Below are 115,343 nucleotides of genomic sequence, written 5' to 3'. Positions count from 1 at the left end.
ACTTCCAGGGTCAAACGACCACGGGAATCGGTAACGATGTCCTTCACGTCCAGACGACCAATTTCAGAACGCAGACGGTCAGAGAACTTACGTTTCAGCAGGACTTCCGCCTGAGAAACATCGCCACCGCCCGTTGCCAGGTAGTAACGGCTAAAGTCACTGATGCGCCACTTGATGTAGGAGTCAACAATCAGGTCTTTCTTCTCTTTGGTAACAAAGCGATCGGCCTGGTTGTCCATGGTCTGAATACGCGCATCGAGCATCTTCACAGATTCAATAAACGGAATCTTGAAGTGCAAGCCTGGTGCAACGACCAGCGGCTTGTTTTCATCGTCACGCAGAACTTTACCAAAGCGCAGAGTAATACCGCGCTCGCCTTCTTTGACCACAAAGACAGACATGAACAGAACTACCAGAACGATGATGATAATCGCAATAACTGACTTACGCATCGTTATTCCCCCTGACGCTGGTAGTCGTTACGCTGCGCATTCGCGCGGCGTTGGTCCATAATATCGCCCTGACTGGTGGACGATGTATTGCTTGCTCCAGTGCTGGAAGTCGTTGCTGGCGGCAGACGCAACAGGTTTGAACTGCTGTCAGTCTTTGCTGCTGGCGCACTACCACCTTTCAGCATTTGATCCAGCGGCAGAACCATCAGATTGCTGCCTTTATCGTTAACCAGGACTTTGCGGGTATTGCTCAGCACTTTTTCCATGGTTTCGATATACAGACGCTCGCGGGTAATTTGCGGTGCGGCTTTATATTCCGGCAGAATTTTTGCGAAGCGAGCCACTTCACCCTGTGCTTCCAGGATGGTCTGAGTCTTATACGCACGCGCTTCTTCCAGAATACGCTGAGCCTGACCGTTTGCACGCGGCTGAACTTCGTTGGTGTACGCTTCTGCTTCACGGATGTACTGCTGTTCGTTTTCACGTGCTGCGATAGCATCGTCAAACGCGGCTTTTACTTCTTCCGGCGGACGTGCTGCCTGGAAGTTGACGTCCAGCAAGGTGATACCCATGTTGTACGGACGGATCGTTTCTTCCAGTTCACGCTGGGTATCGCTACGAATAACGGTACGCCCTTCGGTCAGGATACGGTCCATGGTGTATTTACCGATAACCCCACGCAGGGCGCTGTCAGTTGCCTGACGCAGACTGTCATCCGCACTGGTTACGCTAAACAGGTAACGCTGCGGATCGGTCACGCGGTACTGTACGTTCATTTCGACGCGTACGACGTTTTCGTCAGAGGTCAGCATAACGCCGGATGCGGCAAGTTCACGCACGGCTTCAACGTTGACCGGTGTCACTTCATCGATAAAGGTCGGTTTCCAGTTCAGACCCGGTTCAACCAAATGGCTGAATTTACCGAAGCGTGTCACCACGCCACGTTCCGCTTCTTTAATGGTATAGAAACCGCTAGCCGCCCAGATAATGACGATGGCGGCCGCTGCGATAGTAAAAACTCGACCGCCCAGTTGCGGACGCGGGCCTTGCGATGAACTACCGCCGCCAGAACCAGTACCTTTACCGCCACCCAGACCACCGAGCTTTTTACTCAGTTTGCGGAAGATATCGTCCAGATCGGGAGGTCCCTGCTCGCGACCACCTTTGTTTCCATTTCCCTCAGGGTTGCCGCCAGGTTTGCTGCTTCCCCAGGGGTCGCGGTCTTGTCCGTTATTACCGGGCTGATTCCACGCCATTTTTGTGCTCCATATTTGTTATGCGATGCTATACCTGCGTCTTTTGCGCTGCCGATGCGTTGGCTGCGTCCCTCAACTCCAGTCACATAGTTGACTATGCTCCTGGAGATTTCAGGACTTGCCGCCTTCCTGCCGCACAAAATCCACAAGGTATAGAGGCGAAAAAATCTTCAGGCCATATCCGTCAGATCAGACAACATAGTCTTCCAGTGCCGGTTCTTGTTTACAGAGGCGACGCCAGTCTACGATCGGCATACGAACCTGCAGACCTACGCTGCCGTCTTCCTCCATCCACTCTTTTTCTATTGCCTGAAGTTGATAAAACCGGCTTCTCAAACGCCCTTCCTGCGGCGGCAAACGCAACGTATGCTGCGCCACCTCACCGGAAAGTCGCTCAGTCAAAGCCTGAAAAAGTTGTGGTATACCAATCCCCGTTTGCGCTGATACCCAAACGCGAATGGGTTTATTCTCTTCATCTCTATCGATACGCGGCTCAAAGTCATCCAACATATCGATTTTATTCATCACCAGCAGGGTCGGGATCTCATTCGCATCGATCTCTTCGAGCACCGTGTCGACTGCCTCGATGTTTTCCTGCACACGAAAATCTGCAGCATCAATAACGTGCAGCAGCAATGTTGCCTGACGTGTTTCCTGCAAGGTGGCTTTAAATGCCGCCACCAGGTCGTGCGGCAAATGGCGGATAAACCCTACGGTATCCGCCAGCACGGTCTCACCCACGTCCGCCACGTCTATGCGGCGCAACGTTGGGTCCAGGGTCGCAAACAGCTGGTCCGCTGCATAAACCCGGGCTTCGGTGATCTGGTTGAACAGGGTGGATTTTCCGGCGTTGGTATATCCCACCAGTGATACGGTTGGGACATCCGCTTTCTTGCGCGACTGCCGCCCCTGCTCACGTTGCTTTTCAACTTTTTCCAGGCGCGACTGTATTTGCAAAATGCGATTACGCAGCAAACGACGGTCGGTTTCGAGCTGGGTTTCACCCGGACCGCGCAAACCAATCCCGCCCTTTTGCCTTTCAAGGTGGGTCCAGCCACGGACCAGACGCGTAGCCATATGGCGCAACTGCGCCAGCTCAACCTGCAACTTACCCTCATGGGTGCGCGCACGCTGGGCAAAAATATCTAAAATAAGACCGGTCCTGTCGATAACAAGACACTGGCACAACTGTTCCAGGTTACGTTCCTGGGCGGGGCTCAGAGCATGATCAAAAATCACCACCGCAGCGCCAGTCGCTTTTACGGCTTCGGCAATTTCGATTGCCTTACCTTCACCAACAAAATACTTCGGGTGCGGTGCTTTACGGCTCCCGGTAATCACCTGCATTGCTTCGACACCGGCGGAAGAAACCAGAGATTCAAACTCCTGGAGGTCTTCCATATCTTTGTCTTGCGAAAAATAGATGTGTACCAGTACCGCCTGCTCACCGGCATCATAACGGTCAAACAAGCGTCAACCCCTTAATATAAATCAACGGGGAACGCAGGATCGCTGGCTCCCCGTATGTAAAACAGCTAATAACCTTATTCGGTTTCTTCGCTGTCCTGTTGCGCAGATGAACCTTGCGCGTTGCTACCGTGATGGTAGTTGCTGCCAGTGCCGCCGGTGGCATTATTGCTGTGATGAGAAACCGGACGAGACGGGACAACAGTAGAAATCGCGTGCTTATAAACCATCTGGCTGACCGTGTTTTTCAACAGGATCACGAACTGATCAAAAGACTCGATTTGACCTTGCAGCTTAATACCATTCACCAAATAAATAGAAACTGGAACACGTTCCCGACGCAATGCGTTCAGGAACGGATCTTGTAAAGATTGCCCCTTAGCCATTCTCTCTTTTCCTTATATGCTTATTTGTACTTTGAACCTTTCGATTCTGAAAAATTGCGCACGATACGTTTCAATTGTACACATTCAGTTCGCGATAGCACCAACAACCTGTAATACTTCGTTTCGCGCTAGGTCAGGCTTTTCACTGTCAAGCCAGTGCACCCCTTCCCAACCACGCAACCAGGTTACCTGTCGCTTCGCCAACTGCCTCGTGGCGCAAACACCTCTATAAACCATTTCATCGTATGAAATTTCACCTTCAATGTATGACCACATCTGGCGATACCCTACACAACGAATGGAAGGCAAATCCGTATGCAAATCTCCACGGGCAAAAAGCGCCCGGACTTCTGCTTCAAAACCTGAAGCTAACATCTGATGAAAACGCTGCTCAATTCGCTGATGGAGCAGTTCACGGCTCGCCGGGGCGATTGCAAACTGATGCACCTGATACGGCAAAGCATCTCCTGACGTTTGTGTCAGCTCCGTTAAAGTTTTACCCGAAATGAAAAAAACTTCCAGTGCCCGGGAAAGTCTTTGCGGATCATTTGGATGAATACGCGCCGCAGCCACCGGATCGATGTCCTGAAGCTGTCGGTGTAACGCGTCCCAACCCTGCTCTGCCGCCTGCTGCTCAATTCTGGCCCTGACTTCCGGGTCCGCCGACGGTAACGGCGACAGCCCTTCAAGCAAGGCTTTGAAATATAACATTGTGCCGCCCACCAGCAACGGGATACGCCCCGCGGCGGTGATGTCGGCCATCTCGGCTAACGCATCGCGACGAAAATCCGCAGCGGAGTACGCTTGCGACGGATCGCGAATATCCAGTAATCGGTGCGGCGCGGCCTGTAATTCATCTGCATCGGGCTTTGCTGTACCGATATCCATTCCCTTGTAAATAAGGGCGGAATCAACGCTTATCAACTCTATGGGCAAAACTTTACGCAATTCAATTGCGAGTGCCGTTTTACCGGAGGCCGTTGGCCCCATCAAAAAAATCGCCTTTGGCAGGCTCGCCTTACGGGTATCACTCATGTTTCAGGGCATTCATTACCGAATGTAAATCAACAGGTTGTAACAGACCACCCGGCGGTGCCTTCACGAGTTGTGGGCAGAGCCGCTCAACATCCGCTAACAGCGTAATCGCCTGTGCCATACTCCACTGTGGATGCTCGCTAATCAGGTTACGTGCGATCCACTGCGCAATATTACCCGGCTCGAATACGGATTGCTGCGCCAGGTAGCCTATCAGTTCAGGAATCAAGATTTGTAAATTTTGTTGGCGTAAGGGTAAAGGCACCGCCCGGATGGTCACATGCTGCGCATCCAGTTGAAATTCAATGCCCAGCTCAGCCAGTTGGCTCTGTCCTTTTTGCAGCGCCGCTTTTTCATCGGCGTTGACTTTTAAACGTAAAGGGATCAGCAACGGCTGGGCGCAAACGGTCCCCTGGTCCGGCGTTAATTGCGCCTGACGCAGCCAACGCTCAGCCACCGGTAATGCCAGCAACCGAATATGGCCATCGCACTCGAGTAACGCGCAGTCTGCACCGACAATCGTTAGCACCCGGCCAAAGCCCTGACTACTGCCACTCAGAGGTACCGATGATGTTTCAGAGACCGGCGTTTTACGCGTTGGAGCCGGCGTCTGCATCAGTTTCTGATAAATTTCGCCCTGCTGCTTTTGGTATCCGGGTTGGGCATGAGGCCAACTGGCCCTCGCCTGACGGCCTGCGCCACTACTGCCGTTTCCAGCGCCAGCTGAGTACTGCGGTGTCGCAGGTTCACGCGCGGGAGCCGGCTCGGCAAAATGGTTACGTCCGGCAGCAACGCGGTTTTCCGGGATGTGCCTTGGAGCGGGTTCGTCGTCATCAGCCAACGGCAGCGGCGTTTCAAGCTGCTGTTGCAGGACGCTCAACACGCCCTGGTAAATAAAATCGTGCACCAGGCGGGATTGATGGAAACGGACCTCATGTTTAGCTGGGTGTACGTTGACATCCACTTGATGCGGATCGATTTCCAGATACAGCACAAAAGCGGGTTGTTGATCGGCTCCCAGCTTATCTTCACAGGCCTGGCGGATAGCATGGTTGATCAGCCGATCTCGCATCATCCGACCATTCACATAACAATACTGGATTTCTGCCAGTGCCGCCGTTGTGTGGTTAGGATCGGCCACCCAGCCGCGCAGCGTCAAATCACCATGCTGCCATTCAATCGCCAGCGCATGCTCCAGAAACGGCGTGCCGCAAATCGCGCCCAGCCGGCGCTCTTTCTGCCCATCCGCGGCCACTGCCCGGTACTGACGCACCACTTTGCCGTTGTGAGACAAATTAATCGTCACATCAAAACGCGCCAGCGCAATGCGGCGAATAATCTCGTCGATATGATTAAATTCAGTTTTCTCGGTGCGCATAAATTTGCGCCGCGCCGGGGTGTTGTAGAACAGATCTAACACCTCCAGTGTGGTTCCCACTGGATGCGCAGCAGGTTTTACCGTCACATCCATGTCGCGCCCTTCAGCATAGGCTTGCCAGGCCTCAGGCTGCTCTTGTGTGCGCGACGTCAGGGTTAAACGAGACACGGAGCTGATACTTGCCAGCGCTTCGCCACGAAATCCGAGGCTAACGATGGCCTCAAGATCGTCAAGCGAGGCTATTTTACTGGTGGCATGACGCGCCAGCGCCAGCGCCAGCTCGTCTTTTTTAATCCCGCAGCCGTTGTCACGAATACGGATAAGCTTCGCGCCGCCGCGCTCAATATCGATATCAATGCGCGTCGCACCGGCATCGATGCTGTTTTCCACCAGCTCTTTCACCACTGACGCAGGCCGTTCTACCACCTCGCCTGCGGCAATCTGGTTCGCCAGCTGTGGCGGTAGAACCTGAATCGGCATGGCTAATCCTTAATTTGTTAACGTGTTACCCGCCGATATGGCGCTGGCGGTTTGCGCCGGCGCGCCCTGCGGTCCGGTTTGCATCGGGTGCGCCTGGAAATAGTTACGCAATCCTTTGTATATCGCCTCAGCCAGTTGCTGCTGGTAATCATCGCTCGCCAACAGACGTTCTTCGCTGTTGTTACTGATAAAGCCGGTTTCAACCAGCACAGATGGGATATCAGGCGAACGCAGTACGCCAAGACTGGCGTGTTCCGGACGGCGCTTATGCATCGAACCAATACGTTCTAACTGGCCGATCATGCTGGTCGCCACATCATACCCGACGCGCTGCGAATGACCGAACTGCAGATCCAGTACGGCCTGGCTGAGATAAGGATCGGACTGGCTGTTTGCCAGCACATCGCCCGCGCCGCCCAACAGCTCCGATTGTTTTTCATGCTGTTCCAGCCAGCCGGCCATCTCACTGTTCGCCCGACGGTTCGACAACACCCAAACGGAAGCACCTGTGGCATCACGGTTTGGCGCGGCATCCGCGTGAATAGAAACCAGGAAATTGGCGTTTTGTTTACGTGCGACGTCTGAACGCCCCATCACCGAGATAAAGTAATCGCCATCACGGGTGAGTACGCCTTTAAACATTGGGTCATCATTGAGCAAGCTGCGCAGTTTACGCGCCACGGCAATCGTGACGTTTTTCTCACGCGTGCCGCCAGGGCCAATCGCCCCCGGATCCTGCCCGCCGTGTCCGGCATCAATGGCAATAACCACTTTTTCACCGCTGCCGGTGCTGGCGCGCGCCGCAGGTCGTGTGGAGGTATTACTGTTGGTCACCATCGTGGTGCGATCGTTCTCTGCTTTAAACGGGTTACGCGCAGGCTCGGCAGGACGAGGGGCGACAACCGGCGTTTCAACACGCTTAACAACCACTGGAGGTGGAGGCGGCGGCGGTGGCGCATCCGCTTTGATGGTAAACACAACGGTATAATTGCCGCCGTTCTGGCGTTTAACGGCTTCGGCCTTGCCGTTCTCGGTTAAATCCACCACCAGACGCAAGGACTGCGCATCTTTTGGCGTGCCGGAGCGGATAGATTTCACCAGATTATTGCCGCTAAACAGCAGCGGTAATCCCTGAATCACTCCGGTTTGTTTTATATCCAGCGCGACGGTGCGTTTCCCGTCCTGGCTCACGGCGTATTCAGGCTCGCCAATAAAGCTCAGCGTAATCCGCGCCTGTTGATTGCCATTGGAAACCTGAAGATCGGAGAGGCTGGCGGCCCCTGCCTGCGCGCACAGCAGGACCAGGGTTGCCATCAGCCAGTTTCTGATGCGATAAATCATCCCGCCACCCTTAAGGTTATTCGGCTAAACGCGCCAGCAATAATTCACCCGATGAGGAGACTGCGCTTACGCGCGCCTCTCGACCTTGCGCCTGATATTCAATGTGTATTTCGACGTCCGGGTCTGGCAGTACACCTTTACCTTGTTGCGGCCATTCCACCAGGCAGATGGCATCATTGGCAAAATAATCGCGGATCCCCATAAATTCCAGCTCCTCCGGGTCCGCAAGTCGGTATAAATCGAAGTGATATACCATCAAGTTATCGAGTGAATAGGGTTCAACCAGCGTGTAGGTGGGGCTTTTTACATTACCTTTATGACCTAACGCCTGCAGAAATCCCCGGCTGAAAGTGGTTTTACCCGCCCCCAGGTCGCCGTACAAATATATAACCGTCGCGCCGTCACAGGCTTTGGCTACCCGCAGTCCCAGGTCTAAAGTTGCCTGCTCATCAGGTAGTGGAATTACTCGATTCATCATGATAAACGTCAATCACATCAGGGTTAACAATACGCTGTAGCGTGGTAAAGAGATCTGTCGCCAGCATGCCGCGCGTACCAAAACGCGCCGCCAGCACATCCGCCGCCGCTCCGTGCGCAACACATCCCGCACATGCTGCATCATACGGGGTAAGCTTCTGTCCGAGCAATGCGCCAATAATACCGGAAAGCACATCCCCCATTCCGCCGCTGGCCATCCCTGCATTGCCAGTATCAATAATACCTAACTCAGCTTGTTCAGCAGCAACAACCGTACCCGCGCCTTTCAGCACTACTACGCCTCCGTACCGTTTTACCAGACGTTGTGCACAAAGTAAGCGATCGTCTTCAATTTCTGCAATGGAACAGCCCAGCAGTCGCGCGGCTTCACCTGGATGCGGCGTGATCACGCGATTGTGACGTTTATCGGGGTTGATTGCCAGCAGGTTCAGCGCATCCGCATCCCAGAGCATCGGTTTGCGAAAATTCTCCACTTTTTGCAGCGCTTTTTTGCCCCACTCCTGCTGACCAAGCCCTGGTCCTATCACCACAACATCCGCCCATGCCAGGCTCTCTTCCAGAGTCTGCGGCGTCAGCGCATCGACCATCAGTTCTGGTCTGGCAGTCAGAACAGGCGCAATGTTCTCCCTGCGCGTCAATACTTTGACCAGCCCGGCCCCCGCACGCAACGCCGCTTCACCGGCCATACGTATTGCACCTGCCGTGCCGTGGTCGCCGCCGATAATCACCAGCCGACCGTGGGAGCCTTTGTGTGAGGTGGGCCGACGCGGCGTTAGCCAGTGCGCAAGCTGTTGAGCATCAAAACGTTGCAGCGGCGCGTTCTGCCCCGCCAGCCAGTCGTCCAGCCCGAGTGCGTTAACATGCAGACGTCCGGTGACATCGCGTGCTTTACCGGTAAGCAGACCTGGCTTGAGCGCAATAAAGGTAACGGTATGCGCAGCGTTGATGACTGCCCCCGGCGTCGCCCCCGTCTGCGCAAGCAGGCCGGAGGGAATGTCGATTGCAATTGTAGGGGCTGGGTGGCTATTGGCACGTTCGATCAACGCCGGGAGAGGTTCACGCGGCGCGTTTTTTAAGCCAGTACCTGACAGCGCGTCGATAATGACGTCCACGCTGTCTGGCCAGTTAATATCAGCAGCATGAATAACGCCACCGGCGTTAAGCCAGGCGTCGTGCGCCTGCTGCGCTTCCTCGGGGAGCGGTTTATCACTCTCGTACGCCAGCAACGTAACATTAAAACCCTGCGCTTTGGCAAGTCTTGCCACCACGTAACCATCACCGCCGTTGTTGCCGTGACCACATAGCACCAGCCAGTGTTGGGCGTTCGGATAGGCCTCACGGGTGACCTGAAACGCCGCCTCTCCCGCCCGTTGCATCAGCTCATACAACGTCAGCCCTAAACTGTCTGCCGCCTCTCGCTCCATCCGCCTGATATCATCGGCGTGCCAGATGGAGTGTGGTATACTTGCGGGGTTTTTCTTCATTGTATGGTCCGTCATGTCAGAGCCCCTCGATCTCAATCAGTTAGCGCAAAATATTAAGCAGTGGGGGCTGGAGCTTGGCTTTCAGCAGGTCGGTATTGCCGATACCGACCTCAGCGAAGCAGAGCCCAAACTGCAGGCCTGGCTGGATAAACAATACCACGGAGAGATGGACTGGATGGCCCGTCACGGCATGATGCGCGCCCGCCCCCACGAATTATTGCCCGGTACACTACGTGTCATCAGCGTACGTATGAACTATCTTCCTGCCAAAGCGGCCTTTGCCAGCACGTTGAAGAACCCTTCTCTGGGTTACGTCAGCCGTTACGCGCTTGGCCGCGACTACCATAAGCTGCTACGTAACCGCTTAAAAAAGCTGGGAGAGATGATTCAACAGCACTGCGTTTCGCTGAATTTTAGACCTTTTGTCGATTCTGCGCCCATTCTTGAGCGTCCTTTGGCGGAAAAAGCCGGGCTTGGCTGGACAGGTAAGCACTCACTAATCCTCAATCGCGAAGCCGGTTCATTTTTCTTCCTCGGGGAATTACTGATCGATTTACCCTTGCCGGTCGACCAACCAGCAGAAGAAGGATGCGGGAAATGCGTCGCCTGCATGACAATCTGTCCCACCGGGGCCATCGTTGAACCCTACACCGTAGATGCGCGCCGCTGTATCTCTTATCTCACTATCGAACTGGAAGGCCCGATACCGGAAGAGTTTCGTCCATTGTTGGGGAATCGAATTTACGGCTGCGATGATTGCCAGCTCATTTGCCCGTGGAACCGCTATTCACAGTTGACGACAGAGGATGACTTCAACCCGCGCAAGCAGCTTCATGCTCCGGAGTTAATAGAGCTGTTTAGCTGGAGCGAAGCGTGGTTTTTAAAAGTCACGGAGGGGTCTGCCATTCGTCGTATTGGCCACCTGCGCTGGCTGCGAAATATCGCCGTTGCGTTGGGTAATGCTCCCTGGAATGACGCTGTTATTCTCGCGCTGGAAAGTCGCAGAGGTGAGCACCCACTTCTCGACGAACACATAGACTGGGCGGTTGCTCAGCAAATCGAGAAGCGAAATGCCTGCGTAGTTGAGGTGCAGCTACCGAAGAAACAACGTTTGGTCAGGGTCATTGAGAAGGGTCTGCCGCGCGACGCTTAAGTCATCCACAGCTTGTGTATAAAAATAAAAACACATTGATATTCAAGAAGGAAAAAATCGTCAAGTGATCGCATTAACAATTTGAAATGATAATTAAGTCAATAATTTCAATTAGTTAAAATGATACTATTTACCCGGCGAAGCTTTTTGCATTCCAGGAATAATACCCGAACCTGTGGATAAGTCTGTTTACAAGAGTATGTCAATGACGAAACAAAACGTCCCCAACGCGATTATTCGTTGTGGATATTTTTATTGAGGTAAGAATTTGGAGCGGGAAACGAGACTCGAACTCGCGACCCCGACCTTGGCAAGGTCGTGCTCTACCAACTGAGCTATTCCCGCTTGGGTGTGTCTGTGCTTGATAAGCACTTTCAAATTTTGGAGCGGGAAACGAGACTCGAACTCGCGACCCCGACCTTGGCAAGGTCGTGCTCTACCAACTGAGCTATTCCCGCTTGGGTGCGTCTGTGCTTAATAAGCACTTTCAAATTTTGGAGCGGGAAACGAGACTCGAACTCGCGACCCCGACCTTGGCAAGGTCGTGCTCTACCAACTGAGCTATTCCCGCAAATTTGTTGCTGTCGTAATTCGCATTTCTGCGTCGTTACGGGAGGCGCATTATACGAGAAATCCGTTTAGCTGCAACCCCCTTGAATACGTTTTTTTCGAAAATTCGTTCAAGTGATTACTTTGCAATCAAGCTGAACAATTTAGCGTCAAAAAGCCGGTGACGCAAGCCACCGGAGAACAAAATCAAAGCTTAATAAAATGTTCGCGATAGTAAGCAAGCTCAGCAACAGATTCACGAATGTCGTCCATCGCCTGATGCGTTCCCTGCTTGGTGAAGCCAGCCAGGATTTCCGGCTTCCAACGACGCGCCAGTTCTTTGAGCGTGCTGACGTCCAGATAGCGATAATGGAAATACGCCTCCAGCTCCGGCATGTATTTAAACAGGAAACGACGATCCTGGCCGATGCTGTTGCCACAGATAGGTGATTTCCCTTCCGGAACCCACTCTTTCAAAAAAGCCAGCGTGGCCAGTTCTGCTTCACGATCGCCCATGGTGCTCGCCTTCACACGTTCCACCAGCCCGCTACCGGTGTGCGTACGTACGTTCCAGTCATCCATTAATGCCAGTTGTTCGTCGGACTGGTGCACCGCAATTGTCGGTCCTTCTGCCAGAATATTCAGGTTGGCATCCGTCACCAGCGTGGCGATCTCAATAATGCGATCGCGCTCGGGATCCAGACCTGTCATCTCCAGATCGATCCAAATCAGGTTGTTTTCATTGGCACTCATGCTATTTTCCACCCTTCAGCGTCACATTCAGTGTGACTACATTGATCTAAAATTGTGTGTATCATAAATGTTTTGCCCATCATGGGCGACCAGGAGCCAGTCCGATTGAGTAAGAATAAACTCTCCAAAGGCCAACAGCGCCGTGTGAACGCCAATCACCAGCGTCGTCTTAAAACGTCCACGGAGAAGCCCGACTACGACGACAACCTGTTTGGCGAAACCGCTGAAGGCATCGTTATCAGCCGTTTTGGCATGCATGCCGACGTAGAGTCTGCTGACGGTGAAATTCACCGCTGCAACATCCGCCGTACAATTCGCTCGCTGGTTACTGGCGATCGCGTAGTCTGGCGCCCGGGTAAAGCGGCGGCTGAAGGCGTGAATGTCAAAGGTATCGTTGAAGCGGTACACGATCGTACCTCGGTACTGACACGCCCCGACTTTTACGACGGGGTAAAACCTATTGCCGCCAACATCGACCAGATCGTTATTGTCTCAGCCATCTTACCCGAGCTGTCACTCAATATTATCGACCGATATCTGGTAGCCTGCGAAACGCTACATGTTGAACCAATTATCGTACTGAATAAGATCGATCTGCTGGATGATGAAGGCATGGCCTTCGTTAACGAACAGATGGATATCTATCGCAACATTGGCTATCGGGTGTTGATGGTATCCAGCCGCACTAAAGACGGCCTGAAACCGCTTGAAGAAGCATTAACCGATCGCATCAGCATTTTTGCCGGTCAGTCGGGCGTAGGTAAATCCAGCCTGCTCAATAATCTTCTCGGCCTGCAGGAAGAGATCCTGACCAACGATGTCTCCGACAACTCCGGTCTTGGACAGCACACTACCACGGCCTCTCGCCTGTATCACTTCCCGCACGGCGGCGACGTTATCGACTCCCCTGGCGTACGTGAGTTCGGACTGTGGCATCTGGAGCCGGAACAAATCACGCATGGCTTTGTCGAATTTCATGACTACCTGGGCCATTGCAAATACCGCGACTGCAAGCATGATACCGATCCAGGCTGCGCTATCCGTGAGGCTGTAGAAAAAGGGGCCATAGCCGAAACCCGGTTTGAAAATTATCACCGCATCCTGGAAAGCATGGCGCAGGTAAAAACGCGTAAAAACTTTTCTGATACAGACAACTGACAACTAAGCTAAGCATCGCTAGAATCGTCCCCCTTTTTTCAGGATCCGGCCCACATGCCGGATCGGGAACAAATTATGGCCTGGAGGCTACCTTGTTAAACTCATTTAAGCTTTCGCTACAATACATTCTGCCGAAACTATGGCTCACTCGCCTGGCGGGTTGGGGTGCGAGCAAACGAGCGGGATGGCTGACCAAATTGGTTATCGATCTGTTCGTGAAATATTACAAGGTCGATATGAAAGAGGCGCAAAAGCCGGACACCGCCAGCTATCGCACCTTTAACGACTTCTTTGTTCGCCCGCTGCGCGACGATGCTCGCCCGATTAATACCGATCCAAACGTACTGGTCATGCCCGCTGACGGCGTAATCAACCAGCTAGGCAACATCGAAGAAGACAAACTGCTGCAGGCTAAAGGGCACAGCTATACCCTTGAAGCGCTGCTGGCTGGCAACTATCAGATGGCGGACAAATTCCGCAATGGTACGTTTGTAACCACTTACTTGTCTCCACGCGATTACCACCGTGTACACATGCCGTGTAACGGTATCCTGCGTGAAATGATGTATGTGCCGGGCGATCTCTTCTCTGTAAACATCCTGACTGCGCAAAACGTACCGAACCTGTTTGCCCGCAACGAACGCGTAATCTGTTTGTTTGATACCGAATTTGGTCCGATGGTGCAGATTCTGGTCGGCGCGACTATCGTCGGCAGCATTGAAACCACATGGGCTGGCACCATTACCCCACCGCGTGAAGGCGTCATCAAGCGCTGGACCTGGCCGGAAGGCGAAAGCGAAGGGTCGGTAGCGCTGTTGAAAGGTCAGGAAATGGGCCGCTTTAAGCTCGGTTCCACCGTCATCAACCTGTTCGCACCTGGCAAAGTTAATCTGGTTGAGCAGTTGCAGGATCTTTCCGTGACCAAAATCGGCCAACCAATGGCCATCTCGACCGAGACTTTCGTGACGCCAGAGACAGAACCGGCCCTGCTGGCGAAAGAAGAGATCGAAGCAGAACACGACGCCAGCCCGCTGGTTGACGACAAAAAAGACGAAAGTTAAACATAGGAATCGCTGCTGTGCGCCTGATTATCACTTTTCTGATGGCCTGGTGCCTCAGCCTGGGGGCGTACGCTGCGACGGCCCCCGATGCCAAACAACTCACCCAGGAACTGGAGCAGGCAAAAGCGGCAAAACCCGCTCAGCCAGAAACCGTCGAGGCGCTCCAGTCCGCGCTGAATGCCCTTGAGGAGCGGAAAGGCTCTCTCGAGCGCGCACAGCAATATCAGCAGGTTATTGATAACTTCCCCAAGCTGTCCGCAACGTTACGCGCACAGCTTAGTAACCTGCGCGATGAACCGCGCAATGTGCCAACCGGACTCTCTACCGATGCATTAAACCAGGAGATCCTCCAGGTTAGCAGCCAACTGCTGGAAAAGAGTCGTCAGGCCCAGCAGGAGCAGGATCGCGCCCGGGAAATCGCCGACTCGTTAAGCCAGCTTCCTCAACAGCAAACCGATGCCCGCCGCCAGCTCAATGAGCTTGAGCGGCGCATTGGTACCGCCAACGGCAATTCCGCGCAGAATCAGGCGATGCAAGCTGAATCCGCCAAACTTAAAGCCCTGGTCGATGAACTGGAGCTGGCACAGCTTTCCGCCAATAACCGTCAGGAACTGGCGCGTATGCGCTCCGAACTGGCGGAAAAGCAGAGTCAACAACTCGACACTTACCTGCAGGCTTTGCGCAATCAACTCAACAGTCAGCGCCAGCGTGAAGCAGAGCGAGCGCTGGAAAGTACCGAACTGCTGGCAGAAAACAGCGCGGGACTGCCGGAAGGTATTGTCGATCAGTTCAAGGTTAACCGCGAGCTGTCTCAGGCCTTGAACCAGCAGGCGCAACGTATGGACCTGGTCGCCTCGCAGCAGCGTCAGGCTGCCAGCCAAACGCTGCAGGTCCGCCAGGCCTTGAATACGCTGCGAGAGCAGTCTCAGTGGCTTGGGGTTTCAAATATGCTGGGAGAAGCGCTGCGCGCGCAGGTATCCCGTCTGCCGGAAATGCCCAAGCCCCAGCAGTTGGATACCGAAATGGCGCAGCTTCGCGTGCACCGTATGCGCTATGAGGATCTCCTCAACAAACAGCCGCAGCTGCGTCAGATTCATCAGGCCGATGGACAACCGCTGACCGCTGAACAGAGCAGCATTCTCAACGCCCAGCTACGCACCCAGCGCGAGCTGCTGAACTCATTGTTACAGGGCGGCGATACGCTGATCCTTGAGCTGACCAAGCTCAAAGTCTCCAACAGCCAACTGGAAGATGCGCTAAAAGAGGTCAACGAAGCAACGCACCGCTATCTGTTCTGGACGTCAGACGTCAGTCCCATCTCGCTCTCCTGGCCTGTCGACATCGTTCAGGATCTGCGGCGTTTGATCTCATTAGATACGTTTAATCAGTTGGGTAAAGCCAGCGTCATGATGCTGACCAGCAAAGAAACACTATTGCCGCTGTTCGCGGCGTTGGTGCTGGTTGGCTTTAGCCTCTCTTCGCGCAAGCACTTCACCCGTTTCCTTGAACGCTCGTCCGCGCGAGTCGGGAAAGTCACCCAGGACCATTTCTGGCTGACAATACGCACGGTATTCTGGTCAATACTCGTCGCTTCTCCGTTGCCGGTGTTATGGGCAACGCTCGGTTACGGGTTGCAGGAAGCCTGGCCTTACCCGCTGGCTGTTGCTATCGGCGATGGCGTTACCGCCACGGTGCCTATGCTATGGGCGGTAATGATTTGCGCCACCTTTGCGCGTCCCAACGGTCTGTTCATTGCCCACTTTGGCTGGCCACGTAACCGCGTCGCGAAAGCCATGCACTACTACCTGATGAGCATCGGACTGATTGTCCCGCTGATCATGGCGGTGATTATGTTTGATAATCTCAATGACCGGGAGTTCTCCGCCTCACTGGGACGTCTGTGCTTTATTCTGATTTGCGGTGCGCTGGCGGTCGTGACCCTGAGCCTGAAACGCGCCGGGATACCGCTGTACCTCGATAAAGAGGGCAACAGCGATAACATGGTCAATAGTATGCTGTGGAATATGCTGATGGGCGCGCCGCTGATTGCCATTCTCGCTGCGGCAGTGGGTTATCTCGCCACATCGCAAGCCCTGCTGGCACGTCTGGAAACATCCGTGGCGATTTGGTTCTTATTACTGGTGGTGTATCACGTCATCCGCCGCTGGATGCTAATTCAGCGCCGCCGCCTTGCGTTTGACCGCGCCAAACATCGACGCGCCGAAATGCTGGCGCAACGTGCGCGGGGCGAAGAGGAACCACCTCATTCCACCAGCCTTGAAGGTACGATCGATGTAGATGAAAGCGAAGTGGATCTGGATGCAATCAGCGCGCAATCGCTGCGCCTGGTACGTTCTATCCTGATGCTTATCGCCCTGCTCTCGGTTATTGTGCTGTGGTCAGAAATTCATTCCGCTTTCGGCTTCCTGGAAAACATCTCGTTGTGGGATGTCACCTCCACGGTGCAGGGCGTGGAAAGCTTAGAACCGATAACGCTGGGCGCAGTGCTCATTGCTATTCTGGTGTTTATCATCACCACCCAGCTAGTGCGCAACTTACCCGCATTGCTGGAGCTGGCGCTACTGCAACATCTGGATTTAACCCCCGGCACCGGTTACGCCATCACCACTATCACTAAGTATCTTCTGATGCTGATTGGCGGCCTGGTGGGTTTCTCGATGATCGGTATTGAGTGGTCCAAACTGCAATGGCTGGTGGCGGCTCTCGGTGTCGGTCTGGGCTTTGGTTTGCAGGAGATCTTCGCCAACTTTATTTCCGGCCTGATTATCCTGTTTGAAAAGCCAATCCGCATTGGCGACACGGTTACAATTCGCGATCTTACCGGTAGCGTGACGAAAATTAATACCCGTGCCACCACTATCAGCGACTGGGACCGCAAAGAGATCATCGTACCCAACAAAGCCTTTATCACCGAACAGTTTATCAACTGGTCGCTATCCGATTCGGTTACCCGTGTGGTGTTAACCATCCCGGCACCGTCGGAGGCTAACAGCGAGGAGGTTACGCAGATCCTGCTGACTGCCGCACATCGTTGCTCGCTGGTTATCGATAACCCGGCGCCAGAAGTCTTCCTGGTTGACCTGCAACAAGGAATTCAAATCTTCGAACTGCGTATTTATGCCGCTGAAATGGGGCATCGCATGCCGCTGCGCCATGAAATCCACCAGCTGATTCTGGCAGGCTTCCGCGAGCATGGTATTGATATGCCGTTCCCACCGTTCCAGATGCGTCTGGAGAGCCTCGGCGGTAAGCAAACAGGCAGAACATTAAGTTCTGCAGGAAGAGGCAGCCGCCCGGCGGGAAGTTTGTAAGCGGAAGGCTTCACTGTATCCGGCCTACTAAGATGCATCTTTGTAGGCCGGATTGGGCAGGTCGTTTATTCCACCGCCCACTCAGGTTCGTTGGCCGCGCGACGGCTGTAGTTCTGATAAATCGCCATCGCCAGCAGCGAGAAGAAGATCGGGCCGCCGGTCATCCACAAGGCACTGTTCCAGTCCCCGGCTTCAATTACCGGCTGGATGATGGTGAACACGTTGGCAAACGTCACCACCAGAACGACCACACCCGTTGCCAGCAGCGTCGCCGCTCGGGTTTTAAAGACAACAAACGGTCTTTCCAGACCCGGACGGGCTTGAAAGAACGGAAACGCCAGCGCCAGGAACAGATACGGCAGCGTCATGGATACGTTCGCCATCAGCGTCAGTTTGTTATAGAACGCTGAAGCCGTATCGCCACCAAATGAAACCAACAGGATAAACAGGCTCACCAGCAGGCACTGTAACCACATTGCCGTCGTCGGCATCCCTACGGCATTCAGTTTGGTCATCGGCGCGGGCCACAACGCTTTCGGCGTACCCTGAATAATCGCTTTCAGCGGTGAGTAGCTGAGGGTGAAAAAAGCGCCGGTATAGGCAAGGAACATGGAAAGCCCGGTAATACGTGCAAACCATACGCCCATCACCATCGCGGTCTCAGGGGAAAGATGCAGCGCATTACCCAACCTCATCCCGAGGCTCTTCATCAGGATATAAGTAATATTGCCGAGGTTGACCGAGCTATTGCTTAATACCTGCTGCCAGTTGGTGCTAACGCCCCATAAAAAGATGGCCAGTGAATAACCAACAGAAATGACAATAGCGGCAAAAACAATGCCTTTAGCAAAGTTCTTTTCTGGTTTTTCTGTTTTATCAACCAGTCCCCCTACAGCTTCAATTCCGCCATAAGCAAAAATGGCAAACACAACAAATGACAACATTGCCAGCCCGGACTGATATCCGGGATTAGGTGAGGAGATAAAATTAATATCCTGTGCAAAGTGGCCACCAGTTAATAACAAAATAGCGACACTCACTAACAACAGAACTAAATTAAGACACATTACGGCAATTCCGCCTACTGCCGTAATACGCGCAATCTTATTAATACCCCGGGATGCCACGCAGGTCACCAGGATCATCCAGCCGACGGCGAGCAGCCCGACAACCTGCGTAGGCTCAAGCCCTGCAATACGCCAGTGCTGCGTCATGTCTGCGCCAAACAAGAAGGTTGAAAAAGGTACCCAGACTTTCGCCGCAGTACTTACCATCCATATCACATAAGAAGAAAACCACATAAACGTGCCGATAAAGGCATAGCGCGGTCCAACGCTATTATTCATCCACGAATAGATTCCCCCCTCTTCTTTCCGATAGGCAGACCCCATTTCCGCCATCATTAAAGCAAATGGAATAAAGAATAATAATGCAGAAAATATATACCACGGTATTGCACTATACCCCATTAAATAGAATGCGGAGGGGCTATTAGCAAAACCGAAAACTGACGTAAATATCATGAGAATGAGACCTGGCAGGCTCATCTTTTTTATTGTTTGGGTCATTAAACCATCCCTTACTCTGGCAAGCGTTTAGCAAACGCCGCTCACCGGTTGGCACTGCTCTCTTTGCAGAGTTCAGCGATAAAAAAATCAACACAGAATTGATACCTAAACGATATCAAATATCCAGATGTAAATTGTGGCTATTAGAGGGGAAATGAAAAAATATGCTACAAAGTGGCGATTAAGCCGCCACTTTGTATTGCGGAAGGGTAAGTTATGCGCGATCGACGGTAAATGCGATAACCTCAGCCAGGCTTTCTGCGCCCAGCGCCAGCATCACCAGACGGTCAACACCCAGCGCCACGCCTGAGCAATCCGGCATGCCTACTTTCAGCGCTTCCAGCAGGTTGGTATCGATAGGTTGCTGCGGTAAGCCTCGTGTGGCACGTTTGCGGTTATCCTGTTCAAACCGCTGCTGTTGTTCACGCGCGTCGGTCAATTCATGGAAACCATTTGCCAGCTCAATACCTTTGTAATAAACCTCGAAACGTTCAGCCACGCGGTGATCTTCGGTACTGATTTGCGCCAGTGATGCCTGGCTGGCCGGGAAATGATACACAAACGTCGGTTTGTCTTTACCAATATGCGGCTCAACGCCCATCGTAAACAGCAGTTGCAGTAAGGTGTCCCGGTCTTCTTCGGTATCGGCAATATTGCTGAGATCCAATTTCGCCGCCACTTCCCGCAGTTGGGTTTTATCCGCAGACAGCGGGTCTATCTCCAGATGACGCTGGAAGGCTTGCTGGTAAGAGAGGCTTTCCGCAGGCGAACAGTCCAGCACCTGCTGAAGCAAATCATCCACCTCATTCATCAGGCGATACATATCGTAGTGCGGACGATACCACTCAAGCATGGTGAATTCAGGGTTATGATGGCGCCCCATCTCTTCATTACGGAAGCTGCGGCACAGTTGATACACCGGGCCGCACCCTGCCACCAGCAGGCGCTTCATATGGTATTCAGGGCTGGTCATTAAATAGAGATTCATCCCCTGGGAGTGTCCAGGGCCAACGAAACGCGTTTCGAACGGGAACAGATGGATGTCCGTTACCGTTGCCTGACTCATACAAGGGGTCTCAACCTCAAGCACGCCACGATCGGCAAAAAAGCGGCGAATCTCCGCTATAATTGCTGCACGTTTTAACAGATTGGGGATGGACGCGCTCGGCTGCCAGGTTGCCGTTTCGCTCATGGTTGTTTCTCCGATTTATGACAAGGGCACGAAGTCTACTCGTATCGCGCTAACGAGACAAATTTCAGGCAGCAGTAATCAGCACCGGCAATTGGATAAAAAAAGCGACATAGGATGGTTTAGTAATTAAATTAATCAAATTCAATGATAATTCCCCCCTGTGACACGCTAAAAAAATCGAACACGTCAAATTTCCCGCACATCCCTAAGACTATACTATTGTACCTATAAAGGAGCAGTGGAAACGCGTTCATAACCTGTTTGAAGCCGATGAAGCATCTGATTTCAGGCGGGGATGAAATAACAACAATCTGGAGGAATGTCGTGCAAACCTTTCAAGCCGATCTTGCCATTATAGGCGCCGGTGGCGCGGGATTACGTGCTGCAATTGCTGCCGCACAAGCAAATCCCAACGCTAAAATCGCACTGATCTCAAAAGTGTACCCAATGCGCAGCCATACCGTTGCTGCCGAAGGCGGCTCTGCTGCTGTCGCGCAGGATCATGACAGCTTTGACTACCATTTTCACGATACGGTAGCAGGCGGAGACTGGCTATGTGAGCAGGATGTCGTGGATTACTTTGTCCACCACTGCCCAACTGAAATGACGCAACTGGAACAATGGGGCTGCCCATGGAGCCGTCGTGAAGACGGTAGCGTCAACGTACGTCGCTTCGGCGGCATGAAAATCGAGCGTACCTGGTTTGCCGCAGATAAAACCGGCTTCCACATGTTGCATACGCTGTTCCAAACATCTTTGCAGTTCCCGCAGATTCAGCGCTTTGACGAACACTTCGTTCTGGATATCCTGGTGGACGAGGGTCATGCCCGCGGCCTGGTTGCCATGAACATGATGGAAGGCACGCTGGTGCAGATCCGTGCTAACGCAGTCGTAATGGCAACGGGCGGCGCTGGTCGTGTTTACCGTTACAATACTAACGGCGGCATCGTAACCGGCGACGGTATGGGCATGGCGCTGAGCCACGGCGTTCCGCTGCGTGATATGGAATTCGTTCAATATCACCCGACGGGTCTGCCAGGCTCCGGTATCCTGATGACAGAAGGTTGCCGTGGTGAAGGCGGTATCCTGGTCAACAAAAACGGCTACCGTTATCTGCAAGACTACGGCATGGGTCCGGAAACCCCGCTGGGCGAGCCGAAAAACAAATACATGGAACTCGGTCCGCGCGACAAAGTTTCTCAGGCTTTCTGGCACGAATGGCGCAAAGGCAACACCATTTCCACTCCGCGTGGCGATGTGGTTCACCTCGACCTGCGTCACCTCGGTGAGAAAAAACTGCTCGAACGTTTACCGTTCATCTGCGAACTGGCGAAAGCTTACGTGGGTGTCGATCCGGTTAAAGAACCGATCCCGGTACGTCCGACCGCGCACTACACCATGGGCGGTATCGAAACCGATCAGCACTGTGAAACCCGCATTAAAGGTCTGTTCGCTGTCGGCGAATGTTCCTCTGTTGGTCTGCATGGCGCTAACCGTCTGGGCTCTAACTCCCTGGCGGAACTGGTGGTCTTCGGTCGTATGGCTGGTGAACAAGCTGCGGAACGCGCTGCAACGGCTGGCGCTGCAAACAGTGCCGCTCTGGATGCACAGGTTGCTGGCGTTGAAAAACGTCTGAAAGATCTGGTTAACCAGGAAGGTAACGAAAACTGGTCTAAGATCCGTGACGAAATGGGTATCTCCATGGAAGAAGGTTGCGGTATCTACCGTACGCCGGAACTGATGCAGAAAACCGTTGATAAGCTGGCTGAACTGCAGGAACGCTTCAAGCGCGTACGTATCACTGATACCTCCAGCGTCTTCAACACCGACCTGCTGTATACCATCGAACTGGGTCACGGTCTGAACGTTGCTGAATGTATGGCGCACTCCGCGCTGGCGCGTAAAGAATCCCGCGGCGCGCATCAGCGTCTGGATGAAGGCTGTACCGAGCGTGACGACGTGAACTTCCTCAAACACACCCTCGCCTTCCGCGATGCTGACGGCACGACTCGCCTGGAATACAGCGACGTGAAAATCACCACTCTGCCACCGGCTAAACGTGTTTACGGTGGCGAAGCGGAAGCAGCCGATAAGAAGGAGAAGGCGAATGGCTGAGATGAAAAACCTGAAAGTTGAGGTGGTGCGCTATAACCCGGAAACCGATACCGCGCCGCACAGTGCTTTCTACGAAGTTCCTTATGATGAAACCACGTCACTGCTGGATGCGCTGGGCTACATCAAGGATAACCTGGCACCGGACCTGAGCTACCGCTGGTCCTGCCGTATGGCAATCTGCGGCTCCTGCGGCATGATGGTCAACAATGTACCGAAACTGGCGTGCAAAACCTTCCTGCGTGATTACACAAACGGCATGAAGGTTGAAGCCCTGGGCAACTTCCCGATTGAGCGCGATCTGGTCGTCGACATGACGCACTTTATCGAAAGCCTGGAAGCGATCAAACCGTACATCATCGGTAACCCGCGTACACCGGATCAGGGTCCAAACACCCAGACTCCGGCGCAGATGGCGAAGTATCATCAGTTCTCCGGTTGCATCAACTGTGGTCTGTGCTACGCCGCGTGCCCGCAGTTCGGCCTGAACCCTGAGTTCATTGGACCGGCTGCGATTACGCTGGCGCATCGTTACAACGAAGATAGCCGCGACCACGGTAAGAAGGAGCGTATGGCTCAATTGAACAGCCCGAACGGCGTCTGGACCTGTACTTTCGTGGGCTACTGCTCCGAAGTCTGCCCGAAACACGTCGATCCGGCTGCGGCCATTCAGCAGGGTAAAGTTGAAAGTTCAAAAGACTTTCTTATCGCTACCCTGAAACCACGCTAAGGAGTGCACGATGACGACTAAACGTAAAGCCTATGTGCGGCCAATGACGTCCACCTGGTGGAAAAAGCTGCCATTTTATCGTTTTTACATGCTGCGTGAAGGCACGGCAGTCCCGGCAGTCTGGTTCAGCATTGAACTGATTATCGGCCTGTTTGCACTCAAGCATGGTGCAGAGTCCTGGATGGGCTTTGTCGCCTTTTTACAAAACCCGGTGGTGGTAATCCTTAACATTATCGCCCTGGCAGCAGCGCTGCTGCATACCAAAACCTGGTTTGAGCTGGCACCAAAAGCAGCCAACATCATCGTAAAAGACGAAAAAATGGGGCCAGAGCCGATCATCAAAGGTCTCTGGGCAGTCACTGTGGTTGCTACAGTAGTCATACTGTTTGTTGCCCTGTTCTGGTAAGGAGTCCGGAATGATTAATCCAAATCCAAAACGCTCTGACGAACCCGTATTCTGGGGCCTGTTTGGTGCAGGCGGTATGTGGAGCGCAATCATTGCGCCGGTAATGATCCTGCTGGTAGGCATTATGCTGCCGCTGGGCTTTGTTCCTGATGCTTTCAGCTATGAACGCGTACTGGCATTCGCTCAGAGCTTCATCGGACGTGCGTTTCTGTTCCTGATGATCGTTCTGCCGCTGTGGTGTGGTTTACACCGTATGCACCACGCGATGCATGACCTGAAAATCCACGTGCCGGCTGGCAAATGGGTATTCTACGGACTGGCAGCTATCCTGACCGTTGTAACGGCGATTGGTATTCTGACCATCTAAGTACATGCGTTAATTATCAGGCCCGCCATTGGCGGGCCTTTTTTATTTGTGCAGCACCCCGGTCAACCAACGGGAAAATTCACGCATCGCAGGCGTCTCCGGGCGAGATTGCAAACGCGTTATCCAGTAGCTTCCCAAATCAATCTGCGTTAAAAACGGCTGAACGATACGTTCGCTGCTGAGTAAATGCGTGAACATTCTGACTGGCGCAATTGCCACACCGCTCCCCGCCTGAGCGGCTTCCAGCATGGTGACTGACGAATCAAACACCATCACATTATGCGTCGGTGACGGAGGCGCCTCTCCGGCCGCCTGCATCCAAAGCGCCCATTCATCCCGCCGATACGATCGTAATAACGGAAATTTCAGGATATCCGCAGGCGTTTGAATCTGCGAAGCCAATGTTGGCGAACACAGTGGAGACATCAGCGCGCTACATAAATATTGCGCATCGGTATCGTGCCAGGCTCCCCCACCGTAGCGAATGGTATAATCCAGCCCTTCGGCGGCGGGATCCACGCGATTGTTATGGGTAGAAATATGCAAATCAATATGTGGGTAACTGCGCTTAAAATCGCTCAACAGCGGGAAAAGACAGCCGATAGCAAAGGTTCCCACTACGCCAATTTTAAGTTTTTCCTGGGTCTGTTTAGTGGCAAAACGATCCAACATCCCCGCCATACGATCGAAGGAGTCATTAAGTACAGGTAACAGACTTTCCCCTTCAGTCGTCAACATTAATCCACGAGAACCGCGCACAAAAAGCTGACAATTCAGCTGCTGCTCCAGCGATTTTACATGCTGGCTGATGGCAGAATGCGTCACGTTGAGCTCAATCGCAGCGCGGGTAAAGCTGAGATGTCTGGCCGCGGCTTCAAAAGCCCGCAGCGAGTTAAGAGGGATATAGCTACGCGTCATCATTAAGCCTGTTAGAAAAACTTATATCTGCTGCTAAATTTAACCGTTTGTCAACACGGTGCAAATCAAACACACTGATTGCGTCTGACGGGCCCGGACACCCTTTTGCTTTTAATTACGGAACTGATTTCATGATGAAAAAATCGATATGCTGCGCGCTGCTGCTGACAGCCTCTTTCTCCACGTTTGCTGCCGCAAAAACAGAACAACAAATTGCCGATATCGTTAACCGCACCATCACACCACTGATGCAGGAGCAGGCTATTCCGGGTATGGCCGTGGCGATTATCTACGAGGAGAAACCTTATTACTTTACCTGGGGTAAAGCCGATATCGCCAATAACCACCCAGTCACGCAGCAAACGCTGTTTGAATTAGGGTCGGTCAGTAAGACGTTTAACGGCGTGTTGGGCGGCGACGCTATCGCCCGCGGCGAAATTAAGCTCAGCGATCCGGTCACGAAATACTGGCCAGAACTGACAGGCAAACAGTGGCGGGGTATCAGCCTGCTGCACTTAGCCACCTATACAGCGGGTGGCCTACCGCTGCAGATCCCCGATGAAGTTACGGATAAAGCCGCATTACTGCGCTTTTATCAAAACTGGCAACCACAATGGACTCCGGGCGCTAAGCGTCTTTACGCTAACTCCAGCATTGGTCTGTTTGGTGCGCTGGCGGTGAAACCTTCAGGTATGAGCTACGAAGAGGCAATGACCAGACGCGTCCTGCAACCATTAAAACTGGCGCATACCTGGATTACGGTTCCGCAAAGCGAACAAAAAAATTATGCCTGGGGCTATCGCGAAGGGAAGCCTGTACACGTTTCTCCGGGACAACTTGACGCCGAAGCCTATGGCGTGAAATCCAGCGTTATCGATATGGCCCGCTGGGTTCAGGCCAACATGGACGCCAGCCACGTTCAGGAGAAAACGCTCCAGCAGGGCATTGAGCTTGCGCAGTCTCGTTACTGGCGTATTGGTGATATGTACCAGGGATTAGGCTGGGAGATGCTGAACTGGCCGCTGAAAGCTGATTCGATCATCAACGGCAGCGACAGCAAAGTGGCATTGGCAGCGCTTCCCGCCGTTGAGGTAAACCCGCCAGCACCTGCCGTGAAAGCCTCATGGGTGCATAAAACGGGATCCACAGGTGGATTTGGCAGCTACGTTGCCTTCGTTCCAGAAAAAAACCTTGGCATAGTGATGCTGGCAAACAAAAGCTACCCCAACCCGGCTCGCGTCGAGGCGGCCTGGCGCATTCTTGAAAAACTGCAATAACTGACAGAGGGGTCCGGTAAATCGGACCTCCTTTCTTGCTCTTTTTTTCCTGCTGTCATCTACACTTAACAAAAAACAGTAAGGAAAACACTATGCGCATTCTGCCCGTCGTTGCTGCAGTTACGACTGCATTCCTGGTTGTCGCTTGCAGCTCCCCAACACCGCCGAAAGGCGTTACCGTGGTGAATAACTTTGATGCCAAACGCTATCTGGGAACATGGTATGAAATTGCGCGCTTCGACCATCGTTTCGAACGCGGGTTGGATAAAGTGACCGCAACGTACAGCTTGCGCGACGACGGCGGCATCAACGTTATTAACAAGGGCTATAATCCTGACAGGGAGATGTGGCAGAAAACGGAAGGGAAAGCCTATTTCACCGGCGACCCAAGCACGGCCGCGCTTAAAGTATCATTCTTCGGCCCCTTCTATGGTGGGTATAACGTAATTGCACTCGACCGGGAATATCGTCACGCGCTGGTTTGCGGTCCGGATCGCGACTACCTGTGGATCCTTTCACGGACCCCAACTATTTCAGATGAAATGAAACAGCAAATGTTAGCCATCGCGACCCGGGAAGGGTTTGAGGTGAATAAGCTGATTTGGGTGAAACAGCCTGGCGCTTAGTGAGTGCTCAGCTTCAGACCAATAATGCCAGCAACGATCAGCCCAAGGCTCAGCAAACGCGCCGGGCTGGCAGATTCACCCAGCAGCAAAATCCCTGTAATGGCCGCCCCGACGGCGCCAATGCCGGTCCAGACCGCATAAGCGGTTCCTACAGGTAATGTGCGCATTGCCCAGGAGAGCATGGCAATACTGACGATCATCGCCGCAATAGTGATAATGCTTGGCGTAAGACGCGTAAAACCGTGGGTATATTTCAGGCCAATCGCCCAGACGACTTCGAGCAAACCTGCAATTAATAAAACGATCCAGGACATATCAGGCTCCAGAACAATGGGGCCGTCCCCGGTGAAAGAAGCGTTTGCAGGTCGTCCTACAAAGCTGATGTGTGAAATGGCATTTTTGCCCGGAAGAAAATGAATTTCAACCTTTTTATTCACTGCCAGCTAAAAGCAAGAATTAAGCATAATTAGCGGCGTAGTTCCCGCATTTGGCACTCATCGGAGTTCTCTATGATGAAGGGCTTTCTGAAACCGGAAAGTCGATTGCCCCTCTTCTGAATGCGAAACGTTTATGCTTAAAATTTTAGTGATTGACCGGTGCCACTTTACCCGCACAGGGATAGAGGCCTTGCTTAATCATTCTGGCAGGTTCAGCTCTTCATTTCTGGTATCAGGAATCAATAATCTCCTGTTAGCAAAAGAGCATATTTTGCAATGGAAACCGCATCTGGTGATCGCGGATTTATACAGTTTTATTAGCGAGACGCACTCCAGTCCGCCAATTAACCCTTTTTTTATGAGTTGTGGCGTCATCCCACTGATTTTACTGCAATCAGCAGATAGACAGCATGCCCCCATCGCACCCTCTCAATTCGTCGCCCATTCGGTCTTGACCAAGCACACCACGCTGAACACACTCTCCCACACAATTCAGGAAGCACTTCAGGTTCGCCCCGCATTAGAAATACCCAAAAACGCCACGCCTTTGCTTACGCCGCAGGAGGAGAAAGTATTATCAATGTGGATGGATGGTGTGAGTAACAATGCCATTGCCGCCGCACTCAGCATACATGGCAAAACGGTCTACACCTATAAGCGGAATATCCGTATGAAACTGCACCTGGGGAACCGCTTCTCGCCGTTTCTGTCACTCCCAAGGAAGGGAGATTAACGGTACGACACGACGTCGTACCGTTCTTCATTATTGCTGAGCTTTTGTCGCTGCACCAGAAATGGCGCTACCGCCTTCAGAAATATCCTGTCCTACGCCTCGTGTGGTATTACACGCGGTTAAAACGGAAGAAAGTACCAACACAGAAAAGATCGCAGCAATTGTCTTCTTAACCATAACGTCTTCCTTTTCTAGCCAATATTGTTTGTGTATAGCTACTTAATAATAGACAAGATCTGGGAGTGTGATGGATAAACAATCGTTTTTAAGACTATATGAAATGATTAGCTGGCAGCGTGAGAGATTGAATTGCCAAGATGTTTGATGTCTTCACCGAAGCCGCGCGCGGTATTGCATCCCGTCAGGAGGGTGCTGGTGAAAAGGAGTAGCATTACAAGACCGAGAAGACGTTTCATCATTCCTGCCCTGGAAAAAATATGGCGCAGCAACCTGCGCCATAAGATCAAATGGAAGACTTATTTTACGCGAGAAACGTATTCGCCGGAGCGGGTATCCACTTTGATCACTTCGCCGATCTGTACGAACAGCGGAACTTTAACGACTGCGCCGGTAGACAGGGTAGCCGGTTTGCCGCCAGTACCAGCGGTATCGCCTTTCAGACCTGGGTCGGTTTCAACAACTTCCAGCTCAACGAAGTTCGGCGGAGTTACAGAGATCGGCTGACCGTTCCACAGGGTCACGATGCATTCAGCCTGGTCCAGCAGCCATTTAGCGTTATCGCCTACCGCTTTCTCGTCAGCAGCCAGCTGTTCGAAAGTGGTGTTATTCATAAAGTGCCAGAACTCACCGTCGCTATACAGGAAAGTCAGGTTCATGTCGGCTACGTCTGCGCCTTCAGCGGAGTCAGTAGACTTGAAGGTTTTCTCTACGCGAGTACCGGTCAGCAGGCGACGCAGCTTAACGCGCGCAAACGCCTGGCCTTTACCTGGTTTAACGAATTCGCTGGCTTCAACCGCATAAGGTTCGCCGTCCAACATGATTTTAAGACCAGCACGAAAATCGTTGCTATAGTACGTTGCCATAAGGCCCTCTGAAAATTGTTAACTGGTAGCTAAGCCACAAAATGGCGCATATTGTAACCCTAAATACCCCATCCAGAGAAGATTGGTTATCGCAACTTGCCGATGTTGTGACCGATCCCGATGAACTTCTGCATCTTTTGAATATAGACGCAGATGAAAAACTGTTGGCCGGACGCGATGCGAGACGGCTTTTCGCCCTGCGCGTGCCGCGCGCGTTTATTGCCCGCATGGAGAAAGGTAACCCGGACGATCCGCTTTTGCGTCAGGTACTTACCTCCCAGGAAGAGTTTGTTGCCGCGCCAGGCTACTCAACCGATCCGCTGGAAGAACAGCACAGTGTGGTTCCCGGTCTGCTGCATAAATATCGCAATCGGGCACTGTTGCTGGTCAAAGGCGGTTGTGCGGTGAATTGTCGCTATTGCTTCCGTCGACACTTCCCATATGCCGAAAACCAAGGCAATAAACGCAACTGGCAGGTCGCTCTCGACTACATTACCGCGCATCCTGAGCTGGATGAAATCATCTTCTCTGGTGGCGATCCGTTAATGGCCAAAGACCACGAACTGGACTGGTTGCTCACGCAACTGGAAGCCATTCCGCACATTAAACGCCTGCGTATTCACAGCCGTTTGCCGATAGTGATCCCTGCGCGCATTACCGAAGGACTGGTCGAACGTTTTGCGCGCTCCACGCTGCAGATTCTGCTGGTCAATCACATTAACCATGCCAATGAAGTTGATGAGACGTTTCGCCAGGCGATGAGTAGTCTGCGCGCCGCGGGCGTTACGCTACTCAACCAAAGCGTATTGCTGCGTGGCGTGAACGATAACGCACAAACCCTGGCTAACCTTAGCAACGCACTATTTGATGCCGGTGTGATGCCCTATTACCTGCACGTGCTGGATAAAGTACAGGGTGCCGCCCACTTTATGGTCAGCGATGATGAAGCGCGTCACATTATGCGTGAACTCCTGACACTGGTTTCCGGTTACATGGTCCCCAAACTGGCGCGTGAAATTGGCGGAGAGCCAAGTAAAACGCCGTTGGACCTGCAGTTACGCCAACAATAACCATTATTGAGTGTCCGATTCCGGACACTCGCTATCGATCACGATTATTTAATATCCCTGCAGGTGGAGCCGCACTTTTAATATGTGCTATTTTAACTCGCAGCGCGCAATTAGTTATTTGCAAAACATATAAATCAAGTCAAATCTAGATTTTCAATAAATATATGGTTAGGGAGAACCTTTGATGGCTATCAGTATTAAAGGTATTAATACCGGTGTTATTCGTCAGAAGAATGAATTTGTTGCCTTGGCATTGAAGATTAAAGAACAAAGAAATAAAGAGTCGCTGTTTTTTCTCTCTCCGCTTGGGCTAAGAGATCTGCTTATCGCGCTCGAGAGCAGGCTCTATATGAAGCAACAGCTTAGCGAAGACGCACGTTTGCAATATGAAAAAGAACGTGACAAAGCCAGCAAAAAGATGCACGAAAACATTCCGTTAATTCAGGAAGATGAGCTAAAAAATGCGGATATTAACCGTCGCATAGATTCACTGACGTTAGTGGATGATAAAGGGGAAAACTTAGCATTTTCTCTGACGCTGCATGACGGGAAAACAGATGAATTACTGGTTAATGAATTACAGATTCAGGTGTTGGCGCATGCAATTATTCATGCAATAAATAATGCTGGCATGCGGGATTTAGCGCTACGAATTACATCGCTGCTGGATTTCCTGCCGCTGTACGATGTGGATTGCCAGCAAAACGACAATCTGGAATACGACTCTTATACACAACCCGAATGGAAACATAACCTGTTTAATCATTATCTGGCGATTATTTACCGCTATACGGATGATAAAGGAAAAGCCCATTTCTGTGGTTCGGTAGTAAAAACTCGCGCCGCTTCCGGCAGCAAAGAGGCCGAAGCCATTACTCGCCGCCTGCTCGATTTCAGCCCACGGCTGAAAAAACTTGCCGGTGTACCGTGCCAGGTATTTATCAGAACGTTGACGGGTGATAAGACGCAAAAGCTCAATCAGGATCAGTGCCTGCGAGCACTGCATCATTTACGCGTTCAGTCTGCACATAAGACTCAGAATGCCTGATGGCGCTGCGCTTATCAGGCCTACGATTGCATGAGTCTGTCCAGGCCACTTTATTACACAAAATCATTCAATCTGCATCGCGGCGGCAAGTGAAGAAAATCCCCAGGAGCATAGATAACTATGTGACTGGGGTTTCACAGCGCAGCCAACAAAGAGGCTGGTTGAAGGATGAAGTGTAATCAGTTAGGGCACTTATAAACCTGTCCAATCATCTCACTGGCGGTAGGAACAAAGCTGGACAGCATTCCCTGCGATGGGCTGCTGACACCATAAATCACGTTACCGCCCATTGCCGCAGCCTGGTTACGCAGATCGTTTGCTGCGCCACGCATTGAGCCGCCCTCTTCGCCGTGCTGGCCAGAAAGCCAGTTGCTTTGCTTACCGGTTGCCGTGCCTATCAGTTGGCACTCTGCGCCAGGCTTGTCTTCGACAAAGCGTACGCTTTGCCCGGCTGAACTCAGTTCGTTGCTGGAGCTACAACCCGCCATCAGTAGCGCGGCACCAACGATCCCTGCTAAATATTTCACGTGCATGTCATTCCCCATGATCAATTAGTTGGACGTTATGTCCGTAGCTGAATCATATACTAAAAAGATGACCAAAAGAAAAACCCCCGGACATTTCTGCCCAGGGGTTTCTCAATTCTGAGAGGTTCAGAACAACATGATTACATCATGCCGCCCATTCCACCCATGCCGCCCATACCACCAGCAGCACCTAAGTCAGGTGCATCGCCTTTCGGCAGGTCGGTAACCATGCACTCGGTGGTGATCATCAGACCCGCAACAGAAGCCGCGTACTGCAGAGCAGAACGAGTTACTTTGGTTGGATCCAGGATACCCATGTCGATCATGTTGCCGTATTCTTCAGTTGCAGCGTTGTAACCGTAGTTACCGTCACCGGCTTTCACGGTGTTAGCCACTACAGACGGCTCTTCGCCGCAGTTCAGTACGATTTGACGCAGTGGAGATTCCATTGCGCGCAGCGCAACTTTGATACCTACGTTCTGGTCTTCGTTCTGACCTTTCAGGCCGGCAATTTTAGACGCTACGCGAATCAGCGCAACGCCACCACCAGCAACCACGCCTTCTTCTACCGCAGCACGGGTAGCGTGCAGGGCATCTTCAACGCGGGCTTTCTTCTCTTTCATTTCAACTTCAGTCGCAGCACCAACTTTGATAACCGCAACGCCGCCTGCCAGTTTCGCTACGCGCTCCTGCAGTTTTTCACGGTCATAGTCGGAAGTTGCTTCTTCGATCTGCTGACGAATCTGAGTCACGCGACCCTGGATTGCAGCTTCGTCGCCCACGCCATCGATGATGGTGGTGGTATCTTTGTTGATAACAACGCGTTTCGCCTGGCCCAGATCTTCCAGAGTTGCTTTTTCCAGCTCCATACCGATCTCTTCAGAGATAACGGTACCACCGGTCAGGGTAGCGATATCCTGCAGCATTGCTTTACGACGATCGCCGAAGCCAGGTGCTTTAACCGCAGCGACTTTCACGATACCGCGCATGGTGTTAACAACCAGAGTTGCCAGCGCTTCACCTTCAACATCTTCAGCGATGATCAGCAGCGGTTTGCCTGCTTTCGCTACAGCTTCCAGAACCGGCAGCATTTCGCGGATGTTGGAGATTTTCTTGTCAGCCAGCAGGATGAACGGGCTTTCCAGTTCTACTGCGCCAGTTTCCGGCTTGTTGATGAAGTAAGGAGACAGATAGCCACGGTCGAACTGCATACCTTCAACCACGTCCAGTTCGTCCTGCAGACCGGTACCGTCTTCAACGGTGATCACGCCTTCTTTACCGACTTTGTCCATCGCTTCAGCGATCAGTTTACCTACGGTTTCGTCGGAGTTAGCGGAGATGGTACCAACCTGAGCAATAGCTTTAGAGTCGGAGCACGGTACGGACAGTGCTTTCAGTTCTTCAACAGCAGCAGCGACAGCTTTGTCGATACCACGTTTCAGATCCATCGGGTTCATGCCCGCAGCAACGGCTTTCAGACCTTCAGTGATGATGGACTGAGCCAGTACGGTTGCGGTGGTGGTACCGTCACCTGCAGCGTCGTTCGCTTTAGAGGCAACTTCTTTCACCATCTGCGCACCCATGTTTTCGAACTTGTCTTCCAGTTCGATTTCACGTGCTACGGAAACACCATCTTTAGTGATGGTCGGCGCACCGAAAGATTTATCCAGAACTACGTTACGGCCTTTTGGGCCGAGGGTAACTTTCACTGCATCTGCCAGTACGTTTACGCCGCGCAGCATTTTCACACGAGCGTCGTTACCGAATTTTACGTCTTTAGCTGCCATTTTCTCTTTCCCTTAAATTCGTATGTTCAGTGTCGTTCGCGGATTAGGCTTCAACAATTGCCAGGATGTCGCTTTCAGACATGATCAACACTTCTTCATTGTCGATCTTCTCAGATTTAACACCGTAGCCATCGTTGAAAATAACGATATCGCCGACTTTCACGTCCAGCGGCTGTACGGTACCGTTGTCCAGGATGCGACCCTTACCGACAGCGATGATTTCGCCACGAGTTGATTTACCTGCTGCAGAACCAGTCAGTACGATGCCGCCAGCAGATTTGGATTCAACTTCTTTACGTTTGACGATCACACGATCATGTAACGGACGAATACTCATTGATAGCTCTCCTTTGAGAAAGTCTTTATCAGTTATGGGTGACGCCGGCCCGTAAACGGTTTCCCGGCTAGTGACCAGAGAGATGGGGATGGGGTTTTGTGCCTTCAAGGGGGCAAGCGAAAAAAATTTTTTATCAGCAGAAAATCCCGTCAAAACGCCGACACACCTCACATTTCATAACGATTTCAGTCACGTCGTCATAAGCAAATCCGATTGTGATACCATCAAAAATCTGCGTTGTAGCCCGGTCAATGGGCATAATCGGATAACCACTTATGAGCGGACTGAAACAAGAGCTGGGACTGGCTCAGGGCGTTGGCCTGTTGTCGACATCATTGTTAGGTACAGGCGTTTTCGCCGTCCCCGCGCTGGCTGCGCTGGTGGCTGGCAATAACAGCCTGTGGGCCTGGCCGGTGCTGATTGTTTTGGTCTTTCCGGTGGCGATTGTCTTCGCCGTACTGGGTCGTCATTTCCCCAGCGCAGGCGGTGTGGCGCATTTTGTCGGCATGGCCTTTGGTTCACGACTGGAGCGCGTCACCGGATGGCTATTTTTGTCGGTCATTCCTGTCGGCTTGCCTGCGGCATTGCACATCGCCGCCGGATTCGGTCAGGCGATGTTTGGCTGGCATGACGAGCAGCTTCTGCTGGCTGAGCTGGGTACGCTGGCATTGGTTTGGTACATCGGCTCCCGCGGCGCAAGCTCAAGCGCTAATCTGCAAACGGTCATTGCCGGACTGATTGTTGCCCTCGTTGTTGCTATCTGGTGGGCGGGCGATCTGAAACCAGGCGAAATACCCTTCCCTGCAATTAGCGATATTGAACTCCCCGGTCTGTTCGCCGCGCTGTCGGTGATGTTCTGGTGTTTTGTTGGCCTCGAAGCGTTTGCTCACCTGGCGTCTGAATTCAAAAATCCGGAACGAGACTTCCCACGCGCGCTGATGATTGGCCTGCTGCTGGCTGGATCTGTTTATTGGGCATGCACCGTCGTCGTTCTCCATTTTGGTGCCTACGGCGAGCAAATGGCCGCCGCAGCATCGCTGCCAGAAATCGTCGTGCAACTGTTTGGTGTACAGGCACTGTGGGTCGCCTGCATCATTGGTTATTTGGCCTGTTTTGCCAGCCTCAACATTTATATTCAAAGTTTCGCTCGACTGGTCTGGTCGCAAGCGCAGTATAAGCCTGAGAGTTATCTGGCTCGTCTGTCCCCCCGCCACCTTCCGCGCAATGCGCTAAACGCCGTATTGGGCTGCTGCGTAGTCAGTACTCTGTGCATCTATATGCTGCAAATCAATCTCGATGCGTTAATCGTCTACGCCAACGGCATCTTTATTATGATTTATTTGCTGTGCATGTTGGCGGGTTGTCGATTACTGAAAGGGCATTACCGCGCACTGGCGGTCATTGGTGGTCTGCTGTGCCTACTACTACTGGCAATGGTCGGCTGGAAGAGTTTGTACGCGTTGATTATGCTGGCAGGGCTGTGGCTGTTTTTACCCCGCAGGCCGGATAAAGCAACGTTGACGCCATCATCCTGCCTATAAACACTTTTGCCGGATGGCGCTAACGCTTATCCGGCCTACATACTGAGCCTTAATCCCGACGATCGTCTTTATGTTCGATGCTGTCGCGCTTGTCATCCTTGCGCTGAAATTCACCATCAAAAGTCTCACCGCCACCGGTTCCGGCGCTAAAACCACCGCCAGGCATACGCGAAAAACGTAAATGTGGCAGCAGTTTCATCGTTAGATGTTTTTGCACCGGGGGTAATAAAAGAAGAAGACCGAGGAAATCGGTGAAAAAACCAGGCAGTACCAACAGCAGACCGGCGATAATCAGCGATACACTTTTGATCATTTCTGCAGCCGGACTTTCACCAGCCGCCATTTTTTGTTGCATCAGTAAAAAGTTCTTAAATCCCTGATTACGAACCAGAGACATACCGATAACCGACGTAAAAATAACCAAAATCAGCGTCATCAGGACGCCCATCACATGGGCAACCTGAATAAAAATAGATATCTCTATGTAAACATAGAGAAAAATGGCAAGTAATGGTATCCAGCTCAAAGGGATCTCCTGTTAATAACAGCCGTTTTGTTCAACTTCTGTTCGAAAAATTATGTTAATCGCATCGATTTGATATTGTGGTGGTTAGCAAAATTTCAAGTGGCTTGTACACTAATATTTAGGGTTAATCACAAAGGGGTGATCCATTTCACAGAATAATAAATAAGGGGTAAATTCCACGCTTTAAGTGATCCAGATTACGGTAGAAATCCTTAACCAGCATATGATCTCGGGTATCAGACCGATGCAGGGGATAATCGTCGGTCGAGAAACAATCGAAATCACATATATCCTGTGTGTTTAGTCAAATCATTGGCAGCTTGAAAAAGAAGGTTCACATGTTAAACAACATTCGTATCGAAGAAGACTTGTTGGGTACCAGGGAAGTTCCAGCGGACGCCTACTACGGTGTCCACACTCTGAGAGCGATTGAAAACTTCTACATTAGCAACAGCAAAATCAGCGATATTCCTGAATTTGTTCGCGGTATGGTAATGGTTAAAAAGGCAGCGGCAATGGCCAACAAAGAGCTGCAAACCATTCCTAAGAGTGTGGCAAATGCCATCATCGCGGCGTGTGATGAAGTCCTGAATAACGGAAAATGCATGGATCAGTTCCCGGTAGACGTTTACCAGGGTGGTGCGGGTACCTCCGTCAACATGAACACCAACGAAGTTCTGGCCAATATCGGTCTGGAACTGATGGGTCACCAGAAAGGTGAATATCAGTACCTGAACCCGAACGACCACGTTAACAAATGTCAGTCTACCAACGATGCATACCCAACTGGCTTCCGTATCGCTGTATACGCATCCATCATCAAACTGATTGATGCACTGAACCAGCTGCGTGAAGGCTTTGAGAAAAAAGCCGATGAATTCCAGGACATCCTGAAAATGGGTCGTACCCAGCTGCAGGATGCTGTACCGATGACTCTCGGTCAGGAATTCCGTGCTTTCAGCGTACTGCTGAAAGAAGAAGTGAAAAACATTGGGCGTACCGCTGAGCTGCTGCTGGAAGTTAACCTCGGCGCAACAGCAATCGGTACTGGTCTGAACACGCCGAAAGAGTACTCTCCGCTGGCAGTACAGAAACTGGCTGAAGTCACTGGCTTCGCCTGTGTTCCGGCAGAAGACCTGATTGAAGCAACTTCTGACTGTGGCGCATACGTTATGGTGCACGGCGCACTGAAACGTCTGGCTGTGAAGATGTCCAAAATCTGTAACGACCTGCGTTTGCTCTCCTCTGGTCCGCGTGCGGGTCTGAACGAGATCAACCTGCCGGAACTGCAGGCTGGGTCTTCTATCATGCCAGCTAAAGTGAACCCGGTTGTTCCGGAAGTCGTAAACCAGGTTTGCTTCAAAGTCATCGGTAACGACATCACTGTCACCATGGCATCTGAAGCTGGTCAGCTGCAGCTGAACGTAATGGAGCCGGTCATTGGTCAGGCAATGTTTGAATCCATTCACATTCTGAGCAACGCTTGCTACAACCTGCTGGAAAAATGCGTTAGTGGTATCACTGCTAACAAAGAAGTCTGTGAAGCGTTTGTATTCAACTCCATCGGCATCGTTACTTACCTCAACCCGTTCATCGGTCACCACAACGGCGACATCGTCGGTAAAATTTGTGCCGAAACTGGTAAGAGCGTACGTGAAGTTGTCCTGGAACGCGGTCTGTTGACCGAGTCTGAACTGGACGATATCTTCTCTGCACAGAACCTGATGCACCCTGCTTATAAAGCAAAACGTTATACTGATGAAAGCGAACAGTAATCGTGTAGGGTAGTACCGGAGAAGGCACGTCATGATGACGTGCCTTTTTTCTTACTCGAAGTTACTTAAAAACAACAATTTAATATCAACTTGTTAAACAACAAGGAAGGCTAATATGATAGTTTTAGAACTTATCATCGTTTTGCTGGCAATCTTTTTAGGTGCCAGACTTGGGGGTATCGGTATTGGATTTGCAGGTGGGCTGGGTGTTCTGGTTCTTGCCGCTATCGGCGTAAAACCAGGTAATATTCCGTTCGATGTTATTTCCATTATCATGGCGGTTATCGCTGCTATCTCTGCCATGCAGATTGCCGGTGGTCTGGACTACCTGGTTCACCAAACTGAAAAACTGCTGCGTAAAAACCCGAAATACATCACGATCCTTGCACCTATCGTGACCTATTTCCTGACTATCTTTGCCGGTACTGGCAACATCTCTCTGGCAACGCTGCCGGTTATCGCTGAAGTTGCGAAGGAACAAGGTATCAAGCCTTGCCGTCCGCTCTCTACCGCAGTGGTTTCTGCACAGATTGCGATTACGGCTTCTCCAATCTCCGCAGCCGTGGTTTACATGTCTTCCGTCATGGAAGGTCATGGCATCAGCTACATTCACCTGCTGTCCGTGGTCATTCCGTCCACCCTGCTGGCCGTTCTGGTGATGTCCTTCCTGATCACCGCACTGTTCAACTCCAAACTGTCTGACGACCCGATTTATCGTAAGCGTCTGGAAGAAGGCCTGGTTGAACTGCGCGGTGAAAGACAAGTTGAAATCAAAGCTGGCGCGAAAACCTCCGTTTGGCTGTTCCTGCTGGGCGTGGTTTGCGTAGTTGTATACGCCATCATCAACAGCCCAAGCCTTGGCCTGGTCGCTAAACCGCTGATGAACACCACCAACGCAATCCTGATCATCATGCTGAGCGTCGCGACGCTGACCACGATCGTCTGCCGCGTTGAAACTGACTCCATCCTGAACTCCAGCACCTTCAAAGCCGGTATGAGCGCCTGTATTTGTATCCTTGGTGTTGCATGGCTGGGTGATACCTTCGTATCTCACAACATTGACTGGATCAAAGATACTGCAGGTAGCGTAATTCAGGGTCATCCGTGGCTGCTGGCGGTCATCTTCTTCTTTGCTTCCGCGCTGCTGTACTCTCAGGCTGCAACCGCTAAAGCACTGATGCCGATGGCTCTGGCTCTGAACGTTTCCCCACTGACTGCTGTTGCGTCTTTCGCCGCGGTTTCTGGCCTGTTCATTCTGCCAACCTACCCAACTCTGGTTGCGGCGGTTCAAATGGATGACACCGGTACAACCCGCATCGGTAAATTCGTCTTTAACCATCCGTTCTTCATCCCAGGTACTCTGGGTGTGGTTCTGGCTGTCTGCTTCGGCTTCTTGCTGGGCAGCTTCATGCTGTAAGACTTTACTGCAGGGTGCCTTCGCGCCCTGCAGTTCCTCCTCCCCACCTCGCTTTAGCTAACATCCTTCCCTCGTCCGTTGTATAGTGACCATTCTTTTGCTGGTTACTCTGTTCTTTCGAGGTGTTTATGCTTGATGTAAAGAGTCAGGATATTTCCATCCCCGATACCGTTGTGGTGCTCTGTACCGCCCCGGATGAAGCAACCGCCCAGGATCTCGCCGCCAAAGTGCTGGCGGAAAAGCTGGCTGCCTGCGTGACCCTGCTACCCGGTGCGACCTCCCTCTACTATTGGGAAGGCAAACTGGAACAGGAATATGAAGTGCAGATGATTTTAAAAACCACCGTCACGCACCAGCAAGCCCTTCTCGATTGCCTGAAGTCACATCATCCGTATCAAACACCTGAACTTCTGGTTTTACCCGTCACTCACGGAGACTTTGATTACCGCTCATGGCTCAACGCATCCTTACGCTGATCCTGCTGCTGTGCAGCACATCTACCTTTGCTGGATTATTTGACGCGCCTGGCCGCTCGCAGTTTGTACCTGCCGATCGGGCGTTTGTTTTTGATTTTCAGCAAAACCAACACGATCTGAACCTCACATGGCAGGTTAAAGATGGCTACTATCTGTATCGCAAACAGATAAGCATTACGCCATCTCAGGCCGATATTGCCGAGATAAAACTGCCGCCAGGCGTCTGGCATGAAGATGAGTTTTACGGCAAAAGTGAGATTTACCGTAAACAGCTGACTATCCCGATCACGGTCAATCAGGCTAAGTCTGGCGCAACATTAACGATCACATACCAGGGCTGCGCCGACGCCGGATTTTGCTATCCACCAGAAACAAAAACGGTGCCATTAAGTGAAGTGTCTGCCGATATCCAGGCGACACCTGCGCCGGTGCCAGCCACTGTCGATCCGCAAGAGAAACCGCAGCCCGCGGCTCAACTTCCCTTTACCGCTCTGTGGGCATTGCTGATCGGAATAGGCATCGCGTTTACGCCCTGCGTACTGCCGATGTATCCGCTGATTTCCGGGATCGTACTGGGCGGCAAGCAACGCTTATCAACCGGACGGGCACTGCTGCTGACGTTTATCTACGTTCAAGGGATGGCGCTCACCTATACCGCGCTGGGTTTGGTTGTTGCAGCCGCCGGTTTACAGTTCCAGGCCGCGCTACAACATCCTTACGTCCTGATTGGCCTTGCCGTCATCTTTACGCTGCTGGCTCTGTCGATGTTTGGTTTGTTCACGCTGCAACTGCCTTCATCGCTGCAAACGCGCCTCACGCTAATGAGTAACCGCCAGCAAGGCGGAGCTCCCGGCAGCGTCTTTGCGATGGGGGCGATTGCTGGCCTCATCTGTTCTCCTTGCACAACGGCCCCGCTAAGCGCGATTTTGCTGTATATCGCTCAAAGCGGGAACATGTGGCTGGGAGGCGGCACGCTGTATCTGTACGCGCTGGGGATGGGATTACCTCTGATGCTGATTACCGTATTTGGCAATCGCCTGTTGCCTAAAAGCGGCCCATGGATGGAACATGTCAAAACCGCCTTTGGCTTTGTCATTCTGGCGCTTCCCGTCTTCTTACTCGAACGTATCGTTGGCGACGAGTGGAGCGTTCGCTTATGGTCACTGTTAGGCGTCGCGTTCTTTGGCTGGGCGTTCATTACCAGCCTGCAGGCAAAGCACGCCTGGATGCGTATCGTGCAGATTGTCCTGTTAGCCGCAGCACTGGTATGCGTGCGTCCACTGCAAGACTGGGCGTTCGGCGCGCCGCATACTCACCCCCAGGCACACCTTAACTTCACGCCGGTGGCATCGGTAGATGCGTTAAATCAAGCGCTGGAGCAAGCTAGAGGCAGGCCAGTCATGCTGGATCTGTATGCCGACTGGTGTGTAGCCTGTAAGGAATTTGAAAAGTACACGTTCAGTAATCCGCAGGTTCAGCAAGCGCTAGGCAACACGGTGCTGTTGCAAGCGGATGTGACAGCAAACAATGCCCAGGATGTCGCTCTGCTGAAACATCTACAGGTTTTAGGTTTGCCGACTATCTTGTTCTTTGATGCCGAGGGAAAAGAGCATCCGGAGGCCCGGGTAACGGGTTTTATGGATGCCGCTACCTTCAGCGCACATTTGCGCGATCGCCAACCGTGAGCGACACTTGCAACAGGAAATACGGAGGAGAATACCGTGCAACGTGAAGATGTCCTGGGAGAAGCCCTGAAATTACTTGAGGTGCAAGGGATAGCCAATACCACGCTGGAAATGGTGGCCGAACGTATCGATTATCCTCTGGATGAACTGCAGCGCTTTTGGCCCGATAAAGAGGCCATTCTGTACGATGCGCTACGTTACCTCAGCCAGCGGGTGGATATCTGGCGGCGTCAGCTTTTGCTGGATGACACCCTGAGCGCTGAGCAGAAATTACTGGCGCGCTACACCGCACTGTCCGAATGCGTGAGCAATAATCGCTATCCCGGCTGTCTGTTCATCGCCGCCTGTACGTTTTACCCCGATCCCGGGCATCCGATCCATCAGTTAGCCGATCAGCAAAAAAAGGCAGCACATGACTTCACCCATGAACTGCTCACGACGCTGGAAGTTGACGACCCGGCAATGGTCGCCAAACAGATGGAACTGGTGCTGGAAGGCTGCCTGAGCCGCATGCTGGTTAATCGTAGTCATGCTGATGTCGAAACGGCACACCACCTGGCTGAAGATATCCTACGCTTTGCCCAGTGCCGAATGGGCGGTGCGCTGACCTAAGCGAGCATTATCTGTTTTAGCCGCATCTGTCGGGGAGATTTGTGCAAACTTCAGGCATAACCATGCAGATTGCCGCAATATTAAGCGGTTGAACAATGTTTCCAGAAATTTGATTGACTGACAGACGTGAATACGGTTTAATGCGCCCCGTTGCCCGGATAGCTCAGTCGGTAGAGCAGGGGATTGAAAATCCCCGTGTCCTTGGTTCGATTCCGAGTCCGGGCACCACTCATTTATAACCCTCGCTTCGGCGGGGGTTTTTGCTTTTTGAGTCAACAACTTGTTGGTTTACCAGTAGTTACCTCTTTTTAATTTCCTCCGGCCCCGCTTCCCGGTGGTACAGAAAGGTGGTACAAAATGGGCATTATGATACAGCCAACAAAGAACCGTTTCGGCGTTTACCACGTTCGTAAAGCCGTCCCCAAACACCTACAAGGCATCCTTGATAAACGGGAAATCAAGTTCACTCTTGATACTAAAGACGTGAGTGAGGCCAGAACTCGTGCACCCGCCAAAATCATCCAGATCGACCTGATACTCAGGCAGGCTGAAAAACAGCTCGAAGCTGAGCAGACCTTAACTGATGCGGATATCGAGCTGATCGCCGGTGTATGGGCATCAAAGACGATGCAGAATGACGAGCTTATCCGGGAGCGGTATATCGTTGAGGAACGGTACAACGGTAAAACGGGACTGGCTCACTCCCCTGAAAACGAGCTAATTCACGACTGGCTGGAGGACCGTGAGCGTAAACCCCGCTATAAGTCAGAGACATGGCAGGAAGAACGTGATGTATCAATTTGCAGGCTGATGGCCTTCGAGCTGGATGAAGCTCTCGAATACACACCTGTCGTCCTAACTCCGCTATGGCGGAACCGTTTGGCATGGCGGCTGGCCGAACGACGTAGCGATCTGACAAATGCCTATCTTCTGAATCTCCGTCCCCGACTTTACGCCAAAAGCAAAGGTCTGGATTCGCTACCTGAAGAAAAGCCTAAAGCCCTCACCTTCACTGACCTGTTTGAACGCTATAAAGAACACGTTCAGCGTCATGAACCACTGCGTGCAGAAAGTCGGATTATCGCCTACACAACATCGGCAAATCGCTTCATTGAGTTTATCGGGCAGAAGGCCGTAGAGGATATCACCGTTACTGACCTCGCCGATTTCCGTAACCTGCTCGAAAAGCTCCCATCCCGTCCTTCTAAGGCGGTACGGTTACTGCCACTGTACAAGCAGGTGGACGCTGAAGGTGAAAAAATCAGCCCTGTCCGAGTTGAAAATATACTTAAAGAGCTGTCTTCGGTCTTCCGCGTCGCGGTAGAGGACGGCAAGCTAACAGAGAACCCGCTAGGCAAGCTGAAGAAACGTAAGGTCTTCGCTGGCCCGACAGTCGTCAGGTCTTTCAGTCGCGATGAAATCAGCCGCATCTTCTCTCTGCCCGTGTTCCACGGTGAAGAAACGCCGTATGGGGCTATGGCATACTGGATACCGATAATTCTCTACTACTGCGGTGCCCGCGTTGAGGAAATCGCCCAGCTCCGTAAGGGCGACATCGTGGAGGTGGACGGTACACCCTGCTTCAGGCTGACAATGGGTGAAGGCCAGTCGATCAAGATGGGTAACACACGCCAGTTCCCGATACACAGTCACTTGATTGAGTTGGGCTTCCTTGATTTCGTGCAGCCCAGCACCAATCAGCTCTTTGCCGATAAGTCCGAAGTGAACCGGAAATACTCCTACAACTATGGCCGCTGGTGGGGCAACTACATTCGTAAGCACGGCCTGACGCGGGAAGGCATCAAGCCTACCCACAGTTTCCGCCATACGCTCGTTACGCTATGCCGAGATCTGAACGTCCGCGAGGAAATCCAGGACAGCATTCTCGGACATAACGAAAATTTATCTGACAGAGCGAAGGCCAGTCACGGTTATGGTGAGACAAGTGTACAAGCACAGCGTAGCGTCATTGAACAAATCCCCAGATTAGAGCTGGAGCGGCTGAAAAAGTGGCTTTTAGCGGTATAAGCACGGCAACTTACTGGAGATTATCAAAATGTTACGTATTCCTGACTCAGACTGGCAGGTTGTCGATGAACAGCCCCAAATTTCAGTTCAATTTCTACGAAAAGTGACACCGCAGGCGAAAAGATTCACGCAATGGATGCAACGGACACACGGCAGGCTGCTAGGGGCCCCCAAAAATGTCCTGTCGTACTGCACTTCCGGGCTCATTAACGGTCATTTCCCTGACAGAAATGGCTGGTTTTACGCTGGTGATGCCCTCGCTTTACTCACATATAGCGTACACAGCAGTGATAATGTGCCTTTGATCGAGGCGATTGAACAACATACTGGTTTAAAACTGCCGGTTCCGGCTTTTGAGAGCAAACTTGAAGGTCAGTTTGGAAAGCAACTGCGTGATGCACTGGCCTACCTCGGGAAACATTCTCCTTATGCGACCTACTATGAGATCGAGAAGCAAAAGCGAATTGGTAACTACCGTGTGGACTTTTTCGTTACGGAAAAGTTTGACGCACCTGACGGCTCGACCAACAAACGCCACAGCGTTGTTGAATTTGACGAGGAAGCTCACAAACTGCCGCGATACAGGAAAGCTGACAAACAGAGAGATAACTGGTTTCGTAAAAATCATCCAGAAATCAAGTTAATCCGGGTCCGGCATGAGGAGCAGGATACATGGTTAGAGGCCATTCAGACCTTAAATCAGATTATCCGGCTGGAAGATGGCTATGCTCACTGCCTGCGGAAAGCGTGTACTGCTCGTCCAGGTCCTGAGATACGGATAAACAGCGTATCTGTGCGAAATGCTTACGATGCAGAGCAAAACATGTGTAGCTTTCTGCTGAAACGCCCTGCACAGCCTCTCCGCGAAATGGAAAACCTGCTTGTACGGCTTGGTATACCTTATGAGAAACCGCGTGATATCCGCTTCCAGCGGGCGTATCTCAGAGCGTACGGGATTAAGACGGGCAGGTTACAGTAAAAGTTACAAAGAAAGCCCCGCAGCTTGGGGTTTTCTTCAATCCAAACGTTGTAACCTTTGAAACCCCACCTCAAGACACTTATATAGGATTCTATAGTTATCATTATTCACTACTCAAATTCACTCTTTCTCTCAGCTATTTAAAGATGAGTAACCTCTAGATGGTAGCGAAATCGGTGACTGAAAGAGGTACCGAAAAAGTGCAACTCTTCACTCTCCTGACAAGACCGGTATGGCTTGCAAATCAATGAAATCCCCCTGTGTCGGTATAAGAAAGTTGTTTATAACCACACAGGAGATACACAATGTACTACCATCCCTTAAAACGCTCTCAGAAGCCTCATGAGCCGCTCAGATATAGCCTCTCCCTATCGCAGCGAGATGATTACCGGAGGGCCGTAGAATGAATCTGAAGCGTATCTTATGGCAAGCCGCTAGGGCAGCACTGGCCGCCTTTCTGGCTGCAATCCTGAAAGCTATATCATCGGGTTTCCCGCCACCAGAAACGGCATGACCCCTTCCCCTTAACTTATTGTTCCCCTGCCAATAACCATGCCCTAAAGATCTGCCGCTAGCACAATGATGGAATGCCCTCTCAGGACATGCCACAGGGTCGTTTTGGGATTTTGGCAGGCCTTTGCAGGGGTGATGAGTCTATTGGCAGGGTAAGGAGTCCACTATGGCAATAGTCGGTTATGCCCGTGTCTCAACCACTGGACAAAGCCTAGATGCACAACTCGCTACCCTCGCCGGATGTGAGAAGATATTCAGGGAAAAAATCAGTGGGGCAAAAGACGATCGTCCAGAACTGCTGGCTATGCTCGAGTTCGTCCGAGAAGGCGACACAGTGCAGGTCACGAAACTGGACAGACTAGCCCGTAATACCCGCCATCTACTAGAAGTATCTGAATATCTGCAAAACAAACGTGTCGCACTGAACATTCTCAACATCGGTATCAACACGGCAACCCCGACCGGAAAGCTCATGCTGACCATGATTGGAGCTATCGCCACATTTGAGCGTGAAATGATGCTGGAACGCCAAAGCGAAGGTATCGCACTGGCGAAACTCAAGGGCAAGTACAAGGGCCGGAAAGCGACTGCAAGAAGTAGATCTCAAGAAGTCATCGAGCTATTGGAAAAAGGGCTGAGTAAGCCAGAAATCTCCCGCCAGTTGGGGATTGGCATCACTAGCATTTATCGGATTATTCGCAATGAATGAGCACATCAACCAGTACCACAAATGACAGCTACAGATTGATTTAAAAGGATTTGAGGTTAGGAATTGGAACTCGTAATGGCCTCATTTGGTCGACTAAGTACGCAGTAACAACCTAACCTCCTTATGCCTTCAGCTGTCGGGTTATAGCCTTAAAGTTATGACGAAAGGCGTACCAACGAGCAAAAAACGTTAGTTTCCCGGAAACGAGTCAGACAATCTTTGTTTAAAGTAATCATGTGCTGATGAAGAGATATCGTTTCCCAAAAAATTACGGTCCAGCTCAGCAGCTGCAATCAGGGCAGAGCCAGAGCCAAAAAACGGGTCACATACAGACTCACCCTGAATCGTACTTTGCTCGATCAAAACCTTAATGAGATCAACTGGTTTTTCTGTCGGATAACCTCGCATGACTCTCTTGGCTTCTAAAATATCGGGTATGCCTAAGTTATTGAGTTTTCTCTTCCCTTTCTCGAAAAACAGGACAAATTCGTACTTGGCGCGGTAATGATACCCCATACCGATGGCCATCTTGTTCCAAACGATCGGCTTCCAGAACTTAAACCCAACCTCTTCGGCAACTGGCTTCAAATGAAACATCGTTTCCTGATCACAGAAAATGTACAAATGACGATTATTTTTCAAAACTCGGTACATTTCAGTCAGAAGCTCTCCAAATCTACTATTTGGAAAGATTGCAAACCATTCATTACTCGAAGATTTACTAACTTTTAACCGTGTTGTTGTACCGATTTTTCTATGTTTTTCTAGGGATTCATACGGAGGGTCTGTGACAAACAGATCAACACTCCCAGAAGGGAGTGTCTTCAACCACTCGACTGCATCTAATTGATTTAAAATCATTAAGTTTTCACTGTATTACACAATCTCTGTTTGGTGAGATCGACCGGAGATGGTTGTCCTGTATCAACTCCGCGACAGTCAATACAATAACTCTGAGCACCATCAGGATTTGACGCCGTGACTCGGGCATCAGTAGTGCCAAAATCCTCAGGGTAACGTCGGAAGACGTGCTGTACCCCATGCGTAGCTGAACACAACGGACAGCTTTTATGTTTGCCATCGGCAGTCCAAATCCCGCGGTTCAGTACCTTACCACAACAACTACATTTCGCCATCTGTAACTCCTTTACAAACCTGATAAAAATGATTCGCTCGTAAGAGAAATCCTGAAATCTAACTTTATCGAGGATTGACTAAACTTAGTCAACTATTAACGGTCCCAAATTTTGGGAGGTTATCACATAAAATAAACGTTCATGATTTCCCGCTAAGAAAGCTTGAGTAATGGTACAGAGCGGTGGTACATTCGGAATTGAAGCGTATAGGTAACTTACTGTTATTCGGTGATTTCGTTGTTTTAGAAACGAATCCTTGGTTCGATTCCGAGTCCGGGCACCACTATTCAGAAGAACCCGCCTATGGCGGGTTTTTTGCTTTCAGGGTTCTGCTAGATTTCTGATCGTTCTGTCCACTGCGACTCCTACCCTACCTCATCACGCCAGTTAAACCTTTCAGTGAGACCACGATGGTACTGCAAAAAATATAGCGGTATCAGGCACACCTCCTTTTCTGACGTGCTTAACCGTAGGCCAGATTTGAGTAATTTATCTGAACAGCCTTGGGCACTGAACCAGCGGGTGAAGGAACTGGGCATAGAGTAGCCAGGATTCTGCAGGTAGCGAATAACCCGATCGCGTTGCAAGGTACGCACATTCATCCCCAGGGGCTGGAACTGGTCGCCGCCTCGATATCTGAAGCAAACGCCAGGGAGTAAAGGCCAACCTTAATCTACAATTGCCATCATACCGAGCAAATAGTGAGTCAACGAGGAATCTGGATGGTGAAAACAAAAATCATACAGCCAGCGCAGGGGGCTCATGCCTATCCGTTGCTGATCAAGAGCCTACTGCTGTCGGGTGGGCGTTCTCATCCCGAGCGAGAAATCGTCTACGCCGATAAGCTCCGTTACGACTATCGTACCCTCAAACAGCGCATTCATCGCCTGGCAAACATGCTGACAGCGGCCGGTGTCATGCCTGGAGACACCGTCGCCTTGCTGGATTGGGACAGCCATCGCGCCCTCGAGTGCTTCTTCGCGGTACCCATGATTGGTGCCGTGCTGCACACGGTGAACGTCCGCTTCTCGGCGGACCAAATCGCTTACACCATGAATCATGCCGAGGACAACCTGGTACTGGTGCACGACGACTTCTTGCCGGTTGTCGAGTCACTGGCAGAGACGCTGACCACTATCCGGGGATACATCCAGCTTAGCGACGAAGAATCGAAGGCGACCAGCCTGCCGGTGCTCGGGGAATATGAGACCCTGCTGGCCGCAGCGGGAGAACTCTTTGACTTCCCCGACTTCGATGAAAACTCGATAGCTACCTTGTTCTATACCACTGGAACCACGGGCAATCCCAAGGGAGTCTACTTCAGCCATCGCCAGCTGGTCCTGCACACGCTCAATGAGCTGGGTCTCCTGGCTGCCCACGAGGGACAGTCGCTGCTACGATCGAACGATGTCTACATGCCGATCACCCCTATGTTCCACGTGCATGCCTGGGGCGCTCCCTATGTCGCAACAATGCTGGGTGTGAAGCAGGTATACCCCGGTCGTTACGAACCCAACAAACTGGTGCGGTTTTATCACGATGAGGGTGTGACCTTCTCGCATTGTGTGCCAACCATTTTGCAGATGATCCTTGAGTGCGAAGAAGCCACGCAGACTGATCTGTCAGGATGGAAGATGTTACTCGGTGGCAGTTCACTGTCCCTTGGACTGGCGACACAGGCCCACCATAGGGGCATACGCATTCACGCCGGCTATGGCATGTCTGAGACCTGTCCCCTGCTCTGTATGACCCACTTAAGCGATGCCGAGCTGGCCCTTCCCATGGATGAACAGTTACCCCTGCGGATTCGGACCGGCCTGCCTGTCCCGTTGGTGGATCTGCGTATCGTCGATGGCGAAGGTCGGGAGGTGGTGCACGACGGAGAAGCCCTGGGCGAAATAGTGGTGCGAGCCCCTTGGTTGACTCAGGGCTACCTGAAGGAACCCGAGAAAGGGGCTGAGCTATGGAATGGCAGTTGGCTGCACACCGGCGACATAGCCTCTATCGATCCCCATGGGATAGTGGAAATCAAGGATCGCATCAAAGACGTAATCAAGACGGGTGGTGAGTGGATAAGCACGCTGGAGCTGGAGAGCCTCATCAGCTCACACGCGGCGGTCAGGTCGGTAGCCGTCGTCGGGATACCTGATGAGCAGTGGGGCGAACGCCCCCTGGCTCTGGTGGTTTGCAAGGAAGGGGAGGATCTGGAGCCGCAAGCCATAGCGACACATCTACAAGGATTCGTCGACCGCGGCCACATCACTAAATGGGCGATCCCACGACAGATAAGGATAGTCCCGGATATTCCCAAAACCAGCGTTGGCAAGATCAACAAGCGCCTGATTCGGGAGCTCGAAGCCAGCAATGGGAAGGATATCATTTAAGCGATCTGTCGCATTCACAGCGTAAGGTTAACAACAGTCACACTGCTTATATTTCAGGTAGCTTGCCGATATCAATGCTCTGCCGGGGAACTCACCGTCCCCGGGCGGATGCTGATCCCCCCTTTAGCAACATGGGGTTCTGGTCGATGTCAGGTCCTGCTGGACGAAAAACCCGTCCTCAGCGCCTTCCATTCAGCCTGATCATTTACCTAAATCTGCTTTATTCAACAACGCCAGATTCACCATCACTCATGCTTTCTTTGCTTTGAATAAACCGCAGCGCCAAATAAAGGTCTGGTGCCAGAATCATGTCGTCGTCCTTCATTGTCGGTCGACTCTCTTTAAACCAGCGTGTTAACTCCGTTTTCCGGCCCGCAAGAATTAACTTAATCTGCCGCCCCTTCAGGTCCCGTTTTAACTCATTAATGGTTGCCAGGACGCTGATATCTGAATAGGTAAAGCAAGAAACGGCGTCAATGACCACCCATTTAGGTTGTAGTACTGCACCATCGACTAAATTCAAAACGCGGCGCTTAAAATAGGCCACATTAAAATAGGTCAGCGGTGAGTTAAATCGGTACATCAACACGCCAGGGATCATTTTCACATCAGTTGAATTACCTAATGAGTGAATCATCCCATTTTCGTCAATTCCCAATAAGTGTTCAGTAGGACGAAAAACTGTGCGCAGGAACTGCAACAGACCCAGCAATACCGCAAGGCCGATCCCCTGAATAACACCAATAATCAGAACACAGCCAAAGGTGAAGAACGCCAGGCGAAATGCGGGTTTATTTCTTCGCCTCAGATTCCAGAGTCCGCGTAAATCAATCAATGACCACGATGCATAAATTAGAACAATGCCTAATGCAGATACCGGAATAAATGGTAATGGCTGCGTGAAAAATACCACGACAATTCCGATGATTAAGGCTGCAACAACGGAAACCAGCTGGCTTTTCCCTCCGGTGGAGTCATTTACCGCAGTCCGGGAATCGGCTCCGCTAATCGCAAACCCCTGAGATAAGCCAGACATCAGATTCGCAACACCCAAAGCCCTGAACTCAGCATCAGCATTTATTTCGTATCCATTTTTCGCGGCAAAACTGCGAGCGGTTAGCATCAGGCTAACAAAACTGACTAATGCCAGGTTCAGCGCAGGGATCAATAAATCACGCGCCAGACCAGGCTGAAATGAGCCCCAGTGAACAACAGGCAAACCAGACTGGAAGCCCGATCCCCCAATAGTGGCAATACCATACTGCTGTGCAGATGTGATCCATACCAGCGCCGTTGTTATCACAATTGCAATCAACGGTGCTGGCCATTGGCTACGAAACGTTTTGATAGCTATTAAAATCGCTAACGTTAGGATGGAGATCCCTAAGGTTAATAAATGAATTTCCGAGAGTCGGCCTGGCAGGGCAATAATCTTCTCTATCACTTGCTCTTCATCAAGCGTAATCCCCAGCACCTTACCGAGTTGCCCGACAATAATCGTCACGGCAACGCCGTTAAGCAGCCCCGTTAGAATGGGATGAGAAAGCAGATCAGCAAGCGCACCCAGGCGAAACTTACTGGCAAGTAGACACCATCCTCCCATCATCACGGTCATGACGATTGTTAACTGCCAGTGGAGTTCTGGATTTCCGGCAGAAAGAGGAACCACAACTGCCGCAATTACCGCGCAGGTCGTGGCATCAGGGCCAACAATCAATTGGCGGGAAGAACCAAACAGTGCATAAGCTAGCATTGGCAAAACGCAGGAATATAACCCGACGATAGCCCCGACTCCCGCCAACTCAGCGTAAGCAATCGCAACCGGTAGTGCTACGGCAGCAACGGATAACCCGGCTTTAACATCATGTTTTAGCCAGCTTTTATCGTACGCTAATAAATTTTTTAGACCCGGCATGTAGTTTAATACCATTTTTCCGAACACTTTATTCTCCGGATAGACCCTTACTAATAGATAAAGGTACACGTAACTGTCGCAGGAGATCCTGATATTTCCGGGAGGTAATACAGATAATTCAGATTGGGTGTTTATCGTGTATGCCGCAGAATGGCTTGTGTTATGGAGGCTCAGGATATTGCTTTGCACCCGATGGTGCGGTGTCGTGATCTGCCTGATGCGCTGCGCTTATCAGGCCTGCACAATACGTTCAGCCCGGCGGTTTTACCCCGCACACACGCAAAAAAGCCCATCCGTCAGGATGGGCTTCTTCACTTTATTTGATGCCTGGCAGTTTATGGCGGGCGTCCTGCCCGCCACCCTCCGGGCCGTTGCTGCGCAACGTTCAAATCCGCTCCCGGCGGATTTGTCCTCCTCAGGAGAGCGCTCACCGACAGACCACAGATAAAACAAAAGGCCCGGTCTTTCGACCGGGCCTTTCGCTTTTATTTGATGCCTGGCAGTTCCCTACTCTCGCATGGGGAGACCCCACACTACCATCGGCGCTACGGCGTTTCACTTCTGAGTTCGGCATGGGGTCAGGTGGGACCACCGCGCTACAGCCGCCAGGCAAATTCTGTTATCAGACCGCTTATGCGTTCTGATGTAATCTGTATCAAGCTGAATGTCGTCTCTTCGCCAAAACATCTTCGGCGTTGTAAGGTTAAGCCTCACGGTTCATTAGTATCGGTTAGCTCAATGTATCGCTACACTTACACACCCGACCTATCAACGTCATCGTCTTTAACGTTCCTTCAGGAGACTTAAAGTCTCAGGGAGAACTCATCTCGGGGCAAGTTTCGTGCTTAGATGCTTTCAGCACTTATCTCTTCCGCATTTAGCTACCGGGCAATGCCATTGGCATGACAACCCGAACACCAGTGATGCGTCCACTCCGGTCCTCTCGTACTAGGAGCAGCCCCCCTCAATTCTCCAGCGCCCACGGCAGATAGGGACCGAACTGTCTCACGACGTTCTAAACCCAGCTCGCGTACCACTTTAAATGGCGAACAGCCATACCCTTGGGACCTACTTCAGCCCCAGGATGTGATGAGCCGACATCGAGGTGCCAAACACCGCCGTCGATATGAACTCTTGGGCGGTATCAGCCTGTTATCCCCGGAGTACCTTTTATCCGTTGAGCGATGGCCCTTCCATTCAGAACCACCGGATCACTAAGACCTGCTTTCGCACCTGCTCGAGCCGTCACTCTCGCAGTCAAGCTAGCTTATGCCTTTGCACTAACCTCCTGATGTCCGACCAGGATTAGCTAACCTTCGTGCTCCTCCGTTACTCTTTAGGAGGAGACCGCCCCAGTCAAACTACCCACCAGACACTGTCCGCAACCCGGATTACGGGTCCACGTTAGAACACCAGCCATTAAAGGGTGGTATTTCAAGGATGGCTCCATGCAGACTGGCGTCCACACTTCAAAGCCTCCCACCTATCCTACACATCAAGGACCAGTGTTCAGTGTCAAGCTATAGTAAAGGTTCACGGGGTCTTTCCGTCTTGCCGCGGGTACACTGCATCTTCACAGCGAGTTCAATTTCACTGAGTCTCGGGTGGAGACAGCCTGGCCATCATTACGCCATTCGTGCAGGTCGGAACTTACCCGACAAGGAATTTCGCTACCTTAGGACCGTTATAGTTACGGCCGCCGTTTACCGGGGCTTCGATCAAGAGCTTCTCCTTACGGATAACCCCATCAATTAACCTTCCGGCACCGGGCAGGCGTCACACCGTATACGTCCACTTTCGTGTTTGCACAGTGCTGTGTTTTTAATAAACAGTTGCAGCCAGCTGGTATCTTCGACTGATTTCAGCTCCATGAGTAAATCACTTCACCTACATATCAGCGTGCCTTCTCCCGAAGTTACGGCACCATTTTGCCTAGTTCCTTCACCCGAGTTCTCTCAAGCGCCTTGGTATTCTCTACCTGACCACCTGTGTCGGTTTGGGGTACGATTTCGTGTTACCTGATGCTTAGAGGCTTTTCCTGGAAGCAGGGCATTTGTTACTTCAGCACCGTAGTGCCTCGTCATCACACCTCAGCGTTAAAAAGGTACCGGATTTACCTGGAACCTCCGCCTACATGCTTAAACCGGGACAACCGTCGCCCGGCTAACATAGCCTTCTCCGTCCCCCCTTCGCAGTAACACCAAGTACAGGAATATTAACCTGTTTCCCATCGACTACGCCTTTCGGCCTCGCCTTAGGGGTCGACTCACCCTGCCCCGATTAACGTTGGACAGGAACCCTTGGTCTTCCGGCGTGCGGGTTTTTCACCCGCATTATCGTTACTTATGTCAGCATTCGCACTTCTGATACCTCCAGCATACCTCACGATACACCTTCAACGGCTTACAGAACGCTCCCCTACCCAACAACACATAGTGTCGCTGCCGCAGCTTCGGTGCATGGTTTAGCCCCGTTACATCTTCCGCGCAGGCCGACTCGACCAGTGAGCTATTACGCTTTCTTTAAATGATGGCTGCTTCTAAGCCAACATCCTGGCTGTCTGTGCCTTCCCACATCGTTTCCCACTTAACCATGACTTTGGGACCTTAGCTGGCGGTCTGGGTTGTTTCCCTCTTCACGACGGACGTTAGCACCCGCCGTGTGTCTCCCGTGATAACATTCTTCGGTATTCGCAGTTTGCATCGGGTTGGTAAGTCGGGATGACCCCCTAGCCGAAACAGTGCTCTACCCCCGAAGATGAATTCACGAGGCGCTACCTAAATAGCTTTCGGGGAGAACCAGCTATCTCCCGGTTTGATTGGCCTTTCACCCCCAGCCACAAGTCATCCGCTAATTTTTCAACATTAGTCGGTTCGGTCCTCCAGTTAGTGTTACCCAACCTTCAACCTGCCCATGGCTAGATCACCGGGTTTCGGGTCTATACCCTGCAACTTAACGCCCAGTTAAGACTCGGTTTCCCTTCGGCTCCCCTATACGGTTAACCTTGCTACAGAATATAAGTCGCTGACCCATTATACAAAAGGTACGCAGTCACCCCATAAAGAGGCTCCCACTGCTTGTACGTACACGGTTTCAGGTTCTTTTTCACTCCCCTCGCCGGGGTTCTTTTCGCCTTTCCCTCACGGTACTGGTTCACTATCGGTCAGTCAGGAGTATTTAGCCTTGGAGGATGGTCCCCCCATATTCAGACAGGATACCACGTGTCCCGCCCTACTCTTCGAGTTCACAACCTGTGCATTTTGGTGTACGGGACTATCACCCTGTACCGTCGGACTTTCCAGACCGTTCCACTAACACACAAGCTGATTCAGACTCTGGGCTGCTCCCCGTTCGCTCGCCGCTACTGGGGGAATCTCGGTTGATTTCTTTTCCTCGGGGTACTTAGATGTTTCAGTTCCCCCGGTTCGCTTCATTACGCTATGTATTCACGTAATGATAGTGTGACGAATCACACTGGGTTTCCCCATTCGGAAATCGCCGGTTATAACGGTTCATATCACCTTACCGACGCTTATCGCAGATTAGCACGTCCTTCATCGCCTCTGACTGCCAGGGCATCCACCGTGTACGCTTAGTCGCTTAACCTCACAACCCGAAGATGTTTCTTTCGATTCATCATCGACTTGCAAAAATTTGAGAGACTCGAACACACCGCTTTTCATTTCTTATTACGGAGAAATGAAACAGTGTGTCGTTTCAATTTTCAGCTTGATCCAGATTTTTAAAGAGCAAATATCTCAAACGTCACCCGAAGGTAAGTTTTGAGATATTAAGGTCGGCGACTTTCACTCACACATACCAGCAAGTGGCGTCCCCTAGGGGATTCGAACCCCTGTTACCGCCGTGAAAGGGCGGTGTCCTGGGCCTCTAGACGAAGGGGACGTATAAGTCTCAATCGCAAGACGCCTTGCTATTTACTTTTCATCAGACAATCTGTGTGAGCACTACAAAGGCAGGTTCTTTAAGGTAAGGAGGTGATCCAACCGCAGGTTCCCCTACGGTTACCTTGTTACGACTTCACCCCAGTCATGAATCACAAAGTGGTAAGCGCCCTCCCTAAGGTTAAGCTACCTACTTCTTTTGCAACCCACTCCCATGGTGTGACGGGCGGTGTGTACAAGGCCCGGGAACGTATTCACCGTGGCATTCTGATCCACGATTACTAGCGATTCCGACTTCATGGAGTCGAGTTGCAGACTCCAATCCGGACTACGACATACTTTATGAGGTCCGCTTGCTCTCGCGAGGTCGCTTCTCTTTGTATATGCCATTGTAGCACGTGTGTAGCCCTACTCGTAAGGGCCATGATGACTTGACGTCATCCCCACCTTCCTCCAGTTTATCACTGGCAGTCTCCTTTGAGTTCCCGGCCGAACCGCTGGCAACAAAGGATAAGGGTTGCGCTCGTTGCGGGACTTAACCCAACATTTCACAACACGAGCTGACGACAGCCATGCAGCACCTGTCTCAGAGTTCCCGAAGGCACCAAAGCATCTCTGCTAAGTCCTCTGGATGTCAAGAGTAGGTAAGGTTCTTCGCGTTGCATCGAATTAAACCACATGCTCCACCGCTTGTGCGGGCCCCCGTCAATTCATTTGAGTTTTAACCTTGCGGCCGTACTCCCCAGGCGGTCGACTTAACGCGTTAGCTCCGGAAGCCACGCCTCAAGGGCACAACCTCCAAGTCGACATCGTTTACGGCGTGGACTACCAGGGTATCTAATCCTGTTTGCTCCCCACGCTTTCGCACCTGAGCGTCAGTCTTTGTCCAGGGGGCCGCCTTCGCCACCGGTATTCCTCCAGATCTCTACGCATTTCACCGCTACACCTGGAATTCTACCCCCCTCTACAAGACTCTAGCCTGCCAGTTTCGGATGCAGTTCCCAGGTTGAGCCCGGGGATTTCACATCCGACTTGACAGACCGCCTGCGTGCGCTTTACGCCCAGTAATTCCGATTAACGCTTGCACCCTCCGTATTACCGCGGCTGCTGGCACGGAGTTAGCCGGTGCTTCTTCTGCGAGTAACGTCAATCATTAAGGTTATTAACCTTAATGCCTTCCTCCTCGCTGAAAGTACTTTACAACCCGAAGGCCTTCTTCATACACGCGGCATGGCTGCATCAGGCTTGCGCCCATTGTGCAATATTCCCCACTGCTGCCTCCCGTAGGAGTCTGGACCGTGTCTCAGTTCCAGTGTGGCTGGTCATCCTCTCAGACCAGCTAGGGATCGTCGCCTAGGTGAGCCGTTACCCCACCTACTAGCTAATCCCATCTGGGCACATCCGATGGCAAGAGGCCCGAAGGTCCCCCTCTTTGGTCTTGCGACGTTATGCGGTATTAGCTACCGTTTCCAGTAGTTATCCCCCTCCATCGGGCAGTTTCCCAGACATTACTCACCCGTCCGCCACTCGTCACCCAAGGAGCAAGCTCCTCTGTGCTACCGTTCGACTTGCATGTGTTAGGCCTGCCGCCAGCGTTCAATCTGAGCCATGATCAAACTCTTCAATTTAAGTTTGATGCTCGTGAATTAAACTTCGTAATGAATTACGTATGTTCACTCAGAGACTTGGTATTCATTTTTCGTCTTGCGACGTTAAGAATCCGTATCTTCGAGTGCCCACACAGATTGTCTGATAAATTGTTAAAGAGCAGTTGCGACGCGCTTTAGCGCTCTGTCGCGAGGTGGCGTATATTACGCTTTCCTCTTTCAGAGTCAACCCTCATTTTCAGGTTTTTCTCTTCAACCGAACCAGCTGTTTGTGTGAAGTGATTCACATCCGCCGTGTCGATGGAGGCGCATTATAGGGAGTTTCCTGTGGCCCGCAACCCTTAAATTGCAGAAAAATGACTGACTGCTGCATTCCACAGCAAAACCCCGCCTTATACCCATTTACACACAGAGTTATCCACAATCGTAAGCAAATTATCTGTCAGCGTCCCTGAAAAGGGAGAGAACCGATATGAAAACCTCTATATAGAAAGAAATTCACTCTACGCTATATAAAGAAGAAGGGCTGACAACTTAAGCTCCATAATCCCTACCACCTTTGAATTACGCCCCCCATCAGGCGATAATACCCGCACAAACCGTGATTCCAGGACCGTGATGAGACACTCACTGCAACGTACTGCTATACGCAAACGCCCGATGAAGCTTGGCACCACCGTGATCCTCATGGTTAGTGCAGTTCTCTTCTCCGTGCTGCTTGTCGTTCATCTGATTTATTTCTCGCAAATTAGCAACATGACGCGCGATGCGTTAGCGAGTAAAGCGCTTGCCGTCGCGCGAACGCTAGCCAACTCTCCGGAGATCCGCCAGGGACTAATGAAAAAGCCCGAGGAAAGCGGTATTCAGGCGATTGCCCAAGCGGTGAATAAGAGCAACGATTTTTTGTTCATCGTCGTCACCGATATGCACAGCATTCGTTACTCCCATCCCGAAGCACAGCGAATCGGCCAGCCATTTAAAGGCGATGACATTTTGCTGGCCCTGCAAGGTAAAGAGAATGTCGCCATTAATCGCGGGTTTCTGGCTAAAGCCCTGCGGGTATTCACCCCTATATACGACGAACATCACCAGCAAATTGGCGTGGTGGCGATCGGTCTTGAGCTAAGCAGAGTTGCTGAACAGATCAATAACAGCCGCGGCAGCATCATCTGGTCAATCTTATTTGGCGTGCTGGTTGGGCTGCTCGGTACATGGATATTCGTTAAGGTCCTCAAGCGCATTCTGTTTGGTCTGGAACCTTATGAAATCTCCAATCTGTTCGAACAACGCCAGGCAATGCTGCACTCTATAAAGGAAGGAGTCATTGCCGTTGACGAGTGCGGTGAAGTGACGTTGATTAACCAAGCTGCGCAGGAGCTGCTGGATTATCACAAATCACAAGATGATGCCCAGCTCTCCACGCTCAGCCATGCGTGGTCACAAGTGGTCGATTTTTCACAGGTACTACATGACGGAACGCCGCGCCGCGATGAAGAGATCATGGTGAAGGATCGGCTACTCTTAATTAACACGGTCCCTGTACTCAGCAACGGTAAAATCATCGGCGCCATTTCAACCTTCAGAGATAAGACTGAAGTCCGAAAGTTAATGCAACGCCTGGACGGTATGGTCAACTATGCCGATGCACTTCGTGAACGATCCCACGAATTTATGAATAAATTGCACGTGATTCTGGGATTATTGCATCTGAAAAGTTATAAGCAGCTTGAAAATTATATCCTAAAGACCGCGAACAATTATCAGGAAGAAATTGGCTCACTGTTAGGAAAAATAAAATCTCCGGTGATCGCAGGATTTTTACTCAGTAAGATTAATCGCACATCTGATTTAGGCCATAGCCTGGTCATCAGCAATGAAAGCCAGCTACCGGAAAATAACAACGAAGATCAGGTGGCGGTGCTGATTACCGTTCTGGGGAATCTGATTGAAAACGCCCTGGAGGCGCTAGGTCAAGAACCTGGTGGTGAGATCAGCGTATCCTTGCATTATCGACACGGCTGGTTGCATTGCGAAGTGAATGACGATGGTCCGGGGATCGCCCCCGAAAACATTGAGCACATCTTTGAGAAGGGCGTTTCGTCAAAAGGAACCGAACGGGGCGTAGGTTTAGCGCTTGTTAAACAACAGGTTGAAAACGTTGGCGGCAATATATCCGTCGAGTCTGAACCTGGGATCTTCACCCAATTTTTTGTACAGTTACCGTGGAATGGTGAGAGGGCCAGCAGATGATCAATGTCTTAATTGTCGATGACGATGCAATGGTAGCGGAATTAAACCGCCGTTATGTCGCGCAACTCTCCGGTTTTCACTGCTGCGGCACAGCCTCCACGCTGGAGAAAGCAAAAGAGATAATCTTTCATAGCGGTCATCATATCGATCTGATTTTGCTAGATATTTATATGCAAAAAGAAAACGGTCTGGACCTGCTACCGGTTCTGCACAGTGAAGGTTGCAAGTGCGATGTCATCGTCATCTCTTCTGCAGCCGATGCCACCACCATTAAAGATTCACTTCACTACGGCGTCGTTGACTACTTGATCAAACCTTTCCAGGCGTCCCGGTTTGAAGAGGCGCTCACCGGCTGGCTACAGAAAAAAACTGAGATGGAAAAGCATCAGTACTATGAACAGTCTGAGCTTGACCAGTTGATTCACGGCAGCTCCTCCAATGAACAAGAAACGCGGCGCTTACCCAAAGGATTAACGCCACAAACGTTGCGCACGTTGTGCCAGTGGATTGATGAGCACCAGGATCAGGAGTTCTCCACGGATGAGCTGGCTAACGAGGTCAATATCTCGCGCGTCTCTTGCCGTAAATACCTTATCTGGCTCGTCAATTGTCACATCTTATTTACCAGCATCCATTATGGCGTGACCGGCAGACCTGTTTATCGTTATCGCGTGCAGGCTGAACACTACTCATTGCTTAAACAATATTGCCAATAAATACACTTGGGATTATTTGTTATTTGAAAGTAACAATTATTAAAATAATGAAAAATCCCCTATTTCACCAGCTGACACTGCAAAATTATAAATTTGCGTTAGATCAAATATATTTGTATCCGGCATGTTAAATGTATTATTTTAATATTGACAAACATCACACTGTTTTTAATTTCAAAATCGCTAACAAAAGTTAATTAAGTATTATCTAACTCGCAGAGTGTGTATTTTTACCCATAAAGGATTAGTCTGAATTAACCAGACATACAAAATCTAGACTGGTAGCAATGGAGACCATGCTACGTACCATGGACACCGTACATTTTTGTGAGCAAATAAAAGTATCCGCACGCCGACTTCATCACATCATGAAATGGCGTGACCGTGATCACATAAATAACCCACTCACTCATTCTGTCGGTGGTTCATGTAATAGCGGAAAACGCAAAATAGATAAATTACAGCGTCAACCGCGGCTCTCCATGTTCAGCTCTGCTTCCCATCGCCTGAGGATTCTCTCCTCTGATCAAAGCCACAGAAAAAACCAAATATCGCCATAAATTTAAAAAAAAATTCTAGCAAGACATTTGAACATTAATCGCAAATACGGACATATCGAATACTGACCATTTTTTGATGCTTATTCTGGCAAAAAAGAATGTGGCACAGATCCATTTTTCAAAAAATTGACTGGGTTTTTCGCGAGGGTAAATAAAATGTTATTTAGTATACAACTTCTCATAATATTAATATGTTTGTTTTATGGTGCCAGAAAGGGCGGTATCGCGCTGGGTTTATTAGGCGGTATCGGCCTGGTCATTCTGGTTTTCGTTTTCCATCTCCAGCCGGGTAAACCACCTGTAGATGTCATGCTGGTTATTATTGCCGTGGTGGCCGCATCGGCAACCTTACAAGCCTCCGGCGGTCTTGACGTTATGCTGCAAATCGCTGAAAAGCTGCTGCGCCGTAACCCAAAATATGTTTCCATCGTCGCACCTTTCGTTACCTGCACCCTGACGATTCTCTGCGGTACAGGGCACGTGGTATACACCATCCTGCCAATCATTTATGACGTTGCCATTAAGAACAATATTCGCCCGGAACGTCCGATGGCGGCGAGTTCCATCGGTGCGCAGATGGGTATTATCGCCAGCCCGGTTTCTGTAGCCGTTGTGTCACTGGTGGCAATGCTGGGTAACGTAACGTTTGAAGGCAAGCATCTCGAATTCCTCGACCTGCTCAGCATCACCATCCCGTCTACCCTGTTGGGTATCCTGGCGATCGGTATCTTCAGTTGGTTCCGTGGTAAAGATCTGGATAAAGATGAAGAGTTCCAGAAGTTCATTTCTGTACCTGAAAACCACAACTATGTGTATGGCGATACCGCCACGCTGTTAGACAAAAAGCTGCCGAAAAGCAACTGGCTGGCCATGTGGATCTTCCTTGCCGCTATCGCCGTTGTTGCCGTACTCGGCGCGTTCTCTGAGCTGCGCCCTACCTTTAGCGGCAAACCACTGTCAATGGTACTGGTTATCCAGATGTTCATGCTGCTGACGGGTGCGCTGATTATTATCCTGACGAAGACCAATCCCGCTTCAATATCTAAAAACGAAGTCTTCCGTTCCGGTATGATCGCGATTGTGGCGGTGTACGGTATTGCCTGGATGGCCGAAACAATGTTCGGCGCGCACATGACAGAAATCGAAGGTGTGCTGGGCAATATGGTGAAAGAGTATCCGTGGGCCTATGCAATTGTTCTGCTGCTGGTATCCAAATTTGTAAACTCCCAGGCAGCAGCGCTGGCAGCGATTGTTCCGGTCGCACTGGCAATCGGGGTTGATCCAGCGTACATCGTGGCTTCCGCTCCGGCATGTTACGGTTACTACATTCTGCCGACCTACCCGAGCGACCTGGCGGCTATTCAGTTTGACCGCTCTGGCACCACCCACATCGGCCGCTTCGTTATCAACCACAGCTTCATTCTGCCTGGTTTGATCGGCGTAAGCGTATCCTGTGTCTTTGGTTGGATCTTCGCCGCAATGTACGGTTTCCTGTAATCACAGTTCGCGTGCCGTCCGCGTTGGTACGGCACGCCACCATTAAGACACAGAGAATTTTAAAATTCCTGAGAAAAATGAAAAGGCTGGAAGCAAATGTCAAAAGTTGAATTCACTTACCAGGCGGCTTTCCCACTGGGGGAAGACAAAACTGAGTACTACCTGCTGACATCCGATCACGTCAGTGTCGGCGAGTTTGAAGGCGAAACAATCCTGAAAGTAGCTCCTGAAGCACTTACGCTACTGGCCCAACAAGCCTTCCACGATGCCTCCTTCATGCTCCGCCCAGAACACCAACAGCAAGTCGCCTCAATTCTCCATGATCCCGAAGCCAGCGAAAACGATAAGTACGTGGCGCTGCAGTTCCTGAGAAACTCCGAAATCGCCGCCAAAGGCGTGTTGCCAACCTGCCAGGACACCGGTACGGCAATTATCATGGGTAAAAAAGGTCAGCGCGTTTGGACCGGCGGCGGCGATGAAGCGGCCCTCTCCAAAGGCGTATTTAATACCTATATTGAAGATAACCTGCGCTACTCGCAAAACGCGGCGCTGGATATGTACAAAGAAGTGAATACCGGCACCAACCTGCCCGCACAAATCGATCTGTACAGCGTGGACGGTGACGAATACAAATTCCTGTGCGTGGCCAAAGGCGGCGGCTCAGCCAACAAAACCTATCTGTATCAGGAAACCAAAGCGCTGCTGACTCCCGGCAAACTGAAAAACTTCCTGGTTGAGAAAATGCGCACGCTGGGTACTGCAGCTTGCCCGCCGTACCACATCGCATTCGTCATTGGCGGGACGTCAGCGGAAAGTACCCTTAAAACGGTGAAATTGGCCAGCACACACTACTATGACGCGCTGCCGACTGAAGGTAATGCTCACGGCCAGGCGTTCCGCGATCTCCAACTGGAACAGGAACTGCTGATCGAGGCACAGAAACTCGGCCTTGGCGCTCAGTTTGGCGGGAAATACTTCGCACATGATATCCGCGTGATCCGCCTGCCTCGCCACGGCGCATCCTGCCCAGTTGGTATGGGCGTTTCTTGCTCCGCAGACCGTAATATTAAAGCCAAGATTAACCGCGAAGGGATCTGGATTGAAAAACTGGAACATAACCCAGGTCAGTACATTCCGGAATCTCTGCGCCAGGCGGGTGAAGGTGAAGTGGTTAAAGTTGACCTTAACCGCCCGATGAAAGAGATCCTCGCTCAGCTCTCTCAGTACCCGGTTTCTACTCGTCTGTCACTGAGCGGTACTATCATTGTCGGTCGTGACATTGCCCACGCGAAGTTAAAAGAACGTATTGAGTCCGGCGAAGGTTTACCGCAGTACGTGAAAGATCATCCGATCTACTACGCGGGTCCGGCCAAAACGCCTGCTGGCTATCCGTCCGGTTCTTTAGGCCCAACCACCGCGGGTCGTATGGACTCCTACGTTGACCTGTTGCAGTCTCACGGCGGCAGCATGATCATGTTGGCGAAAGGTAACCGCAGTCAGCAAGTGACTGACGCCTGCCACAAACACGGCGGCTTCTACTTAGGCAGCATCGGTGGTCCGGCAGCGGTACTGGCGCAGCAGAGCATTAAGCATCTGGAATGCGTGGAATACCCGGAGCTGGGAATGGAAGCTATCTGGAAAATCGAAGTAGAAGATTTCCCTGCTTTCATCCTGGTCGATGACAAAGGCAACGATTTCTTCCAGCAAATCGTCAGCAAACAATGCGCTAACTGCGCGAAGTAACCCATTCGGCCCGGCACTGGACTGGCACTAAATTTTTGGCGTCAGTCCAGCGATCCCCCCGGGCCAACTTTATCCCCCCATTTACTGGTATTGAATTTTTGCCGTTCACAGGGAATAGTGACCTTTTCCATTACGTGTGAATTCACAATGCTCCGCACTCTGAACCCCACAATCTTGCACACTGGCGCAGTGTTCCTGGCGCTGATCCTTATCTACACCGGTATCTCTGCCTCGGAGAAAATCACCTGGCTGATGGAAGTCACGCCGGTCATTATTGTCGTCCCGCTGTTGCTGGCTACCATGAAGCAGTACCCATTGACGCCGCTGCTTTATACGTTGATTTTCTTGCACGCCATCATTCTGATGGTAGGCGGGATGTATACCTACGCCAAAGTTCCCGTCGGTTTTCAGGTTCAGGAATGGCTGGATCTCAGTCGTAACCCCTATGACAAGTTGGGTCACTTCTTCCAGGGGCTGGTACCAGCCCTGACAGCAAGAGAGATTTTAGTGCGCGGCAATATTGTCCGTGGTCGTAAAATGCTGGCATTTTTGGTCTGCTGCGTAGCACTGGCGATTAGCGCAATGTATGAACTGATCGAGTGGTGGGCAGCGCTGGCAATGGGACAAGGTGCGGAAGACTTCCTTGGCACGCAGGGTGACCCGTGGGATACCCAGTCGGACATGTTCTGCGCCCTGCTCGGTGCGTTAACAACGATCCTCGCGTTGGCGGGCTGGCACAATCGGCAGTTGAAAACGGCCGGAGAGCGCTAACGCTTCTCCGGCAATCTGCGCTACCTACTGCGATACTTGATAACCAGAATCGGCAAGGCGAACAACAGTGTCAGAAAGTTCGCCATGCTGACAGCGGTATCTTCAATCAATAACCCATAAGCCAGCCACAACACCAGCCCGCACACAAACATCACATACATCAAACCGGAGATGCCTTGCGTGTTGCGGGTGGTAATAACCTTAATCGCCTGCGGCAAAAAAGAGAGCGTCGTCAGCATTGCCGCCAGATAGCCAATCCAGGAATGCCACTCCATAGCTAGGCCTTCACATCGCTGGCTATTACCACCGGAATCTCCGGAGTATTCGACTGTTTGACGGGCGACGGCACTTTTCGGTACTTATCCAGCAGGTGGATCTGAATCTTACGCAGCATATCGCCATTCAACCGGTAGTAACGGAAATAGAGCACCAGTGTCACAACGAAAAAAAGCGTGGGCAGCGCGATCATGATGAACTGCATGCCGAGGATGGTCTCAGCAGATTGCGTCGCATTCGGAACATAACCAATCAATCCCAGCACTACCGCAATAAAGAAAGCGGAAAACGCCGAGCCACCTTTGACCACCATTGTCTGCACGGCATAGGCAATACTCTCGCAGCGGACGTTAAACTTGTATTCACCGTAATCTACGGTGTCCGCCACCATAATCACCTGCAGTACCCAGAACAGCGCCGTACCAATGTTCAGAAGGATCCCTGCGGTAACAATCAGGAAAGTATTGTGGAATGCCCCCAGAGCCATAATCAGCAATACGCCTGCGCTGAGAACTGGCATAACCGAAGCGCCAGCCCACAGTACCCGGCGAGAAAGCGCCTTTGACAGACGGGGAAAGAGAATCAATGTCAGCAAGTTAGCTGCTCCGGCATAGGAGAGGTAGTATGGGAAAAGGTCAGCATCACCCACCACGTAGGTGAAGTAGTAAATCGCAAAACCTGTAATGATATTGGACGCCACGTTGTAAGCCAGCGCCATCCCCAGCAGGCAGGAAAGCTGATCGTTTTTGTAGATAAGCGCAAGGATTGATTTCAGCGTCAGCCGGGTGCTGTCTGCGGTAGCTTCGCTGTCAGAGGAATACACTTCATGCACATTGCGCAAGGTTACGAGGGTAGAAACAATAAAAAATGCGATCAGCACCAGCGTAAACATCTGAAAACCGAACCCGCGATCCGCGCCGCCAACATAGTTTACAAAGGGTAGCGTCACGCCCGCGGTGACAAACCCTGCAAGGCTGGCAAAAAAACGAGGGAACGGCACCAGTTGTTCACGTTCGCGTTTATCCAGCGTAATCGTGGGGACCAGCGACCAGAATGGAATATCCATAATGGTGTAGGTCATCCCCCACAATATGTACGTCACACAAACAAAAACGATTTGCGCCGTCCCCTCAAACAGATGTGCGCTAAAGAGCAAAAACAGCACCAACGAGTTCGCCAGCGTACCGAGTAAGATCCAGGGTTTAAATTTTCCCCAACGCGACCGGGTGGCATTCACTATCCACCCCATCACCGGATCGTTAAACGCGTTCCATATTTTTGCCACCAGGAACAAGGTTCCGACGACGCCCACCGATAATCCCACCACGTCGGTGTAGTAATACATCAGGTACATGTACACGATACCGATAGCGAAATCCTTACCGAACGCTCCAAATCCGTAACTGAGTTTTGTTGTCAGAGAGATGCTCATAGGGTATCGGGTCGCTGTTACCAGCGCCCGCCTTCTGTAAGAGGAAACGTCAGAGGTTAAACGCCGGATGCTCTGCCCGGCGTGATTGTGTATTAACGGTGCAGCCAGGCCGGCAGCCAGTCGCCGTGAGACGCGATCAGGTCGTCCACCAGCGCATAAATCTCTTCAATCCCCAGTACCGCGGCGGTATGCGGATCCATCATCGTCGCGTGATAAACACGATCGCGGTTCTCCGTCAGGATGGCTTCCGTTAGCAGAGTCTGAACATTGATATTGGTTTGCATCATCGCCGCCAAATGTGACGGGAGAGCACCGACTTTCGTTGGCTGAATACCATTCGCATCAACCAAACAAGCGACTTCAACACAGCAACCTTGCGGCAGGTTATCGATCAGACTGTCATTGCGAACATTGCCATACACGACGCTCGGTTCACCGGTCCAGATAGCGTTCATGATAGTGCTGGCATATTCGCGCGACGGTTTAATGTCGATCCGCTCAGCCGTTTTGTACTCTTCCAGCTCTTTTTTCCAGTTCGCCAACTGTTCCACACAACGTTTCGGATATTCATCCAATGGCACCTTATAGCGCTCAATCAGATCTTCACGCCCCGGTTTGATAAACCACGGCGTATATTCGGCGAAGTGCTCCGACGATTCGGTGACGAAATACCCCAGTTTTTTGAACATTTCATAGCGCACAATGTTCTGGCAACGGGTATTTCCGTGAATATTCGGTTTCGGCGCCTGACCGGATTCATAGGCCGCCAGCAGCTCCGGGTAGAGATTCACATAGGCGCCGTCCGCCGTTTTGCGCTCCAGCTCCAGATAAAATGCCATATGGTTGATCCCGGCACTGCGATAGCGCAAAGAGGCAGGGTCAATGTTCAGATCGCGGGCCAACTCCTCCGCCGTCCCCTGCACCGAATGACACAACCCAACCTGCTTAATATGCGGATAGCGCGCATACATTGCCCAGGTGTTCATCGCCATCGGGTTAACGTAGTTAAGCATTGTGGCCTGCGGACAGACTTCGGTCATATCCTCACAAATCTGCCATAAATGCGGAATGGTGCGCAGCGCGCGCATAATGCCGCCCGGCCCCAGCGTGTCGGCAATCGTCTGCTCCAGACCATGGCGTTTACACACCGTAAAATCGGTGACGGTACAGGGTTCATAGCCGCCGATCTGGAAAGCGACCACCACAAAATCAGCATCCTGTAATGCTGCTTTTTGATCGGTATAGCAGGTGATTCGTCCAGACGCGCCCGCAGAATCCATCAACTTGCGCACAACAACGTGTGACTCTTCCAGACGCGTAGGATCGAGATCCATCAAGGCGATATGCGCAGATTTAAGCGCATCGCGGTGAAAGACGTCCCCAAGAATATTTTTGACGAAAATCGTGGAACCGGCGCCGATAAAGGTAATTTTGGGTGCAGACATCATGACTCTCCAGAACATTAGTAAACACAGTCATGGTGGCACAGCGTATAGCTGAAAACTTCCGACTTCTCTGCTGAGCATTCCCATAAACTCAGATCATCACTCTGCACCCTATTGGATCTGAGTTTATGGGACAAAATTACCCAAAAAGCAGAGTATGTGGCCGCAAAATGTCGCTATGCTCAATGGTAACGGTCCAATATGTGTCCTGATTCTCAGCCTTAATACGTGTTAAATGACATGATTCTGATAATTCAGGAAATGGAGCAACCATGAGTACATTACCGACATCGCCTCTTCCTCCCGATCCGCACATGTGCAGTAGCGATGAAGAACAAACCCGCAGCCCGCTATCGCTGTACTCAGAATATCAACGGATGGATATCGAGTTGCGCTCACCGCATGCTATGCCAGCCAGCCATTGGCATGGGCAGGTGGAGATCAATGTGCCGTTTGATGGTGACGTCGAGTATCTGATCAACAACGAAGTCGTACAGATAAAACAGGGACACATCACGCTATTCTGGGCCTGCACACCGCATCAACTCACGCGTCCGGGCAGTTGCCAAAGTATGGCTATCTTCAATTTACCGATGCACCTTTTCCTCTCCTGGCCGCTGGATCGCGAGTTGATCAACCATGTTACCCATGGAATGGTCATCAAATCGCTGGCGTCGCAGCAGTTGAGCACCTTTGAAGTTCAGCGCTGGCAACAGGAACTGAACAACCCGAACGAACAAATTCGCCAGCTCGCCATTGATGAAATTGGTCTGATGCTCAAGCGGTTTAGCCTTTCCGGCTGGCAGCCTATACTCGTCAATAAAACCTCGCGGACCCACAAAAACAGCGTGTCGCGGCACGCCCAGTTTTACGTCAGCCAAATGCTGAGCTTTATTGCCGATAACTACGATCAGGCGCTCACCATCAACGACGTCGCGGAACACGTGAAGCTCAACGCCAACTACGCGATGGGGATTTTCCAACGCGTGATGCAACTCACCCTGAAGCAGTACATCACGGCAATGCGGATCAATCACGTCCGCGCATTGCTTAGCGATACCGATAAAACCATTCTCGACGTTGCGTTGACCGCCGGATTCCGTTCCAGCAGCCGTTTTTATGACACCTTCAGCAAGTTTGTCGGCATGTCGCCGCAGCAGTACCGCAAACTAAGCCAGCAGCATCGGCAAACAATGGCTGGTTGATATCATTCGGCCATATCAGTATCAGCCAAAAAAATATTCCCCCTGTCGATAAACGGTGGTGAAAAACCGCCAACAAGCAAACGTAACCATATGTTTAAAAACAAATTAAACATAAATCAGACTATTTTTCACCCGCTTTACAGCCCGTTTTGACAGGATAATACTTGCCTGCGTCACATTCATACGGTGTGTCTGCAATTCATAGATTGCAACCTTTCCACAACCGGGTAAAAGATGATGAAAGTATTAATTGTTGAAAGTGAGTTTCTGCATCAGGACACCTGGGTCGGTAGCGCTGTCGAACGTCTGGCTGACGCATTAAGCCGCCAAAATGTTACCGTCATTAAGTCCACCTCATTCGACGATGGCTACGCAATCCTCGCCGCCAATGAAGCCATTGATTGCCTGATGTTCAGCTATCAAATGGAACAACAAGACGAACACCTGAACGTCAGGCAATTGATCGGCAAGCTCCACGAGCGCCAGCAAAACGTTCCCGTATTCCTGCTGGGCGATCGCGAAAAAGCCACCGCATCGCTGGATCGCGACCTGCTGGAGCTTGTCGATGAATTCGCCTGGATTCTGGAGGACAGCGCTGACTTTATCGCTGGCCGTGCCATCGCAGCGATGACTCGCTATCGTCAGCAGTTGTTACCACCGCTGTTCAACGCCCTGATGAAATACAGCAATGTCCATGAGTATTCCTGGGCTGCACCGGGTCACCAGGGCGGTGTCGGTTTCACCAAAACACCTGCCGGTCGACTGTACCATGACTACTACGGTGAGAATCTCTTCCGTACCGACATGGGGATTGAACGTACCAATCTCGGTTCTTTACTCGACCATACAGGCGCATTTGGGGAAAGTGAAAAAAATGCTGCCCGCGTGTTCGGTGCCGACCGTTCCTGGTCCGTAGTGGTCGGGACTTCCGGCTCTAACCGCACCATCATGCAGGCCTGTATGACCGACAACGACGTCGTGGTGCTGGATCGTAACTGCCATAAATCCATCGAACAGGGGCTGATCCTCACCGGGGCAAAACCGGTGTACATGGTGCCAAGCCGCAACCGGTACGGCATTATCGGGCCTATCTACCCGCAAGAAATGCAGCCTGAAACTTTACAGAAAAAAATCAGCGAAAGCCCGCTGACCAAAGGCAAAGCTGGGCAAAAACCGTCTTACAGCGTTGTGACCAACTGTACCTACGACGGTGTTTGCTACAACGCCAAAGAGGCGCAGGATCTGCTCGCACAAACCAGCGATCGCATCCACTTCGATGAAGCCTGGTACGGCTATGCTCGCTTCAACCCAATTTATGCCGATCACTACGCCATGCGTGGCGCGCCGGGCGATCATAACGGTCCTACCGTTTTTGCCACCCACTCGACCCACAAACTGCTGAATGCGCTCTCTCAGGCATCTTACATTCACGTTCGTGAAGGTCGTGGGGCCGTGAACTTCTCCCGCTTTAACCAGGCGTACATGATGCACGCCACCACCTCTCCGCTGTATGCTATCTGCGCCTCAAACGACGTGGCGGTCTCCATGATGGACGGTAACAGCGGCCTGTCGCTCACTCAGGAAGTGATCGACGAAGCAGTCGATTTCCGTCAGGCCATGGCACGGTTGTACAAAGAGTTCACCGCCGAAGGCGACTGGTTCTTCAAACCGTGGAACAAAGAAGTGGTAACCGATCCGCAGATCGGTAAAACCTATGACTTTGCCGACGCGCCAGCCACATTGCTGGCTACCGATCAGAACTGCTGGGTGATGCGTCCGGGTGAATCCTGGCACGGCTTTAAAGACCTGCCGGATAACTGGAGCATGCTGGATCCGATCAAAGTCAGCATTCTGGCGCCGGGGATGGGCGACGATGGCGAACTGGAAGAGAACGGCGTACCGGCCGCACTGGTTACCGCCTGGCTTGGCCGCCACGGCATCGTGCCGACCCGAACCACCGATTTCCAGATTATGTTCCTCTTCTCCATGGGGATTACCCGCGGGAAATGGGGCACACTGATCAACACTCTGTGCTCTTTCAAACACCACTACGATGCCAATACCCCGCTGGCACAGGTGATGCCAGAACTGGTTGAGGAACATCCTGACACTTATGCCAACATGGGTATTCACGATCTGGGCGACACCATGTTCGCCTGGCTGAAAGAAAACAACCCAGGCAGCCGTCTCAATGCAGCCTACTCCGGTCTGCCGGATGCGGATATTACTCCGCGTGACGCTTACAACGCGATAGTCAGTGACAACGTTGAGATGGTGGCGATTGAAAATCTGGCGGGACGTATTGCGGCAAACTCCGTGATCCCTTACCCACCGGGAATTCCGATGCTGCTGTCCGGTGAAAACTTTGGCGATGCCAACAGCCCGCAAATTGGGTACCTGCGTTCGTTGCAGTCCTGGGACCACCACTTCCCTGGATTTGAACATGAAACCGAAGGAACGGAAATTATTGACGGTGTTTATCACGTTATGTGCGTGAAAGCATAAGGTCTCTTTTTAGATAGTCCGATGTTTAAGGTAGACATGTCATTCTTGAGTAATTCCTGAGTATTGCTGCAAAACAATAACACTGTCATACCTTTTTGCGCGGGACCACCCCGCGCTTTTTTTATACGCAAATAGCATCTTTCCACTTGCGTAAAAAAATGTGTACATAAGAAAAATCCCACCAAACATTGTAATTAATTTCAGACACGTTATTTTATTGCGGTCCTGGTTTCATCATACAATTTCAATTTAGCCGATTTGGCTCATCTGATGTTGAGCTACGGTGTTTTTTCATATTCCTGGAGTTGGGTATGAAGCTTTGCAGCAAAGAAGCTTGTGTTGTTGTATTAACGGAGAAGGATGTTTGGTTAAGGATTAACGGTAAAGACGCCATCAGTTTAAAAGCTAATCATATGGCACTGGTGGCATGCGATAATAATATTATCGATTTTTCATCACTTAATAACGCATTGGTTGTACATATTAGCCGCGATATCATTAAAGACTATCTGCGCTTTTTAAATAAAGACCTTTCACAGATCCCACTCTGGCAACGCAGTGCCAGCCCAGTAATGATCTCAGCGTGTCTGACGCCGGATGTCTTCAGGGTGGCTGCCCAACATAGCGTAATGGACACAGTGAACGAAGCTGAAAGAGAGCGTACGCGCTCGCTACTGTTCACGGTGTTATCACGCTTTCTCGACAGCAAAAAGTTTATCTCTTTGCTCATGTATATGCTGCGCAACTGTATCAGCGACAGCGTTTATCACATTATTGAGAGCGATATACATAAAGACTGGAATTTAAGCATGGTTGCCAGTTGCTTATGCCTGAGCCCCAGTTTGTTAAAGAAAAAGCTCAAAAGTGAAAATACAAGTTACAGCCAAATAATTACCACCTGTCGCATGCGATATGCCGTCAATCAATTACTGATGGACGGCAAAAACATTTCCCAGGTCTCTCAACTGTGTGGATATAACAGTACCTCATACTTTATCTCCGTATTCAAAGAGTTCTATGGGATGACACCTCTGCATTATGTTAGTCAACATAGGGAGCCATCCGCCGCCTGATTTTTAATCAGTTAGCGATAAGCCATAATAATATCAGCATTAGCGATACCCCAGCTCCGTCATCATTAAACAGACTTTTGACGAGGTATGATAAGGCGTCATTTATCCTTATCAGGAGTTAGAAAATATGTCGACGGATGCTGATGCTCACAAAGTGGGCTTAATCCCCGTCACCCTTATGGTGTCGGGGAATATTATGGGTTCCGGTGTATTCCTGCTACCCGCAAACCTTGCGTCAACTGGCGGGATTGCAATCTACGGATGGTTGGTCACGATTATCGGTGCTCTGGCACTGTCGATGGTGTACGCCAAAATGTCGTCCTTAGACTCCAGTCCCGGTGGTTCTTATGCTTACGCCCGCCGCTGCTTCGGTCCTTTTTTGGGCTACCAGACCAACGTGCTGTACTGGCTGGCCTGCTGGATTGGTAACATCGCCATGGTGGTCATTGGCGTCGGTTACCTGAGCTACTTCTTCCCCATCTTAAAAGATCCGCTGGTCCTGACGCTGACCTGTGTCGTCGTGCTGTGGATCTTCGTATTACTGAACATTGTCGGACCGAAAATGATCACCCGCGTGCAGGCCGTCGCAACGGTACTGGCGCTGGTACCAATTGTCGGGATTGCCGTCTTCGGCTGGTTCTGGTTCCGCGGTGAAACCTATATGGCGGCCTGGAACGTCAGCGGCATGAACACCTTCGGCGCGATTCAAAGCACTCTGAATGTTACCTTATGGTCATTTATCGGGGTAGAAAGCGCCTCCGTCGCGGCTGGCGTGGTTAAAAACCCCAAACGTAACGTACCTATCGCCACCATGGGCGGCGTGCTGATTGCCGCTGTTTGCTACGTGCTCTCCACCACCGCGATCATGGGTATGATCCCTAACGCGGCGCTACGTGTTTCAGCCTCTCCGTTCGGTGATGCCGCACGCATGGCGCTGGGTGACACCGCAGGGGCAATTGTCTCCTTCTGTGCTGCGGCCGGGTGTCTTGGTTCTCTGGGCGGCTGGACGCTGCTTGCCGGGCAAACCGCCAAAGCCGCAGCCGATGACGGCCTGTTCCCACCGATTTTTGCCCGCGTGAACAAAGCCGGTACGCCAGTGGCCGGGTTAATTATCGTCGGCATTCTGATGACCATCTTCCAGTTCAGCAGCATGTCGCCGAACGCAGCGAAAGAGTTTGGTCTAGTCTCTTCGGTCTCCGTTATCTTCACCCTGGTGCCGTATCTGTATACCTGTGCCGCGCTGCTGCTGCTCGGCCATGGTCACTTTGGTAAAGCACGCCCGATGTACTTACTGGTGACCTTTATCGCCTTTGTCTACTGCATCTGGGCGGTTGTCGGTTCCGGAGCCAAAGAAGTGATGTGGTCGTTCGTCACGTTGATGATCATCACCGCGCTGTACGCACTGAACTACAACCGGATCCATAAAAACCCGTATCCACTGGATGCCCCGGTAAACAATAACTAACACCAACAATCGTCGTGGCCCGATGGCGTAAGTTCATCGGGCCAACGTTCTCCCACCGCTCTTCGAAACATCAACATTAAGAACTTAAGGTTGGCTTAATTTTACTTTGAGAGGATTTGCACCACATAGTCGATGGAACCCCCTTAATGTTAAAGCTCTTGTTTAAAAGGCCCACTCTCGGGCTAATCAGCTGGCTTCTGCTGATCTCATTTTATCTTGCGACCTTCCTGAACATTGCGTTCTATAAACAAGTGCTGCAAGACCTGCCTCTGGACTCTGTGCGTAACGTGCTGGTGTTTTTATCAATGCCGGTGGTCGCGTTCAGCATCATGAACATTGTGCTGACACTGGCCTCATTCCTGTGGCTTAATCGCCTGGTGGCGTGCATTTTCATTCTGGTTGGCGCATCGGCCCAATATTTCATCATGACCTACGGCATCATCATCGACCGCTCAATGATCGCCAATATGATGGACACCACCCCCGCCGAAACCTTTGCTTTGCTGACGCCACAACTGCTCATCACGCTCGGGGTGAGCGGCATTCTGGCCGCACTTATTGCCTGCTGGGTAAAAATCAAACCGATCACGTCTGTCATGCGCAGCATACTGTTCCGTGGCGCGAACATTCTGATCTCCGCACTGCTGATCGTGCTGGTCGCTGCGTTCTTCTATAAAGATTACGCTTCACTGTTTCGCAACAACAAAGAACTGGTGAAATCCCTCAGTCCATCCAACAGCATTGTGGCGACGTCATCCTGGTATTCACACCAGAGGCTGGCCCACCTGCCGCTGGTACGCATTGGCGAAGATGCACACCGCAATCCGTTGATGGTGAAAGAAAAGCGTAAGAACCTGACGATTGTGGTTCTCGGCGAGACTTCACGTGGCGATAACTTCTCGCTGTCAGGCTATTCGCGCCAGACCAACCCGCTGCTGGAAAAAGATAATGTGGTCTATTTCCCCCGCACAACGTCCTGCGGAACGGCAACGGCAGTATCAGTACCCTGCATGTTCTCGGATATGCCACGCGCGCACTACGACGAAGAACTGGCGCAGCATCAGGAAGGCGTGCTCGACATTATTCAACGGGCGGGAATTAACGTTCTGTGGAACGATAACGACGGCGGCTGCAAAGGGGCTTGTGACCGGGTTCCACACCAGAATATGACTAAGCTGAACCTGCCGGGGCAGTGTATTGACGGTGAATGCTACGATGAAGTCCTGTTCCACGGGCTGGAAGAGTACATTAATAACCTGAAAGGCGACGGCGTGATTGTGTTGCATACCATCGGCAGCCACGGTCCGACCTATTACAACCGCTATCCTGCGCAGTTTAAGAAATTTACGCCAACCTGCGATACCAACGAAATCCAGACCTGTTCACAGCAACAGTTGGTCAATACTTACGACAACACTATTCTTTACGTTGACTATATTGTTGATAAAGCAATCAATATACTGAAAGAGCACCAGGATAATTTCACCACCAGCCTGGTCTATCTTTCCGATCACGGCGAATCCTTAGGGGAAAATGGCGTCTATTTGCACGGCCTGCCGTATTCGATTGCACCTGATACGCAAAAACATGTGCCGATGCTGCTGTGGCTCTCCGAGGATTATCAGCAACGCTATCAGGTCTCTCAGACATGTTTGCAAAAACGGGCAAGCTCAGAAGATTTCTCACAGGATAATCTCTTCTCGACCCTGCTGGGATTAACGGGCGTACAAACACAGAAATATCAGGCGGCGGATGATATTCTGCAACCCTGCCGGGGAGGCTAAACGAATGAAAATCCTGATTGTTGAAGATGATACGTTGTTATTACAGGGACTGATACTCGCCGCGCAAACAGAAGGCTATGCCTGCGACGGCGTATCAACGGCCCGCGCAGCGGAGCAGTGTCTGGAGAGCGGACATTACAGTCTGGTGGTCCTCGACCTGGGCTTACCGGATGAAGACGGCCTGCACTTTCTGAACAGAATCAGACAGAAAAAATACACCGTGCCGGTACTTATCCTCACCGCCCGCGACACGGTGAAAGACCGTGTCAGCGGACTGGACGTGGGTGCTGATGACTATCTGGTCAAACCGTTCGCACTGGAAGAACTGCATGCCCGCATCCGGGCGCTGCTGCGTCGGCATAACAATCAGGGTGAAAGTGAACTCATTGTCAGCAACCTGACGCTGAATATCGGTCGGCGCCAGGTGTGGATGGACGGGCAAGAGGTTATCTTAACGCCGAAAGAATACGCACTCCTGTCGCGCCTGATGCTCAAAGCGGGCAGCCCGGTACACCGGGAAATTTTGTATAACGACATCTACAGCTGGGATAACGAACCGTCGACCAATACGCTGGAAGTGCACATTCACAACCTGCGCGACAAAGTCGGAAAATCTCGCATCCGCACGGTCAGGGGATTTGGCTATATGCTGGTTGCCACTGAGGAAAGCTAAGTGAAGCTGCTGCAATATCTAAAACAACCGCTCCCGCTTCGTCATCGCCTGATGCTGACGATTGGTCTTATTCTGCTGGTCTTTCAGCTGATTAGCACCTTCTGGTTGTGGCATGAAAGTACCGAGCAAATACAGTTATTCGAACAGGCATTGCGCGAAAATCGCAACAACGATCGCCACATCATGCATGAGATCCGCGAGGCCATCGCCAGTCTGATCGTCCCCGGCATCTTTATGGTCAGCCTGGCGCTGCTGATTTGCTACCAGGCAGTGCGACGTATTACTCGCCCGCTGGCAGATCTGCAAAAAGAGCTGGAGGCGCGGGCAGCCAATAACCTGACCCCGATTGAAATTCACAGCTCAACCATTGAGATCCAGGCGGTTGTCTCCGCGCTCAACGACCTGGTAACGCGGCTAACCAGCACGATTGAAAACGAACGCTTATTTACCGCCGATGTCGCTCACGAACTGCGCACACCGCTGTCAGGCGTGCGCCTGCATCTGGAATTATTATCCAAAACCCATAAGGTCGACGTTTCGCCGCTAATTGCCCGCCTGGATCAAATGATGGACAGCGTATCGCAACTGCTGCAACTCGCCCGCGTCGGACAGTCGTTTTCGGCCGGGAGCTACCAGCATGTCAAGCTGCTGGAGGATGTTATTCTGCCCTCCTACGATGAACTCAGCACCATGCTGGACCAACGTAAACAGACGCTGCTCCTGCCACAAAGCGCGGCGGACGTTGTTGTGCCTGGTGATGCTACGCTGTTGCGGATGCTACTACGAAATCTGGTGGAAAACGCGCATCGTTACAGCCCGGAAGGCACCCATATTACGATTAGCCTGAACACAGAGCAGGATGCCGTCCTTGCCGTCGAAGATGAAGGGCCGGGCATTGATGAAAGTAAATGTGGGGAGTTGAGTAAAGCGTTTGTGCGTATGGACAGCCGCTTTGGCGGAATTGGACTGGGGCTGAGCATTGTCAGTCGCATCACCCAGTTACATCAAGGGCATTTCTATTTGCAAAATCGCCAGGGAGCCAACGGCACTCGCGCATGGGTGGAATTGGCGAAAATTCAGTAAGAGCTCACCCATACATACAAAAAGCTGCTGACGATCAGCAAACTGCACACGGTGGTCAAACTTTCATAAATACGGGTTTTCATGACACTCTCCTCCGAAACTATGGAGGAGAGTTTGCCTGAAGGATATTAAGCCAACCTTAAGGCCACGCGCCGGATGGCGGCTGACGCCTTACCCGGCCTACAAAGTACAATGCTACCCGTAGGCCTAAAAGCTGCCTGCCATCAGGCAATGACACGATTACTCATCAATACGCGGATGCTGCTGCACCAGACGCGTGCGCTTAACCTGTAGCTCAGCAATTTCCTGATCGATATCTTCGATTTTCTGTTCAATGTTATCGTAGTGTTCGCCGAGGATCTCTTTCGCTTCCTGAATATCCGAAGCGGCAGGCGTGGCCCCTTTCAGCGGCTGATTGGCGGTCTCTTTCATGGTCACGCCGGTAATTAAACCAATCACCGCAATCACCATCAGATAATAAGCAGGCATCATCAGATTCTGCGAGCTTTCCACCAGCCATGCGGCCAATGTCGGAGTCAAACCAGCAATCAATACCGAGATATTAAACGCGGCGGCCAGTGCACTGTAGCGAATATGCGTCGGGAACATTGCCGGTAACGTGGACGCCATCACCCCGGTAAAGCAGTTGAGGATCACCGCCAACATCAGCAACCCGGCGAAAATCAGACCGATAACATTACTGTTAATCAGGATAAATGCCGGAATCGCCAGCACAAACAGCGCAATACTGCCCATGATCACAAACGGACGACGCCCGAAGCGGTCGCTGAGCAACCCCATAATCGGCTGCACAAACAGCATACCAATCATGATGGCGATAATAATCAACACACCGTGGTCTTCGGAGTAATGCAGGTTATGCGACAGGTAGCTCGGCATATAGGTGAGCAGCATGTAGTAGGTGACGTTGGTAGCAATCACCAGACCAACACATGCCAACAAGCTGCGCCAGTGCTTAGTCGCAATCTCTTTAAACGAAACCTTCGGACCTTCCTGTAGACCCTGACGATCGCCCTGCTCCAGTTTATCCACGTGCTGCTGGAACGCCGGCGTCTCTTCCAGCGCATGACGCAGGTACAGACCAATCAGCCCTAACGGTAGCGCCAGGAAGAACGGAATACGCCAGCCCCAGTCAAGGAAATTTTCCTCGCCGACGACGGTTGAAATCAGAACCACTACGCCCGCACCCAGCACAAACCCGGCAATCGAGCCGAAGTCCAGCCAACTGCCCATAAATCCACGCTTACGGTCCGGCGAATATTCCGCGACAAAAATCGACGCCCCGGTGTACTCTCCGCCGACCGAGAATCCCTGTGCCATCTTACACAGCAGCAGCAGAATCGGCGCCCAGATACCAATTGAGGCATACGAGGGAATAAGACCGATACAGAAGGTACTTATCGACATAATCACAATGGTGATAGCCAGTATCTTCTGACGACCGTATTTATCGCCGAGCATACCGAAGAACAATCCGCCAAGCGGTCGAATCAGAAAGGGAACAGAGAAGGTGGCGAGTGCAGCAACCATCTGCACGCTGGGGTCAGCCCCCGGGAAGAACACTTTACCTAATGCGTAAGCAACAAATCCATAAACACCAAAATCGAACCATTCCATCGCATTACCTAACGACGCTGCGGTAATGGCTTTTCGCAATTTACCGTCATCAATGATGGTAACGTCGCGCAGCGTTATCGGTTTTATTTTTTTCCTTTTTAGCATACTCGTCCTCATAGACTTAGCCCTGTCACGCTCCAGTTCGAGTCCCCCAACGCCCATGCGTCAAGGTCATCACCGAGCGGGGAACGCACAGGCGCATTCCCTGTAACAAGCGTAGCAGGTTTACTTACACTGACGAGAAACGCACAGTACAACCGAACCTGTTGACGCCTGATTGGGCGGTTAATGACCTCTTTACCCTAACAGCGTTTAAATTTGTGATCAACTTCACATATAGTTTTTCATTTCGTCAACATGCGTAAATTAGGTCATTCTTAGTCATCTTTTTTACATGTAACGCTTGTGATTTACTGACAATTAAATACAAGAATAAATCGCTTTATTGCACCAACAATCACAGCGGTCATTATTATTCTGCTAGCAAAAAAAACACCTAATCCCTTCATAAAAAGATCACAGCTTTTTTAATAATCAGAGCGACCGGGAACTTTTGCTCGGAATATGTGATGAAGATAACTAAAACATCGTTTTATTTTGATTGAATCAACGTTCCCATGAATGCAAACTAATTCCAGACGCAATATCCCTGGGAGCAGCAACACGCTCAACGTATGCCGCGTTAGATTTTATAAAACAAAGAGATAGCGATTTTCTTTGTTAAGAGAAACCAGTAACCATTTGAATTTATTAATTTTTACCCTCTTGCGCTAGTGTTAGCGGCGACAAGACATGAGGACGTTTATGAAAATTAAAGCCACGATTGAACGCATCCCCGGCGGAATGATGTTGATTCCTCTGTTATTAGGCGCAGTGTTAAATACGTTAGCTCCGGATACCGGTGCGTATTTCGGTTCGTTTACCAAAGGAATGATCAGCGGAACGGTACCGATTCTGGCAGTGTGGTTTTTTTGTATCGGCGCATCTATTGATTTACGGGCAACCGGCACGGTATTACGCAAGTCCGGTACGCTGGTAATAACCAAAATAGCCGTGGCGTGGGTAGTGGCAATGATTGCGGCTTCATTTATTCCTGATACCGGTATTCAAACCGGGTTCTTTGCAGGCCTCTCAGTTTTGGCAATTGTCTCCGCAATGGACATGACCAACGGTGGTTTGTACGCCAGCCTGATGAACCAGTACGGCACCAAAGAAGAGTCCGGCGCATTTGTGTTGATGTCTCTGGAATCCGGCCCGTTGATGACCATGGTCATCCTCGGCTCCGCGGGTCTGGCCTCCTTCGAGCCACACCATTTTATCGGCGCGGTATTACCGTTCCTGATTGGCTTTACGTTAGGCAACCTGGATCATGACCTGCGTTCTTTCTTCAGCAAAGCCACACCGGTGCTGATCCCGTTCTTCGGCTTCGCATTGGGTAACACCATTAACCTGAGCGTAATCGTTGATACCGGTCTGCTGGGTATCTTGCTGGGTGTCGCGGTTATCGTCATCACCGGTATCCCGCTGATTATTGCAGACCGTGTTATTGGTGGCGGGAACGGTACGGCAGGCGTGGCAGCCTCTTCAGCAGCAGGCGCTGCGGTGGCAAACCCGGTGATTATCGCCCAGATTAACCCGGCGTTCGAACCGGTTGCCGCATCCGCTACGGCGCTGGTTGCCGCCAGCGTAATTGTCACCGCCATTCTGGTGCCGATTATCACCGCGCTGTACGCCAAACGTTTTAATAAAAACCTGGTAGCCAACGAGACGGTGTCCACCCCGGCAGACTCTCTGCACCATTAACTCTGTCTTAGCCCCACTGACCGTCCCTGCTCAATTGATGAGTAGGGACGGTGCAAAAATCTCCTCAACCATCGCATCAGCCAGTCGTTTCGCCGAACACAATCGCGGCATTCCTAACGCCACATTTTGCCAACGCTGCGTCACCGACCAGCTCACCGGATGACGCTGCGCATCGCACCAGTCGCCTAACCAGCTCAGCATATCGTTATACTCGCCCGATCCGCCGACAACTGGCGTGCTGAGCCAATGATGATAGTAATGACGCGTAGCAGGCGCCGCATTCACGCTGTCCGCCAACGCCTGAGCGGCCATGGTTCGCAGGTTGTCTTTTAGCATTAACACCACATCGGCATTCGCTAACCGGCAGGCGTCACCGAAGGCTCCCCAGCGCAACTCCTCCAGCGCAACAAAACAGCGTCCAGGTAACGACCAACCGTCATATGCGCCAGCCCGCCAGCGGGTAAAAATTTGTTCGCTGTGTTCGCCCGCCTGAACCGTCAGGCCACGCTGGGTCAGCGCCTTCTCTTTATACGCAGCGCGTTGGGTAAACCAGTCAGTCAGTGAATTTATTTGTTGTAAAAGACCGGGGGTTGAAAGCCCACGCGGGTGTTCGGTTTGTTGTAAAAACTTCAGCCCTTCGGCAATACGCACCAGCGCCAGATGGCCTGGGTCGATCATGCCCGCCAACTTTTCTACCAGCTTAAGACGCATCACCAGATGCTCGCTGGACACTCCCGCCATCACCCACGCCCGCAGTTGTGTCTGGGATAACACCTCCTGCGTCAGACGCGCACGCAACCGCTGCTGCTGTTGCAGAAAACCGCCGGAACGTTTGGTTTCATCTCCCTGAACCAGATCGACCATAAACTTCGGGTAGACACACTCCAGCGTCCTCCCGGGGCCTTCCAGTAAAACGTTAGTCATGTGTGCTCGGTTGCAAAAAGGGTATTGATATCGTCACGCAGCAAACGGGAATCTTCATAAAGCCATGCCGCAATCGTAATGCGCTGCTGCAATTGCTCATTCATTGCATTCACCGCGGATTCATTTTGTTGGCGTAGCGTCAGACTCTCACTCAGGCTCGCCTGTAATTGCGCCAGACACAGTGAAAAATCTGCAAAAAACGTGGCCATGCCTGCCGTAACGGAAATATCGACCTGAGCAACTAAAGCTTTACGAATTTGTTGGCAAAACTGGGAGACATACTGCACAAGGTTCTTATGCAAAGCGCCCATATCAATGAGATAACGCGTTTTTGTTTCGACGTAATCATTCCATCCCCAGTTGGGTTGATTTAGCCAACGAGAGAAAGTGTCACGCACCGCACCACCAGTAGACGGTGGATTTTCCACCGGGATATCCTGTTCAATGGCTTCGTTAAACAATTGGCGGGTATTGAAATTAAACATCGCTGTATGGAACGCTGGAAAACGGATCCGCGCACGAAAACCGGCGTGGTTTAGCTCCTCTTTCACCCTTTGCTCAATTGGCCGCATCGCGTCATTTAGCGCCCGGGAGAGCGTCGACTCAAGCTGTTCAAAACGCAGGGCTAAGTCACGGCTGATGCTTTCCTGCGCCGCCAGCAATACCCCCTCACAGGACGAGCGAATTTTATCTAACACAATTTTCGCCTGGCCTTCATCGTGCAGCACCAGCATTTCTCCGGACATTTCTGCCGAGGAGACACCAGCTCCCAGGCTATGTTGTGACATCATCAGGACGTTTTCTTTGATAAAGAAGGTGTTGATACCGCAAAGAATCTCGGTTTGTTGCTCTCTGAGATAGGCTGCAGCAGCCTCCAGCGCCAGTTCTACTTCATGGCTGACTTCATCGCTCACCCTCCCCTGGCTCACTTCTAACTGCTGCATATCCTCTTCAATATGCGTGATGTTCAGCCGCAGTTTGTCATAGGCGACCGTTAACCCGTGGGCACGAAACTCCAGATATTCATGCACGCTTTGCGCATAGTTCAATAACTTATGTGACGCTGAGCGTAGCGCATACAGCGATGCATTGGCGTAAGCGGCGTGAATCACTTTCTGGATAGGCTGTTCAAACAGCGAGTCTTCCCACAACAGGTCGGCGGCATGACGGATATGCTCCGTATCTTCAAGATCGGTGGTACGCCAGCGTCTGCCAAGCGCCGCTTCGGCAAAATCCTGCACCCAACGTTGCACCTGATGATCCGGCAGTCGCCCACGGGCCGTCAGCTCATGACGCGCCCTGTTTGCCAGATAGCCCCACATTGAGGAAACCGGATAGATTCTCTCAGGGGCAATACCACCTTGCATCAACGTGCCAGAAATCAACGCCCGCACCTGCTCTTCATCGTCACTGTTGCGGTCTTTCTGATCGAACTTGTTCACCAGCGCATACAGCGGTACTGACTTGCCAACCGCCATAATCGCCTGACGCACTTCCTCATCAGAAATCGATTTCAATTGGGTGTAATCCAACACCGCCAGCACCGCAGAGGCCCGTACCAGCTGTTCATTAAGCATTTTTTGTAAGTGCGGTTGTCCCGCCTCGTTCGGCCCCGGCGTATCCAGCAACGTTAATTGCCCTGGGTAGCTTGCTTGTCCGGCCAAATGGACAAACTCAACCTCAATAACCGGAATATGCTCAATCGCGGCATAGGCAGCAAAAGGAAAATCAACATCCAATGCTTTTGACAGGCGCACCAGGTCGTTCAGGCTTTTAAGGCAATGGAAAATAGGCTGTGCGCCAAGATAATACCGTTCAAATGCCACGCCGTTTTCAATATGCTGCAGCAGGACATTCATATCCTTGTCAATTTCCAGGGTCTGCGTAAGACGCAGGCGATCGCACTCGCGCACACGCTGCTGTAAAACCTTCATTAAGGCATCAATCGGCGCGACATGTGAAAAATGCAGGACCGGCTCTTTCTGCCCCGGCGTATGACGAATTAGCGTTGGTAACGCCGTCATGGGGCGATTACGATTAGGTAAAACTTCTGTCCCTACAATCGCGTTAATCGTCGTCGATTTTCCCGCTTTCATCGTGCCAACAATCGCCAGCACCATTTCCAGACGCGTAATCTTGCGCAACTCATTATTGAGCGTTGCTTGCTGGACATCCATGCCACGCGCGCTGAAATGCAGGGGCTGAACAACCTGACTGCTATGCTCTCCTTGTTTTAGCGCGACATCATCCAACGACGTCATGGGCAATTTTTGCAATTGCCTGAGATGTTCAAGCGAGAGCATCAGCAAGCGTTCCGCTTCCTGACTTAATTCATATATTGTCTGTGTGTGCATGGAAAATCTTTCCTTAACGCAAATAGCATTGCTTTTATTTAGCCCAATCGTTTTATTTATAGATTTTTTGGCTTTTATAATTACGTGTGGAAATAATTAAAATCAAAACAACCAATTGATATTATTAAAATAAGTTTGGCGTACAACCGCTGGCCTGAAACCTCTCACTTATGTAATAAGTAAGAAAGATAAACAGCGTAGTTCAGTTTTAAAAAATGCCAGCTTAATCCCCCTACTAAAATTAAGGGGGATTGAGATATTCAATCACAATGACTTAGACATCCGCAGGCGATGTTACCTATGAATATCAGATATTTCGCCTCACCTTATCTTAAATAACCTGACGTAGCAATTTCCCTTAAAAAATATTACCCCATACTTTCATTGAGGTAAAAGCAAAGGGTCTTTACAGCAGATCATTTGCGTAATCACGCAGTAGTCCCGACAAAAGCAGGGATTTTATGTATAATTGCGGCCTTTTTCGGCAATCTGCCATTTTTTGGGCGCATTTGCCCCTGCTGACTTTTGAGGAAATCCACATGTCATTACCACACTGCCCACAATGCAACTCCGAATACACTTACGAAGATAACGGCATGTTCATCTGCCCGGAATGCGCGCACGAATGGAACGATGCTGAACCGGCACAGGACAGCGACGAACTGATCGTTAAAGATGCCAACGGCAACCTGCTGGCCGACGGCGACAGCGTTACCGTCGTGAAAGACCTGAAGGTAAAAGGTAGCTCTTCCATGCTGAAGATCGGTACCAAAGTGAAAAACATTCGCCTGGTTGAAGGTGACCACAACATCGATTGCAAAATCGATGGCTTTGGCCCAATGAAGCTGAAATCTGAGTTTGTGAAAAAGAACTGATGCAAATTGCCTGATGGCACTACGCTCATCAGGTCTACACCAGCTCATCTGCCAGGCGGGAAGCTCATACTTCCCGCCTGGTTTATTTATGCAGACGATAACTACACTTAACTGGTTTCTTTTACCTGAGGTAAAGATTATGCCGTTAAGTCCCTATATCTCCTTTGCAGGCAACTGCGCTGACGCTATCGCCTACTATCAAAAAACGTTAGGCGCTGAACTGCTCTACAAAATCAACTTCGGTGAAATGCCCAAATCGGCGCAGGATAGTGAAGATGGTTGCCCTTCAGGCATGAAATTCCCCGATACCGCCATTGCCCACGCCAACCTGCGCGTTTCGGGCAGCGACATCATGATGAGCGATAGCGCCCCGGACGGAAATGCTCACTACTCTGGCTTTACGCTAGCGCTCGACACGCAAAACGTCGATGAAGGCAAACGCTGGTTTGATAACCTGGCAGCAAACGGAAAAATCGAAATGGACTGGCAGGAAACCTTCTGGGCCCACGGTTTCGGTAAAGTGAGCGACCAGTATGGCGTGCCGTGGATGATCAACGTCGTCAAACAACAGCAACCCCCTACAGAGTAATCCAACGGGAGGCCAGCCCTCCCGTACTGTCATCAAATAGCGCTCAACTCTTCATCATCGAGTAACTATCCCTTAACGAAAACGTCACATTGATCCGCCACGATGGGGCCACTTTTTTAGGGAGGCCGCAGCATGCAAACGATTATTCGCGTCGAAAAACTCTCCAAGTCCTTCAATCAACATCAGGCGCTCAATGCGGTTGATCTGAATATCTGTTCCGGTGAGATGGTGGCTCTGCTTGGGCCGTCCGGCTCCGGCAAATCCACCCTTTTACGTCATTTAAGCGGTTTGATCGTCGGTGATAAATCACCCGGTAGCCGCGTCGAGCTGCTGGGCCGCACCGTTCAACATGAAGGCCGCCTGGCGCGCGATATCCGCAAAAGCCGCGCCCACACCGGCTACATCTTCCAGCAGTTCAATCTGGTGAACCGCCTGACAGTGCTGGAGAACGTCCTGATTGGCGCGCTCGGCAGCACGCCGTTCTGGCGCACCTGTTTTAGCTGGTTTACCGCTGAGCAGAAACAGCGTGCATTACAAGCGTTAACCCGCGTTGGCATGGCGCACTTTGCATACCAGCGTGTTTCCACGCTTTCGGGCGGACAACAGCAGCGCGTCGCAATCGCCCGCGCGCTGATGCAGCAAGCCAAAGTGATCCTTGCCGATGAGCCGATTGCCTCACTGGACCCGGAATCCGCCCGCATCGTGATGGACACCCTACGCGACATCAACCAGACCGACGGCATCACCGTGGTCGTCACGCTGCATCAGGTAGATTACGCCCTGCGCTACTGCGAACGCATCGTCGCGCTGCGCCAGGGCAACGTCTTCTTTGATGGCAGCAGCCAGCATTTTGATAACGATCGTTTTGACCATCTTTACCGCAGCATGAACCGCGTCGAACAGAACGCGCAGGCTGCATAGTTCTAAAAAACCAGGCGTTATTGGCGCAGCCAGGCTGGAGACGGCCAGCGCGGAAAAACCGGAGCGTACACGCAGTACGTGAGGATTTTGAGCACTGCCCGGATTCAGGCTGGCAAGTGAAATAGCCTGGAACAATGACTAATTAAGGAAACGACATGAGCTATAAGACAGTTGCCGCGCTGGCTTTCACCAGCATGTTTAGCGTCAGTACCTTGTTAAGCCCGGCGCATGCCGAAGAGCAAGAAAAAGCGCTGAACTTTGGCATTATTTCGACCGAGTCACAGCAAAACCTGAAGCCACAGTGGGAACCGTTCCTGAAGGACATGGAAAAATCACTGGGCGTGAAAGTGAACGCCTTCTTCGCCCCGGACTACGCCGGGATCATCCAGGGCATGCGCTTTAACAAAGTGGATATCGCCTGGTACGGCAACCTCTCGGCAATGGAAGCGGTGGATCGCGCGAACGGACAAGTGTTTGCCCAAACCGTTGCCGCCGACGGATCCCCAGGTTACTGGAGCGTGTTGATCGTTAACAAAGACAGTCCGATCAATAACCTGAACGATCTGATCGCCAAACGTAAGGATCTGACCTTCGGCAACGGAGATCCCAACTCAACGTCAGGCTTCCTTGTTCCCGGCTACTACGTCTTTGCCAAAAACAACATCTCCGCGAGCGATTTCAAACGCACCGTTAACGCCGGACACGAAACCAACGCCCTGGCCGTCGCCAACAAGCAGGTCGATGTCGCCACCAACAACACCGAAAACCTCGACAAGCTGAAAACTTCCGCGCCGGAAAAGCTGAAAGAGCTGAAGGTGATCTGGAAGTCACCGCTGATCCCGGGCGATCCGATCGTCTGGCGTAAAAACCTCTCCGAAACCACCAAGGACAAGGTGTACGACTTCTTTATGAATTACGGCAAAACGCCGGAGCAGAAAATCGTACTGGAACGCCTTGGATGGGCACCGTTCCGCGCCTCCAGCGATCTGCAACTGGTGCCGATTCGCCAGCTGGCACTGTTTAAAGAGATGCAGGGTGTGAAGGACAACAAAGGGCTGAACGAGGAAGAGAAAACCAGCAAAACCTCGGCGTTGAAAGCGCAGCTCGATGACCTTGACCGTCTGACAGCCGCATTGGGCGCCATGACCAGCGTCACCAAAGCAGTGCAGTAACCCTAGTGCCCGGTGGCGCTTCGCTTACCGGGCCTACGATGTTTTGTAGGCCGGATAAGGCGCCTGCGCCGCCATCCGGCAATAACCTATGCACGGAGCTAAACATGCAAACCATCACCGTCGCCCCGCCCAAACGTAGCTGGTTCTCGCTGCTGAGCTGGGCCATTCTGCTCACCGTACTGGTGGTCTCGTGGAAAGGTGCCGAAATGGCTCCGCTCACGCTGATCGAAGATTCCGGCAATATGGCAACCTTCGCCGCCGACTTCTTCCCACCGGACTTCAGCCAGTGGCAAGACTATCTCGGTGAAATGGCCGTCACCCTGCAAATTGCCGTCTGGGGGACTGCCCTCGCCGTGGTGCTATCGATTCCCTTCGGCCTGATGTGCGCCGATAACCTGGTGCCGTGGTGGATTTACCAGCCGATGCGCCGCCTGATGGACGCCTGCCGCGCCATCAATGAAATGGTCTTCGCGATGCTGTTCGTGGTCGCCGTCGGGCTAGGGCCATTCGCCGGGGTGATGGCGCTATTTATCCACACCACAGGGGTACTCTCCAAGCTGCTTTCTGAAGCGGTAGAAGCCATTGAACCGGGTCCGGTAGAAGGTATTCGCGCCACCGGAGCCAACAAAATTGAAGAGATTCTGTACGGCGTTCTGCCACAGGTCATGCCGCTACTGATCTCCTACTCGCTGTATCGCTTTGAATCCAACGTTCGCTCGGCCACGGTAGTCGGCATGGTGGGCGCAGGTGGTATTGGCGTGACCTTATGGGAAGCGATTCGCGGCTTTCAGTTCCAGCAAACCTGCGCCCTGATGGTGTTAATCATCGTCACCGTCAGCCTGCTGGATTTCCTTTCCCAGCGTTTGCGTAAGCACTTTATCTGATTAGCGAGGCATTGATTGCTATGCACTTGTCTACACATCCGACCAGTTATCCAACGCGTTATCAGGAAATTGCCGCGAGACTTGAGCAGGAGCTACGTCAACATTATCGCTGCGGTGACTATCTGCCCGCCGAGCATCAGCTTGCCGCGCGCTTCGAGGTAAACCGCCACACCCTGCGCCGCGCCATTGACCAGTTGGTTGAACGCGGTTGGGTTCAGCGTCGCCAGGGAGTCGGCGTGCTGGTGCTGATGCGCCCGTTCGATTACCCGCTTAATGCCCAGGCACGCTTTAGTCAGAACCTGCTGGACCAGGGCAGCCACCCCACCAGCGAAAAACTGCTGGCGGTGCTGCGTCCGGCCTCCAGCCACATTGCCGATGCGCTCAGCATAAACGAGGGCGATAACGTGATTCACCTGCGCACCCTGCGCCGGGTTAACGGGATCGCACTGTGCCAGATCGACCACTATTTTTCCGACCTCACGCTGTGGCCGCTGCTGCAAGGCTTCAACAGCGGCTCACTGCACGACTATCTGCGTCAACAATCCGGTCTGACGCTGCTGCGCACGCAAACGCGCATCAGCGCCCGCCGCGCGCAGGCCAAAGAGAGCAAGGTGCTGGAAATCCCCAATATGGCGCCGCTGCTGTGCGTGCGCACCCTGAACCACCGTGAAGGCGAAGAACACGCGGCGGAATACTCCGTCAGCCTGACCCGCGCCGACATGATCGAATTCACTATGGAGCACTGAATGCATTTCGATACCGCCACCCGCCAGCGCTGGATGCGCGCCTTGGCTTACAGCAATGCCGATGCCCTGAACGCCCGCATCAACGAGCTCAAACTGACGCCGGACTATGAACTTATCCGCGCACCGGAAAGCGGACTGATGCAGATCCAGGCCCGTATGGGCGGTACCGGTAACCGCTTCTTTGCCGGTGACACCACGCTTACCCGCGCAGTGGTACGCCTGAAGAGCGGCACGCTGGGTTACAGCTACCTGCTGGGACGCAACAAACAACATGCCGAGCAGTGCGCGGTGATTGACGCGCTACTGCAGGAACAAACGCATTTCCAGAACCTAATGGAAACCTTAATTGCCCCGCTGGAAGCGGAACGCGATGCGCTGATTAACGCACGCTGTGCCGAAGTTAACGCCAGCCGGGTCGACTTCTTCACGCTGGTACGCGGAGATAACGCATGACCTTACAGACCGCATTTAATTTACCCGTTCAGGATGCTCAGCAGAGCTTTCGTCGCCTGCTGAAAGCCATGAGCGAACCGGGCGTAATCGTCGCCCTGCATCAGCTGAAACACGGCTGGCAGCCGCTGGGTCTGGCGACCACCAGCGTGCTGCTGACCCTGGTCGATGGCGACACGCCGGTCTGGCTGGCGCCGTCGATGGATAACGATATCGCCCGGCAGAACCTGCGTTTTCACACCAACGCGCCGCTGGTGGATCAACCACAGTTGGCGGCCTTTGCCGTCGCCGACGAACGTATCAGCAGCGAACAGCTTAACGCCCTCTCCGCCGGTTCAGCCGTCGCACCAGAAACCAGCGCCACGCTGATTGTGCAGGTCTCTGGCTTAAGCGGCGGACGCATGCTGCGTCTGACCGGCGCGGGCATCGCCGAAGAGCGCATGATCGCGCCACAGCTGCCGGAATGCCTGATTCACGAACTCACCGAACGCCCGCACCCGTTCCCACTGGGGGTCGATCTGATCCTCACCTGTGGCGAACGCCTGCTGGCTATTCCGCGAACCACCCATGTGGAGGTGTGCTGATGTACGTCGCCGTCAAAGGGGGCGAAAAGGCGATAGCCAACGCCCACGCCCTGCAGGAAAACCGACGCCGGGGCGATGAGACCATTGCTGAACTGAGCGTGGCGCAAATCGAACAGCAGATGAACCTGGCCGTTGATCGGGTGATGACCGAAGGTGGCATCGCTGACCGCGAACTGGCTGCACTGGCGCTCAAACAGGCCAGCGGCGATAACGTCGAGGCCATCTTTTTGCTCCGCGCCTACCGCACTACGCTGGCAAAGGTTGCTGTCAGCGAACCGGTTAACAGCGCAGAAATGCGTCTTGAACGCAGAATCTCCGCGGTCTACAAGGATATTCCCGGCGGGCAGCTGTTGGGTCCAACCTATGACTATACCCATCGCCTGCTGGATTTTACCTTACTGGCCAATGGCGAAACCCCGCCTCTGCGCAGCGCAGACGGCGCGCAGGATGCCTCCCCGCACGTCTTTTCCCTGCTGGCGAACCAGGGCCTGGCAAAACGTGAAGAGGATGATGGCGCGACACCCGACGACATCACCCGCACGCCGCCGGTTTACCCCTGCTCACGCGCTTCACGTCTGCAACAGCTGATGCGCGGTGACGAGGGATATTTGCTGGCGCTGGCCTACTCCACCCAGCGCGGCTACGGGCGCAACCACCCGTTTGCCGCCGAAATCCGTAGCGGCTATGTGGCACTGGAAACCGTACCGGAAGAGCTGGGATTTGCGGTGAACGTCGGCGAACTGCTGATGACGGAATGTGAAATGGTCAACGGTTTTATCGCGCCAGAAAATGAATCCCCCCATTTTACCCGCGGCTACGGGCTGGTGTTCGGTATGAGCGAACGTAAAGCAATGGCGATGGCGCTGGTGGACCGCGCCCTACAGGCAGCCGAATACGATGAAACGGTCACAGGACCGGCGCAGGACGAAGAGTTCGTGCTGGCGCATGCGGATAACGTCGAGGCGGCGGGTTTTGTTTCGCACCTCAAACTTCCCCATTACGTCGATTTCCAGGCCGAACTGGAACTGCTCAAACGCCTGCAACAGGAGGCCACCCGTGACCACTAACCTCTCCGGCTACAACTTTGCCTATCTTGATGAGCAAACCAAACGCATGATCCGCCGCGCAATTCTGAAAGCGGTAGCGATTCCCGGTTACCAGGTACCGTTTGGCGGCCGTGAAATGCCGATGCCATACGGATGGGGAACCGGCGGCATTCAACTTACCGCCAGCGTGATTGGCGAGCCGGACGTGCTGAAAGTGATTGACCAGGGCGCGGACGACACCACTAACGCCGTATCGATTCGTAATTTCTTCAAGCGTGTGACCGGAGTGAATACCACTGAGCGTACGGAAGATGCGACGCTGATCCAGACCCGCCACCGCATCCCGGAGACGCCGCTGGTGGAAGATCAAATAATCATCTTCCAGGTACCGATCCCCGAGCCGCTGCGCTTTATCGAACCGCGTGAAACGGAAACTCGCACCATGCACGCGCTGGAAGAGTACGGCATCATGCAGGTGAAACTGTATGAAGATATCGCCCGCTTTGGTCATATCGCCACCACTTACGCCTATCCGGTGAAGGTCAACTACCGCTACGTCATGGACCCGTCGCCCATCCCGAAATTCGACAATCCGAAGATGGACATGATGCCGGCCCTGCAACTGTTTGGCGCAGGCCGCGAAAAACGCATCTATGCCGTTCCACCTTACACCCGCGTGGAAAGTCTCGATTTCGACGATCACCCGTTTACCGTGCAGAGCTGGGATGAACCTTGTGCCATCTGCGGCTCAACCCACAGCTATCTCGATGAAGTGGTGCTCGATGACAGCGGCAAACGCATGTTTGTCTGCTCCGACACCGATTACTGCCGCCAACAGAGCGAGGCCCTCAGCAAATGACGCAACCGCTGCTTTCAGTCAACAACCTGACCCATCTCTACGCGCCGGGCAAGGGCTTCAGCGATGTCTCTTTTGACCTGTGGCCAGGCGAAGTGCTGGGTATCGTCGGCGAGTCCGGTTCTGGCAAAACCACGCTGCTGAAATCGATCTCTTCACGGCTGACGCCGCAGAGCGGTGAGATTTTGTATCAGAACCGTTCGCTGTACGGCATGAACGAAGCCGACCGTCGCCGTCTGCTGCGCACCGAATGGGGCGTGGTGCATCAGCATCCGCTGGATGGCCTGCGCCGTCAGGTCTCCGCCGGCGGCAATATCGGCGAACGCCTGATGGCCACTGGCGCGCGTCACTACGGCGACATCCGCGCCACCGCGCAGCGCTGGCTGGAGGAGGTGGAGATCCCCGCCTCGCGTATCGACGACCTGCCAACCACCTTTTCCGGCGGTATGCAGCAGCGCCTGCAGATCGCCCGCAACCTCGTCACCCATCCCAAACTGGTGTTTATGGACGAACCCACCGGCGGGCTGGACGTTTCGGTACAGGCCAAACTGCTGGACCTGCTGCGCGGCCTGGTGGTGGAACTGGATCTTGCAGTGGTCATTGTCACCCACGATTTGGGTGTGGCGCGTCTGCTGGCAGACCGTTTGCTGGTGATGAAGCAGGGTCAGGTGGTGGAAAGTGGGTTAACCGACCGCGTGCTCGACGACCCGCACCATCCGTACACCCAGTTGTTGGTGTCGTCCGTTTTGCAAAATTAAACATCGGATGCCGGATGGCAGCTTACGGGGCGCTTTTTGTAGGCCGGATAAGCACAGCAACATCCGGCAATAAGAACCATGAGGCTCAAATGATCCGCGTTGAAAATGTCAGTAAAACCTTTGTCCTGCATCAGCAAAACGGCGTGCGTCTGCCGGTGCTGCAAAACGCCACGCTGGAAGTGAAAAACGGCGAATGCGTGGTGCTGCACGGTCACTCGGGTAGCGGCAAATCCACGCTGCTGCGATCGCTGTACGCCAACTATCTGCCGGATGAAGGACACATCCACATTCGCCACAGCGATGAGTGGGTCGATCTGGTGCAGGCCCCGGCGCGCAAAGTGTTGGAAGTTCGCCGTTCAACCATCGGCTGGGTGAGCCAGTTCCTGCGCGTAATCCCGAGGATTTCCGCGCTGGATGTGGTGATGCAACCGCTGCTGGATCTGAGTGTCTCCCGTGAGGAGTGTGCAGCCAAAGCGGCTAACCTGCTTACCCGCCTGAACGTGCCGGAGCGGCTGTGGCACCTGGCGCCGTCGACCTTCTCCGGTGGCGAACAGCAGCGCGTCAACATCGCCCGCGGGTTTATCGTCGATTACCCGATTCTGCTGCTCGATGAACCCACCGCCTCGCTGGACGCCAAAAATAGCGCCGCCGTCGTCGCATTGATTGAAGAAGCAAAAGCCCGCGGCGCAGCAATTGTCGGTATTTTTCACGATCAAACCGTGCGCGACCGCGTAGCGGATCGTCTGCATCTGATGGGAACAACAGCATGATTATCAATAATGTAAAGCTGGTACTGGAAGATGACGTGGTGCAAGGATCGCTGGAAATTGAGGGCGGGGTCATTCGCGCCTTTGCTGAAAGTCCGAGCAGCCTACCTGAGGCGCTGGACGGCGAAGGCGGCTGGCTGCTGCCAGGGCTTATCGAGCTGCATACCGATAATCTCGACAAATTTTTTACCCCGCGCCCGAAGGTAGACTGGCCTGCCCACTCGGCGATGAGCAGCCACGACGCGCTAATGGTCGCCAGCGGCATTACCACCGTGCTGGACGCAGTGGCGATTGGCGATGTGCGCGACGGTGGTGACCGTCTGGAAAATCTGGAGAAGATGATCAACGCGGTGGAAGAGACGCAAAAGCGTGGGGTCAATCGCGCCGAGCACCGCTTGCACCTGCGCTGCGAGCTGCCGCATCACACTACCCTGCCGCTGTTTGAAAAACTGGTTGGTCGTGAGCCGGTGACGCTGGTGTCGCTGATGGATCATTCCCCCGGCCAGCGTCAGTTCGCCAATCGTGAGAAGTACCGCGAGTATTATCAGGGCAAGTATTCGCTCACCGACGAGCAGATGGCCCGTTATGAAGAAGAACAGTTAGCGCTGGCTGCGCGTTGGTCACAGCCCAACCGCACGGCGATTGCCCAGATGTGCCGTGAGCGCCAGATTGCGCTGGCAAGCCATGACGATGCCACCTGCGATCATGTGCTGGAATCGCATCAACTTGGCAGCGTGATCGCCGAATTTCCCACAACTTTCGAAGCCGCCGATGCCTCACGCCAGCATGGCATGAACGTGCTGATGGGCGCACCTAACATCGTGCGCGGCGGTTCTCACTCCGGCAACGTGGCGGCACATAGGCTGGCTGAGCTGGGGCTGCTGGATATTCTCTCCTCCGACTACTACCCCGCCAGCCTGCTCGATGCGGCATTTCGCGTAGCGGATGACGACGCTAACCGCTTTACGCTGTCGCAGGCTATTCGTCTGGTGACCCGCAATCCGGCGCGGGCCTTAAATCTCGACGATCGCGGCGTTATTGCCGAAGGTAAACGCGCGGATCTGGTGCTGGCGCATCGCAAAGGCGGCAACATCCATATCGACCACGTCTGGCGTCAGGGCAAAAGGGTATTCTGACTATGGGTAAACTGATCTGGCTGATGGGGCCGTCCGGCTCCGGTAAGGACAGTCTGCTGGCAGAATTGCGCCAGCAGGAACCGGCGCAACTGCTGGTGGCGCATCGCTACATCACCCGCGCCGCCAACGCCGGGAATGAAAATCATATTGCGCTAAGTGAACCAGAGTTTTTTACCCGCGCCGGGCAGAATCTGCTGGCGCTGAGCTGGCACGCCAACGGTTTCTACTACGGCGTCGGCGTGGAGATAGACCTCTGGCTGCACGCTGGTTTTGATGTGGTGGTCAACGGCTCGCGTGCGCATCTGCCCCAGGCGCAGGCCCGTTATGGCGCTTCTTTGCTTCCCATTTGCTTACAGGTTTCTCCGGCAATTCTCCGCCAGCGCCTGCAGGCTCGTGGGCGGGAGAGCGAAACGGAAATCGCCGCCCGTCTTGAACGCGCAGCCCGCTACGCCCCGTATGACTGCCACGTCCTGAATAACGATGGTAGTTTGCTACAGTCTGTCGATACACTGCTCGCACTGATGGGACGCAAGGAGAAGAAACATGTCTGTCTGTGAATTACGCCGCGCCACGCTCTACGATACCGATGCGGTTTACGCGCTCATCTGCGAGTTGAAACAGGGTCAATTTGACCTGCAGGCTTTTAGCGCTGGTTACGCCGCTAATCTGCAAGATGCCAATATGCACTACCAGCTGGCACTGATCGACGGACAGGTCGTCGGCTTGATCGGTCTACACCTGCAGTTTCATCTGCACCACGCCAACTGGATTGGCGAAATCCAGGAACTGGTGGTGATGCCGCAGGCACGAGGGTTAAGGGTCGGCAGCCAGCTACTGGCCTGGGCCGAAGCCGCCGCACGCGAAGCGGGCGCAGAAGTCACCGAGCTTTCCACCAGCACCCAACGACTTGACGCACACCGTTTTTACCAGCGTGAAGGCTATACCATGAGCCATTTTCGCTTCACCAAACCGCTGTAGGGGAAGCCATGAGTCTGATCATTACGCTAACGGGAACTGGCGGCGCACAGCTGGTGCCGACATTTGGCTGCGACTGTGCGGCCTGCCAACGAGCACGCTTACAGGCGCAATATCGTCGACGCCCTTGTAGCGGGGTGGTCAAATTCAACAATGCGGTGACGCTGCTGGACGCGGGGATCCCGCATCTGATGGACGACTGGCCAGTGGGCAGCTTCCAGCAGTTTCTGCTGACCCACTATCATATGGATCACGTGCAGGGGCTGTTTCCGCTGCGCTGGGGCGTGGGGGCGACTATCCCGGTGTACGGACCGCCGGATGAACAGGGTTGCGACGATCTGTTTAAGCATCCCGGCATCCTCGATTTTAGCCATACCGTCGCGCCATTCGTAGTGTTTGACCTGCAAGGATTGCAGGTCACGCCGCTACCGCTCAACCATTCAAAGCTGACGTTTGGTTATCTGCTGGAGACCGCACATAGCCGCGTGGCGTGGCTCTCCGATACCGCCGGACTTCCCGACAAGACGCTGAAGTTTCTCCACAATAACCAACCCCAGGTGATTATCATCGACTGCAGCCATGCCCCGCGCTCCGAGCCACCGCGCAATCACTGTGATTTAAATACCGTTATCGCGTTGAACGACATTATCCGCTGTCCACGGGTGATCCTGACGCATATCAGCCATCAGTTCGACCTGTGGATGATGGAAAACCAGCTTCCCGCAGGGTTTGAGGCAGGATATGACGGTATGGAGATTATGCTGGAGTAAGGAAATTTGCCGGATGCGATGAAAACATCTTATCCGGCCGACAAGACGACAGTCAGGCGACTTTTCCATAAGCATAGAGAGATTGCAATGCATACATGCACTGTGCTCAAGTGCATGCATTAACATAAAATGGCGAGATGTTGAGCTGACAGCGAAATCCCTTACAGGGGATAAAATATTCTTACATTTAGATAGTTACAGTTAACGATCGTAATCTTCTTCCATTCTGCGTTCTTCGTCTTCTAACTGACGCCGTTCTTGATCAAGCTGGCGCTGACGGTCATCCAGTTGGCGACGTCGATCTTCAAACTGGCGGCGGCGATTGTCATATTGCCTGCGCCGGTCGTCACTCATCTGGCGCTGCCAGCTTTCATCACGGGAATCATCATAATCCCGCCCGTTGTCCGGTTTGTATGCGTCGTTTATCGCCTGCTGAATATTACCAATGGCGTCATCGATAATATCCGCCTGCGCCGATACGGTGGTCAGCATCAGCAAACTAAAAAGAAGGAATGTCGCGGAGCGTTGCATAAAACCAGCCTCATCAAGAAACTCGCCCCACGGTAACCAAAGCGTATTTGCGCGGGTAGCGGAGGAATCTCAATTACGCGAATGCCGCAGCGCCTGCGCCAGCTCTCCCCGGGTAAAAGGCTTACGCAATAGTGCCACATCCGGCAGCGCCGGGTTATGCGCCGGGCGTAAATCCTGACCGCTCATCAGCAAGATGGACACCTGCGGATAATGTGCCTGGGCATGGTTAACCACATCCACGCCGCTTAAACCACCAGGCAGCATTAAGTCGCTGATAAAAATATCAATCTCGGATGAAGCCGCCAGCATATGCATCGCCTGTTCGCCGTTGGCGGCCTCTAACGTCAGGTAGCCCAGCAGGTGTAATTGCTCGCACAACGTCTGGCGTACATCGTCCTCATCCTCGAGCACCAACACCAGTTTTTCATCGTTGGTCGTTGTGTGTTGCGCTACCGCTTCCACTTGAGCCTGCACCGGAACAACGGCGCGAGGCAGTTGCAGCCGGACAGTCGTTCCCTGCCCGGGGGCGCTTTCAATCTCCACCCGGCCACCGGACTGGCGCACAAAACCGTAAACCATCGACAGCCCAAGCCCACTGCCGCTGCCGGTCTGTTTGGTGGTGAAAAATGGCTCGAAGACCTGCGCTTTCACTTCCTGCGACATCCCACTTCCCTGGTCGGCTACCTCCAGCATCACCATGTCCTGCTTACGCCCATCGCTGCGCGTAACCCGTTGATTCCAGGTACGGATTTTTATCGTGCCCGCCTGCCCGTCCATGGCGTCACGGGCGTTCATCACCAGATTGATAATGGCGTTTTCCAGTTGGCTGACGTCAATCCACGCGGGCCAGGCAGGCGACTGGGCTTCAATCTCCAGCGTCAACGTGGCCGGAAGAGAGTGGCGCATCAGTTCGCCCAGGTTTTCCAGCAAGGTTTTCAGCTCCACCGCATGAGGGTGCAATGACTGTTTGCGCGAAAAGGCCAACAGCCGTTGGGTAAGCAGCGCCCCGCGCTCGGCGGCTTTTAGCGCCCGATTGACCCGTGGCGCATCGGGCGACTCCGGATTCACCAAATCCAGACTGCCAATAATCACCGCCAGCAGGTTATTGAAATCATGCGCTAATCCACCCGTCAGTTGCCCCACCGCCTTCAGCTTTTGGCTGTGCAACAGCGCTTCTTCCAGCCCCTGACGCTCGGTGCGATCGATTTCCATCTGGCTGGTTTTTTCTTTTAGCAGTCGAGTGGTGTGCTCCAGCGATGCCGTATTGCGGGCAAAGACGCTAAAGGCGCGGGCCAGCTCGCCCAGCTCATCGCGCCGCTGCAGAGCCGGGACACTGACGTCTGATTCACCGTGCGCCAGTCGGGTCATCGCCCGCGAAATGGCCGTTAGGTTGGAGCCGAGATTACGGTAGATATACCACCCGGCAAAACCGGTGATCACCACCGCCAGCAGTGCAAACACTAAAATAAACAACGCGCCGGATTGCAGTTCCTGATGGCTTTGCGCCACCCGCTGCTCTGAGATCAGCGCCACCTGCGAGGCATACTGGTTGATATCGCTGTTGAGGATCGCCACCAACGCTTTGATGTGGAACATATACCAATTGATGGCCAAATCGCTTTGCTCCAGCGCGGAAGAGAGCGGCTCCAGCTTATGCAGCTCCTGGTTGAAGTCGTTGAGGATACCGCTAATCAGCGGATTGGCATGAAGCAAGGGAAGAGCGGGCATCACCGCATCCAGTTGTTTCACCACTGAACGCGGCGTGGGCGTGTCGATGGCGGCAACAATTAAGCGGTCCATCTGCCCCAGCAGCACATCGTCCTGCGCGCCGGTGAGCTTTTGCAGATGACGTAAATAGCTTTGATTTTGATACAGCGAACTGAGCAGCGCGTTACGTTCCAGGTGCCGCCGCTGACCGCGCTGCAACATCCCTTCCACGCTGCTTTGTAGTTCATTACTGCGCTGGATAATTCGCTCGACCAGCACCGGCTCCTGCTGTGCCAGCGGCGCGGTAGCCAGTTGTTCCAGCGACTGCTTCAGCGCCCTTTGCGTCTCCTGCAGCCGCTCCGCTTCCCCTTTGTATTCCAGCGCCCCGACTACCTGCGACAGCCGCACCGCCGCTGTCGCGACGTTCGCCGTATCCCGTGCCAGGTTCATGCTGCCGGTCATGTCGTCAACGGTTTGCTGCTGCACCTGCTCCTGGATCTGGCTTGCGTGCTGAAACCCCAGCACCGCCACGCCGCTCACCATCAGCGTGACCGCCACCACCAGCAGATTGAAGAACAGCAATCGTCCACGCGCACTGGCGAAAAAGTGACGTCCCGGTTGCGGCATATCACGCTCCGTGAAGAAAAATCGCAATATGACAAATATGAACGGCTTCTGACATTTTGCATTTACATTCCTGTGATGGACTGCTGATATCGGCCACCCCACAGGAGATCCGCCATGAGCAGGACACCGGTTCTGGAGATGCGCAACATTGCTAAAGCGTTTGGCAAATTTTACGCGCTGAAAGGGGTCGATTTAACGGTCTGGCCGGGCGAGATTCATGCCCTGATGGGCGAGAACGGTGCGGGGAAAAGCACCCTGATGAAGATCCTCGCGGGCGCCTATACCGCCACCAGCGGTGAAATCCTGATTGACGGTCAGCCGTTTCACATTCGCGGTCCCAAAGATGCACTCAGCGCAGGCATCACGCTGATTTATCAGGAGATGCAGCTCGCGCCGAACCTGACGGTGGCAGAAAATATCTTTCTTGGCAGCGAGCTGTCGCGCGGCGGTCTGGTCCAGCGTAAAGAGATGGTCATGCAGTCACAGAAAGTCATCGATCGACTCGGCGCCCAGTTTAAGGCCAGCGACCGTGTGATGACGTTGACCATCGCCGAACAGCAGCAGGTTGAAATTGCCCGTGCCCTGCACCGTAACAGCCGCATTCTGGTGATGGATGAACCCACCGCCGCCCTCTCCTCACGTGAAACCCACCGCCTATTTGAACTGATCATGCGCCTACGCGATGAGGGGATGGCGATTATCTACATCAGCCACCGCATGGCGGAAGTGTACGAACTCTCCGATCGCGTCAGCGTCCTGCGCGACGGGCAATATGTTGGCAGCCTGACCCGCGACAAGCTCAACGCCTCGGAGCTAGTGCGCATGATGGTGGGCCGTCCGTTGAGCGACCTGTTCAACAAAGAGCGCGACATTCCCTTAGGTAAAGCACGCCTCAACGTCCATCACCTTACCGACGGCCATAAAGTCCAGCCGTGCAGCTTGCTGGTGCGTTCCGGGGAGATCGTCGGCCTGGCCGGGTTAGTTGGCGCCGGGCGTTCTGAACTGGCGCAGCTGATTTTTGGCGTGCGCAAAGCCATCGGCGGCATGATTGAAGTGGACGGTGAACCGGTGGTGATCCACTCCCCGCGCGAAGCAATTGACCACGGCATTGGCTTTCTGACGGAAAACCGCAAAGAGCAGGGATTATTTTTAGAGCTGGCAGCGGCAGAAAACATCACCATGGCAACGCTGGAACGTGACGCGAACTGGGGCATGCTCGATCGCAAAAAGGCGCAGGCGATTTCTGATGACGCCATCAAATTGCTCAATATTCGCGTCCCGCATGCCCAGGTCCGCGCAGGCGGCTTGTCCGGCGGCAACCAGCAAAAGCTGCTGATTTCGCGCTGGGTGGCGATCGGGCCACGCATTTTGATCCTCGATGAACCCACGCGCGGTGTGGACGTCGGCGCCAAAAGCGAGATCTACCGGATCATGAACGATATGGCGCGCAAAGGCGTGGCGATCCTAATGATCTCCAGCGAACTACCGGAAGTGGTCGGGATGAGCGACCGCGTGTACGTCATGCGCGAAGGCAGTATTGCCGGCGAGCTGAACGGACAAAGTATTACCCAGGAAAATATTATGACGCTGGCAACCGGCGTGAACGACTCCCATCATCAGGCGGTGCCCCATGAATAATCCAACCACTCCCCAGCAGGTGGCGAAATCCGCCTCCGCAAAAAAAATGCTGATGAGCGATCTGATGCAAACGGTCGGTATCTTACCGATTCTCATCCTGATAGTGGCGGTGTTTGGCTTTATCGCGCCTAACTTTTTTACCGAAAGCAACCTGCTGAATATTACCCGCCAGGCGTCGATCAACATCGTGCTGGCCGCTGGCATGACCTTCATTATTTTAACCGGCGGCATCGATCTTTCGGTTGGTTCGATTCTCGGCACCACCGCCGTCGCAGCCATGGTGGTTTCTCTCATTCCTGAGTTTGCCATGCTGTCAGTCCCTGCTGCACTGTTGCTCGGCATGGTGCTGGGGTTGTTTAACGGCGCGCTGGTCGCTTTTGCCGGCCTGCCGCCGTTTATCGTCACGCTTGGAACCTATACGGCGCTGCGCGGCGCGGCCTATCTGCTGGCGGATGGCACGACGGTGATTAACTCCAACATCAGCTTTGAGTGGATCGGCAACAACTATCTCGGTCCGGTTCCGTGGCTGGTGGTCATTGCGCTGGCGGTGGTGGTGGTGTGCTGGTTCATTCTTAGGCGCACAACGCTCGGCGTTCATATCTATGCGGTTGGCGGCAATATGCAGGCCGCGCGCTTAACCGGGATCAAAGTGTGGCTGGTACTGCTGTTCGTCTACGGCATGAGCGGTTTGCTCTCAGGTCTTGGCGGGGTGATGAGCGCCTCGCGGCTGTACAGCGCCAACGGCAACTTAGGCATGGGTTACGAGCTGGACGCCATCGCGGCGGTGATCCTCGGCGGCACCAGCTTTGTTGGCGGGATCGGCACCATCACCGGCACGCTGGTGGGGGCGTTGATCATTGCCACGCTCAATAACGGCATGACGCTGATGGGCGTCTCCTATTTCTGGCAATTGGTGATCAAAGGGGCGGTGATCATCATAGCGGTGCTGATCGACAAATACCGTACCCGACACCATCAAAGTGCATAGACAAGCTTACTGGCCTACTCATTCGTAGGCCTGATAAGCGCAGCGCCATCAGGCGTATAACAACAATACCCTACGTGAGGAAACGAGTATGCGTTTGAAGCCATTAGTGACCGCGCTCTGTGCTGGCGCCCTGCTTGCTGCAGCTCCATTTGTGCAGGCAAAAGAACTGAAATCCATCGGCGTTACGGTGGGCGATCTGGCCAACCCGTTCTTCGTGCAGATCACCAAAGGCGCGGAGCTGGAAGCACGCAAACTGGCAGGTGATAGCGTTAAAGTCACGCTGGTTTCCAGCGGCTACGATCTGGGGCAACAGGTGTCGCAAATCGACAACTTTATTGCCGCCAAAGTCGACATGATTATCCTTAACGCCGCCGACTCCAAAGGCATTGGCCCGGCGGTTAAACGCGCGAAAGACGCCGGGATCGTGGTGGTTGCCGTTGACGTAGCGGCGGAAGGCGCAGACGCGACCATTACTTCCGATAACACTCAGGCAGGTGAAATGGCCTGTAAATACATTACCGACCGTCTGAAAGGGAAAGGCAACGTCGTCATCATCAACGGGCCGCCGGTTTCCGCCGTCCAGAACCGTGTGGAAGGCTGCCAGACTGAGTTTAAACGCCACCCGGACATTAAGGTGCTGTCGCATAACCAAAACGCCAAAGGCAGTCGCGAAGGCGGGTTGGAGATCATGACCGCGTTGCTGGCGGCGAATCCGAAGATCGACGGCGTATTCGCCATTAACGATCCCACGGCGATCGGCGCCGATCTGGCGGCAAAACAGGCGCAGCGTAGCGAATTCTTTATTGTCGGCGTAGATGGATCCCCAGACGGTGAAGAAGCGCTGAAGCGCGAAAACTCACTATTTGTGGCGACTCCGGCACAAGATCCGCAGGTGATGGCTGCCAAAGCGGTTGAAATCGGCTATGACATATTGCAGGGGAAACCCGCCCCGAAAGAACCCGTGCTGATCCCAGTGACGATGATCGATAAAAACAACGTCGGCAGTTATAAGGGTTGGACGGTTAAATAGCCCGCCACAACAACGCCGGTTGGCGGCAAAGATGCCTTATCCGGTCTACAAGATCGCTATGAATTTGTAGGCCGGATAAGCGAGGCGCCATCCGGCATTATATTAAGGAGGATTCTGCCGATGAAACGCTCCGCAATAAACGAGATCCTTGGGCACACGCGCCAGTTTTTCTCTCAGCACGACGTGCATCTCCCCCCTTTTGCCAGCTTCCCCCCGACCCAATGGCGCAAGCTTGATGCCGCTGCCTGGAGCGAAGTGTTCGACCTTAAGCTCGGTTGGGATGTCACCGCGTTTGGCGGCAATAATTTCGCCGCGCAAGGATTAACGCTGTTCACCCTGCGTAATGGTTCGCCGAAAGGCATGCCTTACGAGAAATGCTACGCCGAGAAAATCATGCATGTTCGCGATGCACAGGTCACGCCGATGCATTTTCACTGGCGCAAACGCGAAGACATTATCAATCGCGGCGGCGGCAATCTCATTGTAGAACTGTGGAATGCAGGGATCCGCGAGCAAACGGAAGACAGCGACGTTAGCGTGGTAATTGACGGCTGTCGGCAAACCCATGCCGCAGGCAGTCAACTGCGCCTGACGCCGGGTGAAAGCATCTGCCTGCCGCCGGGCCTGTATCACAGCTTCTGGGCGGAAGAAGGTTTTGGCGACGTGCTGGTTGGCGAGGTCTCTTCTGTTAATGACGACGACCACGACAACCATTTTCTGCAACCGATTTCCCGCTACAACAACATTGAAGAAGACGAACCGGCGCTGCTGGTGCTGTGTAACGAATATCGCCTGTTCCGCTAACCAAGGAGCACATTATGCCGTTGATCTCACTCGCTGATGGCCTTGCCCATGCCCGCGAGCACCGCTATGCCTTAGGGGCGTTTAACGTTCTGGATTCACATTTCCTGCGCGCGTTGTTTGCCGCAGCAAAGCAAGAACGTTCGCCGTTTATTATCAACATTGCCGAGGTGCATTTTAAATATATCTCGCTGGATTCTCTGGTCGAAGCGGTCAAATTCGAAGCCGCGCGGCATGACATTCCCGTAGTGCTGAATCTTGACCACGGCCTGCACTTTGAGTCGGTGGTGCGAGCGTTACGCTTAGGTTTCAGCTCAGTGATGTTCGATGGCTCCACGCTGGAGTACGAAGAAAATATCCGTCAGACCCGCGAAGTGGTGAAGATGTGCCACGCCGTCGGCGTGTCGGTGGAAGCTGAGTTGGGCGCAGTCGGTGGCGATGAAGGCGGTGCGCTGTACGGTCATGCCGACGAATCACTGTTTACCGACCCAATGCTGGCGCGTGATTTCGTTGACAGAACCGGGATTGACGCGCTGGCGGTCGCCATTGGTAATGCCCACGGCAAATATAAAGGCGAACCGCTGCTCGACTTCCCGCGTCTGGACGCCATTCGCCAGCAGGCGGCAATCCCGCTGGTACTGCACGGTGGCTCCGGCATCAGCGACGACGATTTCAAGCGCGCAATTGAACTCGGCATTCACAAAATCAACTTCTATACCGGCATGTCGCAGGCGGCGCTGTCGGCAGTGGAGACGCGGATGGCGAATCGTCAGCCCTTATACGACGAATTCGCCGAACTGCTGCTCGGCATTGAGGAAGCCATTACCGATACCGTTTCAGAACAGATGCGCATTTTTGGCAGCGCGGGACGGGTCTGATGGAACGCAAAGGCGTTATCGCCGCAGGCAACATGCTGGTCGATCATGTGCATCAAATTGTGCAGTGGCCGGAACGCGGCTGGTTGGCGGAAATCACCCGTAGCGAACGCGCCACGGGCGGTGCGCCGCTTAATGTGCTGCTGACGCTGGCAAAAATGCACACTGGGCTGCCGTTGCAGGCGGTGGGGTTAATCGGTCAGGACAGCGATGGCGACTACATCATGGCGATGCTGGAGCAGTATCACGTTAATCGCCAACACGTGCAGCGCACGACATTCGCGCCCACGTCAATGTCGCAGGTGATGACCGATCCCAGCGGCCAGCGCACCTTTTTCCACTCGCCGGGCGCCAACAGACTGCTGGATTTGCCCGCTTTTGAGCAACTGGATACCTCGATGAAAATCTTCCATCTGGGATATCTGTTACTGCTCGACAGTCTGGACATGCCGGATAAGGAGTACGGGACGCGTAGCGCAAGGCTGCTGGCGCAAATGCGCGACAACGGCTTTGAAACATCGCTGGATCTGGTCTCACGCAAGGGCGACCCGCGCTACCAGCCACTGGTGATGCCAGCCTTGCGCCATCTCGACTATCTGGTAATTAACGAGCTGGAGGCCGGAGAATTTAGCGGGCTGGAGATCCGCCAGTCCAACGGCGAGCTACATATCCCGCATATCGCTACCGCCGCGCGCGAATTATTGGATGCAGGCGTACGCCAGCGGGTGGTTATTCACTGTCCGGAAGGTGCCTGGGGTGAAGCGCCGGATCTGCCGGGCGTCTGGATCCCGTCGCAGTACCTGGCGCAGGAGGAGATCGTTGGCAGCGTCGGGGCGGGTGATGCGTTTTGCGCCGGATTCTTGTATGGCTGTCATGAGCGCTGGTCGCTGACGGACAGCGTCAGGTTGGCACACGCCTGTGCGCGGGCAAGCTTGCTGTGCGCCAATGCGATAGACGGCGCGAAGACGCTGGCAGAGTTAAAAGCAGAAATGGTTGACGCCTGATGCGCTGCGCTTATCAGGCCTACGACCGCATCCGGCAACTGCACACGATTACGCCGCCTTATCGTGATGCTGCACGTCGGCGGCAAACACATAACCCAACCCGCGCAGGGTTTTGATCAACATCGGTTGATGCGGGTTAATCTCTATTTTTCGCCGCAAGCGCATGATTAACACGTCAATAGTGCGGTCAAACACCTCAACACTGTCGCTACGCGTCAGCTCCAGCAGTTGTTCCCGGCTCAGCACCCGGCGGGCATTTTGAGCCAGCGCCAACAGCAGGCTGTATTCCCCCTGCGTCAACTCCACCTTCAACTGCTGGGGATTACGAAGCTGGCAACCGGCGGTATCGAGATGCCAGCCATTGAAAGAAAGCCCCGTGGTCTGTGGGCCGCCGTTTTCTGCCGTTAACACGCCAACGCGTCTGAGCACCGCCTTTACCCGAGCCACCAGCACCCGCGCATTGAACGGTTTACCGATATAGTCGTCAGCGCCCATTTCCAGCCCGACCACCACATCCGACTCGCTGCCAAGCCCGGTCAGCATCACCACCGGTAATCCGGGCCTCATCTTTTGCACCTGCTGCAGCACCATCAGACCGTTGATGTCGGGCAACATCATATCCAGCAATACCAGCGCGATCTCCGGCTGAGTCTCAATGCAGCGCAACGCCTCCTGCCCGGTGTGACAAGCGGTCACCGCAAAGACGTGTTCGTTCAGCACATCCTGTAAAAGCGAGCAGACTGCCACGTCATCATCCACAACCAGAACAACGGGTTTCATCATTCGACTCCGTCCACTTCGTTATCATCTTATTGTGAGTAATATCAGGCGAAGTGAAAGAGCACACATGATCTATCTGATAAAAATATAATCCTTGTCACACTATTCAGTAAACATAATAGGTTTTCCTCTGCTCAGCACTTTGGGCACAAATACCTAATAAGAATAACTACGCAGATCACACTTCCTTTCTTTAAAATAAAACATTCGAACTTATGATAATGACAAAATTAAAGCAGCGATTATTACTATTTTAATAAATTCACAGTACATATGATAAATGGAGATTCATATGAATAAATCTCAGCCGTTCCGCCTGAGCAGGATTTTTATTGCATTGGTCGCGACTACCGGAATATTAGTTAATCCTGTATTTGCCAGTGAATCATCCCAACCAGCGTCACAATATACAAAGCAACAGAATCAGCGTTATTTAACATCATTACCTTTTGCCGATCGCCAGGATTTTGACGATGCGCAGCGTGGTTTTATCGCACCACTGCCTAACCAAGGTATTCTTAAAAATGCCGACGGAAAACCCTTTTATCGCGCAGAAGATTATAAGTTTGATATCAATGCCCCTGCACCAGAAACAGTAAACCCCAGCTTATGGCGACAGTCGCAGATCAACGGTATTTCGGGCTTGTTTAAAGTCACTGAACGGATGTATCAGGTACGCGGCCAGGATATTTCCAATATCACTTTTATCGAAGGTGATACAGGTATTATCGTTATCGACCCATTAGTTACCGCTGGGGCAGCAAAAGCCAGCCTAGACCTCTACTATCAACATCGTCCGCAAAAACCGATTGTTGCCGTTATTTATACCCATAGCCATACCGATCACTATGGCGGTGTGAAAGGCATTGTCTCTGAAAATGACGTGATATCTGGCAAAGTGCAGATTCTCGCCCCGGCAGGCTTTATGGAAGAAGCCATCAGCGAAAACGTATTGCTGGGCAATATTATGAGTCGCCGTGCTCTGTTCTCCTACGGCCTGCTTCTGCCTCGTAACCCACAAGGAAATATCGGCAACGGTCTGGGCGTCACGCTGACAACAGGTCTACCGACCATCATTGCCCCAACCCAATCAATCATCAAAACCGGTGAGAAAAAAGTCATCGACGGCCTGGAGTTCGATTTCCTGATGGCGCCAGGCAGCGAGGCGCCTTCCGAAATGCACTTATATATTCCGGCGCTCAAAGCGCTCTGTACGGCAGAAAATACGACGCACACGCTGCATAACTTCTATACGCTACGCGGTGCAAAAACACGCGATACCAGCAAATGGACCGAGTATCTGAACGAAACACTTGATATGTGGGGCAGCCAGGCAGAAGTGTTGTTTATGCCGCATACCTGGCCCGTCTGGGGTAATCAGCATATTAACGACTATATCGGTAAATATCGCGACACCATCAAGTATATCCACGATCAAACTCTGAATATGGCTAACCAGGGCTATACGATGAATGAGATTGGCAACATGATTCAACTACCACCAACGCTCGCCAATAACTGGGCCAGTCGTGGCTACTACGGTTCGGTCAGCCATGACGCGCGTGCGGTCTACAACTTCTACCTCGGCTACTTCGACGGCAACCCGGCAAATCTGGATCCTTACGGACAGACAGATATGGGTAAACGCTACGTCAAAGCGTTGGGTGGTGCAAAACAGACCATTGAGCTGGCTCAGGAAGCCTATGACAAGGGTGATTATCGCTGGACGTCAGAACTGCTCAAGCACGTGATTTCCGCTGAACCAGACAACCAGGCGGCTAAGAATCTGCAAGCGAATGCGTTTGAACAGCTGGGCTATCAGGCCGAGTCCGCCACCTGGCGCGGTTTCTACCTCACCGGCGCGAAAGAACTGCGTGAAGGCGTGCGTAAATTTACACACGGCACCACCAATTCCCCGGACACCATCAACGGCATGAGCGTAGAAATGCTGCTCGATTACATGGCCGTTCGTCTGGACAGTGAGAAAGCATCAGGTAAACACATCAGCCTGAACTTCAACCTGGACAAAGGCGAGAACCTGAATCTGACGCTCAACAACAGCGTGCTCAATCATCGTCAGACCCTGCAACCAGATGCCGACACCTCATTCTATATCAGCCGTACAGATCTGCACGACGTGCTGACAGGCCAGGTGAAAATGAGCGATCTGGTACACGCGAAGAAAGTCAAAGTGATTGGCAAAGCCGCGAAGTTGGATGAAGTGATAGCGATGCTGGATCAATTTGATTTGTGGGTTAATGTCGTTACACCCAATTAATAACAAGCCGCTTCCAGAGATATTTTCAATCTCTGGAAGCATATTTATTCACACAACAATGTGCAATCGCAAAAACAATAGAATAAATAAATGAATTATGAACTCGGTGGGCATGCAAAGATATTTTATCTCGTTAAAAAATTGCCATACTGCTGACGCTTTATATTTTTATATTCACTCATGATATTGTTCGCGATAAACAGGATGTATTTTGTTATGCAAACGGTTAACTCCAGCATTGTGATACCGCTGAGAATAATAGGCTGGTTTCTCTCGCTGCCATTATTAACAGGATGCAACTTCTCTCCCGCCATTCCGGTCATCGGTGCTTACTATCCCGACTGGCTGTTCTGCCTTATTGGCGGTGTCATCCTGACACTCATAACCCGAAAATTCATTCTGCATAAATATAGCGGATTGGCCTTTATCGGGATTATTTATACCGCCCTTTTTGCCCTCTACTCCATGCTGTTCTGGCTGGTATTTTTCTAACTTATTTTGAGACGCCCCTATGGAAAGCTCGTCGAAAAAAGCTCCGCGTAACAAACTTCCCGCGCTGATGCTGTTGGTACTTGCGCTGGTTATTTTGGTCTTCGTCATCTGGAAACTGGATAGCTCACCCGCGACCAATGACGCCTACGCCTCAGCCGACACCATCGATGTCGTGCCAGAAGTCAGTGGTCGCATTGTCGAACTGGCTGTTTCCGATAACCAGCAGGTCAGGCAAGGTGATGTGCTGTTTCGTATCGATCCCCGTATCTATGAAGCGAATCTGGCAAAAGCACAAGCGTCGCTCGCCGCTCTGGATAAACAGATCATGCTGACCCAGCGCAGCGTAGATGCACAACAATATGGTGCTGACTCCGTACGGGCTACGGTAGAAAAAGCGCGAGCAGCCGCTAAGCAAGCCAGCGATACTCTGCGCCGTACCGAACCACTACTGACGGAAGGTTTTGTCTCCGCGGAAGATGTTGATCGCGCCAGAACGGCACAACGCGCCTCAGCGGCAGATCTTAATGCGGTGTTATTACAGGCGCAGCAGGCTGCCAGCGCGGTGAGTGGCGTTGATGCCCTGGTAGCTCAGCGCATCGCCGTAGAAGCCGATATCGCCCTGACCAAACTGCATCTTGAAATGGCAACAGTACGCGCACCCTTCGATGGCCGCGTGGTGGCATTAAAAACCTCCGTCGGGCAGTTTGCTTCCGCCATGCGACCCATTTTTACCCTGATTGACACCCGTCACTGGTACGTAATCGCCAATTTTCGCGAAACAGAGCTGAAAAATATCCATGCAGGCACACCAGCCAATGTTCGCCTGATGAGCGACAGCGGCAAAGTGTTTGTCGGTAAAGTGGATTCAATCGGCTACGGTGTATTACCTGATGATGGCGGTATGGTGCTGGGCGGTTTGCCGCGTGTTTCCCGCTCTATCAACTGGGTTCGCGTTGCCCAACGCTTCCCGGTAAAAATCGTGGTAGATAAACCGGATGAAGAGATGTTTCGCATCGGCGCATCGGCGGTTGCTACCCTTGAGCCACAGAAATGAAAGCACTTAACTGTTTGCCTCTGCCACTGGTCAGGCTATTGGCGTTTTTTCACGAAGAATTAAGCGAACAACGTCCCGGAAGACTCCCACAAATCATGCAGCTCTGGGCGGGTTGCCTGCTGGTGGTACTGATCTCGATGACCTATGAGATCCCCTTCCTGGCGCTTTCGCTTGCCGTACTCTTTTATGGTATCCAGTCCAATGCTTTCTATACCAAATTCGTGGCGATTCTCTTCGTCGTCGCCACAGCATTAGAGATAGGTAGTTTATTTCTGATCTACAAATGGTCTTATAGCTACCCTCTGGTCCGTCTGATCATTGCCAGCCTGATCGTTCTGGCCTGCATGTTCCTGATGCGAACCCATCGTCTGGGGCTGGTTTTCTTTGCCGTGTCGATTGTTGCAATATACGGGCAATCTTTCCCCGGCATGCTCGACTACCCCGAGGTCGTCGTTCGCCTGACGTTATGGTGCATCGTCGTTGGTCTGTACCCCACGCTACTGATGACGCTGATCGCCGTTTTGTGGTTTCCCAGCCGCGCTGTCAACCAAATGCGCGAAGCCCTGCGTGCCAGGCTGGGTGATGCCCTCAATTACCTGACGGCACCGATAACACCGCTTGCGGAAAAATACATCGAACGAGAAGTGCTGGCGCTGCAAAAGCTGAACATCTTTTGTCTGGCAGATGACGCAGACTGGCGAGAAAAAAGTGCCTGGTGGCAGGCTTGCGTTGCCACAACCACCTATCTGTACACTACTCTCAATCGCTACGATTTCACGGCACATAACCCGGCAACCCGCGATCTCCAGCAGAAACTGTGCCGTGAAATAACCGCACTGCAAGATGCGGTTGCTCGAGGTATGCCCTGGCAAAGTGAATGGGAACTCAGTCAGGCAGAAGCCGCAACGGCCCGCGAATGCGGCCTGGAGCCCCTGTGCCAAACCCTGCTACAGCTTGGTCACATGGACCCTAATACGCCGCCAGCTCCTGTCGCTAAACCGCCCTCAATGGTATCTGACGCGTTCACCAACCCAGGCTATATTCGCTACGCATTAAAAACACTGCTGGCATGTCTGATTTGCTATGTCTTTTATTCCGGTACCGACTGGGAAGGCATCCACACCTGCATGCTGACCTGCATTATTGTCGCGAACCCCAGTATCGGCTCGTCATACCAGAAGATGGCACTGCGCTTCGGCGGCGCATTTTTCGGCGCAATTCTGGCCCTGCTGATGACGATTTTTGTCATGCCCTGGCTGGACAATATCGTCGAACTTCTCCTGGTGCTGGCGCCACTTTTCCTGATGGGTGCCTGGATTGCCACCGGCTCAGAACGTTCCTCTTATATCGGAACCCAAATGGTCGTCACCTTCGCGCTGGCAACGCTTGAAAACGTCTTTGGCCCAACCTACGACCTGGTGGAAATCCGCGATCGCGCCTTCGGCATTTTGATCGGCACTCTTGTTTCTGCGGTGATCTACACCTTTGTCTGGCCGGAAAGCGAAGCCAAAGCGCTGCCACAAAAACTGGCAAGCTCGCTGGGACTGCTCAGCAAATTACTGCGGATCCCACGTCAGCAGGATGCTGTTCTCATGCGCACTTATCTTCAGATGCGTATTGGTCTCCATGCGACGTTTAACGCCTGTGATGAAATGTGCGAGAGGGTCGCGCTGGAACGCCAACTCCCCGGCGATGAACGCATGGCGCTTATTCAACGTAGTCAGCGCGTTATTCACCTGGGCCGTGACATTCTCTATGCCTGGGATACCACCCGAAATGACGCCCCGACGCTGGATAACGCGGTATTGCTGGAGAGCGCAACACACCTGGCCGATGCGCTGGAAAAATACGCAGCCGACCTGGCGACAGCATCCAGCCTTCCGCCGTCGATTGAAAACCTGTCCCCATCTCAAGACATTTTACCAACGTTACCCAAACAGGAGCGCTGCATCATACAGCAGATAACCTGTTTACCCGACTGGACTCACCCGACGCTAATACCAGCAAGCGAGCAGGAGCAAGGAACCTCCCAATAATGAACCGATATCTCCCTCGATTACTCCTCTGCGGCATACTCAGCGGCGCAACGGTCCTTTCCGGCTGTGCACTGATCCGCAAAGATTCTGCACCACATCCGCAATTACAGCCTGAGCAGATCTCACTGGCTAAAGACATTCATCTGGCAAGCTCAGGATGGCCACAGGCACAGTGGTGGCGGCAGTTTAACGACCCACAGCTAAACTCGCTTATTGAAGCAACGCTGTCTGGCTCCCATAACCTCGCCGAAGTGAAGCTGCGTGAAGAGAAAGCGCAGTCGCAGACTGAACTGCTGGAAGGGCGTTCTCAGCTCCAGATGGCAGCGCTGGGCATGATTAACCGCCAGCGAGCGTCTGCCAACGGCTTCCTCGGCCCCTACGCGCTGGATGCGCCACGATTAGGGATGGACGGCCCCTACTACACTGAAGCGACGATTGGTCTGGTCGCCGGACTGGATCTCGACCTGTGGGGCGAGCATCGTTCCGCTGTCGCGGCAGCTATTGGCGCACAAAATGCCGTGATTGCCGAAACCGCAGCAGTGGAACTCTCCCTGACGACCGGCGTCGCGCAGCTGTATTACAGTATGCAAGCCAGCTACCAGATGCTTGATTTGTTGCAGCAGACCCACGATGTTATTGATTATGCCGTGAAGGCCCACCAGAGTAAGGTCGCTCACGGGCTGGAAGCAAAAGTACCGTACCATGGCGCACGTGCGCAATTGCTGGCAGTGGACAAGCAAATCGTCGCGGTTGAAGGACAAATCAAAGAAACTCGGGAATCACTCCGGGCGCTGATCGGTGCCGGCGCAAAAGATCTGCCTGAAATCAAACCGGTCGCACTGCCAACTGTCGATACAGGAATACCCGCAACGCTCTCCTACGACCTGCTTGCCAGGCGTCCGGACTTGCAGGCTATGCGCTGGTATGTGCAGGCTTCGCTGAACCAGGTCGAGGCCGCTCGTGCCCTGTTTTATCCGAGCTTTGATATCAAAGTCTTCTTCGGTTTAGACGCTATCCATATCGATCAACTGTTCAAAAGCACCAGCAGGCAGATCAACTTCATCCCCGGCCTGCGTTTACCGCTGTTTGACGGAGGTCGTCTGAATGCCAATCTGGAAGGCGCCCGCGCAACCAGCAATATGATGATAGAGCGCTACAACCAGTCGGTGCTCAATGCAGTGCGCGATGTCGCGATTAACGGAACACGTCTGCAAACGCTCAATGAACAACGGGTAATGCAGATGGAACGCGTAGATGCCACGCATTACACGCAAGCAGCAGCAGACGCGGCTTACCAGCGAGGCCTGAGCAGTCGCCTGCTGGCAACAGAGGCCAAATTACCCGTGATCGCAGAAGATATGTCGCTCCTGGTCATAGATACCCAACGACTCATGCAGAATATTCAACTCATCAAAGCGCTTGGCGGAGGTTATCAAGCCCCTGCTAACAAGAAGTAGCGTTCTCCGGCTCGCCGCGTGATATCCGTCACGCGGCATTTTCTTTTGTCACGTCAAATATGACGACAGCCTGTTTTTCGTCAGGGTTTTGCGCAAAATTCGCCCGTAATATCGATGAATGCCCCTGATAAAAACATGGCATAAAAGATGCATAACTAAAGCGACAGCGCGTATGCGCGATTTGATTAACTGGAGCGAGACCGATGAAAAAAGTCGTCACGGTTTGCCCATATTGCGCATCAGGTTGCAAAATCAACCTGGTGGTCGATAACGGCAAAATCGTCCGGGCTGAAGCGGCGCAGGGGAAAACCAACCAGGGTACTCTGTGTCTGAAGGGCTACTATGGCTGGGATTTTATCAACGATACCCAGATCCTGACCCCTCGTCTGAAAACCCCAATGATCCGTCGCCAGCGTGGCGGCAAACTGGAATCTGTTTCCTGGGATGAAGCGCTTGATTACGTCGCCACTCGTCTGAGCGCCATCAAAGCGAAGTATGGCCCGGACGCTATTCAGACGACCGGTTCATCTCGCGGTACGGGTAACGAAACCAACTATGTAATGCAAAAATTCGCGCGCGCCGTTATTGGTACCAATAACGTTGACTGCTGCGCTCGCGTCTGACACGGCCCATCGGTTGCAGGTCTGCACCAATCGGTCGGTAACGGCGCAATGAGTAATGCTATCAATGAAATTGATAACACAGATTTAGTGTTCATCTTCGGGTATAACCCGGCGGATTCCCACCCGATCGTGGCGAATCACGTGATTAACGCTAAACGTAACGGGGCGAAAATCATCGTATGCGATCCGCGCAAAATTGAAACCGCGCGTATTGCCGACATGCACATCGCGTTGAAAAACGGCTCGAACATCGCGCTGCTCAACGCCATGGGTCATGTCATCATCGAAGAAAAACTGTACGACCAGGCGTTCGTCGCCTCCCGTACGGAAGGATTCGAAGAGTACAGCAAGATTGTCGAAGGTTACACGCCGGAGTCCGTCGAAGATATCACTGGCGTTAGCGCGCAGGATATTCGTCAGGCTGCACGTATGTATGCCACGGCAAAAAGCGCGGCTATCCTGTGGGGTATGGGTGTTACCCAGTTCTATCAGGGCGTGGAAACCGTGCGTTCACTGACCAGCCTCGCAAT

97 protein-coding genes, 5 tRNA genes, 3 rRNA genes and 1 pseudogene (2 of these 106 only partly in view) are annotated in these 115,343 nt (G+C 52.5%); 66 read left to right on the top strand and 40 right to left on the bottom strand.

What is annotated here, in order from left to right; all coding sequences use genetic code 11:
* The 9 genes from hflC to nnr form a co-directional block, all read right to left on the bottom strand.
* A protein-coding gene (gene hflC, locus C2U41_RS25100) for a protease modulator HflC (RefSeq protein WP_003025595.1) crosses the window boundary here: on the bottom strand, nucleotides 1-452 show its start. The gene continues 553 nt to the left of window position 1, outside the view; 452 of the gene's 1,005 nt are visible here — the first part of the coding sequence; the start codon lies at nucleotides 450-452; the stop codon falls past the left edge of the window.
* Nucleotides 453-454: 2 nt separating this feature from the next.
* Nucleotides 455-1,708 (bottom strand): FtsH protease activity modulator HflK, encoded by a 1,254-nt coding sequence (hflK, locus tag C2U41_RS25095; RefSeq protein WP_003025593.1) that lies wholly within the window; start codon nucleotides 1,706-1,708, stop codon nucleotides 455-457.
* A 189-nt stretch (nucleotides 1,709-1,897) separates the two neighbouring features.
* On the bottom strand, nucleotides 1,898-3,178 hold the full coding sequence (gene hflX / locus C2U41_RS25090) for a ribosome rescue GTPase HflX (RefSeq protein ID WP_032937767.1): 1,281 nt from the start codon (nucleotides 3,176-3,178) through the stop codon (nucleotides 1,898-1,900).
* Between the two features lie 74 nt (nucleotides 3,179-3,252).
* Nucleotides 3,253-3,561 (bottom strand): RNA chaperone Hfq, encoded by a 309-nt coding sequence (gene hfq, locus C2U41_RS25085; protein ID WP_003025584.1) that lies wholly within the window; start codon nucleotides 3,559-3,561, stop codon nucleotides 3,253-3,255.
* A gap of 84 nt (nucleotides 3,562-3,645) precedes the next feature.
* Nucleotides 3,646-4,596, bottom strand: coding sequence for a tRNA (adenosine(37)-N6)-dimethylallyltransferase MiaA (gene miaA / locus C2U41_RS25080; protein WP_016149447.1), 951 nt, complete (start codon nucleotides 4,594-4,596; stop codon nucleotides 3,646-3,648).
* Nucleotides 4,589-6,454, bottom strand: a complete 1,866-nt coding sequence (mutL, locus tag C2U41_RS25075) for a DNA mismatch repair endonuclease MutL (protein ID WP_032937769.1) — start codon at nucleotides 6,452-6,454, stop codon at nucleotides 4,589-4,591. The genes miaA and mutL overlap by 8 nt, the downstream gene beginning before the upstream one ends.
* A gap of 9 nt (nucleotides 6,455-6,463) precedes the next feature.
* Nucleotides 6,464-7,795, bottom strand: coding sequence for an N-acetylmuramoyl-L-alanine amidase AmiB (amiB, locus tag C2U41_RS25070; protein WP_032937771.1), 1,332 nt, complete (start codon nucleotides 7,793-7,795; stop codon nucleotides 6,464-6,466).
* Nucleotides 7,796-7,811: 16 nt separating this feature from the next.
* On the bottom strand, nucleotides 7,812-8,273 hold the full coding sequence (gene tsaE, locus C2U41_RS25065) for a tRNA (adenosine(37)-N6)-threonylcarbamoyltransferase complex ATPase subunit type 1 TsaE (protein ID WP_003025570.1): 462 nt from the start codon (nucleotides 8,271-8,273) through the stop codon (nucleotides 7,812-7,814).
* Nucleotides 8,245-9,792: a bifunctional ADP-dependent NAD(P)H-hydrate dehydratase/NAD(P)H-hydrate epimerase gene (gene nnr, locus C2U41_RS25060; protein WP_032937772.1), complete on the bottom strand. Its 1,548-nt coding sequence runs from the start codon at nucleotides 9,790-9,792 to the stop codon at nucleotides 8,245-8,247. Before nnr ends, tsaE begins: the two co-directional genes overlap by 29 nt.
* Here nnr and queG point away from each other — a divergent pair.
* Nucleotides 9,791-10,930, top strand: a complete 1,140-nt coding sequence (queG, locus tag C2U41_RS25055) for a tRNA epoxyqueuosine(34) reductase QueG (protein ID WP_003844973.1) — start codon at nucleotides 9,791-9,793, stop codon at nucleotides 10,928-10,930. The genes nnr and queG overlap by 2 nt on opposite strands.
* A gap of 269 nt (nucleotides 10,931-11,199) precedes the next feature.
* Here queG and C2U41_RS25050 read toward each other — a convergent pair.
* The 4 genes from C2U41_RS25050 to orn form a co-directional block, all read right to left on the bottom strand.
* Nucleotides 11,200-11,275: transfer RNA gene (locus C2U41_RS25050), tRNA-Gly, on the bottom strand.
* A 37-nt stretch (nucleotides 11,276-11,312) separates the two neighbouring features.
* Nucleotides 11,313-11,388, bottom strand: a tRNA-Gly gene (locus tag C2U41_RS25045).
* A gap of 37 nt (nucleotides 11,389-11,425) precedes the next feature.
* Nucleotides 11,426-11,501, bottom strand: a tRNA-Gly gene (locus C2U41_RS25040).
* A gap of 185 nt (nucleotides 11,502-11,686) precedes the next feature.
* Nucleotides 11,687-12,232: an oligoribonuclease gene (orn, locus tag C2U41_RS25035; RefSeq protein WP_003839477.1), complete on the bottom strand. Its 546-nt coding sequence runs from the start codon at nucleotides 12,230-12,232 to the stop codon at nucleotides 11,687-11,689.
* A 105-nt stretch (nucleotides 12,233-12,337) separates the two neighbouring features.
* Here orn and rsgA point away from each other — a divergent pair, with 105 nt between their 5' ends.
* The 3 genes from rsgA (at nucleotide 12,338) to mscM (ending at nucleotide 17,783) form a co-directional block, all read left to right on the top strand.
* Complete coding sequence (gene rsgA / locus C2U41_RS25030) at nucleotides 12,338-13,390, top strand: small ribosomal subunit biogenesis GTPase RsgA (RefSeq protein ID WP_170974257.1); 1,053 nt, start codon at nucleotides 12,338-12,340, stop codon at nucleotides 13,388-13,390.
* A 92-nt stretch (nucleotides 13,391-13,482) separates the two neighbouring features.
* Nucleotides 13,483-14,451, top strand: a complete 969-nt coding sequence (gene asd, locus C2U41_RS25025) for an archaetidylserine decarboxylase (protein WP_103848374.1) — start codon at nucleotides 13,483-13,485, stop codon at nucleotides 14,449-14,451.
* Between the two features lie 17 nt (nucleotides 14,452-14,468).
* On the top strand, nucleotides 14,469-17,783 hold the full coding sequence (gene mscM / locus C2U41_RS25020; protein ID WP_003839472.1) for a miniconductance mechanosensitive channel MscM: 3,315 nt from the start codon (nucleotides 14,469-14,471) through the stop codon (nucleotides 17,781-17,783).
* A gap of 65 nt (nucleotides 17,784-17,848) precedes the next feature.
* Here mscM and yjeM read toward each other — a convergent pair whose 3' ends face one another.
* Nucleotides 17,849-19,351, bottom strand: a complete 1,503-nt coding sequence (gene yjeM, locus C2U41_RS25015) for a glutamate/gamma-aminobutyrate family transporter YjeM (RefSeq protein WP_032937774.1) — start codon at nucleotides 19,349-19,351, stop codon at nucleotides 17,849-17,851.
* Between the two features lie 214 nt (nucleotides 19,352-19,565).
* Complete coding sequence (gene epmA, locus C2U41_RS25010) at nucleotides 19,566-20,543, bottom strand: elongation factor P--(R)-beta-lysine ligase (protein WP_016149440.1); 978 nt, start codon at nucleotides 20,541-20,543, stop codon at nucleotides 19,566-19,568.
* Nucleotides 20,544-20,867: 324 nt separating this feature from the next.
* Here epmA and frdA point away from each other — a divergent pair, with 324 nt between their 5' ends.
* Genes frdA through frdD form a run of 4 tightly spaced genes read left to right on the top strand, consistent with a single transcriptional unit; the run spans nucleotide 20,868 to nucleotide 24,158 of the window.
* Nucleotides 20,868-22,658: a fumarate reductase (quinol) flavoprotein subunit gene (frdA, locus tag C2U41_RS25005; protein ID WP_003025543.1), complete on the top strand. Its 1,791-nt coding sequence runs from the start codon at nucleotides 20,868-20,870 to the stop codon at nucleotides 22,656-22,658.
* A complete protein-coding gene (gene frdB / locus C2U41_RS25000) occupies nucleotides 22,651-23,385 on the top strand; it encodes a fumarate reductase iron-sulfur protein (protein ID WP_003025540.1) in 735 nt (244 codons plus the stop codon). Before frdA ends, frdB begins: the two co-directional genes overlap by 8 nt.
* 10 nt (nucleotides 23,386-23,395) lie before the next feature.
* Nucleotides 23,396-23,791, top strand: a complete 396-nt coding sequence (gene frdC, locus C2U41_RS24995) for a fumarate reductase subunit FrdC (RefSeq protein ID WP_003025537.1) — start codon at nucleotides 23,396-23,398, stop codon at nucleotides 23,789-23,791.
* Nucleotides 23,792-23,801: 10 nt separating this feature from the next.
* Nucleotides 23,802-24,158 (top strand): fumarate reductase subunit FrdD, encoded by a 357-nt coding sequence (gene frdD, locus C2U41_RS24990; RefSeq protein WP_003025535.1) that lies wholly within the window; start codon nucleotides 23,802-23,804, stop codon nucleotides 24,156-24,158.
* Nucleotides 24,159-24,200: 42 nt separating this feature from the next.
* Here frdD and ampR read toward each other — a convergent pair whose 3' ends face one another.
* Nucleotides 24,201-25,076 (bottom strand): LysR family transcriptional regulator AmpR, encoded by an 876-nt coding sequence (gene ampR / locus C2U41_RS24985; RefSeq protein ID WP_032937777.1) that lies wholly within the window; start codon nucleotides 25,074-25,076, stop codon nucleotides 24,201-24,203.
* A 131-nt stretch (nucleotides 25,077-25,207) separates the two neighbouring features.
* Here ampR and C2U41_RS24980 point away from each other — a divergent pair, with 131 nt between their 5' ends.
* The gene (locus tag C2U41_RS24980) at nucleotides 25,208-26,353 is read left to right on the top strand and encodes a class C beta-lactamase CMY-152 (RefSeq protein ID WP_032937778.1); all 1,146 of its coding nucleotides are present in this window, start codon (nucleotides 25,208-25,210) and stop codon (nucleotides 26,351-26,353) included.
* A 92-nt stretch (nucleotides 26,354-26,445) separates the two neighbouring features.
* Nucleotides 26,446-26,979 carry a lipocalin family protein gene (locus tag C2U41_RS24975; RefSeq protein WP_003844984.1) on the top strand — a complete coding sequence of 178 codons (534 nt, stop codon included), beginning with the start codon at nucleotides 26,446-26,448 and terminating at the stop codon, nucleotides 26,977-26,979.
* Here C2U41_RS24975 and sugE read toward each other — a convergent pair.
* Nucleotides 26,976-27,293 (bottom strand): quaternary ammonium compound efflux SMR transporter SugE, encoded by a 318-nt coding sequence (gene sugE, locus C2U41_RS24970; protein WP_000118520.1) that lies wholly within the window; start codon nucleotides 27,291-27,293, stop codon nucleotides 26,976-26,978. The genes C2U41_RS24975 and sugE overlap by 4 nt on opposite strands.
* Nucleotides 27,294-27,549: 256 nt before the next feature.
* On the opposite strand from sugE, the gene C2U41_RS24965 reads away from it, so the two are divergent.
* Nucleotides 27,550-28,149, top strand: coding sequence for a helix-turn-helix transcriptional regulator (locus C2U41_RS24965; protein ID WP_016149437.1), 600 nt, complete (start codon nucleotides 27,550-27,552; stop codon nucleotides 28,147-28,149).
* 30 nt (nucleotides 28,150-28,179) lie between these two features.
* Here the strand turns inward: C2U41_RS24965 and ecnB are convergent, their stop codons facing one another.
* From ecnB to efp, 3 genes are all read right to left on the bottom strand, one after another.
* Nucleotides 28,180-28,326, bottom strand: coding sequence for a lipoprotein toxin entericidin B (ecnB, locus tag C2U41_RS24960; RefSeq protein WP_003025482.1), 147 nt, complete (start codon nucleotides 28,324-28,326; stop codon nucleotides 28,180-28,182).
* A 107-nt stretch (nucleotides 28,327-28,433) separates the two neighbouring features.
* Entirely contained in the window at nucleotides 28,434-28,568 is a 135-nt protein-coding gene (ecnA, locus tag C2U41_RS24955; protein WP_003830568.1) for a lipoprotein antitoxin entericidin A, read from the bottom strand.
* A gap of 57 nt (nucleotides 28,569-28,625) precedes the next feature.
* Entirely contained in the window at nucleotides 28,626-29,192 is a 567-nt protein-coding gene (gene efp / locus C2U41_RS24950) for an elongation factor P (protein WP_003025478.1), read from the bottom strand.
* 41 nt (nucleotides 29,193-29,233) lie between these two features.
* On the opposite strand from efp, the gene epmB reads away from it, so the two are divergent.
* Nucleotides 29,234-30,262 carry an EF-P beta-lysylation protein EpmB gene (gene epmB / locus C2U41_RS24945; RefSeq protein WP_016149436.1) on the top strand — a complete coding sequence of 343 codons (1,029 nt, stop codon included), beginning with the start codon at nucleotides 29,234-29,236 and terminating at the stop codon, nucleotides 30,260-30,262.
* Nucleotides 30,263-30,446: 184 nt separating this feature from the next.
* On the top strand, nucleotides 30,447-31,310 hold the full coding sequence (gene yjeJ, locus C2U41_RS24940; RefSeq protein WP_003844989.1) for a YjeJ family protein: 864 nt from the start codon (nucleotides 30,447-30,449) through the stop codon (nucleotides 31,308-31,310).
* Between the two features lie 179 nt (nucleotides 31,311-31,489).
* On the opposite strand, the gene C2U41_RS24930 is transcribed toward yjeJ, so the two are convergent.
* From C2U41_RS24930 to C2U41_RS24920, 3 genes are all read right to left on the bottom strand, one after another.
* The gene (locus C2U41_RS24930; RefSeq protein WP_003025468.1) at nucleotides 31,490-31,843 is read right to left on the bottom strand and encodes a DUF4156 domain-containing protein; all 354 of its coding nucleotides are present in this window, start codon (nucleotides 31,841-31,843) and stop codon (nucleotides 31,490-31,492) included.
* A gap of 134 nt (nucleotides 31,844-31,977) precedes the next feature.
* Nucleotides 31,978-33,624 (bottom strand): chaperonin GroEL, encoded by a 1,647-nt coding sequence (gene groL / locus C2U41_RS24925; RefSeq protein WP_003025464.1) that lies wholly within the window; start codon nucleotides 33,622-33,624, stop codon nucleotides 31,978-31,980.
* 43 nt (nucleotides 33,625-33,667) lie between these two features.
* Nucleotides 33,668-33,961 (bottom strand): co-chaperone GroES, encoded by a 294-nt coding sequence (locus tag C2U41_RS24920; RefSeq protein WP_000027827.1) that lies wholly within the window; start codon nucleotides 33,959-33,961, stop codon nucleotides 33,668-33,670.
* Nucleotides 33,962-34,236: 275 nt separating this feature from the next.
* Between C2U41_RS24920 and yjeH the strand changes: the two genes are divergently transcribed.
* The gene (gene yjeH, locus C2U41_RS24915; RefSeq protein WP_103848373.1) at nucleotides 34,237-35,502 is read left to right on the top strand and encodes an L-methionine/branched-chain amino acid transporter; all 1,266 of its coding nucleotides are present in this window, start codon (nucleotides 34,237-34,239) and stop codon (nucleotides 35,500-35,502) included.
* Between the two features lie 49 nt (nucleotides 35,503-35,551).
* Here yjeH and C2U41_RS24910 read toward each other — a convergent pair whose 3' ends face one another.
* Nucleotides 35,552-36,028 (bottom strand): FxsA family protein, encoded by a 477-nt coding sequence (locus C2U41_RS24910; RefSeq protein WP_103848372.1) that lies wholly within the window; start codon nucleotides 36,026-36,028, stop codon nucleotides 35,552-35,554.
* A gap of 338 nt (nucleotides 36,029-36,366) precedes the next feature.
* Here C2U41_RS24910 and aspA point away from each other — a divergent pair, with 338 nt between their 5' ends.
* The 10 genes and pseudogenes from aspA (at nucleotide 36,367) to C2U41_RS24865 (ending at nucleotide 46,222) form a co-directional block, all read left to right on the top strand.
* A complete protein-coding gene (aspA, locus tag C2U41_RS24905; protein ID WP_003025452.1) occupies nucleotides 36,367-37,803 on the top strand; it encodes an aspartate ammonia-lyase in 1,437 nt (478 codons plus the stop codon).
* Between the two features lie 115 nt (nucleotides 37,804-37,918).
* The gene (gene dcuA / locus C2U41_RS24900) at nucleotides 37,919-39,220 is read left to right on the top strand and encodes an anaerobic C4-dicarboxylate transporter DcuA (protein ID WP_003025449.1); all 1,302 of its coding nucleotides are present in this window, start codon (nucleotides 37,919-37,921) and stop codon (nucleotides 39,218-39,220) included.
* 128 nt (nucleotides 39,221-39,348) lie between these two features.
* A complete protein-coding gene (gene cutA / locus C2U41_RS24895; protein WP_003025447.1) occupies nucleotides 39,349-39,696 on the top strand; it encodes a divalent cation tolerance protein CutA in 348 nt (115 codons plus the stop codon).
* The gene (locus C2U41_RS24890) at nucleotides 39,672-41,381 is read left to right on the top strand and encodes a protein-disulfide reductase DsbD (RefSeq protein ID WP_104427106.1); all 1,710 of its coding nucleotides are present in this window, start codon (nucleotides 39,672-39,674) and stop codon (nucleotides 41,379-41,381) included. The genes cutA and C2U41_RS24890 overlap by 25 nt, the downstream gene beginning before the upstream one ends.
* 36 nt (nucleotides 41,382-41,417) lie before the next feature.
* Complete coding sequence (locus C2U41_RS24885) at nucleotides 41,418-41,993, top strand: transcriptional regulator (RefSeq protein WP_003025441.1); 576 nt, start codon at nucleotides 41,418-41,420, stop codon at nucleotides 41,991-41,993.
* Between the two features lie 152 nt (nucleotides 41,994-42,145).
* Nucleotides 42,146-42,221, top strand: a tRNA-Phe gene (locus C2U41_RS24880).
* Nucleotides 42,222-42,350: 129 nt separating this feature from the next.
* Entirely contained in the window at nucleotides 42,351-44,021 is a 1,671-nt protein-coding gene (locus tag C2U41_RS24875) for a site-specific integrase (protein WP_103848371.1), read from the top strand.
* Between the two features lie 28 nt (nucleotides 44,022-44,049).
* A complete protein-coding gene (locus C2U41_RS24870; RefSeq protein ID WP_103848370.1) occupies nucleotides 44,050-45,000 on the top strand; it encodes a hypothetical protein in 951 nt (316 codons plus the stop codon).
* Between the two features lie 56 nt (nucleotides 45,001-45,056).
* Nucleotides 45,057-45,161 (top strand): annotated as a pseudogene (locus C2U41_RS30230) (hypothetical protein); the annotation flags it as partial.
* Nucleotides 45,162-45,679: 518 nt separating this feature from the next.
* Nucleotides 45,680-46,222 (top strand): recombinase family protein, encoded by a 543-nt coding sequence (locus C2U41_RS24865; RefSeq protein ID WP_103848369.1) that lies wholly within the window; start codon nucleotides 45,680-45,682, stop codon nucleotides 46,220-46,222.
* Between the two features lie 189 nt (nucleotides 46,223-46,411).
* On the opposite strand, the gene C2U41_RS24860 is transcribed toward C2U41_RS24865, so the two are convergent.
* A complete protein-coding gene (locus tag C2U41_RS24860) occupies nucleotides 46,412-47,083 on the bottom strand; it encodes a DNA-methyltransferase (protein ID WP_103848368.1) in 672 nt (223 codons plus the stop codon).
* 997 nt (nucleotides 47,084-48,080) lie between these two features.
* Between C2U41_RS24860 and C2U41_RS24850 the strand changes: the two genes are divergently transcribed.
* Nucleotides 48,081-49,742: a fatty acid--CoA ligase gene (locus C2U41_RS24850; protein WP_103848366.1), complete on the top strand. Its 1,662-nt coding sequence runs from the start codon at nucleotides 48,081-48,083 to the stop codon at nucleotides 49,740-49,742.
* A 220-nt stretch (nucleotides 49,743-49,962) separates the two neighbouring features.
* Here the strand turns inward: C2U41_RS24850 and C2U41_RS24845 are convergent, their stop codons facing one another.
* From C2U41_RS24845 to C2U41_RS24825, 5 genes are all read right to left on the bottom strand, one after another.
* Nucleotides 49,963-51,684 (bottom strand): SulP family inorganic anion transporter, encoded by a 1,722-nt coding sequence (locus C2U41_RS24845; protein ID WP_050489810.1) that lies wholly within the window; start codon nucleotides 51,682-51,684, stop codon nucleotides 49,963-49,965.
* Nucleotides 51,685-52,151: 467 nt separating this feature from the next.
* Nucleotides 52,152-52,267 (bottom strand): 5S ribosomal RNA (gene rrf, locus C2U41_RS24840).
* An 89-nt stretch (nucleotides 52,268-52,356) separates the two neighbouring features.
* Nucleotides 52,357-55,263: ribosomal RNA gene (locus C2U41_RS24835) — 23S ribosomal RNA — on the bottom strand.
* Nucleotides 55,264-55,484: 221 nt separating this feature from the next.
* Nucleotides 55,485-55,560, bottom strand: a tRNA-Glu gene (locus tag C2U41_RS24830).
* A gap of 85 nt (nucleotides 55,561-55,645) precedes the next feature.
* Nucleotides 55,646-57,187, bottom strand: a 16S ribosomal RNA gene (locus tag C2U41_RS24825).
* The 16S, 23S and 5S rRNA genes sit together here with 1 tRNA gene alongside, the layout of an rRNA operon.
* Nucleotides 57,188-57,784: 597 nt before the next feature.
* Here C2U41_RS24825 and C2U41_RS24815 point away from each other — a divergent pair.
* The 5 genes from C2U41_RS24815 (at nucleotide 57,785) to C2U41_RS24795 (ending at nucleotide 64,703) form a co-directional block, all read left to right on the top strand.
* Nucleotides 57,785-59,416: a sensor histidine kinase gene (locus tag C2U41_RS24815; protein WP_016149431.1), complete on the top strand. Its 1,632-nt coding sequence runs from the start codon at nucleotides 57,785-57,787 to the stop codon at nucleotides 59,414-59,416.
* Nucleotides 59,413-60,132 (top strand): two-component system response regulator DcuR, encoded by a 720-nt coding sequence (dcuR, locus tag C2U41_RS24810; protein WP_003031875.1) that lies wholly within the window; start codon nucleotides 59,413-59,415, stop codon nucleotides 60,130-60,132. Before C2U41_RS24815 ends, dcuR begins: the two co-directional genes overlap by 4 nt.
* Nucleotides 60,133-60,848: 716 nt before the next feature.
* The gene (gene dcuB, locus C2U41_RS24805; protein ID WP_003031873.1) at nucleotides 60,849-62,189 is read left to right on the top strand and encodes an anaerobic C4-dicarboxylate transporter DcuB; all 1,341 of its coding nucleotides are present in this window, start codon (nucleotides 60,849-60,851) and stop codon (nucleotides 62,187-62,189) included.
* 96 nt (nucleotides 62,190-62,285) lie between these two features.
* Entirely contained in the window at nucleotides 62,286-63,932 is a 1,647-nt protein-coding gene (gene fumA, locus C2U41_RS24800) for a class I fumarate hydratase FumA (RefSeq protein ID WP_003031871.1), read from the top strand.
* Nucleotides 63,933-64,079: 147 nt separating this feature from the next.
* Nucleotides 64,080-64,703 carry a DUF2238 domain-containing protein gene (locus C2U41_RS24795; RefSeq protein ID WP_003031870.1) on the top strand — a complete coding sequence of 208 codons (624 nt, stop codon included), beginning with the start codon at nucleotides 64,080-64,082 and terminating at the stop codon, nucleotides 64,701-64,703.
* Nucleotides 64,704-64,723: 20 nt separating this feature from the next.
* On the opposite strand, the gene C2U41_RS24790 is transcribed toward C2U41_RS24795, so the two are convergent.
* From C2U41_RS24790 to melA, 3 genes are all read right to left on the bottom strand, one after another.
* Complete coding sequence (locus C2U41_RS24790) at nucleotides 64,724-64,978, bottom strand: SemiSWEET transporter (RefSeq protein ID WP_032938131.1); 255 nt, start codon at nucleotides 64,976-64,978, stop codon at nucleotides 64,724-64,726.
* A gap of 2 nt (nucleotides 64,979-64,980) precedes the next feature.
* On the bottom strand, nucleotides 64,981-66,411 hold the full coding sequence (gene melB, locus C2U41_RS24785; RefSeq protein ID WP_032938133.1) for a melibiose:sodium transporter MelB: 1,431 nt from the start codon (nucleotides 66,409-66,411) through the stop codon (nucleotides 64,981-64,983).
* 92 nt (nucleotides 66,412-66,503) lie between these two features.
* Complete coding sequence (melA, locus tag C2U41_RS24780; protein ID WP_003844785.1) at nucleotides 66,504-67,859, bottom strand: alpha-galactosidase; 1,356 nt, start codon at nucleotides 67,857-67,859, stop codon at nucleotides 66,504-66,506.
* A 269-nt stretch (nucleotides 67,860-68,128) separates the two neighbouring features.
* On the opposite strand from melA, the gene melR reads away from it, so the two are divergent.
* From melR to pmrB, 7 genes are all read left to right on the top strand, one after another.
* Nucleotides 68,129-69,061: a transcriptional regulator MelR gene (gene melR / locus C2U41_RS24775; RefSeq protein ID WP_003841146.1), complete on the top strand. Its 933-nt coding sequence runs from the start codon at nucleotides 68,129-68,131 to the stop codon at nucleotides 69,059-69,061.
* Nucleotides 69,062-69,298: 237 nt separating this feature from the next.
* Nucleotides 69,299-71,566, top strand: coding sequence for an arginine decarboxylase (adiA, locus tag C2U41_RS24770; RefSeq protein WP_104427107.1), 2,268 nt, complete (start codon nucleotides 69,299-69,301; stop codon nucleotides 71,564-71,566).
* 311 nt (nucleotides 71,567-71,877) lie between these two features.
* Nucleotides 71,878-72,639: an AraC family transcriptional regulator gene (locus tag C2U41_RS24765; RefSeq protein ID WP_016149426.1), complete on the top strand. Its 762-nt coding sequence runs from the start codon at nucleotides 71,878-71,880 to the stop codon at nucleotides 72,637-72,639.
* A gap of 127 nt (nucleotides 72,640-72,766) precedes the next feature.
* Complete coding sequence (adiC, locus tag C2U41_RS24760; RefSeq protein ID WP_003031853.1) at nucleotides 72,767-74,104, top strand: arginine/agmatine antiporter; 1,338 nt, start codon at nucleotides 72,767-72,769, stop codon at nucleotides 74,102-74,104.
* Between the two features lie 146 nt (nucleotides 74,105-74,250).
* The gene (gene eptA, locus C2U41_RS24755) at nucleotides 74,251-75,888 is read left to right on the top strand and encodes a phosphoethanolamine transferase EptA (protein WP_048241759.1); all 1,638 of its coding nucleotides are present in this window, start codon (nucleotides 74,251-74,253) and stop codon (nucleotides 75,886-75,888) included.
* 4 nt (nucleotides 75,889-75,892) lie between these two features.
* Nucleotides 75,893-76,561, top strand: a complete 669-nt coding sequence (gene pmrA / locus C2U41_RS24750; RefSeq protein ID WP_003031849.1) for a two-component system response regulator PmrA — start codon at nucleotides 75,893-75,895, stop codon at nucleotides 76,559-76,561.
* 51 nt (nucleotides 76,562-76,612) lie between these two features.
* Entirely contained in the window at nucleotides 76,613-77,644 is a 1,032-nt protein-coding gene (pmrB, locus tag C2U41_RS24745) for a two-component system sensor histidine kinase PmrB (protein ID WP_233605410.1), read from the top strand.
* Here pmrB and pmrR read toward each other — a convergent pair.
* Entirely contained in the window at nucleotides 77,638-77,727 is a 90-nt protein-coding gene (gene pmrR / locus C2U41_RS24740) for an LpxT activity modulator PmrR (RefSeq protein ID WP_008321468.1), read from the bottom strand. The two genes, pmrB and pmrR, sit on opposite strands and share 7 nt — an antisense overlap.
* Before the next feature lie 157 nt (nucleotides 77,728-77,884).
* Entirely contained in the window at nucleotides 77,885-79,387 is a 1,503-nt protein-coding gene (proP, locus tag C2U41_RS24735; RefSeq protein ID WP_003031844.1) for a glycine betaine/L-proline transporter ProP, read from the bottom strand.
* Nucleotides 79,388-80,086: 699 nt separating this feature from the next.
* Here proP and kdgT point away from each other — a divergent pair.
* Nucleotides 80,087-81,085, top strand: a complete 999-nt coding sequence (gene kdgT, locus C2U41_RS24730) for a 2-keto-3-deoxygluconate transporter (RefSeq protein ID WP_003031841.1) — start codon at nucleotides 80,087-80,089, stop codon at nucleotides 81,083-81,085.
* 30 nt (nucleotides 81,086-81,115) lie between these two features.
* On the opposite strand, the gene C2U41_RS24725 is transcribed toward kdgT, so the two are convergent.
* Nucleotides 81,116-82,009, bottom strand: coding sequence for a diguanylate cyclase regulator RdcB family protein (locus tag C2U41_RS24725; protein WP_032941067.1), 894 nt, complete (start codon nucleotides 82,007-82,009; stop codon nucleotides 81,116-81,118).
* The gene (crfC, locus tag C2U41_RS24720; protein WP_003031837.1) at nucleotides 82,006-84,363 is read right to left on the bottom strand and encodes a clamp-binding protein CrfC; all 2,358 of its coding nucleotides are present in this window, start codon (nucleotides 84,361-84,363) and stop codon (nucleotides 82,006-82,008) included. Before crfC ends, C2U41_RS24725 begins: the two co-directional genes overlap by 4 nt.
* A 539-nt stretch (nucleotides 84,364-84,902) precedes the next feature.
* Between crfC and C2U41_RS24715 the strand changes: the two genes are divergently transcribed.
* From C2U41_RS24715 to phnP, 16 genes are all read left to right on the top strand, one after another.
* Nucleotides 84,903-85,238 carry a zinc ribbon domain-containing protein YjdM gene (locus tag C2U41_RS24715; RefSeq protein WP_003031835.1) on the top strand — a complete coding sequence of 112 codons (336 nt, stop codon included), beginning with the start codon at nucleotides 84,903-84,905 and terminating at the stop codon, nucleotides 85,236-85,238.
* A gap of 139 nt (nucleotides 85,239-85,377) precedes the next feature.
* On the top strand, nucleotides 85,378-85,827 hold the full coding sequence (gene yjdN, locus C2U41_RS24710; RefSeq protein ID WP_048241765.1) for a VOC family metalloprotein YjdN: 450 nt from the start codon (nucleotides 85,378-85,380) through the stop codon (nucleotides 85,825-85,827).
* 132 nt (nucleotides 85,828-85,959) lie between these two features.
* Nucleotides 85,960-86,748 (top strand): phosphonate ABC transporter ATP-binding protein, encoded by a 789-nt coding sequence (phnC, locus tag C2U41_RS24705; protein WP_003841124.1) that lies wholly within the window; start codon nucleotides 85,960-85,962, stop codon nucleotides 86,746-86,748.
* A 155-nt stretch (nucleotides 86,749-86,903) separates the two neighbouring features.
* On the top strand, nucleotides 86,904-87,920 hold the full coding sequence (gene phnD / locus C2U41_RS24695; protein ID WP_003841122.1) for a phosphonate ABC transporter substrate-binding protein: 1,017 nt from the start codon (nucleotides 86,904-86,906) through the stop codon (nucleotides 87,918-87,920).
* Between the two features lie 104 nt (nucleotides 87,921-88,024).
* Nucleotides 88,025-88,804: a phosphonate ABC transporter, permease protein PhnE gene (phnE, locus tag C2U41_RS24690; RefSeq protein WP_046671380.1), complete on the top strand. Its 780-nt coding sequence runs from the start codon at nucleotides 88,025-88,027 to the stop codon at nucleotides 88,802-88,804.
* A gap of 20 nt (nucleotides 88,805-88,824) precedes the next feature.
* Nucleotides 88,825-89,550 (top strand): phosphonate metabolism transcriptional regulator PhnF, encoded by a 726-nt coding sequence (gene phnF / locus C2U41_RS24685; RefSeq protein ID WP_003031826.1) that lies wholly within the window; start codon nucleotides 88,825-88,827, stop codon nucleotides 89,548-89,550.
* Nucleotides 89,551-90,003 (top strand): phosphonate C-P lyase system protein PhnG, encoded by a 453-nt coding sequence (phnG, locus tag C2U41_RS24680; RefSeq protein WP_048241771.1) that lies wholly within the window; start codon nucleotides 89,551-89,553, stop codon nucleotides 90,001-90,003. It abuts the gene before it with no gap.
* The gene (gene phnH / locus C2U41_RS24675) at nucleotides 90,000-90,584 is read left to right on the top strand and encodes a phosphonate C-P lyase system protein PhnH (RefSeq protein ID WP_003031824.1); all 585 of its coding nucleotides are present in this window, start codon (nucleotides 90,000-90,002) and stop codon (nucleotides 90,582-90,584) included. The genes phnG and phnH overlap by 4 nt, the downstream gene beginning before the upstream one ends.
* The gene (locus tag C2U41_RS24670; RefSeq protein ID WP_103849059.1) at nucleotides 90,584-91,651 is read left to right on the top strand and encodes a carbon-phosphorus lyase complex subunit PhnI; all 1,068 of its coding nucleotides are present in this window, start codon (nucleotides 90,584-90,586) and stop codon (nucleotides 91,649-91,651) included. Before phnH ends, C2U41_RS24670 begins: the two co-directional genes overlap by 1 nt.
* 46 nt (nucleotides 91,652-91,697) lie before the next feature.
* A complete protein-coding gene (gene phnJ / locus C2U41_RS24665) occupies nucleotides 91,698-92,489 on the top strand; it encodes an alpha-D-ribose 1-methylphosphonate 5-phosphate C-P-lyase PhnJ (protein WP_233901305.1) in 792 nt (263 codons plus the stop codon).
* Nucleotides 92,486-93,244 carry a phosphonate C-P lyase system protein PhnK gene (gene phnK / locus C2U41_RS24660; protein WP_003844769.1) on the top strand — a complete coding sequence of 253 codons (759 nt, stop codon included), beginning with the start codon at nucleotides 92,486-92,488 and terminating at the stop codon, nucleotides 93,242-93,244. The genes phnJ and phnK overlap by 4 nt, the downstream gene beginning before the upstream one ends.
* Nucleotides 93,245-93,333: 89 nt before the next feature.
* Nucleotides 93,334-94,014, top strand: a complete 681-nt coding sequence (gene phnL, locus C2U41_RS24655; protein ID WP_103849061.1) for a phosphonate C-P lyase system protein PhnL — start codon at nucleotides 93,334-93,336, stop codon at nucleotides 94,012-94,014.
* Entirely contained in the window at nucleotides 94,011-95,147 is a 1,137-nt protein-coding gene (gene phnM / locus C2U41_RS24650) for an alpha-D-ribose 1-methylphosphonate 5-triphosphate diphosphatase (protein WP_003031811.1), read from the top strand. The genes phnL and phnM overlap by 4 nt, the downstream gene beginning before the upstream one ends.
* A gap of 2 nt (nucleotides 95,148-95,149) precedes the next feature.
* Nucleotides 95,150-95,704: a ribose 1,5-bisphosphokinase gene (gene phnN / locus C2U41_RS24645; RefSeq protein ID WP_003841102.1), complete on the top strand. Its 555-nt coding sequence runs from the start codon at nucleotides 95,150-95,152 to the stop codon at nucleotides 95,702-95,704.
* Nucleotides 95,691-96,125 carry an aminoalkylphosphonate N-acetyltransferase gene (phnO, locus tag C2U41_RS24640; RefSeq protein ID WP_003031809.1) on the top strand — a complete coding sequence of 145 codons (435 nt, stop codon included), beginning with the start codon at nucleotides 95,691-95,693 and terminating at the stop codon, nucleotides 96,123-96,125. The genes phnN and phnO overlap by 14 nt, the downstream gene beginning before the upstream one ends.
* A gap of 8 nt (nucleotides 96,126-96,133) precedes the next feature.
* Nucleotides 96,134-96,892, top strand: coding sequence for a phosphonate metabolism protein PhnP (phnP, locus tag C2U41_RS24635; protein WP_103849062.1), 759 nt, complete (start codon nucleotides 96,134-96,136; stop codon nucleotides 96,890-96,892).
* Nucleotides 96,893-97,093: 201 nt separating this feature from the next.
* On the opposite strand, the gene yjdP is transcribed toward phnP, so the two are convergent.
* On the bottom strand, nucleotides 97,094-97,423 hold the full coding sequence (yjdP, locus tag C2U41_RS24630; protein WP_003031807.1) for a DDRRRQL repeat protein YjdP: 330 nt from the start codon (nucleotides 97,421-97,423) through the stop codon (nucleotides 97,094-97,096).
* A gap of 69 nt (nucleotides 97,424-97,492) precedes the next feature.
* A complete protein-coding gene (locus tag C2U41_RS24625) occupies nucleotides 97,493-99,757 on the bottom strand; it encodes a hybrid sensor histidine kinase/response regulator (protein WP_103849063.1) in 2,265 nt (754 codons plus the stop codon).
* A gap of 114 nt (nucleotides 99,758-99,871) precedes the next feature.
* Between C2U41_RS24625 and C2U41_RS24615 the strand changes: the two genes are divergently transcribed.
* The 6 genes from C2U41_RS24615 (at nucleotide 99,872) to C2U41_RS24590 (ending at nucleotide 106,093) form a co-directional block, all read left to right on the top strand.
* The gene (locus tag C2U41_RS24615) at nucleotides 99,872-101,395 is read left to right on the top strand and encodes a sugar ABC transporter ATP-binding protein (protein ID WP_003844755.1); all 1,524 of its coding nucleotides are present in this window, start codon (nucleotides 99,872-99,874) and stop codon (nucleotides 101,393-101,395) included.
* A complete protein-coding gene (locus C2U41_RS24610) occupies nucleotides 101,388-102,383 on the top strand; it encodes an ABC transporter permease subunit (RefSeq protein WP_003031803.1) in 996 nt (331 codons plus the stop codon). Before C2U41_RS24615 ends, C2U41_RS24610 begins: the two co-directional genes overlap by 8 nt.
* 88 nt (nucleotides 102,384-102,471) lie before the next feature.
* Complete coding sequence (locus C2U41_RS24605; protein ID WP_003826688.1) at nucleotides 102,472-103,413, top strand: ABC transporter substrate-binding protein; 942 nt, start codon at nucleotides 102,472-102,474, stop codon at nucleotides 103,411-103,413.
* A 120-nt stretch (nucleotides 103,414-103,533) separates the two neighbouring features.
* Nucleotides 103,534-104,217, top strand: coding sequence for a D-lyxose/D-mannose isomerase (locus C2U41_RS24600; RefSeq protein WP_103849064.1), 684 nt, complete (start codon nucleotides 103,534-103,536; stop codon nucleotides 104,215-104,217).
* Nucleotides 104,218-104,231: 14 nt separating this feature from the next.
* Nucleotides 104,232-105,092 (top strand): ketose 1,6-bisphosphate aldolase, encoded by an 861-nt coding sequence (locus C2U41_RS24595; protein ID WP_003031787.1) that lies wholly within the window; start codon nucleotides 104,232-104,234, stop codon nucleotides 105,090-105,092.
* Nucleotides 105,089-106,093: a carbohydrate kinase family protein gene (locus tag C2U41_RS24590; RefSeq protein WP_103849065.1), complete on the top strand. Its 1,005-nt coding sequence runs from the start codon at nucleotides 105,089-105,091 to the stop codon at nucleotides 106,091-106,093. Before C2U41_RS24595 ends, C2U41_RS24590 begins: the two co-directional genes overlap by 4 nt.
* Before the next feature lie 48 nt (nucleotides 106,094-106,141).
* Here the strand turns inward: C2U41_RS24590 and C2U41_RS24585 are convergent, their stop codons facing one another.
* Nucleotides 106,142-106,873, bottom strand: coding sequence for a response regulator transcription factor (locus C2U41_RS24585; RefSeq protein ID WP_044702176.1), 732 nt, complete (start codon nucleotides 106,871-106,873; stop codon nucleotides 106,142-106,144).
* Between the two features lie 292 nt (nucleotides 106,874-107,165).
* Between C2U41_RS24585 and C2U41_RS24580 the strand changes: the two genes are divergently transcribed.
* The 6 genes from C2U41_RS24580 to fdhF form a co-directional block, all read left to right on the top strand.
* Nucleotides 107,166-109,151, top strand: coding sequence for an alkyl/aryl-sulfatase (locus C2U41_RS24580; RefSeq protein ID WP_044714894.1), 1,986 nt, complete (start codon nucleotides 107,166-107,168; stop codon nucleotides 109,149-109,151).
* A 216-nt stretch (nucleotides 109,152-109,367) separates the two neighbouring features.
* On the top strand, nucleotides 109,368-109,643 hold the full coding sequence (locus C2U41_RS24575) for a YtcA family lipoprotein (protein WP_003844749.1): 276 nt from the start codon (nucleotides 109,368-109,370) through the stop codon (nucleotides 109,641-109,643).
* A gap of 19 nt (nucleotides 109,644-109,662) precedes the next feature.
* Nucleotides 109,663-110,697 (top strand): multidrug transporter subunit MdtN, encoded by a 1,035-nt coding sequence (gene mdtN / locus C2U41_RS24570; RefSeq protein WP_103849066.1) that lies wholly within the window; start codon nucleotides 109,663-109,665, stop codon nucleotides 110,695-110,697.
* Nucleotides 110,694-112,733, top strand: a complete 2,040-nt coding sequence (gene mdtO, locus C2U41_RS24565) for a multidrug efflux transporter permease subunit MdtO (RefSeq protein ID WP_048216944.1) — start codon at nucleotides 110,694-110,696, stop codon at nucleotides 112,731-112,733. Before mdtN ends, mdtO begins: the two co-directional genes overlap by 4 nt.
* Nucleotides 112,730-114,190: an MdtP family multidrug efflux transporter outer membrane subunit gene (locus C2U41_RS24560; RefSeq protein WP_032939200.1), complete on the top strand. Its 1,461-nt coding sequence runs from the start codon at nucleotides 112,730-112,732 to the stop codon at nucleotides 114,188-114,190. Before mdtO ends, C2U41_RS24560 begins: the two co-directional genes overlap by 4 nt.
* A 203-nt stretch (nucleotides 114,191-114,393) precedes the next feature.
* On the top strand, nucleotides 114,394-115,343 hold the 5' end (the start) of the coding sequence (fdhF, locus tag C2U41_RS24555) for a formate dehydrogenase subunit alpha (protein WP_080602221.1). Its footprint extends 1,198 nt past the window's final position; 950 of the gene's 2,148 nt are visible here — the first part of the coding sequence; the start codon lies at nucleotides 114,394-114,396; its stop codon lies beyond the right edge, outside the window.

Origin of the sequence: Citrobacter freundii complex sp. CFNIH4 (assembly GCF_002934505.1) — a bacterium.
GTDB lineage: Bacteria > Pseudomonadota > Gammaproteobacteria > Enterobacterales > Enterobacteriaceae > Citrobacter > Citrobacter freundii.
Note: the sequence above shows the minus strand (reverse complement) of the source record. Positions and strands in the feature narration are given on the sequence as shown.

Excerpts from the sequence above, each read along its gene's own strand:
- ecnA (WP_003830568.1), bottom strand. The coding sequence starts at position 28,568 with ATGATGAAACGTCTTCTCGGTCTTGTAATGCTACTCCTTTTCACCAGC.
- amiB (WP_032937771.1), bottom strand. The coding sequence starts at position 7,795 with ATGATTTATCGCATCAGAAACTGGCTGATGGCAACCCTGGTCCTGCTG.
- C2U41_RS24975 (WP_003844984.1), top strand. The coding sequence starts at position 26,446 with ATGCGCATTCTGCCCGTCGTTGCTGCAGTTACGACTGCATTCCTGGTT.
- C2U41_RS24870 (WP_103848370.1), top strand. The coding sequence starts at position 44,050 with ATGTTACGTATTCCTGACTCAGACTGGCAGGTTGTCGATGAACAGCCC.
- C2U41_RS24980 (WP_032937778.1), top strand. The coding sequence starts at position 25,208 with ATGATGAAAAAATCGATATGCTGCGCGCTGCTGCTGACAGCCTCTTTC.
- proP (WP_003031844.1), bottom strand. The coding sequence starts at position 79,387 with ATGCTAAAAAGGAAAAAAATAAAACCGATAACGCTGCGCGACGTTACC.
- C2U41_RS24875 (WP_103848371.1), top strand. The coding sequence starts at position 42,351 with ATGGGCATTATGATACAGCCAACAAAGAACCGTTTCGGCGTTTACCAC.
- C2U41_RS24595 (WP_003031787.1), top strand. The coding sequence starts at position 104,232 with ATGCCGTTGATCTCACTCGCTGATGGCCTTGCCCATGCCCGCGAGCAC.
- melB (WP_032938133.1), bottom strand. The coding sequence starts at position 66,411 with ATGAGCATCTCTCTGACAACAAAACTCAGTTACGGATTTGGAGCGTTC.
- C2U41_RS24965 (WP_016149437.1), top strand. The coding sequence starts at position 27,550 with ATGCTTAAAATTTTAGTGATTGACCGGTGCCACTTTACCCGCACAGGG.
- C2U41_RS24580 (WP_044714894.1), top strand. The coding sequence starts at position 107,166 with ATGAATAAATCTCAGCCGTTCCGCCTGAGCAGGATTTTTATTGCATTG.
- queG (WP_003844973.1), top strand. The coding sequence starts at position 9,791 with ATGTCAGAGCCCCTCGATCTCAATCAGTTAGCGCAAAATATTAAGCAG.
- phnP (WP_103849062.1), top strand. The coding sequence starts at position 96,134 with ATGAGTCTGATCATTACGCTAACGGGAACTGGCGGCGCACAGCTGGTG.
- frdB (WP_003025540.1), top strand. The coding sequence starts at position 22,651 with ATGGCTGAGATGAAAAACCTGAAAGTTGAGGTGGTGCGCTATAACCCG.
- phnH (WP_003031824.1), top strand. The coding sequence starts at position 90,000 with ATGACCTTACAGACCGCATTTAATTTACCCGTTCAGGATGCTCAGCAG.
- C2U41_RS24795 (WP_003031870.1), top strand. The coding sequence starts at position 64,080 with ATGCTCCGCACTCTGAACCCCACAATCTTGCACACTGGCGCAGTGTTC.
- C2U41_RS24815 (WP_016149431.1), top strand. The coding sequence starts at position 57,785 with ATGAGACACTCACTGCAACGTACTGCTATACGCAAACGCCCGATGAAG.
- epmA (WP_016149440.1), bottom strand. The coding sequence starts at position 20,543 with ATGAGCGAAACGGCAACCTGGCAGCCGAGCGCGTCCATCCCCAATCTG.
- orn (WP_003839477.1), bottom strand. The coding sequence starts at position 12,232 with ATGAGTGCCAATGAAAACAACCTGATTTGGATCGATCTGGAGATGACA.
- nnr (WP_032937772.1), bottom strand. The coding sequence starts at position 9,792 with ATGACGGACCATACAATGAAGAAAAACCCCGCAAGTATACCACACTCC.
- phnD (WP_003841122.1), top strand. The coding sequence starts at position 86,904 with ATGAGCTATAAGACAGTTGCCGCGCTGGCTTTCACCAGCATGTTTAGC.
- phnO (WP_003031809.1), top strand. The coding sequence starts at position 95,691 with ATGTCTGTCTGTGAATTACGCCGCGCCACGCTCTACGATACCGATGCG.
- C2U41_RS24585 (WP_044702176.1), bottom strand. The coding sequence starts at position 106,873 with ATGAAACCCGTTGTTCTGGTTGTGGATGATGACGTGGCAGTCTGCTCG.
- dcuB (WP_003031873.1), top strand. The coding sequence starts at position 60,849 with ATGTTATTTAGTATACAACTTCTCATAATATTAATATGTTTGTTTTAT.
- groL (WP_003025464.1), bottom strand. The coding sequence starts at position 33,624 with ATGGCAGCTAAAGACGTAAAATTCGGTAACGACGCTCGTGTGAAAATG.
- frdD (WP_003025535.1), top strand. The coding sequence starts at position 23,802 with ATGATTAATCCAAATCCAAAACGCTCTGACGAACCCGTATTCTGGGGC.
- cutA (WP_003025447.1), top strand. The coding sequence starts at position 39,349 with ATGCTTGATGTAAAGAGTCAGGATATTTCCATCCCCGATACCGTTGTG.
- melA (WP_003844785.1), bottom strand. The coding sequence starts at position 67,859 with ATGATGTCTGCACCCAAAATTACCTTTATCGGCGCCGGTTCCACGATT.
- phnL (WP_103849061.1), top strand. The coding sequence starts at position 93,334 with ATGATCCGCGTTGAAAATGTCAGTAAAACCTTTGTCCTGCATCAGCAA.
- C2U41_RS24860 (WP_103848368.1), bottom strand. The coding sequence starts at position 47,083 with ATGATTTTAAATCAATTAGATGCAGTCGAGTGGTTGAAGACACTCCCT.
- frdC (WP_003025537.1), top strand. The coding sequence starts at position 23,396 with ATGACGACTAAACGTAAAGCCTATGTGCGGCCAATGACGTCCACCTGG.
- crfC (WP_003031837.1), bottom strand. The coding sequence starts at position 84,363 with ATGCACACACAGACAATATATGAATTAAGTCAGGAAGCGGAACGCTTG.
- yjeJ (WP_003844989.1), top strand. The coding sequence starts at position 30,447 with ATGGCTATCAGTATTAAAGGTATTAATACCGGTGTTATTCGTCAGAAG.
- mdtO (WP_048216944.1), top strand. The coding sequence starts at position 110,694 with ATGAAAGCACTTAACTGTTTGCCTCTGCCACTGGTCAGGCTATTGGCG.
- phnK (WP_003844769.1), top strand. The coding sequence starts at position 92,486 with ATGACGCAACCGCTGCTTTCAGTCAACAACCTGACCCATCTCTACGCG.
- C2U41_RS24670 (WP_103849059.1), top strand. The coding sequence starts at position 90,584 with ATGTACGTCGCCGTCAAAGGGGGCGAAAAGGCGATAGCCAACGCCCAC.
- adiC (WP_003031853.1), top strand. The coding sequence starts at position 72,767 with ATGTCGACGGATGCTGATGCTCACAAAGTGGGCTTAATCCCCGTCACC.
- C2U41_RS24715 (WP_003031835.1), top strand. The coding sequence starts at position 84,903 with ATGTCATTACCACACTGCCCACAATGCAACTCCGAATACACTTACGAA.
- pmrR (WP_008321468.1), bottom strand. The coding sequence starts at position 77,727 with ATGAAAACCCGTATTTATGAAAGTTTGACCACCGTGTGCAGTTTGCTG.
- C2U41_RS24890 (WP_104427106.1), top strand. The coding sequence starts at position 39,672 with ATGGCTCAACGCATCCTTACGCTGATCCTGCTGCTGTGCAGCACATCT.
- phnC (WP_003841124.1), top strand. The coding sequence starts at position 85,960 with ATGCAAACGATTATTCGCGTCGAAAAACTCTCCAAGTCCTTCAATCAA.
- ecnB (WP_003025482.1), bottom strand. The coding sequence starts at position 28,326 with ATGGTTAAGAAGACAATTGCTGCGATCTTTTCTGTGTTGGTACTTTCT.
- C2U41_RS24765 (WP_016149426.1), top strand. The coding sequence starts at position 71,878 with ATGAAGCTTTGCAGCAAAGAAGCTTGTGTTGTTGTATTAACGGAGAAG.
- C2U41_RS24850 (WP_103848366.1), top strand. The coding sequence starts at position 48,081 with ATGGTGAAAACAAAAATCATACAGCCAGCGCAGGGGGCTCATGCCTAT.
- phnN (WP_003841102.1), top strand. The coding sequence starts at position 95,150 with ATGGGTAAACTGATCTGGCTGATGGGGCCGTCCGGCTCCGGTAAGGAC.
- epmB (WP_016149436.1), top strand. The coding sequence starts at position 29,234 with ATGGCGCATATTGTAACCCTAAATACCCCATCCAGAGAAGATTGGTTA.
- yjeM (WP_032937774.1), bottom strand. The coding sequence starts at position 19,351 with ATGACCCAAACAATAAAAAAGATGAGCCTGCCAGGTCTCATTCTCATG.
- ampR (WP_032937777.1), bottom strand. The coding sequence starts at position 25,076 with ATGACGCGTAGCTATATCCCTCTTAACTCGCTGCGGGCTTTTGAAGCC.
- sugE (WP_000118520.1), bottom strand. The coding sequence starts at position 27,293 with ATGTCCTGGATCGTTTTATTAATTGCAGGTTTGCTCGAAGTCGTCTGG.
- phnG (WP_048241771.1), top strand. The coding sequence starts at position 89,551 with ATGCATTTCGATACCGCCACCCGCCAGCGCTGGATGCGCGCCTTGGCT.
- mutL (WP_032937769.1), bottom strand. The coding sequence starts at position 6,454 with ATGCCGATTCAGGTTCTACCGCCACAGCTGGCGAACCAGATTGCCGCA.
- mdtN (WP_103849066.1), top strand. The coding sequence starts at position 109,663 with ATGGAAAGCTCGTCGAAAAAAGCTCCGCGTAACAAACTTCCCGCGCTG.
- eptA (WP_048241759.1), top strand. The coding sequence starts at position 74,251 with ATGTTAAAGCTCTTGTTTAAAAGGCCCACTCTCGGGCTAATCAGCTGG.
- phnF (WP_003031826.1), top strand. The coding sequence starts at position 88,825 with ATGCACTTGTCTACACATCCGACCAGTTATCCAACGCGTTATCAGGAA.
- C2U41_RS24575 (WP_003844749.1), top strand. The coding sequence starts at position 109,368 with ATGCAAACGGTTAACTCCAGCATTGTGATACCGCTGAGAATAATAGGC.
- yjdN (WP_048241765.1), top strand. The coding sequence starts at position 85,378 with ATGCCGTTAAGTCCCTATATCTCCTTTGCAGGCAACTGCGCTGACGCT.
- melR (WP_003841146.1), top strand. The coding sequence starts at position 68,129 with ATGAGTACATTACCGACATCGCCTCTTCCTCCCGATCCGCACATGTGC.
- C2U41_RS24605 (WP_003826688.1), top strand. The coding sequence starts at position 102,472 with ATGCGTTTGAAGCCATTAGTGACCGCGCTCTGTGCTGGCGCCCTGCTT.
- dcuR (WP_003031875.1), top strand. The coding sequence starts at position 59,413 with ATGATCAATGTCTTAATTGTCGATGACGATGCAATGGTAGCGGAATTA.
- C2U41_RS24610 (WP_003031803.1), top strand. The coding sequence starts at position 101,388 with ATGAATAATCCAACCACTCCCCAGCAGGTGGCGAAATCCGCCTCCGCA.
- pmrA (WP_003031849.1), top strand. The coding sequence starts at position 75,893 with ATGAAAATCCTGATTGTTGAAGATGATACGTTGTTATTACAGGGACTG.
- efp (WP_003025478.1), bottom strand. The coding sequence starts at position 29,192 with ATGGCAACGTACTATAGCAACGATTTTCGTGCTGGTCTTAAAATCATG.
- C2U41_RS24930 (WP_003025468.1), bottom strand. The coding sequence starts at position 31,843 with ATGCACGTGAAATATTTAGCAGGGATCGTTGGTGCCGCGCTACTGATG.
- C2U41_RS24600 (WP_103849064.1), top strand. The coding sequence starts at position 103,534 with ATGAAACGCTCCGCAATAAACGAGATCCTTGGGCACACGCGCCAGTTT.
- fumA (WP_003031871.1), top strand. The coding sequence starts at position 62,286 with ATGTCAAAAGTTGAATTCACTTACCAGGCGGCTTTCCCACTGGGGGAA.
- hfq (WP_003025584.1), bottom strand. The coding sequence starts at position 3,561 with ATGGCTAAGGGGCAATCTTTACAAGATCCGTTCCTGAACGCATTGCGT.
- C2U41_RS24615 (WP_003844755.1), top strand. The coding sequence starts at position 99,872 with ATGAGCAGGACACCGGTTCTGGAGATGCGCAACATTGCTAAAGCGTTT.
- C2U41_RS24865 (WP_103848369.1), top strand. The coding sequence starts at position 45,680 with ATGGCAATAGTCGGTTATGCCCGTGTCTCAACCACTGGACAAAGCCTA.
- C2U41_RS24725 (WP_032941067.1), bottom strand. The coding sequence starts at position 82,009 with ATGACTAACGTTTTACTGGAAGGCCCCGGGAGGACGCTGGAGTGTGTC.
- adiA (WP_104427107.1), top strand. The coding sequence starts at position 69,299 with ATGAAAGTATTAATTGTTGAAAGTGAGTTTCTGCATCAGGACACCTGG.
- miaA (WP_016149447.1), bottom strand. The coding sequence starts at position 4,596 with ATGAGTGATACCCGTAAGGCGAGCCTGCCAAAGGCGATTTTTTTGATG.
- hflK (WP_003025593.1), bottom strand. The coding sequence starts at position 1,708 with ATGGCGTGGAATCAGCCCGGTAATAACGGACAAGACCGCGACCCCTGG.
- phnM (WP_003031811.1), top strand. The coding sequence starts at position 94,011 with ATGATTATCAATAATGTAAAGCTGGTACTGGAAGATGACGTGGTGCAA.
- C2U41_RS24625 (WP_103849063.1), bottom strand. The coding sequence starts at position 99,757 with ATGCCGCAACCGGGACGTCACTTTTTCGCCAGTGCGCGTGGACGATTG.
- kdgT (WP_003031841.1), top strand. The coding sequence starts at position 80,087 with ATGAAAATTAAAGCCACGATTGAACGCATCCCCGGCGGAATGATGTTG.
- dcuA (WP_003025449.1), top strand. The coding sequence starts at position 37,919 with ATGATAGTTTTAGAACTTATCATCGTTTTGCTGGCAATCTTTTTAGGT.
- C2U41_RS24790 (WP_032938131.1), bottom strand. The coding sequence starts at position 64,978 with ATGGAGTGGCATTCCTGGATTGGCTATCTGGCGGCAATGCTGACGACG.
- tsaE (WP_003025570.1), bottom strand. The coding sequence starts at position 8,273 with ATGATGAATCGAGTAATTCCACTACCTGATGAGCAGGCAACTTTAGAC.
- pmrB (WP_233605410.1), top strand. The coding sequence starts at position 76,613 with ATGCTGACGATTGGTCTTATTCTGCTGGTCTTTCAGCTGATTAGCACC.
- phnJ (WP_233901305.1), top strand. The coding sequence starts at position 91,698 with ATGATCCGCCGCGCAATTCTGAAAGCGGTAGCGATTCCCGGTTACCAG.
- phnE (WP_046671380.1), top strand. The coding sequence starts at position 88,025 with ATGCAAACCATCACCGTCGCCCCGCCCAAACGTAGCTGGTTCTCGCTG.
- C2U41_RS24920 (WP_000027827.1), bottom strand. The coding sequence starts at position 33,961 with ATGAGTATTCGTCCGTTACATGATCGTGTGATCGTCAAACGTAAAGAA.
- aspA (WP_003025452.1), top strand. The coding sequence starts at position 36,367 with ATGTTAAACAACATTCGTATCGAAGAAGACTTGTTGGGTACCAGGGAA.
- yjdP (WP_003031807.1), bottom strand. The coding sequence starts at position 97,423 with ATGCAACGCTCCGCGACATTCCTTCTTTTTAGTTTGCTGATGCTGACC.
- yjeH (WP_103848373.1), top strand. The coding sequence starts at position 34,237 with ATGAGCGGACTGAAACAAGAGCTGGGACTGGCTCAGGGCGTTGGCCTG.